This window comes from Enterobacter sp. 6722112 (assembly GCF_058661685.1).
The window spans coordinates 2,344,525-2,459,325 of the sequence record NZ_JBZWGR010000007.1 but is presented as its reverse complement, the minus strand read 5'-3'; the positions used below and the strand labels follow the sequence as shown (position 1 = coordinate 2,459,325).

Sequence of the window (114,801 nt, the reverse complement as noted above, 5' to 3'; positions counted from 1 at the left end):
GCGAATCTGCCGCTTCTGCAAGAGGCACATGCGACAATAGTGTGAAGCTTATCATAATTATTCATTAATTATTCTTATAAGAAGAATAACGAAATGGGGACGCTAAATGAAAGTAATTAACAACTTAACGTAAATCACACATTTAGCCTTCCGTGCTGTTAAATCGCGTTAACCGATCGTCAACGCAAGCATGATGGTTACCCATGGAAACTTTTTTCTCGAAAGGAAAACTTAAGCTGCTGTTTTTACTTAATTAACTCCGTCTCTTCTCTGGCGTTCGCGCCCGTTGTGACGCGAAAGGGCAGTGCTTCTTCGACGTAGCAATTTTCATACCCGATCCCCTCATCCCTCTGCATGAGTATTCGTTCCATAAGAATATAAACAAGCTTCAGTTGCTCAATAAATAGTCAAATTACAAGTCACGCTGATGGATTTATGGGTTACATTCGCGTAAATTATGTGACGGAGATCACATTTTTTTTAAATTCCAGGGGGGGCTGCATTGTATGTGTCAAAACTGACGAGTAGAGTTTGCGTCGAATTAGGAAAAATCTTAGTTATTTGTAAGAAAAGATAAAATGTGTAACCGACATTTTGGCCATGTTAACCGGTCACGCGCTTTACGACGTACAAACCTAAATTCAACTATGCATTTGGCCTTTTCTTTTTATACCGGGTGATTTCCCGGCGACATCACGGGGTGCGGTCTTTCCGCATAAAAATAATAGTTGGTTATTCGGGATGGGAAAAATGCATACATCCGAGTTGCTAAAACATATTTATGACATCAATTTGTCGTATTTATTGCTCGCGCAGCGTTTGATTAGTCAGGACAAACCGTCAGCGATGTTTCGTCTGGGTGTTAACGAAGAGATGGCAACCATGCTGGGTGGATTAACCCTCCCGCAAATGGTCAAGCTGGCTGAAACCAATCAACTTGTCTGCCAGTTCCGTTTTGATAACCCGCAGACTATTACGCGTCTGACTCAGGAATCCCGCGTGGACGATCTGCAACAGATCCACACCGGTATTCTTCTCTCCACCCGCCTGCTCAACGAAATCAGCCAGCCTGATGACGTAGCCCGGAAGAAAAGGGCTTAACAATGAGCGAAAAAAGCATTGTTCAGGAAGCCCGTGATATCCAGCTGGCGATGGAACTCATCACGCTCGGTGCGCGTTTACAAATGCTGGAAAGCGAGACGCAGCTGAGCCGTGGTCGTCTGATCAAGCTGTACAAAGAATTGCGTGGTAGCCCGCCGCCAAAAGGCATGCTGCAGTTTTCGACTGACTGGTTCATGACCTGGGAGCAGAACATCCATGCTTCCATGTTCTGTAACGCCTGGCAGTACCTGCTTAAAACGGGCTTATGCAGCGGCGTTGATGCCGTGATCAAAGCCTACAAACTTTACCTTGAGCAATGCCCGCAGCAGGAAGAGGGACCCCTGCTGGCGCTGACCCGCGCCTGGACGCTGGTGCGTTTTGTTGAAAGCGGAATGCTTGAATTGTCCCGCTGCAACTGCTGTGACGGCAATTTCATTACCCACGCGCACCAGCCTGCGGGCAGCTTCGCCTGTAGTTTGTGCCAGCCTCCATCCCGAGCCGTAAAAAGACGTAAACTTTCCCGGGATGCTGCCGATATTATTCCACAACTGCTGGATGAACAGATCGAACACGCTGTTTAACCCGAACCTGTGGGCAAGATTCCAGCAGCGGTAAGCGATTACCGCTGCTTTTTTTTACCCTGCGTTCAGGTCATGCGCTCGAAATGAACGTCCTGCCATAGTCACTAGCGGAAGGATGATGTCGTGCTTATCTTATTAGGTTAGCTGGTAGTTCTCGGTACAGTTTTCGGCGGTTACATGATGACCGGCGGGCACCTTGGAGCACTCTATCAACCGGCTGAACTTGTCATCATCGGCGGTGCAGGGGTAGGGGCTTTTATCGTTGGTAACAACGGCAAATCGATCAAGGGCACGCTGAAGGCGATTCCGCTGCTGTTTCGTCGCTCGAAATACACCAAAAGCATGTATATGGATCTGCTGGCGCTGCTCTATCGCCTGATGGCGAAGTCACGTCAGCAGGGGATGTTCTCGCTGGAGCGGGACATCGAAAACCCGAAAGAGAGTGAAATTTTCGCCAGCTACCCGCGTATTCTGGCCGACGCGATGATGCTCGATTTTATCGTCGATTACCTGCGACTGATCATCAGCGGCAACATGAACACCTTCGAAATTGAAGCCCTGATGGACGAAGAGATCGAAACCCACGAGAGCGAGTCCGAAGTACCGGCCAACAGCCTGGCGCTGGTGGGCGACTCGCTTCCGGCGTTCGGCATCGTGGCGGCGGTCATGGGCGTCGTTCATGCCCTGGCCTCGGCGGATCGCCCGGCGGCTGAACTGGGGGCGCTGATTGCCCACGCGATGGTGGGGACGTTCCTCGGTATTTTACTGGCCTACGGCTTTATCTCCCCGCTGGCGAGCGTGCTGCGCCAGAAGAGCGCCGAAACCACCAAAATGATGCAGTGCGTGAAAATTACGCTGCTCTCAAACCTCAACGGCTATGCGCCACCGATTGCCGTCGAATTTGGTCGTAAGACGCTTTACTCCAGCGAACGTCCGTCGTTTATCGAACTGGAAGAGCACGTGCGCGCGGTGAAAAACCCTAACCAACAGACGACAACTGAGGACGCATGAAAAACCAGTCCCATCCGATCGTCATCGTAAAAAAGCGCAAGCATAAGGGGCACGGGCACGGTTCTCACGGCTCCTGGAAGATCGCGTACGCCGACTTTATGACCGCCATGATGGCCTTCTTTCTGGTGATGTGGCTAATCTCCATCTCCAGCCCGAAAGAGCTTATTCAGATTGCGGAATATTTCAGAACGCCGCTGGCGACGGCGGTTACCGGCGGGCCGCGCATTTCTAACAGCGACAGCCCGATCCCCGGCGGCGGTGACGATTACACCCAGCAGCAGGGTGAAGTGAAAAAACAGCCTAACATCGACGAGCTGAAAAAAAAGATGGAGCAGGCGCGTCTGAAAAAACTGCGCGGTGACCTGGATCAGCTGATTGAAGCAGACCCTAAGCTGCGCGCGCTGCGTCCGCATCTGAAAATTGACCTGGTACAGGAAGGGCTGCGTATTCAGATCATCGACAGCCAGAACCGGCCGATGTTTAAAACCGGCAGCGCCGACGTGGAGCCCTACATGCGCGATATTCTGCGTGCGATTGCACCGGTGCTGAACGGTATTCCAAACCGCATTAGCCTGTCCGGACACACGGATGATTTCCCGTACGCCACGGGAGAGAAAGGATACAGCAACTGGGAGCTTTCTGCCGATCGCGCCAACGCCTCGCGTCGCGAGCTGGTGGCGGGTGGGCTTGATGATGGCAAGGTCCTGCGCGTGGTCGGCATGGCTGCAACCATGCGCCTTACCGACCGCGGACCGGATGACGCCATCAACCGTCGTATCAGTCTTTTAGTGCTGAACCAGCAGGCGGAGCAGGCCATCCTGCATGAAAACGCCGAAAGTCAGAATGAGTCACTGGACGATTTAAAACAGCCTGGGGCCGTCCCTTCGGCTGCCGTTCCAACATCGCCACCAGCCAATCCGAGGTGATAGCGTGAGCATGGATATTACCGATTTTTACCAGACATTTTTTGATGAAGCCGACGAATTGTTGGCCGATATGGAGCAACATTTGCTGGATCTGGTGCCCGAGGCACCGGACTCAGAACAGCTCAATGCCATCTTCCGTGCGGCGCATTCCATTAAAGGCGGTGCCGGAACGTTTGGATTTACCATTTTGCAGGAAACCACCCATTTAATGGAAAACCTGCTGGATGAAGCACGACGCGGTGAGATGCAGCTCAATACCGACATTATCAACCTGTTTTTGGAAACGAAAGATATTATGCAGGAACAGCTCGACGCCTATAAAAGTTCGGCAGAGCCTGATGCCGCCAGCTTTGAATACATCTGCAACGCGCTGCGTCAGTTAGCGCTGGAAGCCAAAGGTGAGGCGTCTGCGCCCGCTGTCCCTGCGGCAAAACTGAGCGTTGTTGACGCCGTGGCCGAACCCGATACGGCGCCTGACGCGCCCGCAGGAAAACTGCGCGTGGTGCTGTCACGTCTGAAGGAGAACGAGGTCAACCTGCTGGAAGAGGAGCTGGGGAACCTGGCGACGCTCAGCAACGTGGTGAAGGGCAAAGACAGCCTGGCCGCGACGCTCGACGGCGGGATCGGCCAGGATGACATCGTGGCGGTGCTCTGCTTCGTGATTGAAGCGGATCAGATTGCGTTTGAAACCGAGGCGGCGGCCGTTGAAGCGCCTGCTCCGGCAGAGAATACCCCTGCGGTAGTTGCCGCTGCCCCGGCCCTGAAAGCCGTGCCAAAAGAGACGGCCGCTCCGGCCCGCGGTGAAAAACCAGCGGCGCGTTCCAGCGAGTCCACGAGCATTCGCGTGGCGGTGGAGAAAGTGGATCAGCTGATCAACCTGGTGGGTGAACTGGTCATCACCCAGTCGATGCTGGCCCAGCGCTCCAACGAGCTGGACCCGGTGACCCATGGCGATCTCATCACCAGCATGGGCCAGTTACAACGTAACGCCCGCGATTTGCAGGAATCGGTGATGTCCATCCGCATGATGCCGATGGAATATGTCTTCAGCCGCTTCCCGCGCCTGGTGCGCGACCTGGCCGGCAAGCTCAACAAACAGATCGAACTCACGCTGATGGGCAGCTCCACCGAGCTGGACAAGAGCCTGATTGAACGCATTATCGATCCGTTAACGCACCTGGTGCGTAACAGCCTCGACCACGGCATCGAGCTGCCGGAAAACCGCGTAGCAGCTGGAAAATCGCCCGTGGGCAACCTGATCCTGTCAGCGGAACATCAGGGCGGCAACATCTGCATCGAAGTGACCGATGATGGCGCCGGCCTGAACCGCGAGCGCATTCTGGCGAAGGCGATTTCGCAGGGAATGGCGGTTAACGAAAACATGACCGACGAAGAGGTGGGCATGCTGATTTTTGCCCCGGGCTTCTCAACCGCAGAGCAGGTCACCGACGTTTCCGGCCGCGGCGTGGGCATGGACGTGGTGAAACGTAACATTCAGGAGATGGGCGGTCACGTTGAGATCCAGTCTAAGCAGGGCGCGGGCACCACGATTCGTATCCTGTTGCCGCTGACGCTGGCCATTCTTGACGGCATGTCCGTTAAAGTGGCGGACGAAGTCTTTATTCTGCCGCTGAACGCGGTGATGGAGTCCCTCCAGCCGCGTGAAGAAGATCTGCATCCGCTGGCGGGCGGCGAGCGCGTGCTCGAAGTGCGCGGCGAGTACCTGCCGCTGGTGGAACTGTGGAAAGTGTTTGAAGTGGACGGGGCAAAAACCGAGGCCACGCAGGGTATCGTTGTGATCCTGCAAAGCGCCGGACGCCGCTACGCGCTGCTGGTCGATCAGCTGATTGGTCAGCATCAGGTGGTGGTTAAGAACCTGGAAAGTAACTACCGCAAAGTGCCGGGGATCTCTGCTGCCACCATCCTGGGTGATGGTAGCGTCGCGCTGATCGTCGATGTATCGGCACTTCAGGGATTAAATCGTGAACAACGTGTGGCGAACACAGCCGCCTGATTAAGTAAAAGGTAATAACATGACCGGTATGAGTAACGTAACGAAACTGGCGGGCGAGCCATCTGGACAGGAATTCCTGGTTTTCACTTTAGGGGATGAAGAGTACGGTATCGACATCCTGAAAGTGCAGGAAATTCGCGGTTACGACCAGGTAACGCGCATTGCGAACACGCCAGCGTTTATCAAGGGTGTGACCAACCTGCGCGGTGTGATTGTGCCTATCGTGGACCTGCGCGTGAAGTTTAGCCAGGGCGATGTGGAGTACAACGATAACACGGTGGTGATCGTCCTGAATCTGGGGCAGCGCGTGGTGGGGATCGTGGTGGATGGCGTGTCTGATGTGCTGTCGCTGACCGCCGATCAAATCCGTCCTGCGCCGGAGTTTGCGGTCACGCTGTCGACGGAATACCTGACGGGGCTGGGTGCGCTCGGCGAGCGTATGCTGATTCTGGTGAATATTGAGAAGCTGCTGAACAGCGAAGAGATGGCGCTGCTGGATATCGCGGCGAATCATGTAGCATAAAACAAAGCCGGGTGGCGGCTTCGCCTTACCCGGCCTACAAATGGCTCGAACACGTAGGCCGGGTAAGCGTCAGCGCCACCCGGCTCTTTTGTAACCTTACGCCTCCTGCTCCACCAGCGCTGCTTCCGCTTCCCGCGCCCCTTCATTCTGCGACAGCATCGCCGTTGCAATCCCGTTCCCCAGCACGTTGATGGCCGATCGTCCCATATCCAGGAAATGGTCAATCCCCATCAGGAGCAGGATCCCGGCCACCGGAATGTTAAAGCTCGGAATGGTCGCCGCCAGCACCACCAGCGACGAGCGCGGTACGCCCGCAATCCCTTTCGAGGCCAGCATCAACGTTAACATTAGCACCGTCACCTCGGTGAAACTCAGGTGAATGTTGTATGCCTGGGCGATAAACATCGAGGCGAACGAGCAGTACACCATGGAGCCGACCAGGTTAAACGAGTAGCCGATCGGCAGGACGAAAGAGGCGATATTACGTGAACAGCCGAAGCGCGCTAACTGCTCCAGCGTTTTCGGGTATGCCGCTTCTGAGCTGCTGGTGGTAAACGCGACCAGCACCGGATCTTTCAGCATCGCCACCAGACGGAAAATCTCTTTTTTCAGTACCATGTAACCTACCGCCAGCAATACCAGACAGGTCAGAAGGATCGCCACATAGTAACCGCCAATGAACGAGGCATAGTTCAGCAAAATGCCCAGACCCTGAGTGGCAATCACGGACGAAATCGCGGCAAAAATGGCCAGCGGCGCAACGTACATCACGTAGCCCGTCACTTTCAGCATAATGTGGGAGACCACATCCAGCGCCGCCACCAGCGGGGAGTTGAATTTTTGACCTAATGACGCGCCGCCGATGCCGAAGAACATCGAGAAGACCACAATTTGCAGGATCTCATTGTTCGCCATCGCGCCGGCAATGCTGGTTGGAATGGTGTGTGACAGGAAGGCTTTCAGCGACATCCCGCTAACGGCCAGGCCGGTATCAACCGTCTCTGTCGGAATGCTCAGGTTCAGACCGCTGCCGGGTTGTTCAAGGGTAACAATAAACAGCCCCACCAGAATGGAAAGCACGGATGAGCTGATAAACCACACCATCGCTTTACCCCCGACGCGTCCAATCGTCGACGTTTCACCCAGCTTCATAATGCCCACCGTCAGGGTGCTGAACACCAGCGGGGCAATCACCATCTTAATCAGCCGCAGGAAAATATCGGTCAGCAGGGTGATGTTCTCCGACCAGGCCTGTATCGCGTCGGGCGAAGCATACTCATGGATTGCCGCACCTGAAAGAATGCCCGCCAGCATGAAAATCACGATGAAGAGCGTGAGTTTGTTTGCACTTGCCACAAAAAGATCCTCTATGCGCTAAAAGAGTTTCCTGCGTCAATGCATACAAAATTTTTATTTAAGCGCAGGAAAATATTCGGGGCATAAATTGAAGTAAAGCTGCGTGAGTTACAACTTGTTTTTAATTTTTATGAAATTCGTTGTTTTTACAATGACGATATATTGTGACGCGGATCACATGACAGGCGATATATCCTCAAATTAAGCAAGAATAATGCCCGTTTTATTTTGCTAACTCTTTGTAATGTTTGTTAATAGTCTGTTAATTGGAGGGCGGGTGTCTCACCTTCGTTGAAAGTGGTTGAAGCGTGAACCATAAACTAAATTCTCAGTAACCGCGCCGGGGAATGTTTAAGCGGAGCTAACATATTGAACAGTATGAATAAAATAGGGCAAGCGAACCATTATTTCTTCTGGAGGGTGGTAAATGAAAAGAAAACTTCTTTTTATCTGCGCGGGTACACTGCTGTCGGCGGCGACTGTCGGTCAGGCGCTGGCAGTCACCAGTAGCGGTACTATCGGGGCGACGCTGACGCTGACGAACGGTTGTTTGATCAACGGCTCGCCAACGCAAAACGGCATTAACTTCGGGACACTCGATTTCGGGACCCATCCTGCGACATTCTCCACCCTGACAACCCAGTTAACCGGAGCCAGCGGCGGAAACACCTTTACCATTCAATGTACCACTGCCAGTTACACGGTGGCGATCACCGGCAACACCAACGCGACCGCACCCGGAACCGTTGTTGGCACCCCTGGCACACCCGCCCGCTATCTGGTGAACACCGCCAATGCGGCACAGGGCGTGGCATACAGCCTCTATAGCGACAGCGGGTACAATAACGTGATCGCTAACAACGCCGCGTTGCCCGTAGCTTCCACAGCGGGCGGGGTGAACAGCTATACCCTCTACGGGCGCATAACGGGCGGCGGCAATAGCGTAACGGTTGTACCGGGAACCTATACCGACACGATTAACGTCAGCGTCACCTACTGATTCAGCCATGAAGGCATTGTGTTTATGTCTGCGCGAAAGCGCAGAGGGCGTCGTGCACCCTTTTTTGGCTCTGATCGTCGCGCTGATGATGATCTGCGACGCCGGGGCGGTAACCTCCCAGTCCTTCAGGGTGAGCGCGACGGTAGTACCAGGGTGCTCGGTGAGTACCGGCACGGGCGGGCGCTTTGGGACGCTGGATTTTGGAACCCGCAATGGCGTGGACAACACGCCGGTCAGCACCAGCTTTGTCGCCGACGGCGCGTTGTCCATCGCCTGCACGCCGGGCGTGGCGCTGAGCATGAGCATTGACGGCGGCCAGAATTACAGCTCGGTGCGACGGATGACGCGTTCAGGCGGGACCGAAGTTGTTGGTTACCGGCTCTATAGCAGCAGCTCTCTGGCGGCGAACAGTGAAATTGGGGTTAACCAGGCCATACCGATTACCTATACCAACAGCAATAACATCGCGCTGCCTCTTTTTGGCGTCGCGCTCCTGACGGGGTTTAGCCTGCCGGGAACATATTCAGATCAACTCACCGTGACCTTGTCATGGTAGGAAAGGGAGAACATCGATGAAGCCATTTTTCAGGCGATCGGGCCTGGTGGGTCTGTTGGGGGCAACGGCTCTGGCAGCGGGCCAGGCGCAGGCAGCGGCAACCATTCTTCTGTGGCCCATCGATCCGTGGCTGTCGGCAGAGGCCAGAGCAACTGAATTGTGGATCCAGAATCAGGGCAACAGCGCCACGACAATGCAGGTGCGTATTGTGCGCTGGAAGCAGGAGGGAGGATATGAGCGATACACCGCCCAGCAGGATGTGGTTGCCAGCCCGCCGATCGTGACCATCGCCAAAGGCAGTAAACAGCTTATTCGCCTCATCAAGCAGGGGACGATCCCGTCGGGGGTTGAGCAGGCTTACCGCATTATTGTGGATGAAATTCCCCAGCCGGATGCCAAAGCGGAACCGTCCATGGGCCTCAAACTGCAAATGCGCTATTCGATTCCTTTATTTGTTTATGGGCAGGGGATCCCCACCCTCAACGAAGGGGCGCACCACGCGCTGGCGAACACGCAACAGCTGAGCTGGCGGGTCGTTCAGGAGGGGGGGAAACCCGCGTTTCAGGTCCGTAATCAGGGGGATGTTCACGTCCGGCTCAGCCAGGTTGCGGTTGAGCAGGGCGGGCAAAAACGCACGGTTGCCGAGGGGCTGCTGGGTTATGTGCTGCCAGGCAGCACCCGAAGCTGGCCGCTTCCGGCAGGGATTTATCAGCCGAACCGGATGAGCGCGCAAATTAATGCCAGGGATACGCAATGGCAATCGACGCCCGTCAACTGAAACCGGCGATGATGATCCTGCTTTGCGTCAGTACCAGCGCCTTTGCCGAAACCGGCGACGACAGTTTACCGCCGCCGCCGGATGCACGGACGATGAACGGCGAAGCAGTATTCCAGCTCGCCCTGGTGCTGAACCACTATGACACGGGTCTGGTGGTGCCGGTGACGCAGCGTGAGGGCGCCTGGTTTATTTCGGGCGCGGATTTGCTCCGCGCCGGGCTGCCGCCCGCGCATGTGCCAGCCGGAGAGGTGAATCTCTCGACGCTTACGTCGGTACGCGCAGAGTACGACAGCACGGCCCAGCGCCTGTTGCTGACGGTCCCCCGGGACTGGGTTGCCGCGCGGATCACGCCTTTCAGTGAGCAGAGCACGCAAAGCAAACCGCACTATGGCCGCGGCGCGCTGCTCAATTACGACGTTTATACCAATCATTCCGAACACACGGGCGGCCAGGCGTCGGTCTGGCACGAGTTCCGTTATTTCAATGAGGATTATTCATTTTCATCGACGGGCTACGCCCGGCAGAATTTCACCGGTAACAGCGGACAGCAGGAAGGGTATGTGCGTTATGACTCTACGTTACTGATCACCAACGAAGAGGATGCCACCACCTGGTCCGCCGGGGACGTCATCAGCGATGCGCTGAGCTGGAGCACCAGCGTGCGCATGGGCGGGATCAGCTACGGGCGCGACTTCTCCCTGCGTCCGGATCTGGTGACCTGGCCACTGCCCGCGTTTTCCGGCGAGGCGGCCGTCCCGACCTCGGTCGATCTCTTTATTAATGGCTACCGTTCCGGCTCCACCCGCCTTCAGCCGGGGCCGTTTACCCTCACCAATCTGCCGTATATCAACGGTGCCGGAGATGCGGTACTGGTTACCACGGATGCGCTGGGACGTCAGGTGAGTACCACGCTGCCGTTTTATGTCAGCAGCGATCTGCTTAAGCAGGGGTTAAGCGACGGCGCCGTGACGCTGGGCAGCCTGCGGCGTAACTACGGTATTGAGAATTTTGACTATGGCCCGGCGGCGGGCAGCGGATCGTACCGCTACGGGGTGACCGACTGGCTGACGCTGGAGGGGCATGCGGAAGGGGCGGAGTCGCTGGCGCTCGGCGGTGCGGGCACGGTGCTGAAGCTCGGGCGTTTTGGCGTGGTAAATACCTCGTGGACCCAAAGCCGCATGCGCGGCGATAGCGGCGGCCAGATAAACTGGGGCTATCAGTACAACACCAGCGAGTTTAGCGTAGCGACCCAGCATACCCGACGCGACCGTGGCTTCGGCAATCTCGCCCTGTACGATCAGCCCACCGTTTATGATGAAAATGATAACCCCGTTGCCAGCCTGAGCCGCAATACCGACCAGTATTCCTTAACCTTTAACCTCGGCGGATACGGCAATATCGGCGCGGCGTGGATCGGCGTTGAGAGTTTTGACAGCCAGAAAACTGAACTGCTCAACCTCTCCTGGAGCCGTAATCTGTGGGGCTCAAGCAGTATTTATCTGGCTGCCAGCCGTGACCAGCAGCGAGGCGACTGGACGGTTGCGCTGTCGTTGCAGGTTCCCCTCGGCGAACGTGACAGCGCCGCCGTCACCTTTGAAAACACCCCTGACGCAGGCAGCACTCAACGCATTAACTACAACCACTCGATGCCTTCAGACGGCGGCTTTAGCTGGAACATGGCCTGGGCCAACCAGTCGCGGTCGAGTAACTATCAGCAGGCCACGCTCGGCTGGCGGAATAACAACGTGGAGCTACAGGGCGGCGGCTACGGTGAGAAGGGCATGATGACCTGGTGGGGCGAGGCGATGGGCTCTGTCGTGCTGATGGACGGTGAGCTGTTTGCGGCGAACAAAATCAACGATGCGTTTGTGGTGATCAGCACCGACGGTCATCCGGATGTTCCCGTCAGCTACGAAAACCAGCCGGTCGGAAAAACCAATAACAAAGGCTATCTGCTGGTGAGCGGCGTTTCCGCCTATTACCCGGCAAGTTACCGCATTGATACCCTGAACTTACCTGCGGATACCCGGCTGAAAGAGACCGAGCGTCGGGTGGCGATTCGTCGGCATAACGGTTATCTGGTGGATTTCCCGATGGAGCAGGAGCGGGTTGCCAGCGTGATCCTGCACGATGCGCAGGGCAATGCGATCCCGGTAGGAAGCCAGGTCAGACGCGCGTCCCGCAGCAGCGCGGTTGTCGGCTACGACGGCCTCGCCTGGCTGGAAAACCTCAACGACGTGAATCCGCTCGAGGTCATCACCCCGGAGGGTAAACGCTGTACGGCAACGCTGACCGTTGGCGCAAACCCTGAACATAAGCTGCAAACCTACGGTCCGCTGACCTGTCGGGAGGCGCCGTGAGACGCCTGTTAATCGCGCTCCTGCTGCTGTGCTCCGGCGGCAGCTGGGCGGCCTGTACCGTCAGTACGGTGAATGCCTCGTTTGGCAGCGTCACCTCGTTCGCACTCAGCGGCACCGGGGAAGTGGAAACGACGGGCACGCTGGTGGTGACCTGCGATACCGTTCTCAACCTGTTAACTAACGACTCGGTGACGCTGAATTACACCTCGGCATCCGTCTTCGCGAATAGCCGGGCGACCATGAAGCGTACGGACAACGCGGCTATTACCGATGTCATCCCTGCGCGGCTGTGCGGGGCGTCCGGCTGCGGCGGAAACAGTGAAATACAAATCAGCAAAGCCTATACCTGGAGCGGAAACACGCTGCTCGGGCTGCTGGGTTCAAGGCGCTACAACATTCCCCTTTATTTCCGGACCGTAATGGGGCAGAACGTCACCGCCGGGCCGTATCAGGTGTTGTTAACGTTCAGCATTAACTACAACGTGTGCGCCGTTGGCGCGGTCGGAGCGTGCCTGACCCCGCAAACCGGTACGGCAACCACCTCGATCCTCCTCAACATGACCGTCACCAACGATTGCAGCACCATGACCACGCCGGACGTGAATTTTAACAGCGCGCCGCTGGTGCAAAATTTTCCCACCGTTTCACAGTCGGTTGCCGTCACCTGCACCAAAGGCAGCACCTACACCATAGGCATTAATAATGGGGCAAATGCCCTGAACAACGTGCGTCGTATGGTCAGCGGCAGCAACTTCATGAGTTACGACATCTACAAAGAGGCGACCAGCAACCGCTGGGGTAGCAGCGGCAGCGAGCGCTGGGCCAGCGCCAGCTCATCGCAGGTCAGTACGGACGGGCTTTTACGTACCTACAACTACACCGCCAAAGTTCTGACCAGCCAGGCCACGCCGCCTGCCGGAACCTATACCGACACGCTGATTGTCGACGTCGCATTCTGACTCCCGCGCTTTTCCCTTTCGCAAATGTAAAGTTCCTGTGGCCTGTGCCGATAACACCGTTAATAAATCTATGAGAAGGTGTTGTATGTTGAACCGTATCCGCGTTGTCACAATGCTTATGATGGTGCTGGTCATTTTCGCACTTCTTCAGCTTACTTCTGGCGGCCTCTTTTTCTCGTCGTTAAAACAGAACCAGGACAGCTTCGCGGCCTCGAACGATTTGCGTATGCAGCAAAGCGAACTGACCACGACCTGGGATCTGATGTTGCAGACGCGTATCAACCTGAGCCGCTCGTCTGCCCGCATGATGATGGACCCAAATAACCAGCAGAGCAGCGCAAAAACGGAACTGCTGAAGAATGCGCGCGCCACGCTGGCAGACGCGGCGAAACATTACGACGCCTTCAAAAAAATCGCCCCTCAGCCGGCAATGGCGCAGGCGAGCGCGAACATAGATGAAAAATATCAGGCCTACTTCGCCGGCCTCACGGAGCTGGTGCAGTTCCTGGAGATGGGCAATATGGACGCCTATTTCGCGCAGCCGACCCAGGGAATGCAGAACGCCCTCGGCGCGGCACTCGGCGAGTACGCTAAAGCCAGCGGCGAGCTTTATCACTCCGCGTTCACGCAAAGCCAGAACGACTACCGTTTCGCGAAATGGCAGATGGCGGTTCTCGCCCTCGCGCTGGTCATCGTACTGGTGGCCGTGTGGTACGGCATTCGTCATATCCTGCTTAACCCGCTTGGCCGCGTCATTGCCCATATCCGTGATATTGGCCGGGGCGATCTCACGAAAACGCTGACCGTTTCTGGCCGCAATGAGATCACCGAGCTGGCAACCAGCGTCGACCATATGCAGCGTTCGCTGATTGATACCGTCGCCAACGTGCGCGAGGGGGCGGATGCCATCTATACCGGCACGAGTGAAATCGCGATGGGCAACAACGATCTCTCGTCCCGTACCGAACAGCAGGCATCCGCTCTGGAAGAGACGGCGGCCAGCATGGAGCAGCTCACCGCGACCGTGAAGCAGAATGCCGACAATGCCCGCCAGGCGTCGCAGCTTGCAGAAAGCGCGTCCGACACCGCCCAGCGCGGCGGTCGGGTGGTCGACGGCGTGGTGAAAACCATGCATGACATTGCCGACAGCTCGAAGAAAATCGCCGACATCATCAGCGTAATCGACGGTATCGCCTTCCAGACCAATATCCTGGCGCTGAACGCGGCCGTTGAAGCGGCGCGTGCGGGCGAGCAGGGGCGCGGGTTTGCCGTGGTCGCCGGCGAAGTGCGTAACCTCGCCAGCCGCAGCGCCAATGCGGCGAAAGAGATCAAAGCCCTGATTGAAGACTCTGTTTCACGCGTGGATACCGGCTCGGTGCTGGTGGAAAGTGCGGGTGAAACCATGAATGACATCGTGAATGCCGTGACGCGCGTGACGGACATCATGGGTGAAATCGCCTCTGCATCGGATGAGCAGAGTCGTGGTATTGACCAGGTCGCCCTGGCGGTATCGGAAATGGATCGTGTGACGCAGCAAAACGCCGCCCTGGTGCAGGAGTCCGCTGCCGCGGCCGCTGCGCTGGAGGACCAGGCGAGCCGCCTGAAAATGGCCGTCTCGGCGTTCCGTCTTACTTCAAAAACGACAAATACGGTCAGCTCGCGGTCGGCGTACAGCGAAGCAACCCCGGCGCCCGTGACAACACGTACGCGCGCAGCGGTGACCGGACAAGATGAAAACTGGGAAACATTTTGACTGACAATTAAACCGCGGCTGCTTGCCGCTTGATGGGAGCGTGGATGTTAAATCGTATTCGTATCTCGACCACACTGTTTTTGATTCTGATCCTGTGTGGGGTTTTGCAGGTTGGCAGTAACGGGTTGTCTTTCTGGGCGTTTCGCGATGGCTATCAGAATTTGCAGGAAGTTGAGACGAGTAATCAGCAGCGCTCCGCACTGGCACAAACGCGTGCCGTGCTGTTGCAGGCAAGCACTGCGCTGAACAAAGCAGGGACGTTAACCGCGCTGAGCTATCCGCCGGAGGATATTAAGGCGCTGATGGTCGTGGCCCGCAGCAGCCTGAAGCAGGCCGACGCGCAGTTTAAGGCCTTTACGGCGCAGGAGGCGGTCAGTGAGAAAGAGAAAGCGCTGAAAGTCGCCATGAAAAAGACCTTTGATGTGTGGTACGGCGATCTCGACCATCAGGCGACGTGGCTGGAGAACAACCAGCTTTCTGACTTCCTGACCGCGCCGGTGCAGGCGTCTCAGGCGGCGTTCGACGGCAGCTTTAACGCCTGGCAGCAGGATATTAACCAGTTTGTGGCGCGTGCCGGTGCGGACAGCCGTACCAGCTACCGCATGTCAGGGGCGATTTTCCTGACCATGGTGATCCTGGCCGCCCTGCTGACCGGCGGCTCGCTGTGGTGGTCGCGCAAAATGATCGTCCAGCCGCTGGCCATCGTCAGCAGCCACTTCGACAGTATGGCGAAGGGCGATCTGGCGCGTCCGGTGGCCGTGTATGGCAGGAATGAAATATCAGCGATTTTCGCCAGCCTGAAGGCGATGCAGGGGTCGCTGCGGGAAACGGTAAGCAACGTTCGCCAGGGCAGTTACGCCATGCATACCGGGATCTCCGAGATTGCGGCAGGCAATAACGATCTCTCATCCCGCACCGAACAGCAGGCGGCATCGCTGGCGCAGACGGCGGCCAGCATGGAGCAACTGACCGCGACGGTAAGCCAGAACGCCGATAACGCGCGTCAGGCGTCCGACTTGTCAAAACAGGCGGCGATGACGGCGAAACGTGGGGGCGATCAGGCCTCTCACGTCGCCAGCACGATGCAGGAGATTGCCGCCAGCTCGCAGAAAATTGGCGACATTATCAGCGTCATCGACGGTATCGCGTTCCAGACCAATATTCTGGCGCTGAACGCGGCCGTTGAAGCGGCGCGTGCCGGGGAGCAGGGGCGCGGGTTCGCGGTGGTTGCCGGTGAAGTCCGAAACCTCGCCAGCCGCAGCGCCAATGCGGCGAAAGAGATCAAAGGGCTGATAGAAGAGTCGGTCTCCCGCGTTCAGCAGGGCTCCGCGCTGGTGGATACCGCCGCGCAGACCATGCACGAGATTGTCACCTCCGTGACGCGGGTTAACGACATTATGGGCGAGATTGCCTCGGCGTCTGATGAACAACGCCGTGGTATTGAGCAGGTGGCGCAGGCCGTTACACAGATGGATCAGGTTACGCAGCAGAACGCCTCACTGGTGGAAGAGGCGGCGGCGGCTACCGATCAGCTGGCAAACCAGGCGGATCACCTTACCGGGTTGGTCGCCGTATTTAATGTGAAAGAGCACGTTGAAGCAGTAACAGAAGTCGGACGGTCACAGGCCGTGCCCGTTGTATCCTGAATGTGATTAAGAAGGCGCTATGACATCACCCATGCCCTCAGGGCAAACGTCATTATTGTTGCAGATGACACAGCGCCTCGCGCTGTCCGACGCGCATTTTCGTCGGATATGTCAGTTAATCTACCAGCGTGCGGGGATCGTGCTTGCGGACCATAAGCGAGACATGGTCTACAACCGGCTGGTGCGGCGCTTGCGTACGCTGGGGCTGGATGATTTTGGCCGCTATCTGAGCATGCTCGAAGCGAACCAGAACAGCGCCGAATGGCAGGCATTTATCAACTCATTAACCACCAACCTGACCGCGTTTTTCCGCGAGGCGCATCACTTCCCGGTGCTGGCGGAACACGCCCGTCGCCGTAGCGGAGAGTATCGCGTCTGGAGCGCGGCGGCCTCTACCGGGGAAGAGCCGTACTCGCTGGCCATCACCCTGGCGGACACCCTGGGCATGGCGCCGGGCCGCTGGAAAGTGTACGCCAGCGACATCGATACCGAAGTGCTGGAAAAAGCCCGTAACGGCGTTTATCGCCAGGATGAGCTTAAAACGCTGTCTCCTCAGCAGCTACAGCGTTACTTCATGCGCGGTACCGGCCCGCATGAAGGACTGGTGCGCGTACGCCAGGAGCTGGCGAACTGCGTGGAATTTGCTCCCGTTAATTTACTGGATAAGCAGTACAACGTGCCGGGGCCATTCGACGCCATTTTTTGCCGTAACGTGATGATCTATTTTGATAAAACGACGCAGCAGGACATCCTGCGTCGCTTTGTTCCGTTGCTCAAGCCTGACGGTTTACTGTTTGCCGGGCACTCGGAAAACTTCAGCAACCTCGTGCGTGAGTTTAGCCTGCGTGGGCAAACGGTATATGCGCTGAGTAAGGAAAAAGCATGAGTAAAATCAGGGTATTGTCTGTCGATGATTCGGCGCTGATGCGTCAGATCATGACCGAAATCATCAATAGCCACAGCGATATGGAGATGGTGGCGACAGCACCCGATCCGCTGGTCGCGCGGGATTTAATCAAAAAATATAACCCCGACGTGCTGACGCTGGATGTTGAAATGCCGCGCATGGATGGCATCGATTTCCTGGAAAAATTAATGCGCCTGCGCCCGATGCCGGTGGTGATGGTGTCATCTCTGACCGGTAAAGGTTCAGAAATCACCCTGCGCGCGCTGGAGCTGGGGGCGGTGGATTTTGTCACCAAGCCGCAGCTCGGCATTCGCGAGGGGATGCTGGCGTACAGCGAGATGATCGCCGAGAAAATCCGTACCGCGTCGCGCGCAAAACTCGCGGCCCACAAGCCGATGGCAGCTCCGGCAACCCTGAAGGCAGGGCCGTTACTCAGCTCGGAAAAGTTGCTGGTCATTGGGGCGTCAACCGGAGGAACAGAGGCAATTCGCCATGTACTCCAGCCATTGCCGCTCTCAAGCCCGGGTATTCTGATCACGCAACATATGCCGCCAGGGTTTACCCGTTCGTTCGCGGAGCGCCTGAATAAGCTGTGCCAGATCAGCGTGAAAGAGGCGGAAGACGGCGAGCGCGTGCTGCCGGGACATGCGTATATCGCCCCGGGTGACAAGCACATGGAGCTGGCGCGCAGCGGGGCGAACTATCAAATCAAAATTCATGACGGGCCGCCGGTTAACCGGCACCGCCCGTCGGTGGATGTGCTGTTTCATTCGGTGGCGAAACATGCGGGGCGCAACGCCGTTGGGGTGATCCTGACGGGGATGGGCAACGACGGCGCCGCCGGAATGCTTGCGATGCACCAGGCTGGCGCCTGGACGATTGCGCAGAATGAAGCAAGTTGTGTGGTGTTCGGCATGCCGCGCGAGGCCATCAATATGGGTGGCGTAAGCGAAGTGGTCGATCTTAGCCAGGTAAGCCAGCAGATGCTGGCGAAAATCAGTGCCGGACAGGCAATACGTATTTGACTCAGGAGTATTATTTTATGGCGGATAAAGAGCTTAAGTTTTTGGTTGTGGATGACTTTTCCACCATGCGTCGCATTGTGCGCAACCTGCTGAAAGAGCTGGGCTTCAACAATGTTGAAGAAGCAGAAGACGGGGTGGATGCGCTGAACAAACTCCAGGCTGGCGGGTTTGGTTTTGTGATTTCCGACTGGAACATGCCGAACATGGACGGTCTCGAACTGCTGAAAACCATCCGCGCGGATGCGGGCATGGCCTCTTTGCCGGTGCTGATGGTGACCGCAGAAGCGAAGAAAGAGAACATTATTGCCGCTGCACAGGCGGGCGCAAGCGGCTACGTGGTGAAGCCATTCACCGCGGCGACTCTGGAAGAGAAGCTCGGGAAGATCTTCGAGAAACTCGGCATGTGAGGTGATGGATATGTTGCAACCTGCTATGAAACCCGTTGAAGAACATTCGCCGAGCGACATTATTGCCCGCATTGGTAGCCTGACCCGCATGCTGCGCGACAGCCTGCGTGAGCTGGGGCTGGACCAGGCTATCGCCGAAGCGGCGGAAGCCATCCCTGACGCGCGCGACCGTCTGGACTACGTCGTACAGATGACCGCGCAGGCGGCCGAGCGTGCGCTGAACAGCGTTGAAGCCTCGCAGCCGCACCAGGATGCGATGGAGAAGGGGGCGAAAGCGCTGAGCAAACGCTGGGATGAGTGGTTTGAGAACCCTATTGAGCTGGCGGATGCCCGCGAACTGGTAACGGATACCCGTCAGTACCTGGGTGACGTGCCGGGCCACACCAGCTTCACCAATGCCCAGCTGCTGGACATCATGATGGCACAGGATTTCCAGGACCTCACCGGCCAGGTGATCAAGCGCATGATGGATGTGATTCAGGAGATTGAACGTCAGCTGCTGATGGTACTGCTGGAGAACATACCGGAACCGGCTGCCCGTCCGAAACGCGAGAACGAAAGCCTGCTCAATGGTCCACAGCTTGACACCAGCAAAGCGGGCGTGGTGGCAAGCCAGGATCAGGTGGACGATCTGCTGGACAGTCTTGGTTTCTGATTGCCCGTTTTGCCTCAGGTCGTTAACGCGGCCTGAGGCAGCTCAGAATAAAAACAGCGAAAAGAGCCCGAATAAACGGGCTTTTCCCGCCATTGGATTTTCTCTGCGCTGGCATGATACCCGTGAATTAATGGGCTGCGAGCAGGCACAGTGGCAGAAGAGAACGACGACAAAACAGAAGCCCCCACACCCCACCGACTTGAAAAAGCCCGTGAGGATGGGCAGATCCCCCGATCCCGAGAGCTGACATCCCTGCTGATCCTGGTGGTGGGCGTCTGCATAATCTGGTGGGGCGGGGAGATGCTCGCCCGCAGACTGGCGGGAATGCTTTCTGCTGGCCTACGTTTTGATCACAGCATGGTCAATGACCCCAATCTGATCCTCATTCAGATCATCAACCTTGTGAAAAGCGCGATGCTCGCCTTGCTGCCGCTGATCGCGGGCGTGGTCATCGTGGCCCTGGTTTCGCCGGTCATGCTCGGTGGCCTGGTGTTCAGCGGAAAATCGCTGCAACCGAAATTCTCTAAGCTCAATCCGTTCCCCGGCATTGCGAAAATGTTTTCCGCGCAAACCGGGGCTGAGCTTCTTAAAGCGATCCTGAAATCGCTTCTTATGGGCAGTACCGCCGGGTTTTTTTTGTGGCACCACTGGCCGGAGATGATGCGCCTGATCAGCGAGTCCCCGATGACGGCGATGAAGAATGCCCTGAACCTGGTCGGGTTATGCTCGCTGCTGGTGGTACTCAGCATTATTCCGATGGTGGCGTTCGACGTTATCTTCCAGATCTATTCCCATATCAAAAAGCTGCGAATGTCGCGTCAGGACATCCGCGATGAATATAAGCAGATGGAAGGCGACCCGCACGTTAAGGGCCGTATCCGCCAGATGCAGCGCGCCGCCGCGCGTCGGCGCATGATGGAAGATGTGCCGAAAGCCGACGTCATCGTCACCAACCCGACTCACTACTCCGTGGCGCTTCAGTACGACGAAAACAAAATGAGCGCGCCGAAAGTGGTGGCGAAAGGGGCCGGGCTGATTGCGCTGCGCATTCGTGAAATCGCCACGGAAAACCGTGTGCCGATCCTGGAAGCACCGCCGCTGGCTCGCGCGCTGTATCGCCACGCGGAAATTGGACAACAAATCCCGGGCCAGCTCTACGCCGCTGTCGCAGAGGTGCTGGCCTGGGTGTGGCAACTGAAACGCTGGCGTTTAGCGGGCGGTCAACGACCTGTAAAACCTGAGAACCTGCCGGTGCCTGAAGCACTGGATTTTTTGAACGAGAAGGACACTGATGGCTAATCTGGTGGCAATGTTGCGCCTGCCCGGCAACCTGAAATCGACGCAATGGCAGATCCTTGCCGGACCGATTCTGATCCTGCTAATTCTGTCGATGATGGTGCTGCCGTTACCGGCATTTATCCTCGACCTGCTTTTCACCTTCAACATTGCGTTGTCCATCATGGTGTTGCTGGTGGCGATGTTCACCCAGCGCACGCTGGAGTTCGCCGCGTTTCCAACGATCCTGCTGTTCACCACGCTGCTACGCCTGGCGCTGAACGTTGCCTCCACGCGTATCATCCTGATGGAAGGGCACACCGGCGCGGCGGCGGCGGGCAAGGTGGTCGAAGCCTTCGGTCACTTCCTGGTGGGCGGCAACTTCGCCATCGGTATCGTGGTGTTCGTCATTCTGGTGATTATCAACTTCATGGTTATCACTAAAGGGGCGGGGCGTATCGCTGAAGTGGGCGCGCGCTTCGTGCTCGACGGGATGCCGGGCAAGCAGATGGCCATCGACGCCGACCTGAATGCCGGGCTGATCGCGGAAGATGAAGCGAAAAAACGCCGTGCCGAAGTGACCCAGGAGGCAGATTTCTACGGCTCCATGGACGGTGCGAGTAAGTTTGTGCGCGGTGACGCCATCGCGGGCATTCTGATCATGGTGATTAACGTCGTCGGCGGCCTGCTCGTCGGCGTGCTGCAACACGGCATGGACATGGGCCACGCGGCGGAAAGCTATACGCTGCTGACCATTGGTGACGGTCTGGTGGCGCAGATCCCGGCGCTGGTGATCTCCACCGCGGCGGGCGTGATTGTGACTCGCGTCAGTACCGATCAGGACGTGGGCGAGCAGATGGTGGGGCAGCTCTTCAGCAACCCGCGCGTTATGCTGCTCTCCGCGGCGGTGCTGGGCCTGCTCGGTATGGTGCCGGGCATGCCAAACCTGGTATTCCTGCTGTTCACCGCTGCGCTGCTGGGGCTTGCCTGGTGGATGCGTGGCCGGGAAACGCAGCCTAAGGCAGAGCCTGCGCCGGTCAAAATGCCTGAGAACACCCAGGCGGTGGAAGCCACCTGGAACGACGTACAGCTCGAAGATTCGCTGGGGATGGAAGTGGGGTACCGCCTGATCCCGATGGTGGATTTCCAGCAGGATGGGGAGCTGCTTGGCCGTATCCGCAGCATTCGTAAAAAATTCGCCCAGGATATGGGCTTCCTGCCGCCGGTGGTCCACATCCGGGACAATATGGATCTCCCGCCCGCGCGCTACCGCATCCTGATGAAAGGGGTGGAAATCGGCAGCGGTGATGCGTACCCCGGCCGCTGGCTGGCGATTAACCCGGGCACCGCCGCAGGCACGTTGCCGGGTGAGCAGACGACCGACCCGGCCTTTGGTCTGGCGGCAATCTGGATTGAGAGCGCCCTGAAAGAGCAGGCCCAGATTCAGGGTTACACGGTCGTTGAGGCCAGTACCGTGGTGGCAACGCACCTCAACCACCTGATTGGCCAGTTCTCCGCGGAACTGTTTGGACGTCAGGAGGCGCAGCAGCTGCTCGACCGCGTAACGCAGGAGATGCCGAAGCTGACCGAAGATTTGGTGCCGGGCGTACTGACCTTAACCACCCTGCACAAAGTGCTGCAAAATCTGCTCGATGAGAAGGTGCCCATTCGCGATATGCGTACCATCCTTGAGACGCTGGCCGAACATGCGCCGCTGCAAAGCGATCCGCACGAACTGACGGCGGTGGTGCGCGTGGCGCTTGGACGCGCCATTACCCAGCAATGGTTCCCGGGAACCGGCGAAGTGCAGGTCATTGGCCTGGACACGCCGCTGGAACGTCTGCTGCTTCAGGCGTTGCAGGGCGGTGGCGGGCTGGAGCCGGGTCTGGCGGACAGATTACTGGCGCAAACCCAGGAGGCGCTGGCGCGTCAGGAGATGCTGGGCGCGCCGCCGGTGCTGCTGGTGAATCACGCGCTGCGTCCGTTGCTGTCGCGCTTCCTGCGCCGGAGCCTGAACCAGCTGGTAGTGCTGTCGAATATGGAGTTGTCCGATAACCGCAATATTCGCATGACGGCGACCATAGGAGGGAAATAATGCGTAAGTGGCTGTGGATCTTACTTTTCCCGCTGGCGGCGCAGGCCGCAGGCGAGGGGGCATGGCAGGCCAGCAATATCGGCTTAACGCTCAACCATCGGGGGGAGTCGATCTCCTCCCGTCCGCTGTCCGCCTCTGAGCCCGTGTCCGGGCAGATGACGCTGGTGGCCTGGAATTACACCCTGACGGGACCCACACCGGCCGGGTTGCAGGTGCGGCTGTGCTCGCTGACCCGCTGCGCGGAAATCGAGGGTCAACGTGGCACTACCCAGGCCTTCAACGGGGTGTCTGCTCAGGAGCCTTTACGCTTTATCTGGGAAGTGCCAGGCGGTGGACGTCTCATCCCGGCGCTGAAGGTTCAGCGCAACGAGGTGCTCGTCAACTACCGCTAACTGCCCGCCTTTTCGCCAGTCTCCAGGCATTTCTGAAGGCTGGCTCGCAAAAATGACCTTCCCTTTTGATACAAAAGAAACGCTGTTTTATAAATCAGTGACACGCGTATTGACACTCTTTGCGTTTTTGCCATTCACCACTTTGTGATGGCAGAAACAGAAAGGTATCAACAGGTCGATACTTTTACTGTAGCCGTGTAAAAACTCCCGGACGAGGTTGCTTACAGGGAGTCTCCCAAAACTGATTAGGGTTGACGGCAATGAAAACACGTAAAATTGGACTCGCAAATTATTTTGCTTACGGGTCAGGGGACTTCCTCGGGGCGGGGACTACCGCCCTGACGGCCGCCTGGCTTTTGTATTTTTATACCACCTTCTGTGGACTCACACCGATTGAAGCAACCTTTATCTTCGCTGCCGCAAGGGTGCTGGATGCGGTTGTCAGCCCGTTAATGGGCTTTTTGACCGATAACTTTGGCACCACCTGGCTGGGCAAGCGTTTTGGCCGTCGTAAGTTCTTCATCCTGCTCGGTATTCCCTGCGTTTTCAGCTACTCGCTGATGTGGGTAGGGGACATGAGTTTCTGGTACTACCTGCTGACCTATCTGATCTTTGATATCGTCTACACCATGATCCTGGTGCCGTACGAAACGCTGGTGCCGGAGATGACGGACGATTTCAAACAGAAAACCAAATTCTCCGGGGCGCGTATCTCTATGGCGCAGATGTCCGCCATTCTGGCCTCCTTCCTGCCGGGGATCCTGCTCACGCATTTCGGCAAAGACAACGCGATCTCCTTCTTCTATGCAAGCCTGGTCTTCTCCGTACTCTGCGCGCTGATGCTTACTTTCGTCTGGTTCTTCACCTGGGAGCGTCCGCGCGAAGAGTGGTCTGAAGCGGCTCTGCGTGCCGAGGAAGAGAAGAAAAAGCTGACCCTGGGCCAGAGCCTGAACCGTCTTTTTGTCGAATTAAGTTCGACGCTGCGCATCAAGATTTTCCGCCAGCATCTGGGGATGTACCTTGGCGGCTACATCGCCCAGGACGTCTTTAATGCGGTGTTCACCTATTACGTGGTATTTGTGCTGATGCAGGAGGCGTCAATGGCGTCCAACCTGCTGGGCACGATGGCCATCTTCCAGTTCCTCGCCGTGATCGGCATGATCCCGCTGTGCATTCGCTTCGGACCTGCGCCGTCTTACCGCATGGTGGTCGTGCTGTTTGGTCTGGCCTCGCTCTCTTACGCGGTGCTTTATTACGCGGGCCTGAGCGATGTTTACGCTCTGCTGCTGCTGATCTCTGCGGTTGCTGGTCTTGGCCGCGGGGGTATCAACTACGTACCGTGGAATACCTACACCTACATTGCTGACGTGGACGAAGTGATCACCGGTCAGCGTCGCGAAGGGATCTTCGCGGGCATCATGACGCTGACCCGTAAAGCGTCTCAGGCCGGTGCGGTGATGCTGGTGGGGATCGTGATGCAGATGTCGGGCTTTGTCAGCGGGCAAAAAGTGCAGCCTGCGGAAGTGAGCCACACCATTCTGATGATCCTGAGCGTTGGCACTATTCTGGTGCTGTTCTGCGGCTTCCTTGTCTCCCTGCGCTTCAAACTCAATTTGCAGACCCACAGCACCCTGCGTGAAGAGACCGCGAAAATGCGCGAGTCCGGCCATGCGATGCCAGAGGCGGTGACCCCGCAGGCCCGCGCTACCGTGGAGATGCTGGCCGGACTGCCGTATGAATCCCTGTGGGGCAACAACAACATCGGTTATCTGAATCGCAATAAGCCGGCGGCCCCTTCGCTGAAGGATCGCGCGGTACTGAATTCGACATACAACAGAGGTTAAGATGATGAAAGTTTGGCCTGTCAAACATAGCCCGTTACTGCGTCAGCCTGAGCGCTTTATCGCCAGGGATGAGCTGAAATCGCTGATTCAAAAGGTGACGCATAACCTGGTCAATATCCACGACAAAACGGGTGAGTTTTTGCTGCGGCTGGACGACGGGCGCGTGATCGACACCAAAGGCTGGGCCGGATGGGAATGGACCCACGGCGTCGGTTTATACGGTATCTGGCAGTATTACTGCCAGACCGGTGACGAAGGCATGCGCGAGATTATCGACAGCTGGTTTGCTGACCGTTTCGCTGAAGGCGCAACCACCAAAAACGTGAATACCATGTCGCCGTTCCTGACGCTGGCGTATCGCTACGAAGAGACCAAAAACCCTGCCTGGCTGCCGTGGCTGGAAAGCTGGGCGGAATGGGCGATGAATGAGATGCCGCGCACCGAACATGGCGGCATGCAGCACATCACCCTGGCGGAAGAGAACCATCAGCAGATGTGGGATGACACGCTGATGATGACGGTGCTGCCGCTGGCGAAAATCGGCAAGCTGCTGAACAAGCCGGAGTACGTCGAGGAGGCGATCTATCAGTTCCTGCTCCACGTACAGAACCTGATGGATCGGGAGACCGGGCTGTGGTTCCACGGCTGGAATTACGACGGCAATCACAACTTTGCCCGGGCTCGCTGGGCGCGCGGCAACAGCTGGCTGACCATCGTGATCCCGGATTTCCTCGAGCTGGTGGATCTGCCGGAAAACAACGCCGTTCGTCGCTATCTGGTGCAGGTACTGAACGCGCAGATCGCCGCACTGGCAAAATGTCAGGACGAGAGCGGATTGTGGCATACGCTGCTGGACGATCCTGATTCTTATCTGGAGGCGTCGGCCACGGCAGGGTTTGCCTACGGCATTCTGAAAGCCGTGCGCAAGCGTTATGTCGGCGCAGAGTACGCAGAGGTGGCGGAGAAAGCGATTCGCGGCATCGTGCAAAACATCTCCCCGGAAGGGGAGCTGCTGCAAACGTCCTTCGGGACGGGGATGGGAAGCGATCTGGCGTTTTACCGCCAGATACCGCTGACCTCGATGCCGTATGGCCAGGCAATGGCGATTCTGTGTCTGACGGAATATTTGCGGAAATATTTCTGATAATAAAAAACCCGGCGCTCGCCGGGTTTCTTTTTTACATACGTTCTACGGTTTCGATACCCAGGGTATCCAGACCGAGCTTCAGTGTCTTCGCCGTCAGCTGCGCCAGCTTCAGGCGGCTGTGACGCACCGCTTCGCTCTCGGCAGAGAGGATAGGGCAGTGTTCGTAGAAGCCAGAGAACAGACCGGCCAGATCGTACAGGTAAGCACACATAACATGCGGCGTACCGTCACGCGCGACCACGGAGAGCGTCTCTTCGAACTGAAGCAGGCGGGCAGCCAGCTGTGCTTCACGATCTTCGGTAAGGGTCACCGTGGCATTCGCCAACACGCTTTCGTCGATATTTGCTTTACGGAAGACGGAGAGTACGCGGGTATAAGCGTACTGCATATATGGCGCCGTGTTGCCTTCAAACGCCAGCATATTGTCCCAGTCGAAGATATAGTCGGTGGTACGGTTCTTGGAGAGATCCGCGTATTTCACCGCGCCGATCCCAACCGCGTTAGCCAGTTTCTCCAGCTCGTCAGCAGGCATATCCGGGTTCTTCTCGGCCACCAGGCGACGCGCGCGTTCCAGCGCTTCATCCAGCAGATCGGAAAGCTTCACGGTGCCGCCCGCACGGGTTTTGAACGGCTTACCGTCTTTACCCAGCATCATGCCGAACATGTGATGTTCCAGCGGCACCGAATCCGGCACATAACCCGCTTTACGCACGATAGTCCACGCCTGCATCAGGTGCTGGTGCTGACGGGAGTCGATGTAATACAGCACGCGATCCGCATGCAGGGTTTCGTAACGGTATTTCGCACAGGCGATGTCGGTGGTGGTGTAGAGATAGCCGCCATCCTTTTTCTGGACGATCACACCCATCGGTTCGCCTTCCTTGTTTTTATACTCATCAAGGAACACCACCGTTGCGCCTTCGCTTTCCACCGCCAGATTTTTAGCTTTCAGGTCCGCCACAATGCCTGGCAGCATCGGGTTATACAGGCTTTCACCCATCACGTCGTCACGGGTCAGGGTCACGTTCAGACGGTTATAGGTGAGCTGATTCTGGGACATGGTAATGTCCACCAGCTTGCGCCACATCTCGAGGAAGTACGGGTCGCCGCCTTGAAGTTTCACCACGTAGCTGCGTGCGCGCTCGGCGAAGGCTTCATCTTCGTCATAGTGCTTTTTGGCTTCACGGTAGAAACCTTCCAGGTCTGCCAGCGCCATTTCGCCTGCGTTTTCCTGCTGCTGCTTTTCCAGATACGCGATCAGCATGCCGAACTGCGTGCCCCAGTCGCCTACGTGGTTAGCGCGGATCACCTTGTGACCAAGGAACTCCAGGGTACGCACCGCCGCGTCACCGATGATGGTGGAGCGCAGGTGACCGACGTGCATCTCTTTCGCCACGTTTGGCGCGGAGTAGTCAACCACCACGGTCTGCGCTTCTGGCTGAGCCACGCCCAGACGGTCAGACTTCAGCGCCGCGTCAACGTGGCTTGCGAGGAATGCAGGCTCAAGGAAAATGTTGATAAAGCCTGGACCGGCGATTTCGGTTTTGCTGGCGATGCCGGTGAGATCCAGATGCGTCAGTACCTGCTCAGCGAGCTGTCGCGGCGGCATGCCCAGTTTTTTAGCCACTGCCATCACGCCATTAGCCTGATAGTCGCCAAACTGTACTTTCGCTGACTGACGAACCTGTGGTTCGCAATCCGCAGGCGCACCTGCGGCAATCAGTGCCTGACTGACTTTTTCTGAGAGAAGAGCCTGAATATTCACCTGGATACCTTACGTTTTTGATGCGGGTAAAAAACACCCACGCCAGTTTAAGAATTTAGGGCGGGAGTATACTGCAAATGCCTTCGGGCGTCAGCCCTGCGGGGGGCGAAGATCGCTCAGAATCCAGGCGAAGACGGTATGCATAATCATGCAGTCGAAAAAACCGTGATTCTGCGGTTGGTCGACAGAGGGCAACAGAGTAAATTAGCGGCTTTGCGACACGAAACGAGACTGACCTATGGCGAACTGGCATACCATTGACGAACTGCATGATATTTCCGCAGATTTACCGCGCTTCACTCAGGCGTTCACAGAACTTGCCACCCGTCTCGGGCTGGATATCGCGCCGCTTGAGGCCGATCACATCTCTTTGCGCTGCCACCAGAATGCCACCGCCGAACGCTGGCGGCGTGGCTTTGAGCAGTGCGGAGAACTGCTGTCGGAGAATATCATTAACGGTCGCCCGATCTGCCTGTTCAAACTTCACGCGCCGGTAACGGTGGCGCACTGGCAATTCACCGTTGTGGAACTGCCCTGGCCAGGAGAGAAGCGTTATCCGCACGAAGGCTGGGAGCATATCGAAATTGTTCTGCCTGGGGAGCCCGAGACGCTGAACGCCCGTGCGCTGGCGCTGCTTTCCGACGAGGGGTTAAGCCAGCCGGGTATTTTCGTCAAAACCAGCTCGCCAAAAGGGGAGCGCGAACGCTTACCGAACCCTACGCTTGCCGTAACGGACGGCAACGTGACGGTGAAATTCCATCCCTGGACTATCGAGCAGATCGTCGCCAGCGAAGCGTAAGCATTGTGAGCGTCGATCCAGACACCAATCGGGCAACGTGCCACGATGGTACGTTGAGTGAAATTTAAGGAGGATGACATGGCGCTGCTGGAAATTTGTTGTTACAGCGTGGAGTGTGCCGTCACTGCGCAACGGCAGGGGGCCGATCGCATCGAGCTTTGCGCGGCACCGAAAGAAGGAGGATTAACCCCGTCCTTTGGCGTGCTGAAATCAGCCCGTCAGGCCATCACTATTCCGGTGCACCCGATTATTCGCCCGCGCGGCGGTGATTTTTGTTATACGGCGGGTGAGTTCAGTGCCATGCTTGAGGATATCGCCCTCGTCCGTGATTCCGGTTTTCCGGGGCTGGTGATCGGTGTGCTGGACGAAGACGGCAACATCGATCTTCCGCGTATGCGTCAGGTCATGCGCGCCGCCCGGGGGATGGCGGTCACTTTTCATCGTGCGTTCGATATGTGTCAGGATCCGATACAAGCCTTTGATACGCTGGCAGAACTGGGCGTGGCGCGCGTTCTGACGTCGGGCCAGCAGTCCTCGGCTGAAAAAGGACTGAAATTAATTACGGAACTAAAAGCACATTCCGGTGTTCCAATAATCATGGCGGGCGCAGGAGTACGCGCCAGCAATCTGGAACTGTTTTTAAACGCAGGGGTGGAAGAGCTGCACAGCTCGGCGGGTAAATGGATACCTTCACCCATGCGTTATCGCAATACAGGGTTGTCAATGTCGACGGATGCTGAAGCGGATGAGTACTCGCGCTACGGTGTGGATGGAGAGTCGGTTGCGGTAATGAAATCGTTGATTGAACGTCATCACGTGTAGCAACGTACCGATTTTTACCGCGCATCATGTCGCCCAATATGATGCTTGCTTGTACCAGGCCCCTGCAAATTACACAGGGGCCTTTTTTTCTTTTTTGCCCGGTGGCGCTGCGCTTACCGGGCCTACGAAATCACGCGTAGGCCGGGTAAGGCGCAGCCGCCACCCGGCTAAAGGCTACGGCTTGGTCGCAATCAATACCGCACGCATCGGGGCCGGATAGCCTTCGACGGTTTTACTGTGATCGTCCGGGTCGAGGAATTGCTCCAGCGATTCGGTGATCATCCAGTCGGTGCGGCGCTGTTCCTCAACCGACGTCACGCACACATCGGCGATGCGTACATCGACAAACCCACATTTCTCCAGCCAGTTCTTCAGCGCCAGCGCGGAAGGGATGAAGTAAACGTTGCGCATCTGCGCATAGCGATCGCCCGGCACCAGAACGGCATGTTCATCGCCTTCGATGACCAGCGTTTCCAGCACCAGTTCGCCGCCGCTGACCAGCTGATCTTTCAACTGCCAGAGATGCTCCAGCGGGGAACGACGGTGGTACAGCACGCCCATCGAGAAAACGGTATCAAACGCTTTCAGGGCAGGGAGTTGCTCGATACCCAGCGGCAGCAGGTGCGCACGCTGGTCGTTACCCAGCAGCTTACGCACCGCTTCAAACTGGCACAGGAACAGCTGCATCGGATCGATACCGACGGCCAGATGCGCGCCTGCGCCGATCATGCGCCACATGTGATAGCCGCTACCGCAGCCCACGTCCAGAATGGTGCGCCCGGTCAGGTCGGATAAATGCGGCAGAACGCGATCCCACTTCCAGTCAGAGCGCCACTCGGTGTTGATATTTACACCGTACAGCGAGAACGGCCCTTTGCGCCACGGCATCAGGTTACGCATCAGCGTTTCGATGCGGTTGATCTGCCCGGCCGGGAGCGGCTCTTCGCTCTCCGCCGTCACGCTGTGCAGCAAATCCAGACGATGAGGCGTCAGTTCAGGCAGAAACTCCACGGCGTTGGACCACTGCTTCAACAGACCATGCTGCTGATCGCGCTGCCAGGCGGCAATTTGCGCAGGCAGGGTTTCCAGCCAGTGGGAAAGGTGGTTTTTGGCAATCAGCTGATAGAAATTACCGAACTCGATCATGCTGCGTCTCCGGCTTTAAGCGCCACCAGAGAACCAAAGTTAAAGCACTGGAACCACAGTTCGCTGTGTTCAAATCCGGCTTTGCGCAGGCGCGCTTTGTGGGTTTCTACAGAATCCGTCAGCATGACGTTTTCAAGCATGCTGCGCTTCTGGCTGATCTCCAGCTCGCTGTAGCCATTTGCACGCTTGAAATCATGGTGCATGTTGAACAGCAGTTCGCCCACGCTGGCGTCTTCAAAGCTGAATTTCTCAGACAACACCAGCGCGCCGCCCGGGTTCAGGCCCTGATAAATCTTATCCAGCAACCGCTGACGATCGTCCGGTACCAGGAACTGAAGGGTAAAGTTCAGTACCACCATCGAGGCGTTCTGGATGTCGATATCGCGGATATCGCCTTCTACCACCTCCACAGGCGTAGGGGCTTTATACGCATCAATGTGGCGACGGCAGCGTTCAACCATAGCCGGTGAGTTATCGACAGCCACAATCTTGCAGCCTTCGTGATGAACGTTACGACGAATAGACAGCGTTGCCGCTCCCAGCGAACAACCCAGGTCATAGACCTGCGTGCCGGGTTGAACAAAACGCTCCGCCAGCATGCCGATCATGGAGATAATATTGGAATAACCGGGAACAGAGCGCTGGATCATATCCGGGAAGACTTCGGCTACCCGTTCATCAAAGGTCCAGTCGCCCAGGCTGGCGATAGGCGCGGAAAAAAGCGTGTCGCGATCTGACATAACGTAAAAATCCGGGAAAAATAAAGGGGCATATTGTGCGCTAATGGAAGGAGAAAACCAACTCCCACGGCATATACCAAAGGTTAGCCAGCACCATCAGCAAAAGCGAGCACCAGGTCGCGCTCATGCCGGAACGACGCCAGCGGATCAGGCGGTGGTGAAAACCATAATAATGCATCAAACGCCCTGCAATCAGCAGCAGCCCACAGACGTGCACCATCCAGGTTTCAGCGCCATCCATCTCCATTAACAGCAGTAAAATTAACGCGACGGGAATGTACTCGACCGCGTTGCCGTGGATGCGGATTGCGCTTTGTAGCTCAGAAAAGCCCCCGTCACCGTACGAGACGCGGTACTGCATTCTCAGGCGCACAACATCAAATGAAAACTTAATCAGCAGTAATGCACCTAACACCGCATACAGCGCGCTGACCATACTAACTCCCTGTTTTTGGCAGATGGCACGTCTCTATGATAGGGGGTGATTTCAGAAAAGAGAAGATTGTTGTGGGATGGACGGCGCGGGGCCAACCGACGGAACCGCCTGCTGCAAGGCCTGCCAGAGAGCATCGACCAGTTCAAGCGCCTGTGCGATATCCGGCGTATGTAAAAAAAGGTACGGCGTGGTGGTGTGCTCCCATTTCGCCAGCGTTTGCAGCCAGACGGCGAACATCTCCTCATTTTGCTGCATGTTATCGCTGCCGATAAACCGGACCATCGGGTTCTGTGCCGTTACGATCGCGTGGACGGGCACTTTCGGTTTTTTGCGCTGGGCATCAACAACGGCTTCGCTGTGCGGGATTGCGCTATGTACGGGGCGGCTGTCGAGGATCACGCGGTTGACCGATCGTTCATGCAGGCCGCGATTGAGCGCTTTCTCCGCGTCGCCCTTGGCAAAGAATTCCGGATGCCTTACTTCTACGCCGTAGGTGAAGCCATGCGGCAGGGCGTCGAGAAACTGCCAGAGGGCAGGCAGGTCGCGCGGGCCAAACGTGGCGGGAAGCTGGAGCCAGTACTGGCCAATACGGTTGGCCAGAGGCGTCATCCGGGTGAAAAACTCGTGGGTTAAATCATCGCAGTTGCGCAGCGCGGCGTTGTGGGAGATGGTCGCCGGGAATTTAAAGCAAAAGCGGAAGTCGTCGGTGGTTTGCTCGCGCCAGCGTTCGACGATCTCCGCGCGGGGCAGGGCGTACAGCGTGGTATTGCCCTCCACGCAGTTAAAGTGTCGGGCATACTCTTCAAGGCTGGTAATACCCAGGCGCACCCATTTCGGGTGCGACCACTGGGGCAGGCCTACGTACATCATAGCGCGCTGAGGATCTCATCCGTGCTGCGCACGCGACCGATACGCGGGAAGATATGGGTCATGCTGCCCTGATGCTGATCCGCAGAGGCTGCGCTGCATGCATCTTCCGCGATCACCAGGTTAAAGCCCAGCTCCCAGGCGTTACGGGCGGTGGATTCCACACCAATGTTGGTGGAGATCCCGCACAGAATAATAGTGTCGATCCCGCGACGGCGCAGCTGGAGCTCCAGGTCGGTGCCGTAGAATGCGCCCCACTGGCGTTTGGTAACTTCTATATCGCTGTCGCGTTTACCGAGCGAGACAGGATATGTCCACCAGTTGTCCGGCAGCGCCTGCGCCGGGGCCTGAGCATCAACCGGCTGTTTTAACGCTTCGGCGAAATCAGCGGACCAGCCGACGCGCACCATAACAACAGGCGAGCCGCTGGCGCGGCATTTTTCTGCCAGGCGCGCAGCGCGGCTGACCACATCGTCAGCGGTGTGCGGACCACCGGCAAAAGGCAGAATGCCTTCCTGTAAATCAATGACCACAAGGGCGGTTTTGGTGGCATCAAGTGTAAACATCGTCACTCCCGTCAAATGATTGCTTTTCTACACCTTACGACGTGATGGCCTGTTATCGGTCGGATAATTTTGTTAATTTTTGTGAGAATAGGCAATAAGAGTTCAGCAAACGCGCGTCAGGCCGTGCTTCGCTCTTATCGTGCGGCAGAATTTCCAGTATAATAGCCGCCTTTTTTCATCCAGTTGTGACATACAGAAAGCTGCGACATCGTAGCCTGCGAGACAGGCGACAATCAGCCTGCGGCTAATTAAGGGATATCTCATGCGTACAGAATATTGCGGGCAGCTGCGTCAGTCCCACGTCGGGCAGCAGGTCACCCTGTGTGGTTGGGTCAATCGTCGTCGCGATCTTGGTAGCCTTATCTTTATTGATATGCGTGACCGCGAAGGTATCGTTCAGGTGTTCTTCGATCCGGATCGCGCTGATGCGTTGAAGCTGGCTTCTGAGCTGCGCAATGAGTTCTGCATTCAGGTGACGGGCACCGTGCGTGCGCGTGACGAGAAAAACGTCAACGCCGACATGGCGACCGGCGCTATCGAAGTGCTGGCGTCCGATCTGACGATCATCAACCGCGCGGAAGCGTTGCCGCTGGACTCCAACCACGTCAACACCGAAGAAGCGCGTCTGAAATACCGCTACCTGGATCTGCGTCGTCCGGAAATGGCTCAGCGCCTGAAAACCCGTGCGAAAATCACCAGCCTGGTGCGCCGTTTTATGGATGACCACGGTTTCCTTGATATCGAAACCCCGATGCTGACCAAAGCCACGCCGGAAGGCGCGCGCGACTACCTGGTGCCATCCCGCGTCCATAAAGGCAAATTCTACGCGCTGCCGCAGTCACCACAGCTTTTCAAACAGCTGCTGATGATGTCCGGCTTCGATCGCTACTATCAGATCGTGAAATGCTTCCGCGACGAAGACCTGCGCGCTGACCGTCAGCCAGAATTTACCCAGATCGATATGGAAACCTCCTTCATGACCGCTGAGCAGGTGCGTGAGGTGATGGAAGCCCTGGTGCGTAGCCTGTGGAACGACGTGAAAGGCGTTGAGCTGGGCGATTTCCCTGTCATGACCTTCGCGGAAGCCGAGCGTCGCTACGGTTCTGACAAACCAGACCTGCGTAACCCGATGGAGCTGGTGGACGTGGCAGACCTGGTGAAAGCCGTTGAGTTCGCGGTCTTTGCTGGCCCGGCTAACGATCCGAAAGGCCGCGTGGCTGCCCTGCGCGTTCCGGGCGGTGCTGCCCTGAGCCGTAAGCAGATTGACGACTACGGCAACTTCATCAAGATCTACGGCGCGAAAGGTCTGGCCTATATTAAAGTAACCGAGCGTGCAAAAGGTCTGGAAGGCATCACCAGCCCGGTGGCGAAGTTCCTGAATGCGGACATCGTGGAAGCGATCCTTGAGCGCACCGGCGCGCAGGACGGCGACATGATCTTCTTCGGCGCAGACAACAAGAAAGTGGTTGCGGATGCGATGGGCGCGCTGCGTCTGAAGCTCGGCAAAGACCTGAACCTGACCGACGAAAGCAAATGGGCGCCGCTGTGGGTGATCGACTTCCCGATGTTTGAAGACGACGGTGAAGGCGGCCTGACCGCGATGCACCACCCGTTCACCTCGCCAAAAGAGATGACGGCGGCAGAGCTGAAAGCGGCGCCGGAAGACGCGGTGGCAAACGCCTACGATATGGTCATCAACGGCTACGAAGTGGGCGGCGGCTCCGTGCGTATTCACAGCGGTGAAATGCAGCAGACCGTGTTCGGCATTCTGGGCATTAACGAGCAGGAGCAGCGCGAGAAGTTTGGCTTCCTGCTGGACGCCCTGAAGTACGGTACCCCTCCGCACGCGGGTCTGGCCTTCGGTCTTGACCGTCTGACCATGCTGCTGACCGGCACCGACAACATCCGTGATGTGATCGCCTTCCCGAAAACCACCGCAGCGGCGTGTCTGATGACTGAAGCGCCAAGCTTTGCCAACCCGGCCGCGCTGGCTGAGCTGGGCATTGAGGTGGTGAAGAAGGAAGAGAAAAACTGATATGGCATATAAGCGTCCCGTTTCGGTTCTGGTGGTCATTTATGCAGAAGACACGAAGCGGGTGCTGATGTTGCAGCGGCGCGACGATCCGGATTTCTGGCAGTCGGTTACCGGCAGCCTGGAAGAGGGGGAGACCGCGCCGCAGGCCGCCGCGCGTGAAGTAAAGGAAGAGGTCGCCATTGATGTTGCTTACGAGCAACTGACCCTGAAGGACTGTCAGCGCACGGTGGAGTTTGAAATTTTTAGCCATTTACGTCATCGCTATGCACCGGGCATTGAGCGCAATACGGAATCGTGGTTCTGCCTTGCGCTTCCCCATGAGCGGGAGATCGTGTTCACGGAACACCTGACCTACCGCTGGGTGAATGCGGCGGATGCCGCCGCACTGACCAAGTCGTGGAGCAACCGGCAGGCGATTGAAGAATTTGTAATTAACGCTGCCTGAGAAGGCGCGATTTTTGGAGAACTTTTTATGGCAGGTCATAGTAAGTGGGCCAACACCAAACACCGCAAAGCGGCACAGGATGCCAAACGCGGTAAAATCTTTACCAAAATCATTCGTGAGCTGGTGACAGCGGCGCGTTTGGGCGGCGGCGATCCGGCCTCTAACCCACGTCTGCGCGCGGCGGTGGATAAAGCCCTGTCCAACAACATGACGCGTGACACCCTGAACCGTGCCATCGCACGTGGCGTGGGCGGTGATGAAGACGCGAACATGGAAACCATCATTTATGAAGGTTACGGTCCTGGCGGTACGGCGGTGATGGTTGAGTGTCTGTCCGACAACCGTAATCGTACCGTTGCGGAAGTGCGTCACGCGTTCACCAAAACTGGCGGCAACCTGGGCACTGACGGTTCTGTAGCGTACCTGTTCAGCAAAAAAGGCGTCATCTCCTTCGAGAAAGGCGACGAAGATGCGATCATGGAAGCGGCGCTGGAAGCCGGTGCGGAAGACGTGGTGACCTACGACGACGGTGCTATTGATGTTTACACCGCATGGGAAGAGATGGGTGCCGTGCGCGATGCGCTGGAAGCGGCTGGCCTGAAGGCGGATAACGCTGAAGTCTCCATGATCCCGTCTACCAAAGCGGACATGGATGCGGAAACCGCACCGAAACTGCTGCGTCTGATCGACATGCTCGAAGACTGCGACGACGTGCAGGAAGTGTATCACAACGGTGAAATCTCTGATGAGGTTGCAGCGACTCTCTGATGAGAGCCTGTAAACCGTTTACGGGAGACGCGTGATGTCGATTATTCTCGGGATTGACCCCGGCTCACGCGTCACCGGCTATGGCGTTATCCGTCAGGTGGGACGCCAGCTAACCTACCTCGGCAGCGGCTGTATTCGCACCAAAGTGGACGATCTGCCGTCGCGCCTGAAGCTCATCTATGCGGGCGTGTCGGAGATCATCACCCAGTTCCAGCCGGACTATTTCGCCATCGAGCAGGTCTTTATGGCGAAAAACGCTGACTCGGCGTTAAAGCTCGGTCAGGCGCGCGGCGTGGCGATTGTTGCCGCCGTGAACCAGGATCTGCCGGTGTTTGAGTACGCGGCCCGTCAGGTTAAGCAGACGGTGGTGGGCATTGGTAGCGCGGAGAAAAGCCAGGTGCAGCACATGGTGCGTACCCTGCTGAAGCTCCCTGCGAACCCGCAGGCCGACGCCGCGGATGCGCTGGCCATTGCGATTACCCACTGTCACGTCAGCCAGAATGCGATGCAAATGAGCGAGTCGCGGCTCAATCTGGCGCGAGGCAGGTTACGATAATGACAAATCAGGCTGGATGTTTATCCAGCCTTTTTTTATTATGTCGGCAGATAATTTCTTCCAGAACGCAGGAGCGTCACGTGATAGGCAGACTCAGAGGCATCATCATTGAAAAACAACCCCCGTTAGTGCTGCTGGAGGTGGGTGGCGTGGGCTATGAAGTCCATATGCCGATGACCTGCTTCTATGAGCTGCCGGAGGCGGGCAAAGAGGCGGTTGTCTTTACCCAGTTTGTGGTGCGTGAAGATGCTCAGCTGCTGTACGGCTTCAATAACAAACAGGAACGCACACTGTTCCGCGAATTGATTAAAACCAACGGCGTCGGGCCGAAGCTGGCCCTGGCGATTCTGTCCGGTATGTCAGCGCCACAGTTTGTGAACGCCGTTGAGCGTGAAGATCCAGCTGCGTTAATTAAACTTCCGGGCATCGGGAAGAAAACCGCCGAGCGCCTGATTGTCGAGATGAAGGACCGCTTCAAAGGTCTGCATGGCGATCTGTTCACGCCGGCAGCCGATCTGGTGCTGACTTCCCCGGGCGCGCCTGCATCGGATGATGATGCCGAGCAGGAAGCGGTTGCCGCGCTGGTGGCGCTGGGCTATAAACCTCAGGAGGCCAGCCGGATGGTGAGCAAAATTGCTAAACCGGATGCCAGCAGTGAAACTCTGATTCGTGAAGCGCTGCGCGCTGCATTGTGAGGTAAAGGATGATTGAAGCAGACCGCCTGGTATCGGCAGGCACTATTCAACCAGATGACGTGGTGGATCGCGCGATCCGTCCCAAATTGCTGGATGAGTACATCGGCCAGCCGCAGGTTCGTTCTCAGATGGAGATTTTCATCCAGGCGGCAAAGCTGCGCGGCGATGCGCTCGATCACCTGCTGATTTTTGGGCCGCCGGGGTTAGGTAAAACCACCCTGGCGAATATCGTCGCCAATGAAATGGGCGTTAACCTGCGTACCACCTCCGGCCCGGTACTGGAGAAAGCAGGGGACCTGGCGGCGATGCTGACCAACCTCGAACCGCATGACGTGCTGTTTATCGATGAGATCCACCGTCTTTCACCGGTGGTGGAGGAAGTGCTCTATCCGGCAATGGAGGATTACCAGCTGGATATCATGATCGGTGAAGGCCCGGCCGCGCGCTCGATCAAAATCGATCTGCCGCCGTTTACCCTGATTGGCGCCACGACCCGCGCCGGCTCTCTGACCTCTCCGCTACGCGACCGGTTTGGTATCGTGCAGCGTCTGGAGTTTTATCAGGTGCCTGACCTTCAGCATATTGTGGGCCGCAGCGCGCGCTACATGGGGCTGGATATGAGCGAAGAGGGGGCGTTTGAAGTGGCGAAGCGCTCCCGCGGTACGCCGCGTATCGCCAACCGCCTGCTGCGCCGGGTGCGTGACTTTGCCGAGGTGAAGCACGACGGCACCATATCGGCCGAGATCGCCGCCCAGGCGCTGGATATGCTGAATGTCGATGCCGAAGGCTTTGACTATATGGACCGTAAGCTGCTGCTGGCGGTGCTGGATAAGTTCTTTGGCGGGCCGGTAGGGCTGGATAACCTGGCGGCGGCAATTGGCGAAGAGCGTGAGACTATCGAGGACGTGCTGGAGCCGTATCTGATCCAGCAGGGCTTCTTGCAGCGTACCCCGCGTGGTCGTATGGCAACGGTGCGGGCGTGGAATCATTTCGGCATTACGCCGCCCGCGATGCCGTAAGCAGCGATAAATTGTAGCCCCGGTAAGCGAAGCGCCACCGGGGACATGCTGACTACTGCGCGGTCTTTTTCATCATACTGAAAATAAACAACACCGCCGCGCACAGTACCACCGACGGCCCCGCTGGCGTGTCATAAAACGCCGAGAAGGTTAACCCGCCCGTCACCGCAATCATTCCGATAATCACCGCGATACCGGCCATTTGCTCCGGCGTACGCGCAAAACGGCGCGCAGTGGCGGCAGGAATTATCAGCAGCGACGTGATGATCAGCGCGCCAACAAATTTCATCGCCACGCCGATGGTTAACGCCGTCACCAGCATCAACAGCAGCTTCACGCGCTGAAGCTTCACGCCATCGACAAAGGCCAGATCCGGACTGACGGTCATAGCCAGTAAATTCCGCCACTGCCACAGCAGGATCCCGAGCACCACCGCCACGCCAATGGCAATGGAAATGAGATCTTCGGGCGTGACGGCCAGCAGATCGCCAAACAGGTAGGCCATCAGATCTACGCGGATGTTTGACATCAGGCTCACTACCACCAGGCCCAGCGACAGGGCGCTGTGCGCCATAATGCCGAGCAGGGTATCAATTGCCAGGTGAGGGCGTTTTTCCAGCCAGACCAGACCGGCAGCCAGCAGCAGCGTGACGACAATCACCGCATAAAACGGGTTCACGTCCAGTAACAAACCAAACGCCACACCCAGCAATGAAGCATGGGCCAGCGTATCGCCGAAATAGGACATTCTGCGCCAGACGACAAACGAGCCGAGTGGACCTGCGGCGCAGGCAAGCATAATCCCGGCCAGCCAGCCGGGCAGTAACAGTTCAATCATGAGTGTCCATTTCCCCGACGCAGGACGATTCGTCCCTGTAAATCATGGCGGTGATTGTGATTATGACGATAGATGCCCAGCTGTTCGGCGCCGCGATGGCCAAACATAGAGATAAATTCCGGATGCATTGACACCACTTCCGGCGTGCCGGAACAACAAATGTGATGGTTCAGGCACAGCACTTCGTCGGTTTTGGCCATCACCAGGTGCAGATCATGGGACACCATCAGCACCGCGCAGTTTAGCTCCCGACGGAGCTGGTCAATCAGATCGTACAGCGCAACCTGACCGTTGACGTCAACACCCTGCGTCGGCTCGTCCAGGACCAGCAGCTGAGGGCTGCTGAGCAGGGCGCGGGCAAGTAATACGCGCTGGGTTTCACCGCCCGACAGCTTTTGCAAGGGCGCCTCAACAAGATGTCCCGCCTGAACGCGTTTCAGCGCCGGGAGGATATCCGCTTTACGCGTACCGGGACGGAGGCGCAGGAAGCGGCTCACCGTCAGGGGCAGGGTGGCATCGAGGTGTAATTTTTGCGGCACATAGCCGATACGCAACTTGTCTTGGCGGACGATAACACCTGCATCAGGGGCTACCAGGCCTAATACGACGCGTACCAGCGTCGACTTGCCTGCACCGTTAGGGCCGAGCAGCGTGAGTATTTTGCCGGGCTTCAGATTCAGCGACACCTCAGAAAGGACGCGGCGCTGGCCGAATGAGACCGAAACATTTTCAAGAGAAACTAAAGTCGTCATGTCAATTTAAGCTTGCAGAAGTCATCGAATGTTATAATATCACATCCCACGCATTCATTACGATGATTAGTCGCATTATGTTACAGAAAAATACGCTTCTTTTCGCAGCTTTATCCGCTGCTCTTTGGGGTACAACAGCACAAGATGTTAACGCCGCCGTTGTCGCTTCGCTTAAACCGCTTGGATTTATCGCCTCTGCCATCGCGGATGGGGTCACTGAGACCCAGGTTCTGCTGCCTGACGGTGCTTCCGAGCATGATTATTCCCTGCGTCCATCTGATGTAAAACGCTTACAGAACGCGGACTTAGTCGTCTGGATTGGTCCTGAGATGGAAGCGTTCATGCAGAAGTCAGCCAGTCAGCTTCCCGCTGAGAAACAGGTGACGATTGCCGGGCTGTCCGGCGTGAAACCGTTACTCATGAAAGGAGCTGAGGACGAGGGTGACGAACACGACCACGACCATGCTCACGGTGAAAAAGGTGACGACCATCACCATCACGGCGAATACAATATGCATCTCTGGCTCTCCCCAGAGATAGCGCGGCTTACAGCGGTTGCAATCCACGACAAATTAGTGGAACTTATGCCGCAAAGTCGAATCAAACTCGACGCCAACCTGAAGGATTTTGAGGCTCAATTAGCCGCAACCGACAAACAGGTGGGTAACGAGCTCGCACCGCTTAAAGGAAAAGGGTACTTCGTTTTTCATGATGCCTACGGGTATTACGAGAAACATTACGGTCTGACCCCGCTGGGGCATTTTACCGTCAACCCTGAAATTCAGCCTGGTGCGCAGCGTTTACATGAAATCAGAACACAGTTGGTTGAGCAAAAAGCGACATGCGTTTTTGCTGAGCCACAGTTCAGGCCAGCGGTCGTAGAAGCCGTGGCCAGGGGAACATCCGTGCGCATGGGAACCCTTGACCCGCTAGGTACGAACATCCAGTTGAGCAAAGCGAGCTATTCGCAGTTCCTCAGCCAACTGGCGAATCAGTATGCGAGCTGCCTGAAAGGAGATTAACGAGGAAGTGAATACGTGCAACAGATAGCCCGCTCTGTCGCCCTGGCATTTAACAATCTGCCTCGACCCCACCGCGTTATGCTGGGGTCGCTTACAGTTCTCACATTAGCGGTCGCCGTCTGGCGGCCCTATGTTTACCACCCGAGTTCCGCCCCAATCATTAAAACCATCGAACTGGAGAAGAGCGAGATCCGCTCTCTGCTGCCTGAGGCCAGCGAGCCTATCGATCAGGCCGCTCAGGAAGATGAAGCGATTCCCCAGGATGAGCTGGATGACAAGATCCAGAATGAAGCCGGCATTCATGAATATGTTGTATCTACTGGCGATACGCTGAGCAGCGTCCTGAACCAGTACGGTATCGACATGGGCAACATCAGCCAGCTCGCCGCATCCGATAAAGAGCTGCGTAACCTGAAAATTGGTCAGCAGCTTTCCTGGACCCTAACGCCCGACGGCGATCTGCAACGTCTGACCTGGGAGATGTCCCGTCGCGAAACCCGCACCTACGATCGCACTGCAAACGGTTTCAAAATGACCAGCGAATTGCAGCAGGGCGACTGGGTTAACAGCGTCATGAAAGGGACCGTCGGCGGCAGCTTTGTTTCCAGCGCACGCGATGCCGGCCTGACCAGCGCTGAAATCAGCTCGGTGATCAAAGCCATGCAGTGGCAGATGGATTTCCGCAAACTGAAAAAAGGCGATCAGTTCTCTGTCCTGATGTCCCGCGAAATGCTGGACGGTAAGCGCGAGCAGAGCCAGCTGGTGGGCGTTCGTCTGCGTTCAGACGGCAAAGACTACTACGCTATTCGCGCGGAAGACGGTAAGTTCTATGACCGCAGCGGTACGGGTCTGGCAAAAGGCTTCCTGCGTTTCCCAACGGAGAAACAGTTCCGCGTCTCCTCCAACTTTAACCCGCGTCGTCTGAACCCGGTAACTGGCCGCGTAGCGCCGCACCGTGGCGTTGACTTCGCCATGCCGCAGGGCACGCCAGTGCTGGCGGTAGGGGATGGTGAAGTGGTCATGGCGAAACGCAGCGGTGCTGCTGGCTACTACGTTGCTATTCGTCACGGTCGTACGTACACCACCCGCTACATGCACCTGCGTAAACTGCTGGTCAAACCGGGCCAGAAAGTGAAACGTGGCGATCGCATCGCGCTGTCCGGTAACACCGGCCGGTCGACGGGGCCGCACCTGCACTACGAAGTGTGGATCAACCAGCAGGCGGTTAACCCGCTGACGGCAAAACTGCCGCGCACCGAAGGGCTGACCGGCAAAGATCGCAAAGATTACCTGGCGCAGGTGAAAGAGGTGATGCCGCAGCTGCGCTTCGACTAAGCTTTCCTGATTTAAAAAGCCGGCGTCAGTATGCGCCGGCTTTTTCTTTTGTGCGCGGGCGGCAGCCTCGCTACACTATCCGAATATATTTTTGCGTCACCAGACCCTGGAACCCGCATGGAAACCAAAAAAAACAATATTGAGTACATTCCCGAGTTTGAAAAATCTTTTCGCCACCCGCGTAACTGGGGCGCCTGGCTTGGCGTATACGCGTTTGCTGGCATGGCGTTGCTACCTGCTTCCCTCCGCGATCCGGTGCTCGGCAAAGTGGGGCGCCTGGCAGGGCGCTTAGGTAAAAGCGCACGCCGCCGCGCGCAAATAAATCTGTTGTACTGTTTTCCGGATAAAAGCGACGCCGAACGCGAAGCAATCATTGATGACATGTATACCACCGCGCCCCAGGCCATGGCGATGATGGCGGAACTGGCGCTGAAAGGGCCGGAGAAGATCGTCGAACGCGTTGACTGGAAAGGGCTGGAGATCATCGACGAGATGCGTCGCAATGATGAAAAGGTGATTTTCCTGGTGCCGCACGGCTGGGGGGTAGACATTCCGGCGATGTTAATGGCGTCGCAGGGCCAGAAAATGGCGGCGATGTTCCATAATCAGGGAAACAAAATCTACGACTTCGTCTGGAATACCGTGCGCCGTCGCTTTGGCGGGCGTTTGCACGCCCGAAACGATGGCATTAAGCCTTTCATTCAGTCGGTACGTCAGGGTTACTGGGGCTACTATCTGCCCGATCAGGACCACGGCCCGGAACACAGCGAGTTTGTCGATTTCTTCGCAACCTATAAAGCCACGCTACCCGCGATTGGTCGCCTGATGAAAGTCTGCCGCGCCCGCGTGATCCCACTGTTCCCGGTTTATGACGGTAAAACGCATCGCCTGAGCATTGAGGTACGTCCGCCGATGGACGATCTGCTGACCGCAGACGATCACACCATCGCACGTCGCATGAATGAAGAGGTGGAGGTGCTGGTGGGGCCGCATAAGGAGCAATATACGTGGATCCTGAAGTTGCTCAAAACGCGTAAACCTGGTGAAACAGAGCCGTACAAGCGTAAAGAGCTTTTCCCGAAGAAATAGGAAACCTTCACCCCTCTCCCCTTAGGGGAGAGGGGATCGGAGCTTACTCTACGGTCAGTACGCGGGTGGTATTGGTTGAGCCGATGGTGCTCATCACGTCACCCTGCGTCACGATAACGATATCACCGGATACCAGATAACCTTTGTCGCGCAGCAGGTTCACGGCATCGTGCGCGGCGGCCACGCCGTCGTTGGTGCTGTCGAAGTATACTGGCGTCACGCCGCGATACAGCGCCGTCAGGTTCAGCGTACGCTCGTGACGGGACATGGCGAAGATCGGCAGACCGGAGCTGATACGGGACGTCATTAGCGCGGTACGGCCAGATTCGGTCATGGTGATGATCGCCGTGACCCCTTTCAGGTGGTTGGCTGCGTACATCGCAGACATCGCAATCGCTTCTTCCACATTGTCGAACTGGATATCCAGGCGGTGCTTGGAGACGTTAATGCTTGGGATCTTCTCTGCACCCAGGCACACGCGCGCCATGGCGGCCACGGTTTCTGCCGGATACTGACCTGCCGCGGTTTCCGCTGACAGCATCACCGCATCGGTACCATCCAGCACGGCGTTCGCCACGTCCATGACTTCCGCACGGGTTGGCATTGGGTTGGTGATCATGGATTCCATCATCTGGGTGGCGGTGATCACCGCGCGGTTTAGCTGACGCGCGCGACGGATCAGCGCTTTCTGGATACCGACCAGTTCAGGGTCGCCAATTTCCACGCCCAGGTCACCACGGGCAACCATCACCACGTCAGACGCCAGGATCACGTCGTCCATCGCGTCCTGATCGCAGACCGCTTCAGCGCGTTCCACTTTCGCAACGATTTTCGCATCGCAGCCTGCATCGCGCGCCAGGCGGCGAGCATAGTTCAGATCTTCGCCGCAGCGCGGGAAGGAGACGGCCAGGTAATCCACGCCGATCTGCGCTGCGGTCACGATATCCGCTTTGTCTTTATCGGTCAGCGCTTCGGCAGACAGGCCACCGCCGAGTTTGTTGATGCCTTTGTTGTTGGAGAGCGGGCCGCCGACGGTCACTTCGGTGAATACCTTCATACCCTGAACTTCCAGCACTTTCAGCTGTACGCGTCCGTCGTCCAGCAGCAGGATGTCGCCAGGCACAACGTCAGCAGGCAGACCTTTGTAGTCGATACCCACTTTTTCCTTATCGCCTTCGCCTTTGCTCAGGTTGGCATCCAGCAGGAATTTATCGCCGATGTTGAGGAAGACTTTGCCTTCTTTAAAGGTCGATACGCGGATTTTTGGACCTTGCAGGTCACCGAGGATAGCAACATGGCGGCCCAGTTTAGCTGCGATTTCACGCACTTTGTCGGCACGTAATTTATGGTCTTCTGGCGTACCGTGAGAGAAGTTCATGCGCACCACGTTGGCACCCGCGGCGATAATCTTTTCGAGGTTATTATCGCGGTCGGTGGCCGGGCCTAAGGTGGTGACGATCTTGGTTCTGCGAAGCCTTCTGGACATGTAATACTCCGTTGACTGAAACAACTGTGGTGTTGCGTGAACATAGAATCGGCCTTCATCTATCGCAAGGCAGTAGCGAGGGGACCGAATGCCGTAAATCGTACATCGTAGTTATTAGGGAACATCGCTCTTTATAAGCAATTCTTTATCAAAACGCGATTCTTTCAGGGCTTCCTTGACCCGCTTCAAGTTATCCCGGAATTTTGCGCCCCGGCGTAAGGTAAAACCGGTCGCCAGCACGTCGATGACCGTCAACTGCGCCAGGCGGGAGACCATCGGCATGTACATGTCGGTGTCCTCCGGTACGTCCAGGGTAATGGCGAGCGTCGCTTCCCTGGCCAGCGGCGTACCTGCCGTCGTCAGGGCGATGACCATCGCATCGTTGTCACGCGCGAGCTGCGCCAGCTCCACCTGGCTCTTGGTGCGGCCCGTATGGGAGATGAGTACCACGACATCATCTTCACTACAATTCATACAGCTCATGCGTTGCAGCACAATGTCATCGGAGTAAATCACCGGCACGTTAAAGCGAAAGAACTTATTCATGGCGTCATGCGCCACGGCGGCGGACGAGCCAAGGCCAAAGAAGGCAATCCGTTTGGCCTGCGTGAGAAGATCGACCGCGCGATTCACTGAACTCATGTCCAGAGACTGGCGAACGTGGTCGAGCGTGGCCATAGCCGATTCAAATATTTTTGCGGTGTAAGCATCAACGCTGTCGTCTTCATCTACATTGCGATTAACATACGGGGTGCCGTTTGCCAGACTTTGGGCCAGATGCAGTTTAAAATCAGGAAAGCCGCGCGTGTCCAGACTACGACAGAATCGATTGACCGTCGGTTCGCTGACGCCCGATTCCTGTGCCAGAGCGGCGATGCTTGAATGAATCGCCTGAGCGGGCGCGGCGAGAATAACTTCAGCCACTTTGCGCTCGGATTTGCTAAGGTGTTCCAGTTGAAACTGGATTTTTTCCAGCATGTTCATTGTTAACAAGACGCTCATGAGGGCATAAACGATTTCATAAAGAGATGAAATCTTGATTCGATTTAGCCGATATTACCCCCGGGACTCCCGAAAGGGTAATCGTCGACAAGAAATGTTGTTGTTTTTTTTCATTACTTGATCGACGTCGGGTTTTGCTCTGACCCTGTTGCGCAAAGAATCGACGTTTGTTGCGTCATCAGACGGGCGTAATGGCCCGGGCGACGAAAAATCACCGTATCGCACGCGACGTTAAGCGCTAATGGTTTCAGGAAACGCGTAAAAGCAGTACAGTGCATTGTAATAAAATTACAACGATACCTGGCAGAGTACCAGGCGATCTAACTGAGGAGAATGACATGGCGGTAACGCAAACAGCCCAGGCATGTGACCTGGTCATTTTCGGCGCGAAAGGCGATCTTGCACGCCGAAAATTGCTGCCTTCCCTGTATCAGCTCGAAAAAGCGGGCCAGATCCATCCCGACACCCGGATCCTTGGGGTAGGGCGCGCAGACTGGGATAAGGAGGCTTATACCAAAGTCGTGCGCGAGGCGCTCGAAACGTTCATGAAAGAGAAAATCGATGAAAGCCTTTGGGATAAGCTGAGCGGGCGTCTCGATTTCTGCAACCTGGACGTCAACGATGTAGGCGCCTTTACCCGTCTGGGTGAAATGCTTGACCAGGAAAATCGTGTCACTATTAACTATTTCGCCATGCCCCCAAGCACCTTCGGCGCCATCTGTAAAGGTCTGGGCGAGGCGAGGCTGAACGCCAAACCGGCGCGCGTGGTGATGGAGAAACCGCTGGGTACGTCGCTGGCGACCTCGCGTGAAATCAACGACCAGGTGGGCGAGTTCTTTGAGGAGTGTCAGGTTTACCGTATTGACCACTATCTGGGCAAAGAGACGGTACTGAACCTGCTGGCGCTGCGTTTTGCCAACTCCCTGTTCGTGAACAACTGGGACAACCGCACTATCGACCACGTGGAAATTACCGTGGCGGAAGAGGTGGGCATCGAAGGCCGTTGGGGCTACTTCGACCAGGCCGGCCAGATGCGGGACATGATCCAGAACCATCTGCTGCAAATTCTGTGCATGATTGCCATGTCTCCACCGTCAGATCTGACGGCCGACAGCATTCGTGACGCAAAAGTGAAAGTGCTGAAATCACTGCGCCGTATTGACCGCTCCAACGTGCGCGAGAAAACCGTGCGCGGCCAGTACACCGCAGGTTTTGCCCAGGGGAAAAAAGTTCCTGGCTATCTGGAAGAAGAGGGCGCGAACAAGTCCAGCAACACCGAGACGTTTGTGGCGATCCGCGTGGATATCGACGACTGGCGCTGGGCCGGTGTGCCGTTCTACCTGCGTACCGGTAAACGTCTGCCGGCAAAATGCTCCGAAGTGGTGGTCTACTTCAAAAATCCGGAACTGAACCTGTTCAAAGAATCCTGGCAGGAACTGCCGCAGAACAAACTGACCATCCGTCTGCAACCGGACGAGGGTGTGGATATTCAGATCCTCAACAAAGTGCCGGGCCTTGATCACAAACACAACCTGCAAACTACCAAGCTGGACCTGAGCTACTCTGAAACCTTCAACCAGACGCATCTCGCCGATGCTTACGAGCGTCTGCTGCTGGAAACCATGCGTGGTATCCAGGCGCTGTTCGTCCGCCGCGATGAAGTGGAAGAGGCGTGGAAGTGGGTCGACTCCATCACTGAAGCGTGGGCAGCCGATCAGGACGCGCCAAAACCGTATCAGGCGGGAACCTGGGGACCTGTCGCCTCCGTTGCGATGATCACCCGTGATGGCCGCTCCTGGAACGAGTTTGAATAACCACCTTCTCTAGCCCAAAGGTGTTATTTTACCGGTAACATGATCTAACACAGCAAGTGGCATAATTTTTATCTTTTAAGCTCCGCGTGGATTCACCCGCGGAGCTTTTTTTATTACACTCCCTTCAGACATTTTGCCCCTGTGCTCCGGATATCAGGCGTTTCAGCGTTGTTAACAACCGTCAGAAACTGTGTAAACTCCCGAGCCTGGACAGATAAATTAGAGGAGCTTTTATGAATCCGACATTGTTACGCGTAACACAACGCATCGTTGAACGCTCGAAAGAGACCCGTGCTGCCTACCTTGCCCGCATCGAACAGGCGAAGAGTGAAACTGTCCATCGCTCTCAGCTGGCCTGCGGGAATCTGGCCCACGGCTTTGCGGCCTGCCAGCCTGGTGATAAAGACGCGCTGAAAAGCATGTTGCGTAACAATATCGCCATCATTACCTCCTATAACGACATGCTTTCAGCCCACCAGCCGTATGAGGTCTACCCGTCTATCATCCGCAATGCGCTGCACAGCGTGAACGCGGTGGGCCAGGTTGCAGGCGGCGTGCCGGCCATGTGTGATGGCGTAACCCAGGGCCAGGACGGTATGGAGCTGTCCCTGCTGAGCCGCGAAGTGATCGCCATGTCAGCGGCAGTGGGCCTGTCTCACAATATGTTTGATGGCGCGCTCTATCTGGGCGTGTGCGACAAAATCGTCCCGGGGCTGGTGATGGCCGCGCTGTCGTTTGGCCATCTGCCAGCGATTTTTGTGCCGTCAGGCCCGATGGCTAGCGGTCTGCCAAACAAGGAAAAAGTCCGTATCCGCCAGCTGTATGCCGAAGGAAAAGCGGACCGTCAGGCACTGCTGGAAGCGGAAGCCGCGTCCTATCATGCGCCGGGCACCTGTACGTTCTACGGTACGGCCAACACCAACCAGATGGTGGTGGAGTTTATGGGTATGCAGCTGCCGGGCTCGTCGTTCATCCAGCCGGATGCGCCACTGCGTAAAGCGCTGACCGAAGCCGCAGCCCGTCAGGTGACGCGCCTGACCGGTAACGGCAACGAGTGGATGCCAATGGGCAAAATGGTGGATGAAAAAGTCATCGTAAACGGGATTGTCGCCCTGCTGGCGACCGGCGGTTCAACCAACCATACCATGCACCTTGTCGCGATGGCGCGCGCGGCGGGCATTCTGATCAACTGGGATGACTTCTCCGATATCTCCTCCGTGGTACCGCTGATGGCGCGTCTGTACCCGAACGGTCCGGCGGACATCAACCACTTCCAGGCCGCGGGCGGCGTGCCGGTGCTGATGCGCGAGTTGCTGAAAGGCGGCCTGCTGCATGAGGATGTCAACACGGTGGCGGGCTTTGGCCTGCATCGCTATACCCTTGAACCCTGGCTGAACAACGGTGAGCTGGACTGGCGCGAAGGGGCGAGCGACTCGCTTGATCCTCAGGTTATCGCAACCTTCGAACAGCCGTTCTCTCCTCACGGCGGCACCAAAGTGCTGAGCGGTAACCTTGGACGTGCCGTGATGAAAACCTCTGCCGTGCCGGAAGAGAATCAGGTTATTGAAGCCCCGGCGGTGGTGTTTGAAAGCCAGCACGACGTTTTACCTGCCTTTGACGCGGGTCTGCTTGATAAAGACTGTGTGGTCGTGGTGCGTCATCAGGGACCAAAAGCGAACGGGATGCCAGAATTACATAAACTTATGCCGCCGCTTGGTGTATTATTGGACCGCCGTTTCAAAATTGCACTGGTAACCGATGGACGCCTTTCAGGGGCATCCGGTAAAGTGCCTTCAGCGATTCATGTCACCCCGGAAGCCTACGACGGCGGCCTGCTGGCGAAAGTACGTGATGGTGACATGATCCGCGTTAACGGTCAGACAGGCGAGTTAACCCTGCTGGTGGATGAAGCAGAGCTGGCGGCGCGTCAGCCACATATTCCTGACCTGAGCGCGTCACGCGTGGGTACCGGACGCGAAATGTTTGGTGCGTTGCGTGAGAAACTCTCCGGTGCGGAGCAGGGCGCAACCTGTATTACGTTTTAAGACGACTTGATTTTAACGATCTGGCGAGAGAAAACTCTGATGAAAAACTGGAAAACAAGTGCAGAAGCAATCCTGACCACTGGCCCTGTCGTGCCGGTTATTGTGGTAAACAAACTGGAGCACGCTGTCCCAATGGCGAAGGCGCTGGTTGCGGGTGGCGTTCGTGTTCTGGAAGTGACCCTGCGTACGGCCTGTGCGATGGATGCGATCCGCGCTATCGCCAAAGAAGTGCCGGAAGCGATCATCGGTGCAGGTACGGTTCTGAATGCGCAGCAGCTGGCGGAAGTGACCGAAGCGGGCGCACAGTTTGCCATCAGCCCGGGGCTGACTGAGCCGCTGCTGAAAGCCGCAACCGAAGGTTCTATTCCGCTGATCCCGGGTATCAGCACCGTTTCTGAACTGATGCTGGGCATGGACTACGGCCTGAAAGAGTTCAAATTCTTCCCGGCTGAAGCGAACGGCGGCACCAAAGCGTTGCAGGCCATTGCGGGCCCATTCTCCCAGGTGCGTTTCTGCCCAACGGGCGGCATCTCTCCGGCCAACTACCGTGACTATCTGGCGCTGAAAAGCGTGCTGTGCATCGGCGGCTCCTGGCTGGTTCCGGCGGATGCGCTGGAAGCAGGCGACTGGGATCGCATCACTAAACTGGCTCGCGAAGCGGTAGAAGGCGCGAAACAGTAAGTTTGTTTGCCGGGTGTCGGCTGCGCCTAACCCGGCCAGCCAGACAGTTAAAACGGGCCTTTCGGCCCGTTTTTTTATCCTGCTACGCTGACGTTCGCAGCCGCTCTTTTTGCTCTCGCGACGGCTTCGTCCACATTTTCCCCGGTCGCTAATGCCACGCCCAGACGACGGCTTCCGTCGATCTCCGGTTTGCCGAACAGCCGGACCTGCAAGCCTGCGCCAACCGCACCTTCGACGTTATCAAAGGTGACATTCTGGCTGGTCAGCTGCGGCAGGATCACCGCCGAGGCTGCCGGGCCGTACTGACGGATGCCGCCAACCGGCAGGCCGAGGAAAGCGCGTACGTGCAGCGCGAACTCGGAGAGATCCTGTGAAATCAGCGTAACCATCCCGGTATCGTGCGGACGAGGGGAGACTTCGCTGAAGATCACCTCGTCGCCGCAAACAAACAACTCCACGCCGAACAGGCCGTAGCCGCCCAGCGCCAGCACCGTCTTGCGGGCGATCTCCTGTGCGCGTGCCAGCGCCAGCTCGCTCATCTGCTGCGGTTGCCAGGATTCGCGATAATCGCCGTCTTCCTGGCGATGACCAATCGGGTCGCAGAAATAAACGCCATCCACGGCGCTGACGGTGAGCAGGGTAATTTCAAAATCAAACTTTACCACGCCTTCCACGATGACGCGCCCGGCCCCGGCTCGGCCGCCCTGCTGGGCATAGTCCCAGGCGTTGTCCAGCGTGCTGCTGTCGCGGATAAAGCTCTGCCCTTTGCCGGAGGAGCTCATTACCGGCTTAATGATGCACGGGTAGCCAATCTCCTCTACGGCCTGGAGAAACGCAGCTTTATCCCCGGCAAAACGGTAGCTGGAGGTCGGGAGCTGTAATTCTTCTGCCGCCAGGCGACGAATGCCTTCCCGGTTCATGGTCAGTTTTGCCGCAGTGGCGCAGGGCACCACGCGCTGGCCTTCCTGTTCAAGGGCAATCAACATCTCAGTGGCAATGGCCTCAATTTCAGGTACCACGAAATCCGGTTTTTCGTCGGCAATTAACCCCCGCAGCGCATTACCGTCAAGCATATCGATGACGTGCGAGCGATGCGCGACGTGCATGGCGGGCGCATTCGCGTAACGGTCCACCGCAATCACTTCCACACCTAAACGCTGGCATTCAATGGCCACTTCTTTACCCAGTTCACCCGATCCCAACAGCATGACGCGCGTCGCGGCGGGACGCAGCGCGGTTCCTAAACGAGTCATAAAAATCCCCCTGAAAAAGATGCGGGCAGTATAAACGAAAACGTTTGCGTCTGTCTTGTATGGGGATAACCGGACAGGGGGGAAATTTGCGCTTCTTTAGCACTGACAGACATTTCCTGACACCCGCTCGCTTAGGCTGTGAAGGTTACGCACTGTTACGTGAGGAAAAATATGTCAGGCTGGATGAATCAACTGCAATCCCTGTTGGGACAAAAAGGCTCGTCGTCGGGCGAGCAGGGTCTGAGCAAGCTGCTGGTGCCGGGTGCGCTCGGCGGGCTGGCCGGTTTGCTGGTTGCCAATAAATCATCGCGGAAACTGCTTACCAAATACGGTACCGGCGCGCTGCTGGCGGGCGGAGGGGCTATTGCAGGCTCCGTCTTATGGAACAAATACAAAGACAAGGTGCGCAGCGCGCATCAGGATGAACCGCAATACGGGAAGCAGGTATCGCCGTTAGATTTACGCACCGAGCGGCTGATCCTCGCTCTGGTCTTTGCGGCCAAGAGCGACGGGCATATTGATGCCAGTGAACGTGCCGCAATTGAACAGCAGATGCGGGAAGCGGGCGTTGAGGAGCAGGGCAGGGCGCTGGTGGCGCAGGCCATCGAACAGCCGCTTGACCCGCAGCGTCTGGCGCAAAGCGTGAAAAACGAAGAAGAGGCGCTGGAACTCTATTTTCTGAGCTGTGCCGCCATCGATATCGATCACTTTATGGAGCGCAGCTACCTGAACGCCCTGGGCGATGCGCTGAAGATCCCACAGGACGTTCGTGAGGGAATTGAGCAGGATATTCAGCAGCAGAAGCAGACCCTCGTGGGCTAGAAGGCCATGTTTCGCTTGCATCATACGCGTGTTTTGCCAACCTTATAGGATGTAAAACGAAAAAGTAAGAATGCCATGCCTCCAAAAGCCCGACGTACTCCTTATGCGATCACCACGCATGGCGATACGCGTATCGATAACTACTACTGGCTGCGGGACGATTCTCGTTCCCGGCCAGAAGTGCTGGACTATCTGCACGAGGAAAACGACTATGGCCGCCAGGTCATGGCCAGCCAGCAGGCGCTTCAGGATCAACTTCTGAAGGAAATGGTGCAGCGTATCCCCCAGCGTGATGTCTCTGCCCCGTGGTGCAAAAACGGTTATCGCTATCGCCATATTTATGAGCCGGGAAACGAATATCCCATCTACCAGCGCCAGTCTGTGCTGAGCGCCGAGTGGGATGAATGGGAGATCCTGCTGGATGCAAACAAACGTGCGGCCCACAGTGAGTTTTATACGCTGGGCGGCATGTCCATTTCCCCCGATAACGCCATTATGGCGCTGGCTGAGGATTACCTCTCCCGCCGCCAGTACGGTTTGCGTTTCCGCAATCTTGAAACGGGAAACTGGTATCCCGAAATGCTGGATAATGTCTCCCCCGATTTCGTCTGGGGTAACGATTCAGAAACGGTCTACTACGTTAAAAAGCATGTCTCAACGCTGCTGCCTTATCAGGTCTGGCGTCATACGGTGGGGACCGATTCCGCCGACGATGAACTGGTGTATGAGGAAAAAGATGAGACGTTCTATGTCAGCCTGCACAAAACGTCGTCTCGCCACTACGTGATCATTTTCCTCTCCAGCGCCACCACCTCAGAAGTGCTGCTGCTGGATGCAGAGCTGCCGGATGCGCAGCCTCTGTGCTTCCTGCCGCGCCGTAAAGATCATGAGTACAGCCTGGATCACTTCCAGCACAGCTTTTACCTGCGTTCGAACCGCGAGGGCAAAAACTTTGGCCTTTATAAAACCAAAGTGCGCGATGAACGCAAATGGGAAGTGTTAATTCCCGCGCGCGATCAGGCGATGCTGGAGGGGTTCACCCTGTTTACCGACTGGCTGGTGGTGGAAGAGCGTCAGCGCGGACTGACCAGTATCCGCCAAATCAACCGCAAAACCCGCGAAGTGGTGGGCATTGCGTTCGATGACCCGGCTTACGTAACGTGGATCGGCTTTAACCCGGAACCGGAATCGTCCCGCCTGCGGTACGGCTATTCGTCGATGACCACCCCGGATACGTTGTTTGAACTGGATATGGACACCGGGCAGCGTCAGGTGATTAAACAGGCTGAGGTCCGGGGTTTTGAGTCGGAAAATTATCGCAGTGAGCACCTGTGGGTGACCGCACGCGACGGCGTTGAAGTCCCAGTGTCGCTCGTCTATCACAAGGCGCACTTCAACAAAGGTAAAAACCCCATCCTCGTCTATGGCTATGGCTCCTATGGATCCAGCATGGACGCCGATTTCAGCAGCAGCAGGCTGAGCCTGCTCGACCGCGGTTTTGTTTATGCGATTGCCCATATTCGCGGCGGCGGCGAGCTGGGTCAGCACTGGTATGAAGACGGAAAATTTCTCAAAAAGAAAAATACCTTTAATGACTACCTTGATGTTTGCGATGCGCTGATCGCGCAGGGTTATGGCGATCCGCAGCTCTGCTTTGGCATGGGGGGCAGCGCCGGGGGCATGCTTATGGGCGCCGTGATCAACCAGCGGCCTGAACTGTTTAAAGGCGTTATCGCCCAGGTGCCGTTTGTGGACGTGGTGACGACCATGCTGGATGAGTCCATTCCACTGACCACCGGGGAGTTTGAGGAGTGGGGGAACCCGCAGGATGAAACCTATTATCGCTACATGAAAGAGTACAGCCCGTACGATAACGTCGAGGCGAAAGCCTATCCGCATATGCTGGTGACCACCGGCCTGCACGATTCCCAGGTACAGTACTGGGAGCCCGCGAAATGGGTGGCGAAGTTGCGTGAGCTGAAAACTGACGATAATTTGCTGCTGCTGTGTACCGATATGGACTCGGGGCACGGAGGGAAATCAGGGCGATTTAAATCCTATGAAGGGGTGGCGCTGGAGTACGCCTTTTTGATTGGCCTGGCGCAGGATACGCTGCCAGGCCGGGCGGGGACTCAGGCTTCGCCTAAATAATGCTTCAGCGTCAGGCGCAGTTCCGGGCTCATTCTGTCGAGGTTGTTGTACAGCCAGCGCAGATAGCCCGGATCTTTGTCCGCCACTTCCGATACTGGCTTCCCGCGATATTTTCCGAACGTAAAGGTGGTCAGTAGCGCGGGGCGCCCGGTAATGGTCGCCATATCGTCTGGCGTCCAGCCGGAAGTATTCATGATATCAATCAGGAGCGCTGCGGTGATGTAGCAGTCGTAAAGAGCGCGGTGATGATGCAGCCCTTCCGGCGTCCGCACGCTGAGTTTGCGCGACTTATACAGCGCCATATTGCTGTATTTGATCCCCGGCCACAGACGGCGCGCCAGCTTCATAGTGCAAATCCATTCGCCGGGCATCTCCGGCAGCACGCGGCGGTCAAAGCTGGCGTTATGGGCCACATACCACTGGCTACCGTGGTAAAGAGGGATGATCTCTTCAATCCACGGCTTATCCGCCACCATCGATTCCGTAATGCGATGTATCGCCATCGCCTGCGCACTGATGGGTCGATCCGGGCGCACCAGATGGCTCATGGGGTTGACTATCTTTCCGTCAATCACGTCGACAGAAGCGACTTCCACAATTCCACCCTGCAAATCACAGGTTTCGGTATCGATAACGCGCAGCATTGATCGCTCCTGATCCAAAAATGCCTAGCCTAATGGAATGATATCGCCTTGCCAACCCTGTTGGCCTAAAGAACCGGTTAGCAGCAGTTCTCCCTTATCGGCACGTACGATCAGCTGACCTTTTTCATCCCATAACGCGCTACCGCCGCGCGCGTTCGCCATTAATACCGCGATGGCGTACTTGTGCGCGAAGCGTTGTAACGAACCGATGGATTGCCGCCAGCGATGCTCGCCCACGGCCAGGCTGCTGGTGAACAGCGTTGCCTCCGGGTCCAGTTCCGGGGCGTCAGCCTGGTTATCCACGATGGTTAACCGTTTATCGCCAGGAATAACACCCGCACCGTTGCCCTGCGGATAACGCCGGATGGTCGACAGGTTAGGGGTGAAAAGCGCGAGTCCTTTCTGGCGCTGGCCGTGTTGCTGGAGTGTAATACCAGCAATCACCGTGATGAAACGTGACTGGGCGGCGTGAAGGAGGGGGGCAAGCTGCAAATCGTCAGGGGGTGGGGGTAAGGATGTTCCGCCTGGGCCGATAAGCGAAAGCTCCGGAAAGACGATCAAATCGCACCCATGCCAGGCAGCCTCGGCAATAAAGTACAGGTGATGTTTTACGTGCTCATCAACACAGTTGTGCCGCGGGGCATACTGAGCCGCGGCAATATTCCATCGTGACATCGTGACTTCCTTATACACTAAGTCGCTGGGATTTTAAGATTACACCTAAATTTATCAGGGTTTTCTTATCCTGCCACATAACGCGTAAGGAAGTGTAACGAGACGTTAAGCTTATTTAACTTTAGGTTCGTACGGCAGGCGCGAGAGATTGACGGAGGCGAGGCGATGCGCAATGAGACGTTCGCGAAACCAGTCGCGCAGATGCGCGGGTTGTTCACGCTCTACCACTTCAGCCACGACGGGCATGTTGTAACGCTCTTTGAATGCGACCCCCGCGGCGGCGAGATCGACATTCACTTTGTCCATCTCGTCCTGAGGAAGGGCGGCCAGATTAACGTTCATTTCCTTCTCCTTTTTCTGCGGCGGCAACGTTACCGCGATTGTTCAACGATGACAAGGGAGCAAAGGATGTTCCTCGACTCGTTAATTATACAGAGTTATTCTTTAGCATTCAGGCATAACGAAAAGGAATGATTGTGATGCATTTTACCCCTTCCCGTGTCGCGTGCGCGCTGGCATTTCTGCTCTCTTCAGCCATCACGCCCTCAGTTCTGGCCCATGCGCATCTTAAGCAGCAATCCCCGCAGGAAAATACCGTTGCGGTGGCACCAGAGGTCATTACCCTGAACTTCTCGGAAGGCATTGAGCCTGCCTTCAGCGGCGTGGTGGTGACGGACGCACAGCAGCACAAGATCCAGACCGGCGCGGTGAAGCGTGACGAGAAGGATAACGCAAAGCTGATTGTTCCTCTTGAGAAACCGTTGACGTCCGGCACCTACACGGTGGACTGGCATGTGGTCTCCGTGGATGGCCACAAAACCAAAGGCAGCTATCACTTTAGCGTGAAATAGCATGCTGACCCTGAGCTACGTCGCGTTACGCTTTATCCATTTTGCTGCGCTGATGCTGCTTTTCGGCAACGCGCTCTACAGCGTCTGGTTTGCGCCGTCTTCGTTGCAGCGCCTCATGACCCGGCGTTTCCAGCGGCAGCAGAAACTCGCGGCCTTAATCAGCCTGATAGCGGCTCTGCTGATGTTTGGCCTGCAAAGTGGGTTGATGGGCAACGGCTGGGGCGATGTCATTCGTCCGGCGGTCTGGCGCAGCGTGCTGGGAACGCAATTTGGCGGCGTCTGGTTGTGGCAAATGGTGCTGGCCGCTGTGACGGCGGGCGCTGCATGGCTTACCCCGCAAAAAGGCTCTCGGCTGTTACTGCTCGCGATGGGGCAGCTGGTGCTGCTGGCGGGCGTGGGACATGCCGCGATGAACGGTGGCGCACCGGGAGCGTTGCATCGTCTCAACCATGCGCTTCACCTGCTCTGCGCCGCGACCTGGGTGGGTGGTTTACTGCCGCTGCTGTTTTGTATGCGTCTGGCGAAAGGCCGCTGGCAGCCAGCCGCTATCTTTACCATGATGCGCTTCTCCCGCGTGGGGCATTACGCCGTGGCAGGCGTGCTGCTGACCGGGATAATCAATACGCTCTTTATTGTTGGCATAAACGTGCCGTGGCAGGCGCCTTATGTCCAGCTGTTGTTGTTCAAATGTGCGCTGGTCATGATGATGGTGGCAATTGCGCTGGCGAATCGGTATTTTCTTGTGCCACGCTTTCGCCCGGAGGCCGGGCGGGAACAACAGATTTTTATCAGGATGACACAGGCAGAGGTGGTGCTGGGCGCGCTGGTACTGGCGGCCGTCAGCCTGTTCGCGACCTGGGAACCCTTCTGACAAGGTTAAATAACATATGAAAAAGATACTGCTTTCTCTTTTACTTCTCACCTGTGCCAGCAGTGCGTTAGCCGCGCCGCAGGTCATCACCGTCAGCCGGTTTGAAGTGGGTAAGGACAACTGGGCATTTAATCGTGAAGAAGTCATGCTTACCTGCCGTCCCGGTAACGCGCTGTATGTCATCAATCCCAGTACGCTCGTGCAGTATCCGTTAAATGACGTGGCGGAGCAGCAGGTTGCCAGCGGGAAAAGTAACGGACAGCCTGTCAGCGTGATCCAGGTAGATGACCCGGCAAACCCCGGGCAGAAGAAGAGTCTGGCACCGTTTATTGAGCGCGCTGAAAAGCTCTGCTAGCCGTCAGGTTTCCAGTAAAAAAAAACCGCAGGTGCTTGTAAAAGCTCTGCGGTTTTTCACATTTAGTGATGTTCTGACGCTTTTTTTCAGACCACTTTTACTGTGGACTGGAAAACCTGACGTCGTCATCTATTCTTAAAGGGCAAGGCGATTGAGCCTGCATTAATGCCAACTTTTAGCGCACGGCTCTCTCCCAAGAGCCATTTCCCTGGACCGAATACAGGAATCGTATTCGGTCTCTTTTTATCTTCTTGAAAATAAACGATAAAATCCGGTTTTCGTCTCAGCAGAAGGTTCACTTCCTGTGCGCCTGCTTCAAACATACCACAACCCGGCAGGCGTAAGTCCAGTCCTTTTTGGCTGTTTTGTTAAATTTTTGTTTGTTTTTTGCCTGTGACCACTGCGGGATCGATACGCGCTTGTACGCAAGCCGCAATATCATCAAGTAACGCAAAGCGGCGACGGTATTCGGCGCGTTTTTTGCTGGCAATCTCCTCCAGCGCTTTACGCTCCATCTGGAGCGGCAACTGCCAGCAGAAGGGGGAGAGTTTCTTTCCGTTCAGGCCTTCCCAGAACTCGTCGTAGCTGGCGTGAAAATGACGGCCTTTGCTCAGACGGTAGCGCAGCGCGCGGAAAACATGGCCTTCATCACTGACGGCAAAAATCGCGCTAATGTTCGAGCGTGAGGCAAGCTGGAAGATCACCTCCATCAGCACGCGTTTCGGGAAAAGCCCATGGCAGGCACGGGTAGCCTGCTTAATCACCTCCCGTGAAACATGACGACGTGGACCCTGAAGGCCGCCGATCACCAGCACCGTACGGCCGTTACTGCGTGCGACACAGAACGTCAGGCTGGCAAGCAGCGTATTGTCATTGTCGTGCAGCCAAAGCGTGCTTTCGCCTTCGCGTTCGGCCTTACCTGCGGACGAGGCGTGGACGGTATAGATTTCGCCGTTTTTTGCCTCGAACCGGACAACCGGCACCTCTTGCGGGCTGGTCAGCGCGTGGGCGAGGGCGATGTTTTTCAGACTATCAATCCACTGATAGTGGCTGACGATAGCATCGGCCCGATCGTTTGAGTTCAGGCCGCGCATCAGATACTGGCGGTGAGTTTTGCTCGGCAAGGTAATTTGAGAGGTGAGCAGCCTGTCGAAATCATCGCGCCCGGACAGGGCCTCCAGCATGCGATGGGTGGAGGACCAGAATAAAAGCGAGCGCAGTAGGAACTTTAACCGGTAATCACGTTTGTGCCAGATTGGGCCGGGAACGCGTTTTCCTCTCACCAGTTCAGAAATAATATTTGTGCGATGCGGATAAAAAACATCGTTTTGCAGGTGTATGTTTGACACGTGAAAATCCCTCTTTTTATTCCGCTCTATTTTAAAGGCCAGGGAATAAGGGATTAATAGCGCAGCGATCTTTATTTCCGGCTGGTTTATGGTTTGTTTGGATTCGCAAAATCCAACGCCAGCTCATGACATTTTCTGTGGCAGCTATACTTCTTACAGGAGGCGTTATGTATCAGAAAATAGAGGGAGAACACTGGCGTCATGTCTGGGTTGTCAGCGATATTCATGGTTGCTATCAGTGGCTTATAGATGAGCTGAAACGACGGCATTTTAATCCTGATACGGATCTGCTGATCTCGGTGGGGGATATTATCGATCGCGGGCCTGACAGCGTAAAATGTTTACAGCTGATGCAGGAAAACTGGTTTTATGCGGTACGCGGTAATCACGAGCAAATGGCGTTAGATGCGCTTGAAAATAATGATTTTAGTCTCTGGTCGATAAATGGCGGTAACTGGTTTACCGGGCTTAAGGACGCTCAACAAAAACAGGCGAAGGGTTTACTCGATGCGTGTCGGGACTTACCGCACATTATTGAAATAACCTGCAAAAACGGTCTGAACGTGATTGCTCATGCGGATTATCCCTCCGCCGAATATGGCTGGCATAAGCCGGTGGATGCCCAGCGCGTGCTGTGGGATCGCGACCGGTTAATGGGCTTTATGGTGGGCAAAGGGCAGGGCATTAGCGGTGCGGATCACTTCTGGTTTGGACATACGCCTGTGGACAAACGCTACGATTTTAACAATCTGCACTACATTGATACGGGGGCAGTATTCGGGGGCTTTCTGACGCTGGCGCAGCTTCAGTAATAAATAACCCGCCTTCGGGCGGGTTCTCTTTGGGTCAGGCAAGACGCAAGACCCAGGCATCGGTTTTACTGTCGTAATGCTCACGGTACAGAACGGAATGTTCCCCATCAAGGATCGCCGGGACGCTGGTATCTGCATCCCAGGCGTCCAGCTGCATGCACAAATCCGGATCGGATTTGCAGGGAATACTTAACGTTCGTTCGCCTTGTGATTCGCCGCGCAATTCAGCGTCGTCGATTTCAAAAGCGCCAATGCGTACGCTGGTTTTCGTCATAATGCTCTCCGGTTTGTTGCCCAAAATCTGGTATGACCAGTGCAGTCACCCATTTTTGATCCTAGACAAGGAGAGCGAAATCGCCAGTAAAAAAATGCGCTTTTTTTCAGGCGCTGCGGTTGTTACCGGTAAACAGGCGGCCATCGCGTACCAATTCGCGCGGATAGCTGTTTTTCAGCCGCGAGCCGACTTTTTTCGCCAGCCCCAGCGGATAGCCCTGATACGTCACGATGACTTCATCCTGTGAGGGGCCGTCTTCCGGGTAAACGTCACGACCGCGATACCACTCTTCCGCTTCCTGATGCGTCAGGGCAAAGGTGTTCTCACTGCCGGCCAGCGCAATGACCGCTTCGTGCTGCCAGCGATAGCCTTTGTTGTGGATCTCCGCCAGGCGAATACCGAGGCGGGAGAAACGCACCTTACCAATCAGCGGTTCGATGTTGACCGGGAACAGCCACAGCTCTTTGTCACGCATCCAGAGGCGCAGGCTCTCATCCCAGTGCAGACCGACTTTGCTCGCAGCCGCTTGCGCCTGTGCCGCCTCACGGCCTTTGACCGGCGTGAACGGGAAGTTGCCGACCTTAAACTTAGGGGCAGGCAAAGGATCGACGGCGCGGGTTTTACGCAGACGGGCAACAAAGAAGCCTTCGCAATCGTAAATCTGCGGGAAGACATGCAGGAAGCCTTCAGGCGTGGCCGCATGACTGGCCGAGTCGAAGAGGGTGTCCAGCGGCAGAAACTCGACGGCATCCGCATAGCGTTGCTTGAGCCACAGGCAGACGTCCTCGTTTTCATCGCGATTCAGCGTGCAGGTAGAGTAAACCAGCGTCCCGCCTGGGCGCAGGGCATGAAACGCGCTGTCGATCAGTTCGCGCTGTGTGGCGGCGATCTCCAGGTTGCTTTCAACGGACCAGTTTTTTAACGCATCAGGATCTTTACGCACCACGCCTTCGCCGGAGCAGGGCGCGTCGAGCAGGATGGCATCAAAGGCTTCCGGCAGGGCAGCGCCAAACACGCGACCATCGAAGTGCGTTAACGCGACGTTGTGGATCCCGCAGCGGCTGATATTGGCATGTAGGACTTTAACGCGGCTGGCGGAAAATTCGTTGGCGAGGATCGCGCCGCGGTTGTTCATCCGGGCGGCAATCTGCGTGGTTTTAGAGCCCGGCGCCGCCGCGACATCCATAACCCGCTCAGGCTGGTTCCCGTCGGCAAACAGCGCAGCAACCGGCAGCATGGAGCTGGCTTCCTGAATATAAAACAGCCCGCTCAGGTGCTCGGCGGTGCTGCCGAGCGGCAGGCTCTCCTCGTCATCCCGTTCGATCCAGAAACCCTCTTCACACCACGGCACTGGCGTTAATTGCCAGCCGTAGGGGGAGACGAGATCCAGAAACGCCCCGACGCTGATTTTCAGCGTATTGACGCGAATACTCCTGCGCAAAGGGCGCTGGCAGGCGGCAACGAAATCGTCGAAAGAGAGATGAGCTGGAAGCGCCTCGCGCATCTGTGCGAGGAATTGTTCGGGAAGAAATACGGAGTTTTGAGCCACGGGCACACCACAGGGAAACATTCAGGCGCGCAGTGTAACATAAAGGCTCCGGCGCGTTGACACCGGAGCCTGCGAGATTAACGCGGCAGCGCCGTTCCCCATTCGCGCCACTCTTTCGGTTCACTTTCCAGCAGCAGGAAGTGTTTACCTGCCTGCGCCTTAGGCGCCAGAGGCGTGCCAGGCGGCGTCGCGAAGGCAATGCCGCCGCGAATGAACTGATTAAAGGTCCCCGTTTTGACCACGCCACCGGTCAGGCCGAAGTCCAGCGAGTAGCCTGAAGCGAGCCAGAACACCGAGTTGTTGCGCACCAGATGCTGATAACGCTGGCTGATGCGCAGGCCGACCATCACGCGATCGGACAGATTACCCAGCGTCAGGCTTGTTACTGTCCCTACTTCAATGCCGCGGAACAGGACCGGCGTACCGATGCCCAGCGAACCGGCTTCCGGCACTTCAACCACAATGCTCAGACCGTCCAGGTAACGGGAGTCGGTGATGGTGGCCTCCTGCAACTCAAATTCACGACGTGCGTTGCCGCGACCCGGTTCAACGTTAATGTACGGCTGAAGTATGGTATCGAGATGCTCAACCCCTGCGGCAGAAATTTGCGGCGTAACTACCGAGAAGCGCGAGCCTGCCCGGGCGAACGTCTGCACATATTCCGGATAAAGCACGGCGGTCGCCTGCACTTCGTTGCGCGCGGTGATCAGCGTCAGCTTCTGGACCTGCCCGATATCAATGCCGAGATAGCGGATGGGCATGCCTTCTGCCAGTTTACCGGCATCAAAGGTGTGCAGAGTAATCTGCCCCCCGACCGCGCGCGCCGCGGTTTCGGACGGGAAGAGGATCCGCTTGTCACCTTTACGCATGTTGCCGCCGGCGCCGCTCAGGTTATCGAAGCTGATCGCACCGCGCAGGGCACGGGAGAGAGGCGATGCCTGTACGGTCAGCCCGCTGCCGTTGAGCTGCACTTTCGCGCCACCCTCAGCCCAGAACACGCTGTTTGGCGTGAGCAGCTTGCGGTACTCCGGCTTGATATGCAGTTCGATATCAAACGCGTCCGCACGAGGACGAACGGTAATCACTTCCCCCACCTCAAACTTACGGTAAAGCACGACGGAGCCTGCCTGGACATCCGGCAGCGTTTCAGCGCTTAAGGTCAGCGTGGTGGTTGGCAGGTCGCCAAGGCTATTTTCAATGGCTTTGTCCAGATTGGCGAACAGCGGATAGCTTTCGCGCAGCGCACCTTTGCTGCCCGGCAGAATGCGGATCCCGCCGTTAACCCACTCACTGGCGCTGGCGCCGAGGAACTCAACCCCGTCCAGACCCACCTTCACGTCGACCCGACTGTTAACCACAAATTTACTGTCGCCGTGGACCAGGTTGCCGTACTGCGGATCGATGGCGGCGGAGAAGGAGACCCCTTTTTCCGACAGCTTACGTTCGAGGACCTGGCCCACCTGCACACCGTGCAGGATCAGCGGTTGCCCGGCTTCAATACCGTAGCTTTCCGGTGCATTCAGCGTAACCGTCAACACGCCCGGTTTTTGCAGCAGGGCTTTATCTGCCGGCGCGATAACAAAGTTTTTGTTCGGCGCACCTTCGCCGGGGATCAGCTCAAAGGTGCTTCCCGTCAGCAGAGAACTGATGCTGGCGTCGCTGAGGGAGAGCTTCGGATTACGCAGTTCAATGCGCGTTTTTTCCCGCAGGAGATCCACCACGCTCGGATCCACCGTCATTTCGCCGGTAACGGAACCGCCCGCATTGAGGGTTAATTTTGTCAGTTGCCCGACCTCTAAACCCTGGTACATCAGCGGGGTCGAACCGGCTTTCAGGCCTTTGGCATCCGGCAGGGTCAGCTTGACGATGACACCGCGCTGGCTGTGCGCCAGGTCGGCGTACAGGCCAAAGGTATCTTCTGCGGCGGCAGGGCTGGAGTTAGCAGGTGAGTCGAAGGCGATAGCGCCATTCACCAGCGCCGCCAGGCTCTCAAGCTTCACTTTCGCACCGCTTAAGCTCAGGTCAGCATCGACGCCTGAGACGTTCCAGAAGCGGCTGCCTTTTTTCACCAGGTTGGTAAAACGGCGCTCGATGAGTACATCAATGGTCACGCCATCTTTGTTCGGGTTAATGGCGTAGTCGTAAACGCGGCCTACCGGAATTTTGCGGAAATAGACCAGAGAACCACTGTTCAGCGAGCCCAAATCCGGCGCGCGGAGATGGATCATCAAATCGCCGTTATTCAGCCGATATTTCGGCTGGGTATCCAGCGCAACAAAGTGATCCTGTGGCTCACCTTTGCCGGGCATCATGCCGATATAGTTACCGCCCACAAGCGCATCCAGCCCGGAAACGCCGGCCAGGGAGGCTTTAGGCGTGACCAGCCAGAACTGCGTTTCGGCGCGCAGGGCATCCTGCATATCAGACTTAATGCTCGCCCGGACCTGGATTTTGTTCAGCCCTTTGCCAAGGGAAATATCCTGCACGGTACCCACTTCCACCCCCTGGAAGCGAACGGGGGTACGTCCGGCGACAATGCCGTCCGCAGACTGGAAATCAATCGTGATGGTACTTCCGCGATCTTCATAGCTCGTCCAGATAAGCCAGCCTGCGATCATCAGCGCGATGACAGGCAGCAACCAGAATGGCGAAATGCGGCGTTTTGTTTTAATTCTCGCTTCAGTCGGCGAAGCGGGCGTTTCCTGACTCATGTGCGTCCCAAAGTAAGCGGCTGTCCAGCCATTCCACTGCAAGAATAGTCAATATCACCGCAGAGCCGAAATAAAAAGCTGCGGGTCCCATGGTAAAAGCAAGTAACTGATCGCGATTGATGAGCGACATCATCAGCGAAATCACGAACAGATCCAACATCGACCAGCGACCAATCCAGGTCACAAATCGCAGAAGCAGGATGCGGGTGCGTAGTCCTTGTTCGCATTTAAAGTGAATGCTAATAAGCAGCGTAAACATCACCACCACTTTGGTAAAGGGCACCAGAATACTGGCGATGAAAACAATGGCGGCGACCCCCACGTTACTGTGCGCCAGAGAGATAATCCCCGAAAGGATAGTATCTTCCTGACGGGCGCCGTTCACATAAATTACGGAGATCGGCAGCATGTTGGCCGGGAACAAAAATACCAGGGAGGCGATTAGCGCCGCCCAGCACTTTTGCAGGCTGTAGTTGCGTCGCAATCTTAACGGAATGTGGCAGCGTGGGCACCTCCCGCGTTTATCCGGAAAACCGGTGTAATGGCAGCCCAGGCAGACTCGCAGGTTTTCATCAGGCCGGGTCGCGGGGCGCTGCGGGTAAAATCGCTCCCAAAGCTGTTCAACATTGAGATGAATCAGGGTCAAAATACTCAGCAGGACCAGTGAAATAAACGCGAAAAGGCCAATGCCGGGTTGTAAAAACGCATAATCCTGCACCTTGATGGAGGCCACGCCAATGCCTACCAGATAGATGTCCAGCATCACCCACTCCTTGAGCTTTTCCAGCATGAGCAGGACAGGGCGCAGGTTCATCCCCAGAATGTTGCCAAACCACAGGTAGGCAATTGCCGCGACCAGCACCAACGGCGCGCCGACGACGCAGAACAGCACCATGGCGGCCGTAAGCGGATCGCCCTGGCGCGTCATCTGCCAGATCCCCTGCAACACGTTAGCGTCAATACGCACGCCAAGCAGGTAGAGCTTTAACAGCGGCTCGGTCCAGGCGAAGGGCATCAGCAGCAGCATGGTGACCGCCATTGCTGCCAGGCGCGTCAATGACCAGTCCCGGCCATCGCGAATTTTGGCATCGCAGCAAGGACAAAAAGCACTTTGGTGCGATTTCATCTTCGGCAACATAAAAAGCGTATCGCACTGGGGACAACGCTGATAATGTGCACGGGGCAGAGCCTGGCTTACCGTACGAACAACGATCTTTCGTGTCGGCGTAATTTGGGGTGTTTTTAGGGCCATCAGTCGCACACAGATTAGTATTGTTGAAAGTTATAATAACTCATGAACGGATTCATCTTGAGCATGAGCGCATTTAATGCTTATTTTAATAGGCTATGCGGTAACTATGTAAGATAACTAAGTGATTGAATAATGAACAAAACAGAATTCTACGCGGATCTGAATCGCGATTTTAAGGCATTAATGGCAGGGGAAACCAGTTTCTTAGCCACTCTGGCAAATACCAGTGCGTTACTGTTCGAACGCCTTTCTGACGTGAACTGGGCAGGCTTTTATCTGCTGGAAGGTGACACGCTGGTGCTCGGGCCTTTCCAGGGTAAACTCGCCTGCGTACGCATCCCGGTAGGTCGTGGCGTGTGCGGTACCGCAGTGGCGACCCGTCAGGTTCAGCGTGTCGAAGATGTTCATGCGTTTGACGGCCACATTGCCTGCGATGCCAGCAGCAATTCTGAAATCGTACTGCCGCTGGTGGTTAAAAATCAGATTATTGGCGTTCTGGATATCGACAGCACGGTCTTCAGCCGCTTTACTGCCGAGGATGAGCAGGGGCTGCGCGCGCTGGCCGCAAACCTGGAAAATGTTCTGGCAGAGACCGATTATCATAAATTCTTTGCGAGCGTCGCAGGATAATCAACGGATAACGTAGCATTTACTGATAGCGTCATTATAATGTCGCCTGTTCATGCCTGCGCTTGTTGGCAACGTCCGTTGTAATCAGGAAATTTCATGGAAAATCAACCTAAGTTGAATAGCAGTAAAGAAGTTATCGCATTTCTGGCCGAGCGTTTCCCGCAGTGCTTCAGCGCTGAAGGTGAAGCGCGTCCTCTGAAAGTCGGTATCTTTCAGGATCTGGTCGCGCGCGTTGAGGGGGAGATGAACCTCAGCAAAACGCAGCTTCGTTCTGCCTTGCGCCTTTATACCTCGAGCTGGCGTTACCTGTACGGTATCAAGCCGGGTGCGACCCGTGTCGACCTTGACGGCAACCCGTGCGGTGAGCTGGACGAGCAGCACGTAGAACATGCGCGTAAGCAGCTTGAAGAAGCCAAAGCTCGCGTGCAGGCACAGCGTGCGGAACAGCAGGCGAAAAAACGCGAAGCCGCAGCGGCAAACGGTCAGGAAGACGCCCCTCGTCGCGAGCGTAAACCGCGCCCGGCACCGCGTCGTACTGAAAATAACGATCGCAAACCGCGTGCTGACAAACCAGCAGCTAAAGCCCCACGTGCGCCGCGCGAAGAGCCGCGCCACACCCCAGTTTCTGACATCAATGCGCTGAGCGTAGGTCAGTCTCTGAAGGTGAAAGCGGGTAACAACGCGATGGACGCCACCGTACTGGAAATCACCAAAGATGGCGTTCGTGTACAGCTGACTTCTGGTATGTCAATGATTGTACGCGCAGAACACTTGTTGTTCTGAAACGGAGGCCGAGCCTGGCATGAACACTTTTTTTAAGCTCACCGCGCTGGCTGGCCTGTTTGCTATAACAGGCCACGCTTTCGCTGTGGACGATATTACGCGTGTTGATCAAATTCCGGTGCTCAAGGAAGAGACTCAGCACGCGACGGTGAGTGAGCGCGTGACGTCGCGCTTTACTCGTTCGCACTATCGTCAGTTCGATCTCGATCAGGCCTTTTCGGCCAAAATCTTTGACCGTTATCTGAACTTGCTGGATTACAGCCATAACGTACTGCTGGCCAGCGATGTCGAACAGTTCGCTAAACGCAAATCCGAAGTGGGTGATGAGCTGCGCTCCGGAAAGCTCGATCTGTTCTACGATCTGTACAACTTATCGCAAAAGCGCCGTTTTGAGCGTTATCAATACGCGCTGAAAGTGCTGGAACGTCCGATGGACTTCACCGGCAACGACACCTTTAATCTGGACCGCAGCAAAGCGCCATGGCCGAAAGACGAGGCTGAACTGAATGCGCTGTGGGACGGAAAAGTCAAATATGACGAACTGAGCCTCAAGCTCACAGGCAAAGACGAGAAAGAGATCCGTGAGACGTTAAACCGTCGCTACAAGTTCGCTATTCGTCGTCTGGCGCAGACCAACAGTGAAGATGTTTTCTCGCTGGCGATGACCGCGTTTGCGCATGAAATTGATCCGCACACCAATTATCTCTCTCCACGTAACACCGAACAGTTCAATACCGAAATGAGCCTGTCTCTGGAAGGTATCGGTGCTGTGCTTCAGATGGACGATGACTACACCGTAATCAACTCCATGGTGGCTGGTGGCCCTGCATCGAAAAGCAAAGCGATCAGCGTAGGCGACCGTATTGTCGGTGTGGGCCAAACCGGAAAGAGCATGGTGGACGTGATTGGCTGGCGTCTTGATGACGTTGTTGCGCTGATCAAAGGGCCGAAGGGCAGCAAAGTTCGCCTGGAGATCCTGCCTGCCGGTAAGGGGACCAAAACCCGTATCGTTACTCTGACTCGTGAGCGCATCCGTCTGGAAGATCGCGCGGTGAAAATGTCGGTGAAAACCGTGGGTAAAGAGAAGGTTGGCGTTCTGGATATCCCAGGTTTCTACGTCGGCCTGACCGATGATGTGAAAGTGCAGCTCCAGAAGCTTGAAAAGCAGAATGTCAGCAGCGTGATCATTGACCTGCGCAGCAACGGCGGCGGGGCATTGACCGAGGCCGTCTCGCTTTCCGGGCTGTTTATCCCGTCTGGCCCGGTGGTACAGGTGCGCGATAACAACGGTAAAGTGCGTGAAGATGCCGATACCGATGGCGTGGTCTACTACAAGGGTCCGCTGGTGGTGCTGGTCGATCGCTTCAGCGCCTCTGCATCGGAAATCTTCGCTGCTGCCATGCAGGATTACGGCCGGGCGTTAATCGTCGGCGAACCGACGTTTGGCAAGGGCACCGTTCAGCAGTACCGCTCTCTGAACCGTATTTACGACCAGATGCTGCGCCCTGAATGGCCTGCGCTGGGCTCAGTACAGTACACCATTCAGAAGTTTTACCGCGTCAACGGCGGCAGTACGCAGCGCAAAGGCGTGACGCCGGATATCATGATGCCGACAGGTACCGAAGAGACGGAAACGGGCGAGAAGTTTGAAGATAACGCGCTGCCGTGGGATAGCATTGATGCCGCGACATTCGTGAAATCGGGTGATATGAAACAGTTCGGACCGGAACTGCTGAAAAATCACAACGATCGCATCGGGAAGGATCCGGAATTCCAGTACATCATGAAGGACATCGCGCGTTTTAACGCTCTGAAAGCGAAACGGAATATTGTGTCTCTGAACTACGCCCAACGTGAAAAAGAGAACAATGAAGATGACGCGACACGTCTGGCGCGTATCAACGATCGCTTCAAACGTGAAGGCAAGCCTCTGCTCAAAAAACTGGACGATCTGCCTAAGGATTACCAGGAGCCCGATCCGTATCTGGACGAGACGGTGCATATCGCGCTTGATCTCGCGAAGCTGGAAAAAGAGAAACCTGCCCTGCAACCTGCTCCGACAAAATAATCCCCCAACAGGCACAAGAAATTGTGCCTGTTTCTTTTTGTTCCTCTTTCTTCCGTCAGGCAGATTTCCAATTATGTAAAGTTGTGTCTTTCTGGTGACTTACGCCGTCTGGATGCTTGAAAATAGCCGTAATACCCATACGATGTGGGTAATCGCATAGTGCGTTTTGTTAAGCTGAGGTTAAAAGAATATTATGATGCGAATCGCGCTCTTCCTGCTCACCAACCTGGCGGTGATGGTGGTATTCGGGCTGGTGCTAAGCCTGACGGGAATTCAGTCGAGCAGCGTTCAGGGTCTGTTGATTATGGCGCTGCTGTTTGGTTTCGGTGGCTCTTTCATTTCACTTCTGATGTCCAGGTGGATGGCACTGAAATCCGTGGGCGGTGAAGTTATTGAGCAACCGCGTAACGATATGGAGCAGTGGCTGATGAGCACGGTTGCTCAGCAGTCAAAGCAGGCGGGCATTGCCATGCCGCAGGTAGCCATCTACCACGCGCCGGATATTAACGCGTTTGCTACCGGTGCGCGTCGTGACGCGTCCCTGGTGGCCGTCAGTACCGGCCTGCTGCAAAACATGAGCCGTGACGAAGCGGAAGCGGTTATTGCTCACGAGATCAGCCATATCGCCAATGGCGATATGGTCACCATGACCCTGATCCAGGGTGTGGTAAACACCTTCGTTATCTTTATTTCTCGTATTCTGGCACAGATTGCTGCCGGGTTTATGGGTGGCAACCGTGATGAGGGTGAAGAGAGCAACGGCAACCCGCTGATCTATTTTGCTGTTTCAATGGTGTTGGAGCTGGTGTTCGGTATCCTGGCAAGCATCATTACCATGTGGTTCTCCCGTCATCGTGAGTTCCACGCGGATGCCGGTTCCGCGAAACTGGTGGGTCGTGAAAAGATGATTGCTGCGCTGCAACGTCTTAAAACCAGCTACGAGCCGCAGGAAGCAAACAGCATGATGGCCTTCTGCATCAACGGCAAATCAAAGTCGCTGAGCGAGCTGTTTATGTCTCACCCGCCGCTGGATAAACGTATTGAAGCGCTGCGTAGCGGCGAATACCTGAAGTAACGTAATCGGGTTGAAAAGAACCGGGCTGGAGCCATTCTCCGCCCGGTTTTTTTATGCCTGCGCCTTTGGCTGGGTGACGCGAAGGCCGCTAATGACAGCCGCGAGGGTCGCCAGGGTCCCTGCGGTAATCAGCGCAACGTGTGTCGCATTCTGCCCGGCAAGGTTAAACATCAACGCCACCAGTGCGGCCCCGGTGCTTTGCCCTAACAGTCTTGCCGTGCCCAGCATCCCGCTGGCGCCACCGCTGCGATGACGTGGGGCAGAGGTGATAATCGTGTGGTTATTAGGGGACTGGAACAGACCAAAACCGGCCCCGCACAGGACCATGCGCCAGATAATATCCAGATCCCCCGGCGAGGCGGGCAGGAGCGCCAGCGAAAACAGTCCCACCGCCATGACAACCAGCCCAATCGCCCCCAGAAGCCCGGCATGGACGCGCTCAATAAGGTAACCGGCCAGCGGGGCCATCACCATGGTTGCCAGCGGCCAGGGCGTGAGCAGCAAGCCTGTCTCCACTTCTGAACGGCCAAACACGCTCTGCAAAAAGAACGGCAGTGCAACCAGCGCCAGCATCTGGGCGCAGAACGAGCAAATGGAGGTACAAATGGATAGCGAAAACAGCGGAATACGCAGCAAATCCACCGGCAGTAACGGCACGGGCAGCGCCAGCTGACGTCGAACAAAGAAAAAGCCGATGATAAGCATGGCAACGATTTCTGCGGCAATGAGCGACAGAGACTGTCCCTGCGCAAATCCGCTCAGCGCGGTAATCAGCAGGCCAAAAGTCAGCGCGTTCATCACGGCGCTGGGCAGATCGAAACGTGGCATGGTGCTTTTCGGACCATTTTCCGGAAGATAGCGCAGGGCGAAGAAGATCGCCACAATGCCCAGCGGCACGTTAATGGCAAACAGCCACTGCCACGAGGCAACGGACAGGATGGCGGCGGCAATCGTTGGGCCGGCGGCGGACGACACGGCCACAATAAAGGAGTTAATGCCCATGCCGCGCCCCAGGTGGCGTTGAGGATAAATAAGCCGTATCAGGGCCGTGTTCACGCTCATTAGCGCCGCGCCGCCAAAGCCCTGCGCGATACGCGCCAGCGTAAGGGTGTACAGTGAATCTGAAAGGGCACAGAAGAGCGAGGTGAGGGTAAAGACCACCAGCCCGCACTGGTAAACCCGGCGATAACCAAACATATCGCCCAGGAAAGAGAGTGACAGAAGGGAAATCACAATCGCTATCTGGTACGCGTTCACAATCCAGATGGAGCTTGCCGGCGAAGCATTAAGGTCTTTGGCAATGGTAGGAAGAGCCACGTTGGCAATCGCACCGTCAAGGACAGCCATCGAAATACCGATGACAATAGTGGCAATTGCCCCGTACCGCTGCGGTAAGGGCAGGCCATCAGAAACGTTTTTTTGCATGGGGAAAGAATGACTCAGCGTGAAATTATTTTCAGAGTAACTATTTTAGCATCGTTATTTCGGTTTTATGTCGCAGATTTGTAACGAAGTAAACCCAGATAGATTGCAGCACGCATCACACGAATTTATAATAAAAACCGGTTCTGATTTTTATAAAACACTCTCCATGAGGTGATAAATGGCAATCGCAGATTTGGATAAGCAGCCAGATTCTGTTTCTTCCGTGCTGAAGGTGTTTGGCATCTTGCAGGCGCTCGGAGAAGAGCGTGAAATTGGTATTACAGAGTTGTCGCAGCGTGTGATGATGTCGAAAAGCACCGTTTATCGCTTTTTGCAGACGATGAAATCATTGGGTTATGTCGCGCAGGAAGGAGAATCAGAAAAATATTCTCTGACCCTGAAACTGTTTGAACTGGGCGCCCGCGCCTTGCAGAACGTGGATCTGATCCGCAGCGCTGACATTCAGATGCGTGAACTTTCACGACTGACGAAAGAGACAATTCACCTCGGTGCGCTGGATGAAGACAGTATTGTTTACATCCATAAAATTGACTCCATGTACAACCTGCGCATGTATTCACGCATCGGTCGTCGTAACCCGCTGTACAGCACCGCAATTGGTAAAGTACTGCTGGCCTGGCGCGATCGCGAAGAGGTGAAGCAAATCCTTGACGGGGTGGAGTACAAACGCAGCACCGACCGCACGATTACCAGTACGGAAGAACTGCTGAGCGTGCTGGATAAAGTGCGTGAGCAGGGTTACGGGGAAGATAACGAAGAGCAGGAAGAGGGGCTGCGTTGCATCGGTGTGCCGGTGTTTGACCGCTTCGGCGTTGTCATTGCGGGCCTGAGCATTTCGTTCCCAACGCTGCGTTTCTCTGAAGAGCGTCTTCATGAATATGTGGCGATTCTGCATACCGCAGCGCGCAAAATTTCAGAGCAGATGGGCTATAACGATTATCCGTTCTGATCGACGCCACCAATAGAAACGCCGCACTTTTGCGGCGTTTCTGTAAGCGAAATTCAACGCGGATTAACCGTTATCAACCACAACAGATGATTTACGCAGCACAGGACAGTTGGTTAACCCGATGATCCCGCTGTCGGAATGGATGTACTGAGCCGTGCTTATCCCCTGGGCGGTAAGATATTTACACTGGATACCCAGACCCGCGGCATTTTCTTTGCTCCCCATTAATACGCCGTACCCACTTAATAACAGGCCGATCCAGACAATGGCCAGTACAATTACTGTACGAATAAGTAAACGCATCGTTGCCTCTTTTTTCTTTGTTGTCATAGAGTAAGCGTAACGGCTTTACGCAGTGAAACAAGTGCACGATTCCGAAAAGCGTCTGTTGAAGGTACAGTTAGCCCCTGTTTAAGATAACCGTGATAACCTGGCTGTATCAGGTCATAAGACGGAGTGTGGAGTGAAAAAAATACGCTGGGTAATTCTGATTATAGTGTTGATAGCATGCGTGGTGCTGTGGACGCAGACTATCAATGTGATGTGCGATCAGGATGTACAGTTCTTTAGCGGCATTTGTTCAATCAATAAGTTTATCCCCTGGTAGAGACCATTTTTACGCTGAGTGATGTCCTTACGCGGCGGCAGTGGTAAAATGGTGGTTTTTACTGAGGTGGTGAAATGGGTGAGTTACTGAATTCGGGGCTGCTGAGCATTGCATCCCTGGTAATGTCTTTGGTGGTGCTGGTCGTTGGGCTGGTGCTGTGGTTTTTCGTTAACCGCGCCAGCTCCCGCACAAACGAGCAGATTGAGCTACTGGAAGCATTGCTCGATCAGCAGAAACGGCAGACTGCGCTGCTGCGTCGTTTGTGCGAAGCCAACGAGCCGGAGGAGAAAGCGGTACCGAAGGACGCTGTTGCTCAACAACAAGACGAGGAAGACTTCATTCGCCTGGTAGCTGAACGATAGTCTGCCCGGAGCGGGGAGGTGGCCTGACGTACGGCGTAAATCCCCTCCCTTATCAAATGCATCCCACAACTTCCCAGCATTTAATTAAGCAGCAGTTAACTCATGTTTTAGCACACTGAAAACTGGCGAATATTTATCCTTATTTAACAAATTCAGTTTCGTTGAATAAATAGTGTGCTTTATCTTTCCTGAAGTGTTTTATTTTTATCGAAACGTTTTGCTTGCCTTGTTTTGAGGCAGAGTCATAAAAATTTCATTATTTTGGTGCAGAATAACACTTATTAAATGGTGGTTTTTAATACAGTTAGCAAAATGTAATTAACATCGTATATTCCCTGACACATGTTGGTGCGTTGCAATGTTTTCAGCATAACTTTTCACAAAATGTTCTAACTCAGTCATTCCTTTAAAGAAATTCTGGGATTGGGATGGACGCTTTGAAATGATTGAGCTATGTTTAAAAAGTCTTTGATTACAGGGCGCGTCAACGCACCCTGCGGGCAGTGAGGTCAGGTGGCGCTTCATTTGACAATTCGCATAACTGTGCAGATTGTTATGGAGTAACGTCTGAATTTGTGCGGCGGATCGAGACACGTTTAAAAATGGCTTGCCATATTAAACGTTGTGTGTGATAACACGTTTTGGGTCAAACGAGGTACAGTTCTGTTTATGTGTGGCATTTTCAGTAAAGAAGTCCTGAGTAAACACGTTGTCGTTGAATACCGCTTCTCTGCCGAACCTTATATTAGTGCCTCAAGCAGTAATGTCTCAGTTTTATCTATGTCAAAGCCCGCGGGCTAAGAAAACACTCTAAGGAATTTTGCAAATGGCAAAGATTAAAGGTCAAGTTAAGTGGTTCAACGAGTCTAAAGGTTTTGGTTTCATTACTCCTGCTGACGGCAGCAAAGACGTGTTCGTACACTTCTCTGCAATCCAGGGTAACGGCTTCAAAACTCTGGCTGAAGGCCAGAACGTTGAGTTCGAAATTCAGGATGGCCAGAAAGGCCCAGCTGCGGTTAACGTAACTGCTATCTGATCGAATCACTGCTGACTGAAGCGCTCAGCGCTTCGATCTCAGACATAAGCCTCGCCGATGCGGGGCTTTTTTATTCGCTTATTTTTCAAAATATTACGTAATCCTCCTCTGTTATTATCTTGTTGCAAACCCGCGAGATTATTAGCATTGTTTTCCCGCCTTATTATCCGCTTTTCTCGTTAAATCAGGGCGTTGATTAACAGCCCTGGGGTTAAGGTGAAAAAAAAGACAATAACCACCACCGGAAATTTTACTCCGGCACGTTTTGCACTTCTGTGTCTCGCCATCTTTTGTAGCCTTGCGTTTCTGCTGGGCCGCGTAGCGTGGCTACAAATTATCAAACCGGATAATCTGGTGAAGCAGGAGGATATGCGCTCCCTGCGCGAAGTGGCGATAGACGCCCCGCGTGGGATGATTGTTGACCGTGAAGGGCGACCCCTTGCGGTGAGCGTACCCGTCCAGGCCGTCTGGGCCGATCCCAAAACAGTGCTGGAAAAAGGGGGGATCGGTTTTGACTCGCGCTGGCAGGCCCTGGCAAATGCCTTACACCTTTCTCTGAGCACGCTCGCATCGCGAATTAACAGTAACCCGCACGGGCGATTCATTTACCTGGCCCGTCAGGTTGATCCCGCCCAGGCAAAGTGGATCGATAAGCTGCGTCTCCCCGGCATCAACCTTCGCGATGAGTCCCGCCGCTTTTATCCTGCCGGGCACGTGGCGGCGAACCTGATTGGCTTCACCAATATTGATGGTCAGGGCATTGAGGGCGTCGAGAAAAGCTTTAACACGCAGCTTACCGGGAAGGCAGGCGTGCGGCTGGTCAGGAAAGATCGCTACGGACATGTGGTGGAGAACCTTACGGAGGTGGCTCCCGTACCTGCACATAATATCCAGCTTAGTATCGATGAACGCCTGCAAACTATCACCGAAGACGCGCTGGATAATGCCGTGGCGTGGAACAAAGCCGAGTCAGGCGCGTCGGTGCTGATTAATATCCGGACGGGCGAAATTCTGGCGATGGCGAGCTTCCCCGACTTCAATCCCAACAACCGGGAAGGGGCAACGCTGGATGATTTTCGCAATCGCGCGATCAGCGACACCTTTGAACCTGGCTCGACCGTTAAGCCTCTGGTGCTGATGACGGCGCTACAGCAGGGGCTGGTACAGCCTGACAGCGTGATAGATACGCATCCCTACACCATTGATGGTCATCGTATTCGTGATGTGGGCTACTACCCCGAGCTGACGATGACCGGGATTTTGCAAAAATCCAGCGACACAGGCGTATCCCGTCTTTCGCTGGCGATGCCCGTGCAACGGTTACTGGATACCTATAAAAACTTTGGTTTTGGCGAGAGTACCGGGCTTGGTTTAACGGGAGAAAGCGCAGGTTTACTGCCGCAGCGAAAATTCTGGAGTCAGTTAGATCGGGCGACCTTTGCCTTTGGGTATGGCCTGATGGTAACCCCCCTCCAGCTGGCGCATGTGTATGCCACCATCGGCAGCTACGGCATTGAACGGCCTCTGTCCATCACCCGTATTGACCCGCCGGTGATTGGCAAGCGGGTGATGCCCGAGGAAATTGTTCACGAGGTGGAACATATGATGGAGAGCGTTGCGTTACCCGGCGGTGGCGGGGTCAAAGCGGCGGTGCGTAACTATCGCGTGGCGATAAAAACCGGGACGGCCAAAAAAATCGATGAACATGGTAAGTATGTGGATAAATACGTCGCCTATACCGCAGGCGTTGCGCCTGCCAGCGATCCCCGTTTCGCGCTGGTGGTGGTGATCAACGATCCGCAAAACGGTGCCTACTATGGCGGGGCCGTTTCTGCGCCCGTGTTCAGCGAAATTATGGGTAACGTCCTGCGCCTGGAAAACGTGAAGCCAGACGGGCTGCCGGCAGATTCTGACCATCTGATCGTGATGCGTCACCCAGCCGTTTATAACCCTGGCGAATAGCGGTACACTTCGCCTTTTGGTTTACGCCCTGGAGCTGTCATGTCTTTCAGTTGTCCCCTTTGCCACGCGCCGCTGACGCGCGCGGAGAAAACGTTTATCTGTCCACAGGGACATCAGTTTGACCGGGCGAAAGAGGGCTATGTAAATCTTCTGCCGGTACAACATAAGCGCTCCCGGGACCCGGGTGACAGTGCGGAGATGATGCAGGCGCGCCGGGCGTTTCTCGATGCCGGGCACTATCAACCGCTCAGGGATGCCGTTGTCGCCTTACTCCGTCAATATCTGACAGAAGGCGCATCCGCCATGCTGGATATCGGCTGCGGCGAAGGTTACTACACCGCCACGTTTGCTGACGTGGCGGCTGAGAAGGGTGCCGAAACTTTCGGGCTGGACGTGTCGAAAGTGGCTATCCGTGCGGCAGCCAAACGCTACTCAGCGGTAACATTCTGCGTGGCCTCCAGCCACCGCCTGCCGTTTGAGGAAGCGAGTATGGACGCCGTGGTGCGTATCTATGCGCCGTGCAAGGCAGAGGAGCTGGCGCGCGTCGTTAAGCCTGGCGGCTGGGTTATCACCGTCACGCCAGGGCCGCGTCATCTGCTGGAGTTAAAAGGGCTGATCTATGATGAAGTTCACCTGCATGCGCCGCACTCTGAACAGCTGGCGGGCTTTGCGTTAAAGCAGGCGCAGTCGGTAGCGTATGAAATGACGTTGCAGGGAAGTGAAGCCGTGGCGTTACTGCAAATGACGCCGTTTGCATGGCGGGCAAAACCAGAGGTGTGGGAAACGCTGGCAGCGCAGACAGAATTTCGCTGCCAGACGGATTTCAGCATCCATTGCTGGCAGCGCGAAGGTTAACCCGCGAAGTGTGCCCAAAGGATTTGGGCACCAATCCCGATCAACACGATACCGCCCAGAATTTCGGCTCGTTTGCCTAACAGCGGGCCAATGAACCGACCCACCATCATCCCCAGCGTTGACATGATCAGCGTGGCGCAGCCAATCGCCAGCGCGGTGGCGATAATATTGACCTGCAAAAACGCCAGACCGACACCCACGGCCATTGCATCCAGGCTGGTTGCGATGGCGGTTGTCACCAGAAGCCAGAAGCCGTGGCGTTGCAGCGGCGCATCATCTTCATCGCCGTTACCACGAAAGCCTTCAATCACCATGCGTCCGCCGAGGAACACCAGCAGCACGAAAGCAATCCAGTGATTCCACTCCAGCACGAACTGGCTGGCGAGCATCCCCAGACCCCAGCCGATAAGCGGCGTCAGCGTTTCGATAGCACCAAAGATGAGACCGGTACGCAGGGCGTCGGAAAATTTAGGTTTATGGAGGGTGGCACCTTTACCAATAGAGGCGGCAAATGCGTCCATGGACATGCCAAAAGCCAGAAGGATCGTAGCGGAGATATTCATAAGAGCGTCCAGACCGGGGATATCCATATGACACATCACTGCCCCCAGTAAACAGCAGTTGATGTATCTATGGTCTCGCCTGATCGCTTTTGGCACAGTAAGTGTGCTGAAAACGATCCGTACGCGCCACGTTTTTCAACGAGTATGTTGACACGTACATTTCCCGCAGGCAGGAAATCGGCTACTCCCCAACGACGGGCGCAACCTTAACATATTTTGAGAATATAAAACAACAACGAAGATGGCTTTATATAGCCACTATATTGATAACGATTTTCATTTAGATTTATGCGTGAAAATATCGTTAACAAATATAAGGCAATTAACAGAGGAGATATAGCACCGGCTATATTGCTGGTTTAAGAATAATGCAATATATAGCCAATGCTATAATATTAACTCATTGAGTTTTAACGAGTAATTTGTAGATCTTTTCCAGGTCATCAATATTTTTGACCCGGATGAGCAGGCGGCGTTGTTCTAATTGCATCACCAGAACCCCGTCTTCGGATAAATTCATCTCTTTAATACGGTTATATTCTATCCAGACATTGGCGAAGAAGAATCCGTGTTTTTTAAAAATGAGTTTTGGCGAGCGGATCCAGAACAGGTAAATCGCCATTAATGCCAGCGCACATAATAACCATGTGGTTAATATTGCGCCGTGGCTGGTCACATTATTGTAAATCAGGATGACTACCAGACCGGCGAAGATAAACGCATCAATGCGTCCACGGCGTAAGAGGGGAAGGGTCAGCAGCGTCTCGCCGTGGCGGCGAGGCATAATGAACTCGTCATAGATCGCGTAAGCCAGAAGGGCAACAATAAATAAAACCAGTACGGTGTCCGTGACAGTCATTCATCCTCCAGATAAAAAGACCGGGGGCAAGCCCCCGGTCGGTAACGCATTTTATTACAGACCCAGCAGGCCGATGGCGTAGCCCGCGATACCGATGACGAAGAAGCCAACGATGATCCACAGCGGGTTCACTTTCTTACGCAGCAGCCACATACAGGCGAAGGTTAACAGCAGCGGTACCAGGCCCGGCATCAGCTGGTCCAGAATCGTCTGCACGGTGGTAACGCGCGTCTGACCATCCTGACCAGTGATCGTCGATACCACTAGCGGGATGTTCACGTGCGTCCACTTGTTAACCAGCGCCCCCATTACAAACAGGCCGAGGATTGACGCCCCCTCAGTCAGTTTTTGCAGGAAGCCGCCGCCCATATCCTTAACGATATCCACCCCTTTACGATAACCGTACGCCACGCCGTAGTAACGGGTCAGCAGACGCACCGCGTTGAACAGGATGAAGAACAGCAGAGGACCGAGCAGGCTGCCGCTCATGGCGATCCCGGCGCCCAGCGCCGCAAAGACCGGACGCACGGTACCCCAGAAGATCGGGTCGCCCACGCCTGCCAGCGGCCCCATCAGACCAACTTTGATACCGTTGATGGCACCATCGTCGATTTCAGCCCCGTTCGCACGCTGCTCTTCCATTGCCAGCGTCACGCCCAGAACAGGCGCCGCAACATAAGGATGGGTGTTGAAGAATTCCAGGTGACGCTTAATTGCCTGACGGCGTGCTTCGTTGTTTTCCGGATACAGGCGTTTGATGGCCGGCACCATGGAGAAGCAGAAGCCGAGCGCCTGCATACGTTCGAAGTTCCATGAACCCTGAAACAGGTTAGAACGGATGAACACGCCACGAATATCACCCGGAGTGAGTTTTTTCTCAGTGGTAGTTTTTGTCATATCAACCATTTCGCTCACCTGTTAGTCCAGTTCGTTATCGAGATCGTTGTTACCAGCAGCCTGCGCAGGGGCACCCGCGACACGGTTGTATTTCGGGCTGAGCTGGATATAAAGAATCGCCATCACCGCACCAATCACACCCAGCGCAACCAGGTTGAAGTTGGTGAACGCAGCGGTAACGAAGCCGAGGTAGAAGAATGGCATCAGGTAGCCCGCGCGCATCATGTTGATGACCATCGCATAACCGACCACCACGATCATACCCCCGGCGATATTCAGACCGCTGGTAACCACTTCAGGGATCGCATTCAGCATGCCCTGAACTTCGCTGGTACCGACAGAAATCGCCACGATAACCGCAGGGATTGCGATACGCATCGCTTGCAGGAACAGGGAAGAAACGTGGATCCAGGAGAGCGCGGTGAGGTTGCCGTTTTCGGCCGCCTTATCCGCCGCGTGCTGGAAGGCAACGGTAATAGTACGGACGATAATGGTCAGCACCTGACCCGCTGCGGCCAGCGGGATGGCCAGCGCGATACCGGCACCAATACTCTGATGACCAGCGATAACCAGAACGGTTGAAATAATGGACGCCAGCGCGGCATCTGGCGCAACTGCCGCACCGATGTTCATCCAGCCGAGGGCGATCATTTCCAGGGTACCACCGATGATGATACCGGTTTTCATGTCACCGAGAACGGCGCCAATCAACGTACAGGCCACCAGAGGGCGGTGGAACTGAAATTCATCAAGTACGGACTCCATACCCGCAATACATGCGACGATGAACACCAGCACAATCTGAAGAGTAGTAATCTCCATTGCACTTCTCCTATTACATAAGCTCTATATGAAAAACCGGCCCGGGCTTATTTCCCCACTTTGCCGATCAAATCCATCATTTTCAGTTTCTGGTCCGTGGAAACCTTACGGGCTTCCAGTTCGATACCGCGTGCATTCAGTTTGTTGAAGGCCTCGATATCTTTCGCATCCACTGAAATCGCGTTGTTGACCTGCGTTTTGCCCTGACGGAATGCCATACCGCCAATGTTAACGGAGGTGATTTTCACGCCGCCTTCAACAATGCGTTCGACGTCTGTCGGGTTGGTGAAGAGAAGCATCACGCGCTCACCCGCATATTTCGGGTTGTTGTAAACGCGGATCATTTTGGCGACATCCACGACGTGCGCGGTGACGCCCGGCGGTGCAACCTGGGTAAGAAGGGTTTTACGGACAGTGTCGGCGGCCACTTCGTCACTGACCACGATGATGCGTTGTACGTTGGTCTCTTTGGTCCAGCGTGTTGCCACCTGGCCGTGGATCAGACGGTCATCAATACGCGCAAGGCCGATAACCATGTAATCGTTCGGACCCATTGGCTTCGCCGGTGCTGCCGCCCTTGGTGCAGCAGGGGCAGGGGCCGGTTTTTCAACCGGCTGCGCTTTCAGCGCCTTCACGCCTTCGCGACCGGTTTCCACCGCCAGTGCCACCAGTTCATCAAAACCTGGGTTGTCGTCACGCGCCATGAAGGTTTCCACCAACATCGGGATATTCACCCCGGCGACGACTTCATAATGCTCTTTATCGACGACAATGCGGCTGGCAGCGTTGAACGGGCTGCCGCCCCATGTATCCACGAGAAACAGCACGCCTTTGCTGGTATCCAGCTTCTCAAGCTGAGCAGTGTATTTTTCAATCAGCGTCTCGGCATTTTCACCGGGAACGAAATCGATCCAGCCGACGTTTTCCTGCTCGCCCAACAGCATTTCTGCCGTTTTAAGTAACTGCTCCGCAGCCCAACCATGTGTGCCTATGACAATAGCAATGGTCACTTGCTACCTCCTTTTATTATCATGTATACGTCTGCCAGGCAGGCGTACTGAGAATCGTATTGGCGAACCGAATCGATTCAGATAAGGGTTAGAGTTCAAAAAACTAAGACTTCCGCGAATTATTTTAGATAGTGAAAAAATAATTTATGTGATGAAGATCCGTAATTTAGCTACGTCTTACAGATTTTTCTTTAAGTTAATCCGCGTGTGTTACAGAAGTTTGCAAAGGAACGTAAATCTTTGCTAAAAACCAATTGTCTCTGATATGTTTAGCGTCCGTTTAATTATTCAGGAGTATAGGGCTACAGCCCACTATATGGACCGTCACCGACGTCAGTCATCTTCCAGGCCATTCCGCGCCTTATTCATCGGCGATCTTCGCCACGCATCGACTCTCATTCCCTTTGAAATGCCCGAAATTAGCGGGGCACCGTTTTGTCATTCCTTTAGCAGGAGCGTGTCATGGAATTCTTAATGGACCCGTCAATCTGGGTAGGCTTGCTTACGCTGGTCGTGCTGGAGATCGTTCTCGGTATTGATAACCTGGTGTTTATCGCCATCCTCGCGGATAAGCTGCCGCCGAAACAGCGTGATAAAGCCCGTCTGATCGGCCTCTCGCTGGCGCTGATCATGCGTCTGGGCTTGCTGTCTGTGATCTCGTGGATGGTTACCCTGACGAAGCCGCTGTTCACCGTCATGGATTTCACCTTCTCCGGCCGCGATTTAATCATGCTGGTGGGGGGCCTGTTCCTGCTGTTCAAAGCCACAACAGAGCTGCATGAACGGCTGGAGAACCGGCAGCACGATGATGGCCACGGTAAGGGTTACGCCAGCTTCTGGGTGGTTGTTCTCCAGATTGTGGTGCTTGATGCGGTCTTCTCTCTGGATGCGGTGATTACGGCAGTCGGCATGGTGAACCATCTGCCTGTGATGATGGCGGCGGTGGTGATTGCGATGGCGGTAATGCTGCTGGCGTCAAAACCGCTGACGCGTTTCGTCAACCAGCATCCGACGGTCGTTGTGCTGTGTCTGAGCTTCCTGCTGATGATTGGTCTGAGCCTGGTGGCAGAAGGGTTTGGCTTCCATATTCCGAAAGGCTACCTGTACGCCGCGATTGGCTTCTCGATTCTGATCGAGCTGTTTAACCAGATTGCGCGCCGTAACTTTATTAAGCAGCAGTCGAATCAGCCGCTGCGAGCCCGTACCGCAGATGCGATTCTGCGACTGATGGGCGGACGTCGTCAGGTCAACGTGCAGGCTGATAACGAGAAACGTAACCCGGTTCCGGTGCCGGAAGGCGCGTTTGTGGAAGAAGAACGCTACATGATCAACGGCGTGCTTTCGCTGGCTTCCCGCTCCCTGCGCGGCATTATGACGCCGCGCGGTGAGATCAGCTGGGTGGACGCCAACCTGAGCGTCGACGAAATTCGTCAGCAGCTGCTCTCCTCGCCACACAGTCTGTTCCCGGTCTGCCGGGGTGAGCTGGATGAGATCATCGGTGTCGTACGCGCGAAAGAGATGCTGGTGGCGCTGGAAGAGGGCGTTAACGTCGAGGCCGTAGCGGCCGCGTCGCCCGCCATCGTAGTACCGGAGACGCTGGATCCGATCAACCTGCTGGGCGTATTGCGTCGTGCCCGCGGGAGCTTTGTTATCGTCACCAATGAATTTGGTGTGGTACAGGGCCTGGTGACGCCGCTGGACGTGCTGGAAGCCATTGCCGGTGAATTCCCTGATGCGGATGAAACCCCGGAAATCGTTGCCGACGGTGACGGCTGGCTGGTGAAAGGCACCACCGACCTGCACGCGCTCTCGCACACGCTGGGCGTCGAAAACGTGGTCAATGATGATGAAGACATTGCCACCGTCGCGGGGCTGGTGATTGCCGTTAACGGGCAGATCCCGCGTATTGGTGATGTGCTGGAGCTGCCGCCGCTGCAAATTACCATCGTCGAAGCCAACGACTATCGCGTTGATATGGTGCGTATTGTTAAAGAGCACTCTGCACACGACGAAGAAGAGTAACGCTATCTAGCGTAACGGCAGTAAGGGCACGATGTGTCCGTTGTGGCGGGCTGGCGGAGAGTGACTTTCCGCCAGCCATTTCGGAAACTCGCGCAGCGGCATTGGCCGCGCATACAAGTACCCCTGCAAAATATGTACGCTGTGACGGCGCAGGTAGCGTGACTGCTCCTCGGTTTCCACCCCTTCCGCAACCAGTTCAATATTCAGCCGCTGACCCAGCGCAATAATAATATCCGTTACCGTTGAGTTCACGGCGTCGGTGCCGATCGCGGTGGTGAAGGATTTATCAATTTTCAGCACATCCGGATGCAGTTTTTCTAGCCATGAAAGTGAGCTGTTGCCGGTACCAAAATCATCAATCGCAAGTTTCACCCCTTTGCGGTGCAGCTCCCGCACTATGCGGTAATCCACATCCAGCAACGCATCGCGTTCGGTTAACTCCACGATCAACTGTTGTACAGGGCTGGCGTTAAACCAGATGCGGTTGAGATCCCGGATCAGCGTCGCGCGACGAAAATGGCTGGCGGCCACGTTAATGCCGATATGGAAATCGCGCGAAGCCGGGAAATAGCCTATCTGCCGCACCGTTTCGCTGATGACGTAGCGGGTAAGCGGAACAATCAGGTTATGTTCTTCGGCCAGAGGGATAAAGACATCGGGCGAAATCCATCCCTGACGCGGGTTGTTCCAGCGCAGGAGGATCTCGACGCCGACGCATTCCCGGGTGCGAGCATTCACCAGCGGCTGGCAGAAGAGCTCAAACTCCCGGGCCGCAATTCCCATGTTGATTTCCCAGGTGAAACTGATGCGCCGCGCGGTGGCGAGCCAGGCGATATAGCCCATCAGTAAGCTGAGCATCAACGCCAGCGGCAGCTGGGTGGGCAGATTTTTTAACGCCATTTCGCCAGGCCCGGGGCCGCTCACCGTGACGCTGAAAGGGTAATGCTGTGACGATTGTTCCAGCAGGGAGGCGTTTTCATCGAAGGTCGGCGTAGTCGTCACCTGCTGCCCGTCGCGCAGGAAGTTATCTCCTACTCTCAGGACAACGTCGGTGATCTGCGGCCGCTGCGGCTCAAGAATCATTTTAGTGATGAGATCGATATTCACCACCTCCATCACCCCGTCGTTGCCGTCGCCCGCAACGGGAGACCACTGAATCAGTACCGGGCTGCCTTTTACCAGCCACCGATCGGTCAGCAGCAACAGCCTGGATTCACTGACCGGCAGCTCCGGCACAAACTCACTGACGGGCACATTACGGCTGCCAAAGACGCTTGAGCAATACAGTATTCCGTCTTGAATGAGGGCGATGGAGCGTACGGTCTGGAGGATCGCCGCCTGTTTTCGCAGGATCAGATTTGCTTCGGAACAGGGTATGCCAACCAGTGAAAGTAGCGTTTCCCGCTGGGCCTCTAACGAAAGAAGCACCTTATCAAGCGCACGCACGGTGTGGTGGGTAAAGTCGTGGATCCGATCCTGATTTATGTTGCGCTGTGAAATAAAGCGAATACCCAGCGTCAGGACGAGCGTAACGAGCGCAACCGTGACACAGACGATAACGCGTTTTCGGCGATAGTCTTTAATGATCGTTTGTGCAGTTTGCATGAACGGTCGCCTGTTAAGCACCGGCCGGAAAAGCCAGACGCAACAGTGACAGTGTAGTGGGGAATACGTGAAGCGACGAGACGAGAGGGGAAAATTCGCCCATCCGTTGCAGATGGGCGAAAGGAAAGCTTAGTCGCACTGCACCTTAATGGCCAGACCGCCGCGCGAGGTCTCACGGTACTTCGCGTTCATGTCTTTGCCGGTTTCGTACATGGTTTCAATAACCTTATCCAGCGACACGCGTGGCTCGCTGGTACGGCGCATCGCCATACGCGAGGCGTTGATCGCTTTGACGGAGGCGATGGCGTTACGCTCAATGCACGGCACCTGCACCTGGCCGGCAACCGGGTCACAGGTCAGACCAAGGTTGTGCTCCATGCCGATTTCCGCCGCCACGCACACCTGCTCAGGGCTGGCGCCCAGCAGCTCCGCCAGGCCAGCCGCCGCCATGGAGCAGGCTACGCCCACTTCACCCTGACAGCCTACTTCGGCACCAGAGATGGACGCATTCATTTTGTACAGCGCGCCGATAGCACCTGCCGCGAGGAAATAGCGGATATAGATGTCCGGCGTCACGGGCTCAATAAAGTGATCGTAATAGGCCAGCACCGCCGGAACGATACCGCACGCGCCGTTGGTTGGCGCCGTCACGACGCGACCACCCGCTGCGTTCTCTTCGTTAACCGCGAGGGCAAACATGTTCACCCAGTCGACCACGTTCATTGGGTCATTGGAGAACTTGTCGGTAGTGACCAGCATGCGGCGCAGAGCAGAGGCACGACGCGGCACGCGCAGTGGCCCAGGCAGAACACCCTCGGTGTTCATCCCGCGGTCAATACAGGCGCGCATGGTTTGCCACACGTTAGCAAAATAGTCTTCGATCTCTTTCTTGCTGTGCAGCGCCAGTTCGTTCTGCATCACCATGCCTGACAGGGACAGACCGGTCTCTTTGCAGTAGCCCAGCATCTCGGTGGCCGATTTAAACGGATAGGGCACATTGACGTCGCCCGCGGTCTCTTTACCAAAGTGTTCTTCGTCAACGATAAAGCCGCCGCCGATGGAGTAGTAAGTTTTGCTGTAGATCTCTTTTTCGCCACTCCAGGCGTGGATGGTCATGCCGTTTTCATGCAGCGGCAGGTTGTCGCTACGAAAACGCATCCCGTCATCCTGCGGGAAGTCCACTTCGTGCTGGCCGTTAGCCAGCAGCAAACGACCGCGCGTTTCCACGTCGCGGATAAATGCCGGAATGGCATCAATATCAACTGTGTCCGGCATATTGCCCGCCAGACCCATAATAATGGCGATATCGGTGTGGTGGCCTTTACCCGTTAATGACAGTGAACCGTAAACGTCTACGGCGACACGGGTAACGCTTTCCAGTAATCCTTTTTCGACCAGATCATCGACGAACTGTTTACCGGCCTTCATCGGCCCTACAGTGTGGGAAGAAGATGGACCAATCCCCACTTTGAACATGTCGAATATACTAATCACTTTCACACTCCTGACAGGGTTACTGGGGTTCCAGTAACGATGTTATAACTGCGCATAGTGTAAGAGGGAACACCAACCTCGGCTTAACTATTCACATGAATTAAACTAATGGTTAACGATGGTTTTGCTAATAGCGCGACGCCGATCGCAAACCTGCCAGAAAAGGGTGGAATGTAAAGTATAGTCAAGGCTTCAGGCCGATTTGCAGGGCCAGCTCACGAATGATGCCTGCCGTCATGCCCCAGACAAAATAATGCTGATACCACGACAGCCAGACCCGATGATCGTGTCCGCGGCGGTGAATATCCAGCGGGTGATAGCGACCCAGACGAAGGGCCTCTTCCAGCGGCATTTCGAATACCGCTGAAACTTCATCGACGCTGGCGTGATACTGAAGATCGGGCGGAATAATGCCAACGACCGGTGTGACCTGAAAACCGGTTACGCTGTCCACTGGCGGCAGCACGCCGATCACCTCGACCGCCTCCGGGGGGATCGCCACTTCCTCATGCGCTTCGCGCAGTGCGGCGGCAATCAGGGATGCATCGGTGCTGTCCACCGCGCCGCCCGGGAACGCAACCTGACCGGCGTGTTTTCGCATATGCGGTGAGCGCTGGGTAAGCAACAGACCCGGCTGCTCACGACGCACGACCGGGATCAGCACCGCCGCCTGACGTTGATTCAGCGTGGCGCGGTTAACCTGGGGCCGCAGAAGCTGAAAGCGCGACAGAAAATCATCCAGCGTCAGGTTGTCTTTCTTCACCGTGAGTTCTCCAGTTGTTTCAGGATACGATTCACTTTATCAAAGGTTTCCTGATATTCCGCCTCCGCCTGGCTGTCGGCCACAATGCCACCGCCTGCGGAACAGTACAGGTTACCGTCGCAGGCCGTCAGGGTGCGAATAGTGATGCTGGTATCCATGGTGCCGCACAGACTCACATAGCCGATGCTGCCGCACCAGGCGTTGCGCCGATGCGGTTCCAGTTCGTCGATGATCTCCATCGCCCGGACCTTCGGCGCGCCGGTAATGGAGCCGCCCGGAAACGCGGCGCGGAGCAGATCGCAGGCGGTTCGCGAGGCTGGCAGGCGTGCGGTGATGGTGCTGACCAGATGATGCACCGCCGGGAATGGCTCCACGACGAACAGCTCCGGCACGCGCACGCTGCCCGGCTCGGCGACGCGGCCAATATCATTGCGCATCAGATCGACAATCATCAGGTTTTCAGCGCGATCTTTCGGCGAGGCCGCCAGCGTCTCCGCCTGCTGACGGTCGGCGTCGGCATCGGCAAGGCGCGGCAGGGTGCCCTTTATCGGGCGGGTCTGAATCATACCGTCAGCCAGGTGAATAAAACGCTCAGGCGAAAGGCTGAGGATGGCGCCGTGTTCTAGGCGTAAAAATGCGCTGAACGGGGCCTTATTGCTGGCATTGAGGCGGGTAAACGCCTGCCATTCGTCTCCCTCGTATGCCGCCTGGAAACGCTGGGCGAGGTTGACCTGATAACAGTCGCCGCTGTGAAGATACGCCTGCACGCGGGAGAATTTTTCCGCGTATTCCTCCGCACTCATGTTCGAGCGCCAGCCGGAGGTTAGCATAAAGCGTTCCGGGGCGGCGGGCCGTTGCGCCTCAAGCCAGGACAGACGCGCCTGCACGTCCCGGTGGCTTAGCAGAGAAACCGTCTGCTTACGGTGATCCACGATCAGCGCCCAGTCATACAGCCCCACCGCCATATCCGGCAGGGAAATATCCGCCTGCGCATGCTCGGGCAGCGTTTCGAAACGGCGACCCAGATCGTAACCAAACAGGCCCAGCGCGCCCCCCTGGAAAGGCAGATCCGGATCCGGTGTGGCAGATAAGCCCAGAGCATGGATCTCGTTCTGAAGCCGCATCAGCGGATCGTCCGTTGGCGACAGCGCATCGGTCGTCAGCGTTTTAACCGGGTCGGCCACCAGAATATCAAAGCGGCTGTAGGGGTGATCCGCATGCCCGGAGTGCAGGAGCATCGCAAAAGGAAGGTGGCTCAGACGGGCAAACCAGAACTCGGCGGCGTCTGCACGCCAGGGCAAGGTCATAACAGTGGGGAAGCGCATGTTCATGTATGGCATACTACCGGGCAGCGTGAAATAATTAGCGCGAATAATTTAGCAGGAGTTAACGATGTTTGCAGGTTTACCTTCTCTCAGCCATGACCAACAGCAGAAAGCCGTTGAACGTATTCAGGAGCTGATGTCCCAGGGGATGAGCAGCGGACAGGCAATTTCCCAGGTCGCGGAAGAACTTCGCGCCACCCATACCGGCGAGCGGATCGTGGCGCGCTTTGAGGATGAAGATGAAGAATAACCGGCTTACACTGCCGCGATAATCTTGATCTCAACCTTATATTCCGGTTTCATCAGCGTGGCCTGTACGGTGCAGCGTACAGGCGCGTGACCCGCCACGACCCACGCATCCCAGGCTTTATTCATCGCCGCGAAATCGTCTTTATTCGCCAGAAAAATCGTCGCATCCAGAATGCGGGATTTATCGCTGCCCTGTTTTTCCAGTACGGCGTCGATCTGCGCCAGGGTGTTGGCGGTCTGTTCGAAGGCGTCGGCGTCCAGATTGGCAGGGACGCCGGTGTAGTACAGCGTCTGGTTGTGGATCACCACGTCAGACCAGCGGGCTTCGGCATCAATGCGCGTAATTGTCATAAACGTATCCTCGTTATCTTTCGTCGTCAGGCGGCAAGACTGCCATAATGTTCCGCCGTCGTCACTATTTGGGGTGGCACCGGAGAGAAGGGGCTGACATAATCCCTGTGCAAAAATACAGTGAGAGAACACCGTGGCAGACGATTTTTCCCCAGAAGGTCAGTTAGCACAGGCTATTCCCGGCTTTAAACCGCGCGAACCCCAACGTCAGATGGCGCATGCCGTCGCGCACGCCATCGACAAGGCGCAGCCGCTGGTCGTGGAGGCCGGCACCGGTACGGGGAAAACGTATGCTTACCTCGCTCCTGCGCTGCGGGCGAAAAAAAAGGTGATCATCTCTACGGGATCAAAAGCGCTCCAGGATCAGCTCTACAGCCGCGATTTACCCACGGTGGCGAAAGCGCTGAAATACAAAGGGCGTCTGGCCTTGCTGAAAGGGCGTTCTAACTACCTGTGTCTGGAGCGTCTTGAACAGCAGGCGCTGGCGGGCGGCGACCTGCCGGTACAAACCCTGAGCGATGTGATCGTCCTGCGCGCCTGGGCCAACCAGACGGAGGAGGGGGACATCAGCACCTGCGCGAGCGTGCCGGAAGACTCCCCGGCCTGGCCGCTGGTGACCAGCACCAATGACAACTGCCTCGGCAGCGACTGCCCGCTGTATAAGGACTGTTTTGTGGTGAAAGCGCGTAAAACCGCGATGGACGCCGACGTGGTGGTGGTGAACCATCACCTGTTTCTTGCGGATATGGTGGTCAAGGACAGTGGTTTCGGCGAGCTGATCCCGGAGGCGGAGGTGATGATCTTCGATGAAGCCCATCAGCTACCGGACATCGCCAGCCAGTATTTTGGTCAGTCGCTCTCCAGCCGTCAGCTTCAGGATCTGGCGAAAGATATTACCATTGCCTATCGCACCGAACTCAAAGATACCCAGCAGTTGCAGAAGTGCGCGGACCGCCTGGCGCAATGCGCACAGGATTTCCGCTTACAACTTGGCGAGCCGGGCTATCGCGGCAACCTGCGCGAACTGCTCGCAGACAAAAATATCCAGCGCGCGCTGCTGCTGCTCGATGATGCCCTTGAACTCTGTTACGACGTGGCGAAGCTGTCCCTCGGACGTTCAGCGCTGCTGGACGCCGCTTTCGAGCGCGCCACGCTCTACCGTGGGCGGCTGAAGCGGCTGAAAGAGATCAACCAGCCGGGCTATAGCTACTGGTACGAATGTACCTCGCGCCACTTCACCCTGGCGCTCACGCCGCTGACCGTTGCTGATAAATTCAAAGAGGTGATGGCGCAAAAGCCCGGCACCTGGGTCTTTACCTCGGCCACGCTGTCGGTCAATGACGATCTGCACCACTTTACCGAGCGCCTCGGCATTGAGCAGGCGGAATCCCTGCTTCTGCCGAGCCCGTTCGACTATGAGAAACAGGCGCTGCTGTGCGTGCCGCGCAATCTGCCGCTGCCTAACCAGCCGGGCGCGGCGCGCCATCTGGCGGCCATGCTGAAGCCGATGATTGAGGCCAACAACGGGCGCTGCTTTATGCTCTGCACCTCACACGCCATGATGCGCGATCTGGCCGAGCAGTTCCGCGCCACCATGACGCTACCGGTGCTGTTGCAGGGGGAAACCAGCAAAGGCCAGCTGCTCCAGCAGTTTGTCAGCGCCGGTAATGCCCTGCTGGTGGCAACCAGCAGCTTCTGGGAAGGGGTGGACGTGCGCGGCGATACGCTCTCGCTGGTGATTATCGATAAGCTGCCGTTCACATCGCCGGACGATCCGCTCCTGAAAGCGCGCATGGAGGATTGCCGTCTGCGCGGGGGCGATCCGTTCGACGACGTCCAGCTGCCGGACGCGGTCATCACGCTTAAACAGGGGGTAGGGCGACTGATCCGCGACGTCACCGACCGCGGGGTGCTGGTGATCTGCGACAACCGCCTGGTGATGCGTCCCTACGGCGCCACCTTCCTCGCCAGCCTGCCGCCCGCGCCGCGCACGCGGGATATTAAACGCGCGGTCCGCTTCCTGGCGAACCCGACGGCGGAGTAATTCTTCCCGGAGTGTGTTAAGATGCGCGCCATTTTGTGACTGACCATTGCGAGAGCGCGACGACTGATGCGAATTCTGGCTATTGATACCGCGACAGAGGCCTGTTCCGTTGCCCTGTGGAACGACGGTACGACTTTTGCTCATTTCGAAGAGTGCCCACGGGAACACACCCAACGTATTCTGCCCCTGGTAAAAACCATTTTAACCGAGGGCAACACCTCCTTAACCGACCTCGACGCGCTGGCCTACGGCCGTGGTCCGGGCAGCTTTACGGGCGTACGTATCGGGATTGGCATTGCGCAGGGGCTGGCGCTGGGCGCTGACCTGCCGATGATCGGCGTCTCAACGCTTGCGACCATGGCTCAGGGCGCCTGGCGCATGACCGGGGCCACCCGCGTGCTGGCTGCGATTGATGCCCGCATGGGGGAAGTCTACTGGGCGGAGTACACCCGTGACGAAAACGGCGTCTGGCACGGCGAAGAGACGGAAGCGGTGCTTAAACCTGAAGCCGTCACCGGGCGCCTGAAGCAGCTCTCCGGTGAGTGGGCGACGGTCGGAACCGGCTGGCCGGCATGGCCTGAGATGGCGAAGGACACCGGCCTTACGCTGGTGGACGGTAACATGCTCCTGCCCGCCGCAGAAGATATGCTGCCGATTGCCTGTCAGCTGCTTGCCGCAGGAAAAACCGTGGCGGTTGAACATGCTGAACCGGTTTATTTACGAAACACCGTCGCGTGGAAGAAACTTCCTGGCCGCGAGTGAATCTCAGTAACAGGAACTGAGAAAAAGGAGTCGCATCATGGCGGTTCAGACTAAAGTTGTACGCTTTCTTATGGCAGGCGCGGTTGCCATAGCACTGAGCGGGTGCGTCACCGTTCCTGATGCGATCAAGGGCACCAGCCCGACGCCACAGCAGGATCTGGTACGCGTGATGAATGCCCCGGAGTTGTATGTCGGGCAGGAAGCGCGGTTTGGCGGCAAGGTGGTTGAAGTGTTAAACCAGCAGGGGAAAACCCGGCTGGAGATTGCCACTGTCCCGCTGGACGACGGCGCGCGGCCTGTTCTGGGTGAAGCCTCGCGCGGGCGGATCTACGCTGACGTCAGCGGCTTCCTCGATCCGGTAGATTTCCGCGGGCAGCTGGTAACCGTCGTCGGACCGATTACCGGTTCGGTGGCGGGGAAAATCGGCAATACGCCATACAAATTTATGACCATGCAGGTGAACGGCTACAAACGCTGGCGTATTGCCCAGCAGGTGGTGATGCCGCCACAGCCAATTGATCCGTGGATGTGGGGACCGCATCCGTATCGTTACGGCTACGGTGGCTGGGGTTGGTACAATCCAGGCCCTGCACAGGTTCAAACAATCGTAACTGAGTAACTTACTGTTATTGTTAGGAAAGAGACAGCGGCTCAGCCGCTGTCTCTGTTTTTTTACGGATAAAACGAAAAAAAAGAGTGACGCGCTTCGCAACCTGCAATCTGAACAATTAATAAACTGGTACGCTGAGTTAATGTAATGTTAACAAACTGTTTATTATCGGGGCTGTGATGACGACGAACACTCATTTCAGAGGTGATGCATTGAAAAAGGTTTGGCTTAACCGTTATCCCGCGGATGTTCCTGCGGAGATCAATCCTGACCGTTATCAATCCCTGATTGAATTATTTGAACACTCGGTACGGCGTTACGCTGACCAGCCTGCATTTGTGAATATGGGTGAAGTGATGACCTTCCGTAAGCTGGAAGAGCGCAGCCGGGCGTTTGCAGCCTATTTACAGGAAGGGTTGGGCTTGCAGAAAGGGGATCGCGTCGCGCTGATGATGCCAAACCTGCTGCAATACCCGGTGGCGCTGTTCGGGATCCTCAGGGCAGGGATGATCGTGGTTAACGTTAACCCGCTCTATACCCCGCGCGAGCTGGAACATCAGTTGAATGACAGCGGCGCGGCGGCGATTGTGATTGTCTCCAACTTTGCCCACACGCTGGAAAAAGTCGTTGAAAGAACCCAGGTTAAACACGTCATCCTGACGCGCATGGGCGACCAGCTCTCTACCGCGAAAGGTACGCTGGTCAACTTTGTCGTTAAATACGTTAAGCGGCTGGTGCCGAAATACCACCTGCCGGATGCCATCTCTTTCCGCCGCGCCCTGCATGCGGGCTACCGGATGCAGTACGTGAAGCCGGAGATCGTGTCCGAGGATCTGGCATTTCTGCAATACACGGGCGGCACCACCGGCGTGGCGAAAGGGGCGATGCTGACCCACCGTAACATGCTGGCGAACCTTGAGCAGGTTAATGCCACCTACGGGCCGCTGCTGCATCCGGGCAAGGAGCTGGTGATCACCGCGCTTCCGCTGTATCACATTTTTGCGCTGACCATGAACTGCCTGCTGTTTATTGAGCTTGGCGGTCAAAACGTACTGATCACCAACCCGCGCGACATTCCGGGGCTGGTCAAAGAGCTGGCGAAATACCCGTTCACCGCCATGACCGGCGTGAACACCCTGTTTAACGCGCTGCTTAACAATAAAGAGTTCCAGCAGCTCGATTTCTCCACGCTGCACCTCTCTGCGGGCGGCGGGATGCCGGTTCAGCAGGCGGTGGCCGAGCGCTGGGTGAAACTCACCGGGCAGTATCTGCTGGAAGGCTATGGTCTGACGGAGTGCGCCCCGCTGGTCAGCGTTAACCCGCATGATATCGACTACCACAGCGGCAGTATCGGTCTGCCGGTCCCGTCGACGGAAGCAAAACTGGTGGATGATGAGGATAACGAAGTGCCTCACGGCGAGCCAGGAGAGCTGTGCGTCAGAGGGCCGCAGGTGATGCTGGGCTACTGGCAACGTCCGGATGCCACGGATGAGATCATCAAAGACGGCTGGCTGCACACGGGCGACATCGCGGTGATGGATGACGAAGGCTTCCTGCGCATCGTCGATCGCAAGAAAGACATGATCCTGGTGTCAGGGTTCAACGTCTATCCGAACGAAATCGAAGACGTGGTGATGCAGCACAGCGGCGTGCTGGAAGTAGCGGCGGTGGGCGTTCCCTCCGGCAGCAGCGGTGAAGCGGTGAAGATATTTGTGGTCAAGAAAGATCCTTCTCTGACCGAGGATGCGCTGATAACGTTTTGTCGCCGTCAGCTGACGGGCTATAAAGTGCCGAAGCTAGTGGAATTCCGGGATGAGCTGCCGAAATCCAACGTCGGGAAGATATTACGACGAGAATTACGTGACGAAGCCCGTGCCAAAGTGGACAATAAGGCCTGAGCTTCACGTTAATCGCCCAGACGCCGGTTAATCCGGCGTTTTTTATGGGCGCAAACAAAAGAGAGTCCGATTTGAATTACCAGATGATCACTACCAACGACGAGCTGGCTTCGCTGTGCGAGGTGACGCGTGAATTTCCCGCTATCGCCCTGGATACGGAATTTGTCCGCACCCGAACGTACTATCCGCAGCTGGGTCTGATTCAGATGTATGACGGCAAACACGTGTCGTTGATTGACCCCCTCGGCATTACCGACTGGGCGCCAATGCGCGAGCTGTTGCTGGATACCGCCGTGACCAAATATCTGCACGCGGGCAGTGAAGATCTGGAAGTATTTCTCAACACCTTTGGCATCATGCCGCAGCCGCTGATTGATACCCAGATCCTCGCGGCGTTCAGCGGTCGTCCGCTCTCCTGGGGTTTTGCGGCGATGGTGGAAGAGTACACCGGTCTGACGCTGGATAAGAGCGAATCGCGTACCGACTGGCTCGCGCGTCCGCTGACGGCGCGTCAGCTTGAATACGCCGCGGCAGACGTCTTTTATCTTCTTCCAATTGCCGGCCAGCTCATGAAAGAGGCTGAGGCGTCCGGTTGGCTGTCTGCCGCACTGGACGAATGCCGCATGACGCAGCAGCGTCGCCAGGAAGTGGTTGATCCGAAAGAAGCCTGGCGTGACATCACCAACGCCTGGCAGCTGCGCACCCGTCAACTGGCCTGTCTGCAATTGCTGGCTGACTGGCGTCTGCGTAAAGCGCGTGAGCGCGATCTGGCGGTTAACTTCGTGGTGCGTGAAGAACACCTGTGGGCGGTGGCGCGCTATATGCCGGGTAGCCTTGGTGAACTGGACAGCATTGGCCTTTCCGGAAGTGAGATCCGTTTCCACGGTAAAACGCTGCTCGCGCTGGTAGAGAAAGCTCAGCAGCTGCCAGAGGACGCACTGCCAGAACCGCTGCTTAACCTGATGGATATGCCGGGCTACCGCAAGGCGTTCAAAGACATCAAAGCGCTGGTGCAGACGGTGGCGGGGGAAAGCAAACTGAGTGCCGAACTGCTGGCTTCACGTCGTCAGATTAACCAGCTGCTGAACTGGCACTGGAAGTTGAAACCGCAAAATGGTTTACCGGAACTGGTCGCCGGATGGCGGGGGGAACTGATGGCCGAACGCCTGAATACCCTGCTGGAAGGGTATCCGCGCTAAAGAATTGTAGCCCCGGTAAGCGCAGCGCCACCGGGGAAATTGCCGGGCGGCGCGATGCTTACCCGGCCTACAAAACCACAAACGGATTAACGCGACTCTTCCGCTTCCGGAAGCGTCACGTTCAGCTCCAGAATCGAAATATCCCCGTCTTTTTGCTCCAGCTGAACGGTGACCATTTCCGGGTCAATCTGCACGTATTTGCAGATCACTTCCAGAATGTCTTTGCGCAGCTGCGGCAGGTAGTGCGGTTCGGCGTCGCTACGACGACGTTCCGCCACAATGATTTGCAGACGTTCTTTTGCGATGTTGGCGGTGCTTTTTTTCCGCGAGAGAAAAAAGTCCAGTAATGCCATAACTTATCCTCCGAACAGGCGTTTGAGGAAACCTTTCTTCTCTTCTTCAATGAAGCGGAAAGGACGTTCTTCTCCCAGCAGACGGTCAACGGTATCCGCATACGCTTTACCTGCGTCTGCCTGTGTATCCAGGATCACGGGCTCGCCCTGGTTAGAGGCGCGCAACACGGACTGATCTTCCGGGATCACGCCAACCAGTTTGATGCGCAGGATCTCCAGCACGTCTTCCATGCTCAGCATGTCACCTTTGTTCACCCGGCCCGGGTTGTAGCGGGTCAGCAGCAGGTGCTCTTTGATTGGCTCCTGGCCATTTTCCGCGCGACGGGATTTCGAGGCCAGAATGCCGAGAATACGGTCGGAGTCACGTACTGACGAGACTTCCGGGTTGGTGGTGATGATGGCTTCATCCGCGAAGTAGAGCGCCATCAAAGCCCCGGTTTCGATACCGGCCGGGGAGTCGCAGACCACGAAGTCGAACTCCATCTTTTTCAGATCGTCGAGCACCTTTTCCACGCCTTCGCGGGTCAGGGCGTCTTTATCACGGGTCTGGGACGCCGGAAGAATGTAGAGGTTCTCGGTACGCTTATCTTTAATCAGCGCCTGGTTAAGGGTGGCATCGCCCTGAATGACGTTCACGAAGTCATACACCACGCGACGCTCGCAACCCATGATCAGGTCCAGGTTACGCAGACCGATATCGAAGTCGATTACGACGGTTTTCTTTCCCTTCTGGGCCAAACCAGTAGCGATGGCCGCGCTGGAGGTGGTCTTGCCAACGCCTCCTTTACCCGAAGTCACAACAATAATGCGTGCCATAGAAATTCCTTGTTAAAAGGGATCAATTTAACGGTTGAACGGTCAAAGCGTTATCTGCCAGTTGCAGACGGGCCGCTTTGCCATAAAATTCGGCTGGGATTTTATCGCTCAGCCAATATTCACCTGCGATAGACACCAGTTCTGCCGTCAGGTGAGTACAAAAAATTTGTGCTTCTCGATCGCCGCTGGCGCCCGCAAGCGCACGCCCACGCATCATACCGTAAACGTGAATATTTCCATCTGCAATCAGTTCTGCGCCCGCACTGACGTGGCTTGTAACAATCAGATCACAGTTTGGCGCATAAATGCGCTGACCGGAACGAACCGGCAGATCAATCAATCGCGTTTTTGTGACTGGGGCTACATTTTGCGCCGGAGGCGGGGGAGCGGGAACGGTTGCAGGCGTTGCACGCGGGGCTTTTTCTTTGCCCTCGTTTAACAAGGGCAAACCCGCGCGTTCAATTTCGGCTTTTAACTCTGCGTCTTTGCAGCCGCTAATACCCACGATGCGCAACCCCGTGGAGACGACGGCCTGCTGGAGTCGCTTCCAGTTAACCGGCCCCTCAAGGTCGCTTACATTGACGACGACAGGAGCATGCTTAAGAAAAGCGGGAGCCTGCGCGATTTTGTCTTCTAACGCCTGACGAATAACCTCGGGTTTTGCATCATGCAAATGAACCACTGATAAGGTGAAGCTACTGCCTTTAAGCTCGATGGGCGTATTTGACATCCTGGCCTTACTCAATTTGCTATTAACCGCAACACATCGCCGCGATATTCCGAAGAGTATCAGGCATGTTATAGTCAGGAGTATATTGAGGCAAGCAACCACCCATTAATTCAGAGTAAAAACATGTTTTGTGTGATCTACAGAAGTACCAGCCGCGACCAGACCTACCTTTATGTCGAAAAGAAAGACGATTTTTCCCGCGTGCCTGAAGAATTAATGAAAAGCTTTGGCCGACCGCAGCTGGCGATGCTGCTGCCGCTGGACGGCCGTAAGAAGCTGGTGAACGCCGATCTTGAGAAAGTCAAAAAGGCGTTAATCGAGCAGGGCTATTATTTACAGCTTCCGCCGCCACCGGAGAATTTATTAAAACAGCACCTTGAGCTGAGCGGAAAGAAATAAGCCCGGGTCCTTCCGGGAACAACTCATCAACCGATTAGGGGTCGACCATGTATCAACATCATAACTGGCAAGGTGCATTACTGGATTATCCCGTCAGCAAAGTGGTCTGCGTGGGCAGCAACTATGCAAAACATATTCAGGAGATGGGCAGCGCCGTGCCGGAAGAGCCGGTTCTGTTTATTAAGCCAGAAACCGCACTGTGCGATATTCGCCAGCCGCTGGTTCTGCCGCAGGGACTGGGTTCGGTGCATCATGAAGTGGAACTGGCGGTGCTGATCGGCGCGACGCTGCGCCAGGCAACTGAAGAGCATGTAGAGAAGGCGATTGCGGGTTACGGTGTCGCGCTCGACCTGACGCTGCGTGACGTACAGGGCAAAATGAAGAAAGCGGGGCAGCCGTGGGAAAAAGCCAAGGGTTTTGATAATTCATGCCCGATTTCCGGTTTCGTTCCGGTGAGTGAATTTACCGATGATCCGCAGAACACGCAGCTCAGCCTGAAGGTCAACGGCGAGATCCGCCAGCAGGGAACAACCGCTGACATGATCCATAAGATCGTTCCGCTGATTGCCTACATGAGCCGCTTCTTCACCCTGAAACCTGGCGACGTGATCCTCACCGGCACTCCGGAAGGTGTGGGGCCGCTGCTTAGCGGCGACGAACTGGACGTCAGTTTTAACGGCCTGTCGCTGAAAACCCGCGTGCTGTAAAAGCACCTTGCCGCCTGAAAAGGGCGGCAAAACTTGCATCAACGTGCCAGACTCGTTATAAGGTGCGCTCTATTTTGACGTGTGGACATCCCGATGAACGACATTCCTTTCTGGCAAAGCAAAACTCTCGACGACATGACCGACGCGGAGTGGGAATCGTTGTGTGACGGCTGTGGGCAGTGCTGCCTGCATAAGCTGATGGATGAAGATTCGGACGAGATCTATTTCACCAACGTAGCCTGCAAGCAGTTAAACATCAAAACCTGCCAGTGCCGCAACTATGAGCGCCGTTTCGAATATGAGCCGGACTGCATCGTGTTAACCCGTGAAAATCTGCCGACCTTTGAGTGGCTGCCGCATACCTGCGCGTATCGCCTGCTGGCGGAAGGAAAAGATCTGCCCACATGGCATCCGCTGTTGACGGGGTCGAAAGCGGCGATGCACGGTGAACGTATTTCCGTGCGCCACATTGCGGTGAAAGAGTCCGAGGTGCGCGACTGGGAAGACCACATTATGAATCACCCTAATCGGTGATAATAAAAAACCCGCCGAGGCGGGTTTTTTATTGTGCGCAATTTTGTCGGGTGGCGCTGCGCTTACCCGATCTACAAAACTGACGTTGCCGTTTTGCTTTTACCTTCCAAAAAGATCGCGTTTCTTTGGTTTGAACGGCTGGGCAATCAGCACCAGCAGTGCCACCACAAAGTAGGCGACAAAAATGCCCACCAGCCACTGCGGCATCTCCAGCGTCAGGAACTCCCACTGGCGTACAGAGCAGTCACCGGAGGCCACAAACACCTGCGGCAGCCATTTATCCAGCGGCAGCCAGCTCGGGAAGCGGGCGGCAAAATCGCAGGTCATAAACGGCGACGGGTGAAGCTGCATCTGGGTGTGCTCCCAGGCAAGCGCAATCCCTTTCCCGGCGCTGAACAGCCAGATGGCAATTGCCGCATAGCGTAACGGTGATTTGGGTGCAATCGCACCTACCAGACCCGCGCCCATAATGCCGAACAGCGCACAACGCTCATAAATACACAGTACGCAAGGTTTCAGCCCCATCACATGCTGAAACCACAGCGCGACCATTTCCAGCGCAAAGGCGGTCAGGGCCATCAACAACCACGCTCCGCGACCGCGTGAGCACTGGTTCAAAAATCGCAACATAATCATTTCCCTGGAACATGCTTAGACAGCGCAGTGTAAACGAATTTTAATGCGCCGCAAGTATACCTGCTTGCAATAACCATTGCGTACAGGGAACGAGAGTAATTTTGATGCACAGCAAACCAACCAGGGTAAGCACCAGCGTATACGGCAGCGCCATCCAGACCATTCTTCCATAAGAAAGTCGTATGAGTGGTGCCAGCGCCGAGGTCAGCAGGAAGAGGAATGCCGCCTGACCGTTCGGGGTTGCCACGGAGGGGAGGTTGGTTCCGGTGTTGATCGCCACCGCCAGCAGCTCGAACTGTTCACTGCTGACAATCCCTTGCTCCATCGCGGCTTTGGCCTCATTGATGTATACCGTCCCGACAAAGACGTTATCGGATATAGAGGACAACAGACCGTTAAACAAATAGAACAGCGTTAGCTGCGAATCTGGCGTAGCCTGAAGCACAAACGCGATGATCGGCGCGAACAGATGTTGGTCAATAATCACCGCCACGACCGCGAAAAACACCGCCAGCAGGGCGGTAAACGGCAGCGCTTCGGTAAAGGCTTTTCCGATAGCATGTTCGTCCGTAACGCCGCCCAGGCTGGTTGCAAGGATAATTACCGACAGGCCAATCAGCCCCACCTCGGCAAGGTGGAAGGCCAGCGCAGCGATAAGCCACACGCCGATGAAACCCTGTGCAATCAGACGCAGCGTCTCCTGGCGCGTGCGTTGTTTGCGGCTCTGCTCGTCAAACTTATGCAGCTCCTGGCGGACCTGATCGGGCAACTTAGCGCCATACCCAAAGAGGTTGAATTTTTCGACCAGCACACAGGTTGCTAACCCGCAGACCAGCACGGGCACGCTGACGGGCGCCATGCGCAGGAAAAATTCGCCAAAATGCCACTCAGCCGCTTTGGCGATAATCAGGTTTTGCGGCTCCCCGACCATGGTCATCACGCCGCCCAGCGCCGTCCCCACGCCCGCATGCATCATCAGGCTGCGCAGAAACGCGCGGAACTGTTCCAGCACATCGCGGTTGTGCGCCTCAACGTGACTGTCGTCCTGCAAGTTATCGCCAGGACGAGACGAGGCCACCCGGTGGTAAATCCCGTAAAAGCCGACGGCGACGCTGATCACCACCGCAACGACCGTCAGCGCATCCAGGAAGGCAGAGAGGAAGGCCGCGGCGAGGCAAAACGCCAGCGAGAGCAGCGTTTTCGATGGAATGCTCAGCAGCAAACGGGTGAAGATAAACAGCAGAAGCTGCTTCATAAAGTAGATCCCCGCCACCATGAAGATCAGCAGCAGCAGGACTTCAAGATTCGACGCTATCTCGTTTTTAACATGCTCCGCGCTGGTCATTCCGATGACCACGGCTTCCAGCGCCAGCAGCCCGCCGGGCAACAGCGGATAGCACTTCAGCGCCATCGCCAGGGTAAAGATAAACTCGGCGACCAACATCCACCCGGCAACGAAGGGATCCAGCAAAAAGATAACGGGATTAACGACCAGGAATACCAGTAAAGTAAGTTTGTACCAGTCAGGTGACTGACCTAAAAAGTTGCGCCACAGCGCGCGCCCAAATGAAATTTCCACGACAGACGTCCTTTACCCGTCAAATAAGACAAGACATCAGTATACGCAAAAATGGCGGCAGAGCGGGGGATTAAGCCATTTGTAAATTTCATAAAAATGAAACGGCGATCCCTCTTTTCTGTCTCTGCTGCGCTATCTGCCTCTGCGCGCCTCTGGTATGATGAGTGCAATTTGCTAAAGCTGTGTAATGGAAATCTCACTATGGTCATTAAGGCGCAGAGCCCGGCGGGTTTCGCGGAAGAGTACATCATTGAAAGCATCTGGAATAATCGTTTCCCTGCGGGATCAATTCTACCTGCTGAACGCGAACTCTCTGAACTGATTGGCGTCACCCGTACCACGCTGCGAGAAGTGCTCCAGCGTCTGGCGCGCGATGGCTGGTTGACGATACAGCATGGCAAACCCACTAAGGTGAACAACTTCTGGGAAACGTCCGGGCTGAACATTCTGGAAACGCTGGCGCGTCTCGACCACGAAAGCGTACCGCAGCTGATTGATAATCTGCTTTCCGTGCGCACCAACATCGCCACCATTTTCATCCGCACCGCGTTTCGTCAGCATCCTGAAGATGCGCTGAAAGTGCTTGCCACCGCTAATGAGGTGGAAGACCACGCGGATGCCTTTGCGACCCTGGATTACAATGTGTTCCGCGGTCTGGCGTTTGCTTCCGGCAATCCGGTTTACGGTCTGATCCTGAATGGAATGAAAGGGTTATATACGCGCATTGGTCGTCACTACTTTGCTAACCCTGAAGCCCGCAGCCTGGCGCTCGGCTTCTACCATAAACTGAGCAAACTCTGCACCGAAGGGCTGCACGATCAGGTCTATGAAACGGTGCGTCGTTACGGCCACGACTCCGGTGAAATCTGGCACCGGATGCAGAAAACGCTGCCGGGTGATTTAGCGATTCAGAGTCGCTAAAATAAAAAACCTCTCGATTGAGAGGTTTTTTTTCGCCCGGTGGCGCTTTGCTTACCGGGCCTACAAAACCCGTAGGCCGGGTAAGGCGTAGCCGCCACCCGGCAACAAACTACAGCGTATTCAACCGCGCCGGACACCGCTCCAGCAGCTCCACGCTGCCATCTTCGTTCTGCTGCTCCAGCAACACGTCAAATCCCCACAGGCGATGCACATGCTTCAGCACTTCCTTACGCCCCTTATCCAGCGGCGCGCGGTTGTGCGGAATATAGCGCAACGTCAGGGAGCGGTCGCCGCGCAGATCCACGTTCCAGACCTGAATGTTCGGTTCAAGATTACTCAGGTTGTACTGGGATGACAGGCGCGAGCGGATCTCGCGATAGCCCTCTTCGTTGTGGATCGCGGAGATCTCCAGGTAGTTGTTGCGGTCATCATCCAGTACGGTGAAGAAGCGGAAATCACGCATGATCTTCGGCGACATGAACTGGCTGATAAAGCTCTCATCCTTAAAATCACGCATCGCGAAGTGCAGCGTTTCCAGCCAGTCGGAACCGGCAATATCCGGGAACCAGTATTTGTCCTCTTCGGTGGGCGACTGACAAATACGCTTGATATCCTGGAACATGGCAAAGCCGAGCGCGTACGGGTTAATGCCGCTGTACCACGGGCTGTTATATGCCGGCTGGAATACCACGTTGGTGTGGCTGTGCAGAAACTCCATCATAAACCGCTCGGTGACTTTTCCTTCGTCGTACAGGTGGTTAAGAATGGTGTAGTGCCAGAAGGTCGCCCAGCCTTCGTTCATCACCTGGGTCTGCTTCTGCGGATAGAAATACTGGCTCACCTTGCGCACGATGCGCAGGATCTCACGCTGCCACGGCTCCAGCAGTGGGGCGTTTTTCTCCATAAAGTAGAGCAGGTTTTCCTGCGGCTCGGAAGGGTAGCGACGCGCCTCGGCGACGGTTTTCTCCTCTTCACGTTTCGGCAGGGTGCGCCACAGCATATTCACCTGGCTTTGCAGATACTCCTCGCGGCTCTTCTGCCGGGCTTTCTCTTCCTGCAATGAGATCTTCTGCGGGCGCTTATAGCGGTCAACGCCGTAGTTCATCAGCGCGTGGCAGGAGTCCAGCAGCTTCTCCACCTCGTCCACGCCGTAGCGCTCTTCGCAGTCGGTAATGTATTTGCGGGCGAAGATCAGGTAATCGACGATGGAGCTGGCGTCCGTCCAGCTGCGGAACAGATAGTTATTTTTGAAGAACGAGTTATGTCCATAGCAGGCGTGCGCCATCACCAGCGCCTGCATGGTAATGGTGTTCTCCTCCATCAGATAGGCAATACACGGGTTAGAGTTAATGACGATTTCATACGCCAGTCCCTGCTGCCCGTGCTTATACAGCCGCTCTGTTTCAATGAATTTTTTGCCAAACGACCAGTGCGGATAGTTAATTGGCATCCCGACGCTGGAGTAAGCGTCCATCATCTGTTCCGAGGTGATGACTTCAATCTGATGGGGATAGGTATCCAGACGATAGAGTTTGGCCACCCGGTCGATCTCCGCCAGGTAGACATCCAGCAACTCGAAGGTCCAGTCGGGTCCATCGCTCAGACGGGTGCTGTCCCTGGACATGGAATCTAGTGTAGCCATTAGCGCGCCCTCGTTGTTGGTCGCTCTCTCTGACTGGAGAGCCTCCTTTCAAGCATAGATCACCCCATTCAAATACGCGGGGCGCAGAAATTTTTTCTTTGCGATTTCGCGTTTTCGATACGGCAAATAAAGCGGTGCTCACAGAATTTTCTACTGGTTAAAAATAACGCGCAGCAGGAGAACCCAAATAAGCGCCATCCCCTGATACAGCGGGATATGTGAGTTGAGTCACCATAAAAAAGTCATATGTTGAATAATATTTTCAACTAGGTTATCAATCTGTAATTAGATGATTGTTCTTTTGCTCATAATGGAGTGGCTATGAGTGTTGTCATACTGGGAAGTGGTGTCGTTGGCGTAACCAGCGCCTGGTATTTAAGTCAGGCGGGACATGAGGTTACCGTTATCGATCGCGAATCCGGTCCGGCGCTGGAAACCAGTGCGGCGAATGCGGGGCAAATCTCTCCGGGCTACGCTGCGCCGTGGGCGGCCCCGGGCGTTCCGCTGAAGGCGATCAAATGGATGTTTCAGCGACATGCGCCCCTGGCGATCAGCCTTGACGGCACGCAGTTCCAGCTTAAGTGGATGTGGCAGATGCTGCGCAACTGCGACACCCGCCACTATATGGAAAACAAGGGGCGTATGGTGCGGCTGGCGGAATACAGCCGCGACTGCCTGAAGGCGCTGCGTGCCTCAACGGGCATTGAATATGAAGGGCGTCAGGGCGGCACGCTTCAGCTGTTCCGTACCCCGCAACAGTACGAAAACGCGACCCGCGATATCGCCGTGCTTGAAGATGCGGGCGTACCGTATCAGCTGCTGGAAGCCAGCCAGCTGGCGCAGGTGGAGCCAGCGCTTGCCGAGGTCGCGCACAAGCTGACGGGCGGTCTGCGTTTACCGAACGATGAAACCGGCGACTGCCAGCTATTCACCCAGCGTCTGGCGCGCATGTGTGAGCAGGCCGGGGTGAAATTCCGCTTCAATACTTCTGTCGACAAACTGCTGTCGGAAGGTGAGAAGATTTACGGCGTGAAGTGTGGGGAAGAGGTAATTAAAGCCGATGCCTACGTGATGGCGTTTGGCTCCTACTCAACCGCGATGCTGAAAGGGATCCTGGATATCCCGGTCTATCCGCTGAAAGGCTACTCCCTGACCATTCCTGTGAAAGAGGACAGCGGCGCGCCGGTCTCGACCATTCTTGATGAAACCTACAAAATCGCCATCACCCGCTTCGATAACCGGATCCGCGTCGGCGGCATGGCGGAAATCGTGGGCTTCAATACCGAGCTGCTCAAACCGCGTCGTGAAACGCTGGAGATGGTCGTGGGCGATCTCTTCCCGCGCGGCGGCTTCATTGAGCAGGCGACGTTCTGGACCGGCCTGCGCCCAATGACCCCGGACGGCACGCCGATTGTGGGCCGTACACCATACAAAAATCTGTGGACTAACACCGGCCACGGCACGCTTGGCTGGACCATGGCCTGCGGTTCGGGCCAGCTGCTGAGCGACCTGATCTCCGGACGGACGCCGGCAATTCCGTTTGACGATTTGAGCGCCGCACGCTATCAATCAGGGTTTACCCCATCGCGTCCACAACACCTGCACGGCGCGCATAATTAAGGAGTCGTCATGTCCCGTCCCATTCTGGCCCAGCTGGATTTGCAGGCGCTGAAGGATAACCTGCAAATTGTTCGCCGTGCTGCGCCGGGTTCTCGTGTCTGGTCGGTGGTGAAAGCCAACGCCTACGGTCATGGTATCGACCGTATCTGGAGTGCGCTCGGCGGCACCGATGGTTTTGCCTTGCTGAATCTGGAAGAGGCCATCCTGCTGCGCGAGCGCGGCTGGAAAGGACCGATCCTGCTGCTGGAAGGATTCTTTCATGCGCAGGATCTGCCTCTGCTGGATAAGTACCGCCTGACGACCAGCGTTCACAGTAACTGGCAGATCAAGGCCATCCAGGACGCGAAGCTGCATGCCCCGCTGGATATCTATCTCAAAGTGAACAGCGGGATGAACCGTCTGGGCTTCAAGCCTGAACGGGTGCATACGGTCTGGCAGCAGCTTCGTGCGCTGAAAAACGTCGGTGAGATGACGCTGATGGCGCACTTCGCCGATGCGGAAAAGCCGGACGGCATTGCCGATGCCATGGTCCGCATTGAGCAGGCGGCAGAAGGTCTGGACTGTCCGCGCTCGCTGTCGAACTCAGCGGCAACGCTCTGGCATCCCGAGGCGCACTACAACTGGGTACGTCCGGGGATCGTACTGTACGGCGCGTCACCCTCAGGTCAGTGGCAGGATATTGCCAACAGCGGCCTGAAGCCGGTGATGACGTTACGAAGCGAGATTATCGGCGTGCAAACCCTGAAAGCGGGCGATACGGTGGGCTATGGCAGCCGCTATCGGGCAGCAGGTGAACAGCGCATCGGTATCGTGGCGGGGGGCTATGCAGATGGTTATCCGCGCATCGCCCCGAGCGGCACGCCGGTGTGGGTCGATGGCGTGCGCACCGGCACGGTAGGTACCGTCTCCATGGACATGCTGGCCATCGATTTGACGCCGTGTCCCCAGGCGGGGATCGGCTCACCGGTTGAGCTGTGGGGCAACGAGGTTAAAATTGATGATGTGGCCGCTGCGGCGGGCACCGTCGGGTATGAGCTGATGTGCGCGCTGGCGTCAAGAGTGCCTGTTGTGACGGTGTAACTTGTGTGTGCCGGGTAAGCGTTAGCGCCACCCGGCAAAAAAGCAGCTACTCCGCCTCCTCCTCCATCGGCCTTACGCCGACTTTGCGCACCGCGTTATCTTCTTTCTCCGCTACCGTCCAGATCATCCCGGCAAACTCCACCTGGTCACCGACGACCGGCGCAGCCCCTAATAATTGCTGAATAATCTCACCCAGGGTTTGCTGGTTATCGCGATTCTCCAGTCCACCTTCCAGGCCATAAATCAGCGCCACATCCGCAAAGCGGGCGCTGGCTTCGAGGATAAAATCGCCGAAGAAACGCTGATCCAGCGCCACCGGGGGCGACTGGCTGAAGAGCTTGCCTAGGGCAGGTAGGTCGCGCTCGCGGCCAATCACGCAGAGGATATCGTTCTCACGCAGCCGCGTGCTGCCGGTCGGGTGAAGCAGGGCGTTATCCCGGAACAGGGCGGCAATGCGCGTTTCAGCGGGCATATGCAGATCGCGCAGGGACGCGCCCACGCACCACTTATCGGCGCTTAGCTGGTAGACAAACTGTTCCCAGGGATTCTCAGGGTGAATATCCAGCCCCACGCGGGAGACCGGCCAGCCAATGGGCGGTACCACCACTTTGGCTTTTTTCGCCGCCCAGCCCAGAGACGTTCCCTGGAACAGCAGCGACACCAGCACTACGAAGAAGGCGACGTTGAAGAACAGACGGGCGTTGTCCAGCCCGGCCATCATAGGGAACACTGCCAGAATAATCGGCACCGCGCCGCGCAGCCCCACCCAACTGATAAATATCCGCTCACGCAGGTTAAACCCGCGGAACGGCAGCAGCCCGGCAAACACCGACAGCGGACGGGCGAAGAAGATCATCCAGGCCGACAAAAGCAGCGCCGGTACGGCGATAGGCAGCAGGTCCGACGGCGTCACCAGCAGGCCCAGCACCAGGAACATGGCGATCTGCGCCAGCCAGGCCAGACCGTCGAAGTTCTGCAAGATGGCGTGACGGTTGCGAATCGGTCGGTTGCCCAACAGGAAACCGCAAAGGTAAACCGCCAGAATACCGCTGCCGTCCAGCGCGGTGGTGACGGCAAAGATCAGGATCCCACCGCTCAGGGCCAGCAGCGGGTAAAGGCCGGAAGGCAGCGTAATACGGTTAATCGTATGCTGTAACAGGTAACCGCCGCCGAGACCAATGATAATCCCGAGGCCAAACTGCTGGAGGATGTGCCAGGCGAACATCCAGCTCAGGCCGGTTTCGTGCTGCTGGATCATCTCAATCAGGGTAATGGTCAGGAACACCGCCATCGGATCGTTACTGCCGGATTCAATCTCAAGCGTGGAGCCAACGCGTTCGTTCAGCCCCTTGCCGCCGAGCAGTGAGAAAACCGCCGCCGCATCGGTAGAGCCGACGATCGCGCCAATCAGCAGGCCTTCCATTATATCGAGGTTAAACAGCCAGGCCGCCATCATGCCGGTCAGGCCGGAGGTGATCAGCACGCCGACGGTCGCCAGAGACAGCGCCGGGCCTAAGGCAACGCGAAACGAACTTGCCTGGGTGCGCATTCCGCCGTCCAGCAGAATCACCGCCAGCGCGAGGTTACTCACCATATAGGCGAAAGGGTAATTATCGAAGGGGATACCGCCGATACCGTCGATCCCGGCAAGCATGCCGATAGCCAGGAAAATGACAAGAATAGGTATGCCAAGACGCGATGAAAATGAACTTAATAAAATGCTAAAGGTTACCAGGATGGAACCCAGAATGAAAAGACTGATTATCGCTGTGGCACCCAATGTCGTCTTACTCCCACCTCAATGTGAACGCTGTTATTAAAACCCTAACATAATAACAACGTTAACTGCGTTTTATTGAGGGGGAATAACGGCTTTTTTATGCCTTTAAGACCGGATGACCGCTGATTGTTAACCGGCTGCCTGAATTATCGTGTACAAGGTGCGCCTGGGCACCCAGCGGCAGGGTAACGGTTTGCTGCTCATGGCCGAAATCCAGACCGGCGATCACCGGGATATCCAGCCGGGAACGAATGAAATCAATCATCGTCTCCAGGGAATAGCCCGCATCGTAATCGTTGGGGGCTGAACCACTAAAACTGCCCAGCACAATGGCCGACTGCCGATCCAGAATCCCGGCGTGATACAGCTGCAACAGCATACGTTCGACGCGGAACGGGTGTTCGTTGATATCTTCCAGCACCAGTATGCCGTCCGTGATCTGCGGCAGCCACGGCGTTCCAATCAGCGACACCAGCATCGCGAGGTTGCCGCCCCACAGCTGTCCTTCACATTCCCAGTGCGGTCCATTGCCTTGCCACTCGACGGTGAACGTCGGGTTTTGCAGGGCGCGCCAGAAATGGTCCTGCGTAAATGCATCCAGCTCCGGCGCACCAAAGTTGCCGGCCAGCATCGGGCCGCTAAAGGTAATGACGTTATGCAACGCAAGCAGGCCGAGCTGGATCGCCGTGAAATCGCTGTGTCCGCAGATTAACAGCGGATCCTGCTGCTGGCGCGCGGCCAGCCCGGCCCAGTCGATGCTCTCCAGCAGCCGGCTTGCGCCATAGCCGCCGCGCACGGCCAGCACAATAGTGTTTTCACCTTCCAGCGTCGCCAGGCTGTTGATATCGCTCAGTCTCTGCGCCTCCGTACCGGCAAAACGCTGCATACGGCGGGGGATAATAGTCTGATTTTCTACCTGATGGCCCATTTCCAGCAGGCGCTGAACGCCCCGCTGTGCCGCCTCCTGGTTGATGCAGTAGCCTGACGGTGCGATGAGATGAAACTGAGGCATGGCAATTCCTTGCTGAATGAGAATCTAATTGTCTATATCATGCCGCTTATACGCCGCCTGCTTCAAGGGGCGACGTACCGCGATGACCGGCTATAAGGATAGATGACGTGAAATTGAGATGGTTTGCTTTTTTGATTGTGCTGCTCGCTGGCTGTAGTTCAAAACATGATTATCAAAATCCCCCCTGGAACCCTGAAGTGCCGGTAAAGCGGGCCATGCAGTGGATGCCGATCAGCGAACAAGCCGGGAAGGCCTGGGGCGTGAGCCCGCGTCTGATCACGGCGATCATTGCCGTAGAGTCCGGCGGCAACCCGACGCTGGTGAGTAAATCGAATGCGGTGGGGCTGATGCAGTTAAAAGCCTCGACGGCGGGAAGAGAGGTCTATCGCTACATGGGCTGGAAGGGACAGCCATCCACCAGCGAGCTGAAAAACCCGGAACGTAATATCTCTATGGGAACCGCTTACCTGAGCATTCTCGAGCATGGCATTCTGAAGGGGATTGACGATCCGGAAGTGATGCAATATGCGCTGGTGGTGTCGTACGTTAACGGAGCCGGCGCGCTGCTCCGAACCTTCTCATCCGATCGCAAAGAGGCGATAGAAGAGATTAACGATATGGATAAAGATGAATTCTTCGAGCACGTTGTGAAGAATCATCCGTCAGTACAGGCTCCACGTTATATCTGGAAAGTACAGAAAGCGATGGACGCCATGTAACGCCTTTGTCGGGCGGCTGCATGCTGCCCGACGCCTTTCAGCGCACTTTGTTCGCGCGTTCCCGCGCTTCACGCTCCAGTGAGAAGATGATGCGCTGTAGTTCGCGTTCGGCGCCTGGCCCGACATTCAGAAAGCGAAAGCTCAGTCGCGGCATGGTAATGGTTTCGTTTTTGCTGTCCACCACCTTACGCTCGCTGATGGCAATCAGCTGGGCGTCAAACCAGAAGCGTCCCCATCCGCCCATATCCAGCTCAATCTGACTAAAACGCATGCCTTCCACCAGTCCTTCCGGCTTCGGCGTATCCATTAACGCGCCCATCCCGCCCAGTGACAGGTCGAAGAGACGAAAGCGGATCTCTTTTTTGTCCGGCATTTTTGCCTTACAGAAATAGGCCGGGTGAAGCGGGGCGCTGATGCGAAAAAACTCGCGGCGTTGCACGAACCAGAGGTTAGCGGGCAGGGGAGCGATAAACGCAGGCAAACCCTGGTACGCGATCGTGGTCAGGCGGGGCAGTATAAACTCGACTTTAGCCCCCTGCGTTTCGGCCATCACCGAGAGGTTTTCTGCCTGGAGCGCGGCACGGTTTTCTTCGCTCTGGCTACCCAGATCCACGATCAGGTGTTCTGCCGTCACGTCCAGGATCTTGCTGATAAACTGGCTGGTTGACCAGTTGATGCGCAGCGGCACCTCGCCCTTTTTCAGGTCGCGTAACACCCCTAATACAGCCAGCGGATTTTGTTTCAGGAACTGCTCACTGTAGCTACTCACGCCAGATGGCTCCTCGATAGATGACAGACTGTCTCTGGGTTATCGGCACGCTGGCATGAAACTTAATACAAACGATCTGTTTTTCTCCGCCGATATTGATTTGCCAATGGAAATGATAATAATTGGCGTTCCCAATACCATCTAATAACAAGACGACACTATGAGCACCTCACGTTTTGCGTTATGCGCGTTGGCAGGCGCCGTCACGCTGGCATTGCAAACACAGGCTTTTGCAGAAGAACCCACCATCGTGGTGACCGGTACAGAGCAGGGCAGCGCGCTCCCTGCCTGGACCAACAGCGCCACGAAATCAGCCGTCGCGGAAAGTAAAACGCCGCAGGTGATCAACACCATTGCCGCTAAAGAGATTGAGCAGCGGCACGCCAGTTCGGTAAACGAGATCCTGCGCTATGCGCCGGGCGTTTCCACGGAGGTGCGCGGGAGCACCTCTTACATGAGCGAGTACAAAATCCGCGGGTTCAACGTCGAGCAGGAGTTCTACAACGGCCTGCAACTTCCCTATAACGTCACCGGGAACACTAAAGCGCGAATCGATCCGCTGCTGATTGAGAGCGTCGATATCCTGAAGGGGCCGTCATCCGTGCTGTATGGCGGCGGCTCCCCGGGCGGGCTAGTCAATATTCAGAGTAAAAAGCCGCAGAAAGAGGCGAAAACAGAACTGGGCTTTAACACCGGAAACCGCAATCTGAAAGAGGGGTACCTGGACTCCACGGGGCAGATTGCGACCAGCGACTGGAACTATCGCCTGCTGGGTAAAGCGACAGAGAGTGACGAACAGGCGCACACCACGCGCTATGAAAACTATCTGGTGGCCCCCTCCGTGACCTGGCAGCCGGATGACAAAACGCGCCTGACCATTGACGCGCTGGCGCAAAATACGCCGAGCCTGACGCCGTCTGATCCGATGCCGCTTAGCTATCTGCGGTCTAAATACGCCGATCGTCGTGACTATGCCGGGGATGAGTGGAGCGGCTTTAAGCAGCGCCAGTGGATGCTGGGCTACAGCTTTGAGCACGAGTTTGACAGTGGCTGGGGCTTTAATCAGAAAGCGCGCTACTTTGACGTGGACACCCACCAGCGCAGCGCCTATTCAACCGGGACGGGCAGCGAGGTCTACCAGCTTAACCGCTTCGCCTATACCACGGATGAAGATTTACAGAGCTTCAACATTGATAACCAGGTCACCCGAACCGTCGCGCTGGGGGACTGGAAACATCATCTGCTGGCGGGCTTTGACTACCAGAAGCTGAACTCTCACTTCCATTATCGTTACGCCTCGTCCACACCGGGTATCGATATGCGTAATCCGGATCACTCGCAGATCGATAACGATGCGCTGGGGCTTGAAACCGCGCAGAAAAACCGTCTCAGCTATCAGCAGAATGGCTATTACCTCCAGGATCAGATTGCGTTTGGCGGGCTGAACGTGCTGGCCAGCCTGCGCTATGACGACTACCGTTCTGTCACCACCAACTATCTGCAAAACGGTGACAAAGCCTGGGTATCGCAGGATCGCCTCACCAAGCGACTGGGCGCGCTTTATGCCTTCGACAATGGTCTCTCGCCGTTTATCAGCTATTCGGAAGGGTTCGCCCCGGTATCGCCGCAGGGCACGCTGACCGCGAAAGACGTTAAGCCCACCACCAGCAAGCAGGTGGAGGGTGGGGTGAAATACCTGCTGGCGGAATACGCAACCACCTTCACCGCCTCGGTGTTTAACATTCGTCAGAAAAATGTGGTGACCAGCGATCCGGGCTTCCTCAACTATCGCCAGACCGGGGAAGTGGAATCGAAAGGTGCGGAGCTTTCCGCTATGAGTCGTCCATCGGATAACCTGACGCTGATTGCCAACTATGCCTACACCCACGCCATCAATACCGAAGATGACAAGTACCAGGGCAAACGACCGACGCAGGCCCCTGAGAACGCCTTTAATCTGTGGGGAGATTACACCTTTGACAGCACGCCGCTGAGAGGGTTAACGCTGGGGGCAGGGGCACGCTACACCGGGCCGATGGAGATCTCGCCAGCCAACGACGCAGGCAAGCTGGGCGGTACGACGCAATACGATCTGGCGGCGTCTTACCGCATGGGCGAGCTGGCGCCATCGCTGGAGGGGCTGACGTTGAAAGCGAGCGCGCAGAACGTCACCAACAAAGAGACGCTCACCTGCTATGACGCGACCAACTGCTGGATAGGCCGCGACCGCACGTTCCAGGTCGGGGCGAGTTACAGCTTCTGAAAAAAGCCCGGTGGCGCTTCGCTACCGGGCCAATCTATTGCACGGAACCATCCCCTCGCCCCACCGGGGAGAGGGTCAGGGTGAGGGGCGCTACTGCGCCGCCTGTTTCGCAGGTGCAACATCATCGTTTGCCGCAGGCTGATTCTCCGGTACGCTGTCGCACGGCTTCTCTTTCGGACAGACCATGTCCAGCATCCTGAGCGTCACGCCGTTACTCCAGCCGAAACCGTCCTGCAACGGATACTCACCGCCGCCACCGCCGGTACCGGTCGAAGAGACATCGTACTTCTCAACCAGTTTCTTCTCGCGATCGTAGGTATGCTGAACGTTTTTCAGGAAACGCCAGGTTACGTCCATCGCCACTTTCTGCTGACCATAGTTCTGCAACCCTT

The 114,801-nt window shown here is 56.1% G+C and carries 109 protein-coding genes, 2 pseudogenes and 1 riboswitch (1 of these 112 only partly in view); of the genes and pseudogenes, 68 read left to right on the top strand and 43 right to left on the bottom strand.

Going from position 1 to position 114,801, the window contains the following annotated elements; all coding sequences use genetic code 11:
• The first annotated feature begins 750 nt into the window (after positions 1 to 750).
• From flhD to cheW, 6 genes are all read left to right on the top strand, one after another.
• A complete protein-coding gene (gene flhD / locus AC4OVU_RS13245) occupies positions 751 to 1,101 on the top strand; it encodes a flagellar transcriptional regulator FlhD (protein ID WP_003859693.1) in 351 nt (116 codons plus the stop codon).
• Positions 1,102 to 1,103: 2 nt separating this feature from the next.
• Positions 1,104 to 1,682 carry a flagellar transcriptional regulator FlhC gene (gene flhC / locus AC4OVU_RS13240; RefSeq protein WP_110292688.1) on the top strand — a complete coding sequence of 193 codons (579 nt, stop codon included), beginning with the start codon at positions 1,104 to 1,106 and terminating at the stop codon, positions 1,680 to 1,682.
• A 144-nt stretch (positions 1,683 to 1,826) separates the two neighbouring features.
• A complete protein-coding gene (gene motA, locus AC4OVU_RS13235; RefSeq protein WP_152811426.1) occupies positions 1,827 to 2,693 on the top strand; it encodes a flagellar motor stator protein MotA in 867 nt (288 codons plus the stop codon).
• The gene (motB, locus tag AC4OVU_RS13230) at positions 2,690 to 3,619 is read left to right on the top strand and encodes a flagellar motor protein MotB (RefSeq protein WP_017693230.1); all 930 of its coding nucleotides are present in this window, start codon (positions 2,690 to 2,692) and stop codon (positions 3,617 to 3,619) included. The genes motA and motB overlap by 4 nt, the downstream gene beginning before the upstream one ends.
• A 4-nt stretch (positions 3,620 to 3,623) precedes the next feature.
• Entirely contained in the window at positions 3,624 to 5,633 is a 2,010-nt protein-coding gene (gene cheA, locus AC4OVU_RS13225) for a chemotaxis protein CheA (protein ID WP_017384416.1), read from the top strand.
• Positions 5,634 to 5,652: 19 nt separating this feature from the next.
• On the top strand, positions 5,653 to 6,156 hold the full coding sequence (cheW, locus tag AC4OVU_RS13220; protein ID WP_003859699.1) for a chemotaxis protein CheW: 504 nt from the start codon (positions 5,653 to 5,655) through the stop codon (positions 6,154 to 6,156).
• 96 nt (positions 6,157 to 6,252) lie between these two features.
• Here cheW and AC4OVU_RS13215 read toward each other — a convergent pair whose 3' ends face one another.
• Complete coding sequence (locus AC4OVU_RS13215; RefSeq protein WP_110292687.1) at positions 6,253 to 7,512, bottom strand: dicarboxylate/amino acid:cation symporter; 1,260 nt, start codon at positions 7,510 to 7,512, stop codon at positions 6,253 to 6,255.
• Positions 7,513 to 7,939: 427 nt separating this feature from the next.
• Here AC4OVU_RS13215 and AC4OVU_RS13210 point away from each other — a divergent pair, with 427 nt between their 5' ends.
• The 16 genes from AC4OVU_RS13210 to bglB all read left to right on the top strand — a co-directional run bounded on the left by AC4OVU_RS13210 (position 7,940) and on the right by bglB (position 26,308).
• Complete coding sequence (locus tag AC4OVU_RS13210; RefSeq protein ID WP_023303908.1) at positions 7,940 to 8,512, top strand: Csu type fimbrial protein; 573 nt, start codon at positions 7,940 to 7,942, stop codon at positions 8,510 to 8,512.
• A 7-nt stretch (positions 8,513 to 8,519) separates the two neighbouring features.
• The gene (locus tag AC4OVU_RS13205) at positions 8,520 to 9,068 is read left to right on the top strand and encodes a Csu type fimbrial protein (RefSeq protein WP_015570265.1); all 549 of its coding nucleotides are present in this window, start codon (positions 8,520 to 8,522) and stop codon (positions 9,066 to 9,068) included.
• 16 nt (positions 9,069 to 9,084) lie between these two features.
• Positions 9,085 to 9,846 carry a fimbrial biogenesis chaperone gene (locus AC4OVU_RS13200; RefSeq protein WP_032654003.1) on the top strand — a complete coding sequence of 254 codons (762 nt, stop codon included), beginning with the start codon at positions 9,085 to 9,087 and terminating at the stop codon, positions 9,844 to 9,846.
• Positions 9,822 to 12,206 (top strand): fimbria/pilus outer membrane usher protein, encoded by a 2,385-nt coding sequence (locus AC4OVU_RS13195; RefSeq protein WP_023303905.1) that lies wholly within the window; start codon positions 9,822 to 9,824, stop codon positions 12,204 to 12,206. The genes AC4OVU_RS13200 and AC4OVU_RS13195 overlap by 25 nt, the downstream gene beginning before the upstream one ends.
• On the top strand, positions 12,203 to 13,165 hold the full coding sequence (locus AC4OVU_RS13190; protein ID WP_017384412.1) for a Csu type fimbrial protein: 963 nt from the start codon (positions 12,203 to 12,205) through the stop codon (positions 13,163 to 13,165). The genes AC4OVU_RS13195 and AC4OVU_RS13190 overlap by 4 nt, the downstream gene beginning before the upstream one ends.
• Positions 13,166 to 13,250: 85 nt before the next feature.
• Positions 13,251 to 14,918: a methyl-accepting chemotaxis protein II gene (gene tar, locus AC4OVU_RS13185; RefSeq protein WP_023303904.1), complete on the top strand. Its 1,668-nt coding sequence runs from the start codon at positions 13,251 to 13,253 to the stop codon at positions 14,916 to 14,918.
• Between the two features lie 44 nt (positions 14,919 to 14,962).
• A complete protein-coding gene (gene tap / locus AC4OVU_RS13180; RefSeq protein WP_017693235.1) occupies positions 14,963 to 16,564 on the top strand; it encodes a methyl-accepting chemotaxis protein IV in 1,602 nt (533 codons plus the stop codon).
• A gap of 19 nt (positions 16,565 to 16,583) precedes the next feature.
• Positions 16,584 to 17,450, top strand: coding sequence for a protein-glutamate O-methyltransferase CheR (gene cheR / locus AC4OVU_RS13175; RefSeq protein WP_017384409.1), 867 nt, complete (start codon positions 16,584 to 16,586; stop codon positions 17,448 to 17,450).
• Positions 17,447 to 18,496: a protein-glutamate methylesterase/protein-glutamine glutaminase gene (locus AC4OVU_RS13170; RefSeq protein WP_014884341.1), complete on the top strand. Its 1,050-nt coding sequence runs from the start codon at positions 17,447 to 17,449 to the stop codon at positions 18,494 to 18,496. The genes cheR and AC4OVU_RS13170 overlap by 4 nt, the downstream gene beginning before the upstream one ends.
• A 17-nt stretch (positions 18,497 to 18,513) precedes the next feature.
• Positions 18,514 to 18,903, top strand: coding sequence for a chemotaxis response regulator CheY (cheY, locus tag AC4OVU_RS13165; protein WP_000763862.1), 390 nt, complete (start codon positions 18,514 to 18,516; stop codon positions 18,901 to 18,903).
• A 10-nt stretch (positions 18,904 to 18,913) separates the two neighbouring features.
• A complete protein-coding gene (gene cheZ, locus AC4OVU_RS13160; RefSeq protein WP_003859718.1) occupies positions 18,914 to 19,558 on the top strand; it encodes a protein phosphatase CheZ in 645 nt (214 codons plus the stop codon).
• A 150-nt stretch (positions 19,559 to 19,708) separates the two neighbouring features.
• Positions 19,709 to 20,857, top strand: a complete 1,149-nt coding sequence (flhB, locus tag AC4OVU_RS13155; protein ID WP_017693236.1) for a flagellar biosynthesis protein FlhB — start codon at positions 19,709 to 19,711, stop codon at positions 20,855 to 20,857.
• Entirely contained in the window at positions 20,850 to 22,928 is a 2,079-nt protein-coding gene (gene flhA / locus AC4OVU_RS13150) for a flagellar biosynthesis protein FlhA (RefSeq protein ID WP_003859723.1), read from the top strand. Before flhB ends, flhA begins: the two co-directional genes overlap by 8 nt.
• Positions 22,928 to 23,320: a flagellar protein FlhE gene (gene flhE, locus AC4OVU_RS13145; protein WP_110292686.1), complete on the top strand. Its 393-nt coding sequence runs from the start codon at positions 22,928 to 22,930 to the stop codon at positions 23,318 to 23,320. Before flhA ends, flhE begins: the two co-directional genes overlap by 1 nt.
• 260 nt (positions 23,321 to 23,580) lie before the next feature.
• The gene (locus AC4OVU_RS13140; protein ID WP_045339089.1) at positions 23,581 to 25,164 is read left to right on the top strand and encodes an MFS transporter; all 1,584 of its coding nucleotides are present in this window, start codon (positions 23,581 to 23,583) and stop codon (positions 25,162 to 25,164) included.
• Positions 25,165 to 25,168: 4 nt separating this feature from the next.
• Positions 25,169 to 26,308, top strand: a complete 1,140-nt coding sequence (gene bglB, locus AC4OVU_RS13135; protein ID WP_026080697.1) for a beta-galactosidase BglB — start codon at positions 25,169 to 25,171, stop codon at positions 26,306 to 26,308.
• Between the two features lie 34 nt (positions 26,309 to 26,342).
• On the opposite strand, the gene argS is transcribed toward bglB, so the two are convergent.
• A complete protein-coding gene (argS, locus tag AC4OVU_RS13130) occupies positions 26,343 to 28,076 on the bottom strand; it encodes an arginine--tRNA ligase (protein WP_023294934.1) in 1,734 nt (577 codons plus the stop codon).
• A 238-nt stretch (positions 28,077 to 28,314) separates the two neighbouring features.
• On the opposite strand from argS, the gene AC4OVU_RS13125 reads away from it, so the two are divergent.
• Together AC4OVU_RS13125 and cutC are read left to right on the top strand one after the other, a co-directional pair.
• Positions 28,315 to 28,875 carry a VOC family protein gene (locus AC4OVU_RS13125; protein ID WP_015570274.1) on the top strand — a complete coding sequence of 187 codons (561 nt, stop codon included), beginning with the start codon at positions 28,315 to 28,317 and terminating at the stop codon, positions 28,873 to 28,875.
• A 78-nt stretch (positions 28,876 to 28,953) separates the two neighbouring features.
• Entirely contained in the window at positions 28,954 to 29,697 is a 744-nt protein-coding gene (gene cutC / locus AC4OVU_RS13120; RefSeq protein ID WP_032669628.1) for a copper homeostasis protein CutC, read from the top strand.
• Between the two features lie 174 nt (positions 29,698 to 29,871).
• On the opposite strand, the gene cmoB is transcribed toward cutC, so the two are convergent.
• The 5 genes from cmoB to AC4OVU_RS13095 are packed head-to-tail and all read right to left on the bottom strand — an operon-like array spanning position 29,872 to position 33,452.
• Positions 29,872 to 30,843, bottom strand: a complete 972-nt coding sequence (gene cmoB, locus AC4OVU_RS13115) for a tRNA 5-methoxyuridine(34)/uridine 5-oxyacetic acid(34) synthase CmoB (RefSeq protein WP_032103969.1) — start codon at positions 30,841 to 30,843, stop codon at positions 29,872 to 29,874.
• Complete coding sequence (gene cmoA / locus AC4OVU_RS13110) at positions 30,840 to 31,583, bottom strand: carboxy-S-adenosyl-L-methionine synthase CmoA (protein WP_003859735.1); 744 nt, start codon at positions 31,581 to 31,583, stop codon at positions 30,840 to 30,842. The genes cmoB and cmoA overlap by 4 nt, the downstream gene beginning before the upstream one ends.
• 40 nt (positions 31,584 to 31,623) lie before the next feature.
• Positions 31,624 to 32,019: an MAPEG family protein gene (locus AC4OVU_RS13105; RefSeq protein WP_003859737.1), complete on the bottom strand. Its 396-nt coding sequence runs from the start codon at positions 32,017 to 32,019 to the stop codon at positions 31,624 to 31,626.
• A gap of 51 nt (positions 32,020 to 32,070) precedes the next feature.
• Positions 32,071 to 32,889: a DUF72 domain-containing protein gene (locus AC4OVU_RS13100; RefSeq protein ID WP_110292684.1), complete on the bottom strand. Its 819-nt coding sequence runs from the start codon at positions 32,887 to 32,889 to the stop codon at positions 32,071 to 32,073.
• A complete protein-coding gene (locus AC4OVU_RS13095; RefSeq protein WP_017384353.1) occupies positions 32,886 to 33,452 on the bottom strand; it encodes a hydrolase in 567 nt (188 codons plus the stop codon). The genes AC4OVU_RS13100 and AC4OVU_RS13095 overlap by 4 nt, the downstream gene beginning before the upstream one ends.
• A gap of 262 nt (positions 33,453 to 33,714) precedes the next feature.
• On the opposite strand from AC4OVU_RS13095, the gene aspS reads away from it, so the two are divergent.
• From aspS to ruvB, 6 genes are all read left to right on the top strand, one after another.
• The gene (gene aspS / locus AC4OVU_RS13090) at positions 33,715 to 35,487 is read left to right on the top strand and encodes an aspartate--tRNA ligase (protein WP_110292683.1); all 1,773 of its coding nucleotides are present in this window, start codon (positions 33,715 to 33,717) and stop codon (positions 35,485 to 35,487) included.
• Between the two features lies 1 nt (position 35,488).
• A complete protein-coding gene (gene nudB / locus AC4OVU_RS13085) occupies positions 35,489 to 35,932 on the top strand; it encodes a dihydroneopterin triphosphate diphosphatase (RefSeq protein WP_023296808.1) in 444 nt (147 codons plus the stop codon).
• Between the two features lie 27 nt (positions 35,933 to 35,959).
• Complete coding sequence (locus tag AC4OVU_RS13080; protein ID WP_003859747.1) at positions 35,960 to 36,700, top strand: YebC/PmpR family DNA-binding transcriptional regulator; 741 nt, start codon at positions 35,960 to 35,962, stop codon at positions 36,698 to 36,700.
• A 34-nt stretch (positions 36,701 to 36,734) separates the two neighbouring features.
• Positions 36,735 to 37,256 (top strand): crossover junction endodeoxyribonuclease RuvC, encoded by a 522-nt coding sequence (gene ruvC / locus AC4OVU_RS13075; protein WP_003859749.1) that lies wholly within the window; start codon positions 36,735 to 36,737, stop codon positions 37,254 to 37,256.
• An 80-nt stretch (positions 37,257 to 37,336) separates the two neighbouring features.
• Positions 37,337 to 37,951 carry a Holliday junction branch migration protein RuvA gene (gene ruvA, locus AC4OVU_RS13070; protein ID WP_003859751.1) on the top strand — a complete coding sequence of 205 codons (615 nt, stop codon included), beginning with the start codon at positions 37,337 to 37,339 and terminating at the stop codon, positions 37,949 to 37,951.
• Between the two features lie 8 nt (positions 37,952 to 37,959).
• Positions 37,960 to 38,970 (top strand): Holliday junction branch migration DNA helicase RuvB, encoded by a 1,011-nt coding sequence (gene ruvB, locus AC4OVU_RS13065; RefSeq protein WP_003859753.1) that lies wholly within the window; start codon positions 37,960 to 37,962, stop codon positions 38,968 to 38,970.
• A gap of 52 nt (positions 38,971 to 39,022) precedes the next feature.
• On the opposite strand, the gene znuB is transcribed toward ruvB, so the two are convergent.
• On the bottom strand, positions 39,023 to 39,808 hold the full coding sequence (gene znuB / locus AC4OVU_RS13060) for a zinc ABC transporter permease subunit ZnuB (RefSeq protein ID WP_015570280.1): 786 nt from the start codon (positions 39,806 to 39,808) through the stop codon (positions 39,023 to 39,025).
• Positions 39,805 to 40,560, bottom strand: a complete 756-nt coding sequence (gene znuC / locus AC4OVU_RS13055) for a zinc ABC transporter ATP-binding protein ZnuC (RefSeq protein WP_023296807.1) — start codon at positions 40,558 to 40,560, stop codon at positions 39,805 to 39,807. Before znuC ends, znuB begins: the two co-directional genes overlap by 4 nt.
• A gap of 77 nt (positions 40,561 to 40,637) precedes the next feature.
• Here znuC and znuA point away from each other — a divergent pair, with 77 nt between their 5' ends.
• From znuA to lpxM, 3 genes are all read left to right on the top strand, one after another.
• A complete protein-coding gene (znuA, locus tag AC4OVU_RS13050; RefSeq protein ID WP_032103662.1) occupies positions 40,638 to 41,582 on the top strand; it encodes a zinc ABC transporter substrate-binding protein ZnuA in 945 nt (314 codons plus the stop codon).
• A gap of 15 nt (positions 41,583 to 41,597) precedes the next feature.
• Positions 41,598 to 42,917 carry a murein DD-endopeptidase MepM gene (gene mepM, locus AC4OVU_RS13045; protein ID WP_491928698.1) on the top strand — a complete coding sequence of 440 codons (1,320 nt, stop codon included), beginning with the start codon at positions 41,598 to 41,600 and terminating at the stop codon, positions 42,915 to 42,917.
• A 117-nt stretch (positions 42,918 to 43,034) separates the two neighbouring features.
• Positions 43,035 to 44,006 (top strand): lauroyl-Kdo(2)-lipid IV(A) myristoyltransferase, encoded by a 972-nt coding sequence (gene lpxM, locus AC4OVU_RS13040; protein WP_015570283.1) that lies wholly within the window; start codon positions 43,035 to 43,037, stop codon positions 44,004 to 44,006.
• Between the two features lie 43 nt (positions 44,007 to 44,049).
• On the opposite strand, the gene pyk is transcribed toward lpxM, so the two are convergent.
• Together pyk and AC4OVU_RS13030 are read right to left on the bottom strand one after the other, a co-directional pair.
• On the bottom strand, positions 44,050 to 45,492 hold the full coding sequence (gene pyk, locus AC4OVU_RS13035; RefSeq protein ID WP_003859767.1) for a pyruvate kinase: 1,443 nt from the start codon (positions 45,490 to 45,492) through the stop codon (positions 44,050 to 44,052).
• A 114-nt stretch (positions 45,493 to 45,606) separates the two neighbouring features.
• Positions 45,607 to 46,476, bottom strand: a complete 870-nt coding sequence (locus tag AC4OVU_RS13030; protein ID WP_003859769.1) for a MurR/RpiR family transcriptional regulator — start codon at positions 46,474 to 46,476, stop codon at positions 45,607 to 45,609.
• 356 nt (positions 46,477 to 46,832) lie between these two features.
• Here AC4OVU_RS13030 and zwf point away from each other — a divergent pair, with 356 nt between their 5' ends.
• The 3 genes from zwf (at position 46,833) to kdgA (ending at position 51,034) form a co-directional block, all read left to right on the top strand.
• Positions 46,833 to 48,308 (top strand): glucose-6-phosphate dehydrogenase, encoded by a 1,476-nt coding sequence (gene zwf / locus AC4OVU_RS13025; protein WP_110292682.1) that lies wholly within the window; start codon positions 46,833 to 46,835, stop codon positions 48,306 to 48,308.
• A 233-nt stretch (positions 48,309 to 48,541) separates the two neighbouring features.
• The gene (gene edd, locus AC4OVU_RS13020; RefSeq protein ID WP_015570284.1) at positions 48,542 to 50,353 is read left to right on the top strand and encodes a phosphogluconate dehydratase; all 1,812 of its coding nucleotides are present in this window, start codon (positions 48,542 to 48,544) and stop codon (positions 50,351 to 50,353) included.
• A gap of 39 nt (positions 50,354 to 50,392) precedes the next feature.
• Entirely contained in the window at positions 50,393 to 51,034 is a 642-nt protein-coding gene (gene kdgA / locus AC4OVU_RS13015) for a bifunctional 4-hydroxy-2-oxoglutarate aldolase/2-dehydro-3-deoxy-phosphogluconate aldolase (protein ID WP_003859774.1), read from the top strand.
• Between the two features lie 74 nt (positions 51,035 to 51,108).
• Here kdgA and purT read toward each other — a convergent pair whose 3' ends face one another.
• The gene (purT, locus tag AC4OVU_RS13010; RefSeq protein WP_045341277.1) at positions 51,109 to 52,287 is read right to left on the bottom strand and encodes a formate-dependent phosphoribosylglycinamide formyltransferase; all 1,179 of its coding nucleotides are present in this window, start codon (positions 52,285 to 52,287) and stop codon (positions 51,109 to 51,111) included.
• 171 nt (positions 52,288 to 52,458) lie between these two features.
• On the opposite strand from purT, the gene AC4OVU_RS13005 reads away from it, so the two are divergent.
• Both AC4OVU_RS13005 and ptrB read left to right on the top strand, forming a co-directional pair.
• Positions 52,459 to 53,109, top strand: coding sequence for a tellurite resistance TerB family protein (locus AC4OVU_RS13005; protein ID WP_015570286.1), 651 nt, complete (start codon positions 52,459 to 52,461; stop codon positions 53,107 to 53,109).
• 75 nt (positions 53,110 to 53,184) lie between these two features.
• Complete coding sequence (gene ptrB / locus AC4OVU_RS13000; RefSeq protein ID WP_110292681.1) at positions 53,185 to 55,260, top strand: oligopeptidase B; 2,076 nt, start codon at positions 53,185 to 53,187, stop codon at positions 55,258 to 55,260.
• Here ptrB and exoX read toward each other — a convergent pair.
• The 3 genes from exoX to AC4OVU_RS12985 all read right to left on the bottom strand — a co-directional run bounded on the left by exoX (position 55,242) and on the right by AC4OVU_RS12985 (position 56,921).
• A complete protein-coding gene (gene exoX, locus AC4OVU_RS12995; RefSeq protein WP_015570288.1) occupies positions 55,242 to 55,904 on the bottom strand; it encodes an exodeoxyribonuclease X in 663 nt (220 codons plus the stop codon). The two genes, ptrB and exoX, sit on opposite strands and share 19 nt — an antisense overlap.
• Positions 55,905 to 55,928: 24 nt before the next feature.
• A complete protein-coding gene (locus AC4OVU_RS12990; protein WP_110292680.1) occupies positions 55,929 to 56,579 on the bottom strand; it encodes a carbon-nitrogen hydrolase family protein in 651 nt (216 codons plus the stop codon).
• Positions 56,580 to 56,690: 111 nt separating this feature from the next.
• Positions 56,691 to 56,921: a DNA polymerase III subunit theta gene (locus tag AC4OVU_RS12985; RefSeq protein ID WP_003859784.1), complete on the bottom strand. Its 231-nt coding sequence runs from the start codon at positions 56,919 to 56,921 to the stop codon at positions 56,691 to 56,693.
• Between the two features lie 137 nt (positions 56,922 to 57,058).
• Here AC4OVU_RS12985 and yobA point away from each other — a divergent pair, with 137 nt between their 5' ends.
• Genes yobA through AC4OVU_RS12970 form a run of 3 tightly spaced genes read left to right on the top strand, consistent with a single transcriptional unit; the run spans position 57,059 to position 58,656 of the window.
• Entirely contained in the window at positions 57,059 to 57,430 is a 372-nt protein-coding gene (yobA, locus tag AC4OVU_RS12980; RefSeq protein WP_017384342.1) for a CopC domain-containing protein YobA, read from the top strand.
• A 1-nt stretch (position 57,431) separates the two neighbouring features.
• Entirely contained in the window at positions 57,432 to 58,301 is an 870-nt protein-coding gene (gene copD, locus AC4OVU_RS12975; protein WP_017693249.1) for a copper homeostasis membrane protein CopD, read from the top strand.
• A gap of 16 nt (positions 58,302 to 58,317) precedes the next feature.
• Entirely contained in the window at positions 58,318 to 58,656 is a 339-nt protein-coding gene (locus tag AC4OVU_RS12970; protein WP_110292679.1) for a YebY family protein, read from the top strand.
• Positions 58,657 to 58,781: 125 nt separating this feature from the next.
• Here AC4OVU_RS12970 and AC4OVU_RS12965 read toward each other — a convergent pair whose 3' ends face one another.
• Together AC4OVU_RS12965 and AC4OVU_RS12960 are read right to left on the bottom strand one after the other, a co-directional pair.
• Entirely contained in the window at positions 58,782 to 58,979 is a 198-nt protein-coding gene (locus tag AC4OVU_RS12965) for a hypothetical protein (protein ID WP_032669636.1), read from the bottom strand.
• A 45-nt stretch (positions 58,980 to 59,024) separates the two neighbouring features.
• Positions 59,025 to 60,005, bottom strand: coding sequence for a VirK/YbjX family protein (locus tag AC4OVU_RS12960; RefSeq protein WP_045341271.1), 981 nt, complete (start codon positions 60,003 to 60,005; stop codon positions 59,025 to 59,027).
• 167 nt (positions 60,006 to 60,172) lie between these two features.
• Between AC4OVU_RS12960 and pphA the strand changes: the two genes are divergently transcribed.
• Complete coding sequence (gene pphA / locus AC4OVU_RS12955; protein WP_017384338.1) at positions 60,173 to 60,817, top strand: protein-serine/threonine phosphatase; 645 nt, start codon at positions 60,173 to 60,175, stop codon at positions 60,815 to 60,817.
• 34 nt (positions 60,818 to 60,851) lie between these two features.
• Here the strand turns inward: pphA and AC4OVU_RS12950 are convergent, their stop codons facing one another.
• The 4 genes from AC4OVU_RS12950 to yebS all read right to left on the bottom strand — a co-directional run bounded on the left by AC4OVU_RS12950 (position 60,852) and on the right by yebS (position 66,603).
• Entirely contained in the window at positions 60,852 to 61,091 is a 240-nt protein-coding gene (locus AC4OVU_RS12950) for a YebV family protein (protein ID WP_003859885.1), read from the bottom strand.
• Between the two features lie 106 nt (positions 61,092 to 61,197).
• Positions 61,198 to 62,661 (bottom strand): 16S rRNA (cytosine(1407)-C(5))-methyltransferase RsmF, encoded by a 1,464-nt coding sequence (rsmF, locus tag AC4OVU_RS12945; protein WP_017693253.1) that lies wholly within the window; start codon positions 62,659 to 62,661, stop codon positions 61,198 to 61,200.
• Positions 62,662 to 62,717: 56 nt separating this feature from the next.
• Positions 62,718 to 65,351, bottom strand: coding sequence for a PqiB family protein (locus tag AC4OVU_RS12940; RefSeq protein ID WP_017693254.1), 2,634 nt, complete (start codon positions 65,349 to 65,351; stop codon positions 62,718 to 62,720).
• Positions 65,320 to 66,603, bottom strand: a complete 1,284-nt coding sequence (gene yebS / locus AC4OVU_RS12935; protein ID WP_047728099.1) for a membrane integrity lipid transport subunit YebS — start codon at positions 66,601 to 66,603, stop codon at positions 65,320 to 65,322. Before yebS ends, AC4OVU_RS12940 begins: the two co-directional genes overlap by 32 nt.
• A 132-nt stretch (positions 66,604 to 66,735) precedes the next feature.
• Here yebS and AC4OVU_RS12930 point away from each other — a divergent pair, with 132 nt between their 5' ends.
• From AC4OVU_RS12930 to htpX, 4 genes are all read left to right on the top strand, one after another.
• Positions 66,736 to 67,233: a GAF domain-containing protein gene (locus tag AC4OVU_RS12930; protein ID WP_006811006.1), complete on the top strand. Its 498-nt coding sequence runs from the start codon at positions 66,736 to 66,738 to the stop codon at positions 67,231 to 67,233.
• A 96-nt stretch (positions 67,234 to 67,329) separates the two neighbouring features.
• Entirely contained in the window at positions 67,330 to 68,016 is a 687-nt protein-coding gene (proQ, locus tag AC4OVU_RS12925) for an RNA chaperone ProQ (protein WP_003859895.1), read from the top strand.
• A gap of 19 nt (positions 68,017 to 68,035) precedes the next feature.
• Positions 68,036 to 70,084 (top strand): carboxy terminal-processing peptidase, encoded by a 2,049-nt coding sequence (gene prc, locus AC4OVU_RS12920; RefSeq protein ID WP_015570296.1) that lies wholly within the window; start codon positions 68,036 to 68,038, stop codon positions 70,082 to 70,084.
• Between the two features lie 193 nt (positions 70,085 to 70,277).
• Positions 70,278 to 71,159 carry a protease HtpX gene (gene htpX / locus AC4OVU_RS12915; RefSeq protein WP_015570297.1) on the top strand — a complete coding sequence of 294 codons (882 nt, stop codon included), beginning with the start codon at positions 70,278 to 70,280 and terminating at the stop codon, positions 71,157 to 71,159.
• 51 nt (positions 71,160 to 71,210) lie between these two features.
• Here htpX and AC4OVU_RS12910 read toward each other — a convergent pair whose 3' ends face one another.
• Positions 71,211 to 72,584, bottom strand: coding sequence for an MFS transporter (locus tag AC4OVU_RS12910; RefSeq protein WP_110292678.1), 1,374 nt, complete (start codon positions 72,582 to 72,584; stop codon positions 71,211 to 71,213).
• Between the two features lie 178 nt (positions 72,585 to 72,762).
• On the opposite strand from AC4OVU_RS12910, the gene kdgR reads away from it, so the two are divergent.
• Positions 72,763 to 73,554, top strand: a complete 792-nt coding sequence (gene kdgR / locus AC4OVU_RS12905; protein ID WP_015570299.1) for a DNA-binding transcriptional regulator KdgR — start codon at positions 72,763 to 72,765, stop codon at positions 73,552 to 73,554.
• Positions 73,555 to 73,617: 63 nt separating this feature from the next.
• Here the strand turns inward: kdgR and AC4OVU_RS12900 are convergent, their stop codons facing one another.
• The gene (locus AC4OVU_RS12900; protein ID WP_017384332.1) at positions 73,618 to 73,857 is read right to left on the bottom strand and encodes a YobH family protein; all 240 of its coding nucleotides are present in this window, start codon (positions 73,855 to 73,857) and stop codon (positions 73,618 to 73,620) included.
• A 160-nt stretch (positions 73,858 to 74,017) separates the two neighbouring features.
• Between AC4OVU_RS12900 and mgrB the strand changes: the two genes are divergently transcribed.
• From mgrB to rlmA, 6 genes and pseudogenes are all read left to right on the top strand, one after another.
• Positions 74,018 to 74,161 (top strand): PhoP/PhoQ regulatory lipoprotein MgrB, encoded by a 144-nt coding sequence (gene mgrB, locus AC4OVU_RS12895; RefSeq protein ID WP_003859906.1) that lies wholly within the window; start codon positions 74,018 to 74,020, stop codon positions 74,159 to 74,161.
• A 74-nt stretch (positions 74,162 to 74,235) separates the two neighbouring features.
• Complete coding sequence (locus tag AC4OVU_RS12890; RefSeq protein ID WP_017693259.1) at positions 74,236 to 74,523, top strand: YebO family protein; 288 nt, start codon at positions 74,236 to 74,238, stop codon at positions 74,521 to 74,523.
• 669 nt (positions 74,524 to 75,192) lie between these two features.
• Positions 75,193 to 75,337 (top strand): annotated as a pseudogene (locus AC4OVU_RS12885) (DUF2627 domain-containing protein).
• Between the two features lie 12 nt (positions 75,338 to 75,349).
• Entirely contained in the window at positions 75,350 to 75,559 is a 210-nt protein-coding gene (gene cspE, locus AC4OVU_RS12880) for a transcription antiterminator/RNA stability regulator CspE (RefSeq protein ID WP_001062678.1), read from the top strand.
• 216 nt (positions 75,560 to 75,775) lie between these two features.
• Entirely contained in the window at positions 75,776 to 77,521 is a 1,746-nt protein-coding gene (ftsI, locus tag AC4OVU_RS12875) for a peptidoglycan glycosyltransferase FtsI (RefSeq protein WP_032648589.1), read from the top strand.
• Positions 77,522 to 77,560: 39 nt separating this feature from the next.
• The gene (gene rlmA, locus AC4OVU_RS12870) at positions 77,561 to 78,376 is read left to right on the top strand and encodes a 23S rRNA (guanine(745)-N(1))-methyltransferase (protein WP_015570301.1); all 816 of its coding nucleotides are present in this window, start codon (positions 77,561 to 77,563) and stop codon (positions 78,374 to 78,376) included.
• Here rlmA and mntP read toward each other — a convergent pair.
• The 5 genes from mntP to manX all read right to left on the bottom strand — a co-directional run bounded on the left by mntP (position 78,373) and on the right by manX (position 82,527).
• On the bottom strand, positions 78,373 to 78,939 hold the full coding sequence (gene mntP, locus AC4OVU_RS12865) for a manganese efflux pump MntP (protein ID WP_023296797.1): 567 nt from the start codon (positions 78,937 to 78,939) through the stop codon (positions 78,373 to 78,375). The two genes, rlmA and mntP, sit on opposite strands and share 4 nt — an antisense overlap.
• A 1-nt stretch (position 78,940) precedes the next feature.
• Positions 78,941 to 79,141, bottom strand: a riboswitch (yybP-ykoY riboswitch).
• 198 nt (positions 79,142 to 79,339) lie between these two features.
• Positions 79,340 to 79,798, bottom strand: coding sequence for a DUF986 family protein (locus AC4OVU_RS12860; RefSeq protein WP_015570303.1), 459 nt, complete (start codon positions 79,796 to 79,798; stop codon positions 79,340 to 79,342).
• A 54-nt stretch (positions 79,799 to 79,852) separates the two neighbouring features.
• Positions 79,853 to 80,704, bottom strand: coding sequence for a PTS mannose transporter subunit IID (locus AC4OVU_RS12855; protein ID WP_045911197.1), 852 nt, complete (start codon positions 80,702 to 80,704; stop codon positions 79,853 to 79,855).
• 12 nt (positions 80,705 to 80,716) lie between these two features.
• The gene (gene manY, locus AC4OVU_RS12850; RefSeq protein ID WP_003859914.1) at positions 80,717 to 81,517 is read right to left on the bottom strand and encodes a PTS mannose transporter subunit IIC; all 801 of its coding nucleotides are present in this window, start codon (positions 81,515 to 81,517) and stop codon (positions 80,717 to 80,719) included.
• Between the two features lie 47 nt (positions 81,518 to 81,564).
• Positions 81,565 to 82,527, bottom strand: a complete 963-nt coding sequence (gene manX / locus AC4OVU_RS12845; RefSeq protein WP_017384327.1) for a PTS mannose transporter subunit IIAB — start codon at positions 82,525 to 82,527, stop codon at positions 81,565 to 81,567.
• Between the two features lie 462 nt (positions 82,528 to 82,989).
• Between manX and yoaE the strand changes: the two genes are divergently transcribed.
• Positions 82,990 to 84,549, top strand: coding sequence for a CNNM family cation transport protein YoaE (gene yoaE / locus AC4OVU_RS12840; protein ID WP_058685752.1), 1,560 nt, complete (start codon positions 82,990 to 82,992; stop codon positions 84,547 to 84,549).
• A gap of 6 nt (positions 84,550 to 84,555) precedes the next feature.
• Here yoaE and AC4OVU_RS12835 read toward each other — a convergent pair whose 3' ends face one another.
• The 4 genes from AC4OVU_RS12835 to pabB form a co-directional block, all read right to left on the bottom strand.
• Positions 84,556 to 86,154: an EAL domain-containing protein gene (locus tag AC4OVU_RS12835; protein ID WP_058700633.1), complete on the bottom strand. Its 1,599-nt coding sequence runs from the start codon at positions 86,152 to 86,154 to the stop codon at positions 84,556 to 84,558.
• 129 nt (positions 86,155 to 86,283) lie between these two features.
• Complete coding sequence (gene sdaA / locus AC4OVU_RS12830) at positions 86,284 to 87,648, bottom strand: L-serine ammonia-lyase (protein ID WP_017384325.1); 1,365 nt, start codon at positions 87,646 to 87,648, stop codon at positions 86,284 to 86,286.
• Positions 87,649 to 87,832: 184 nt separating this feature from the next.
• Complete coding sequence (locus tag AC4OVU_RS12825; RefSeq protein ID WP_017384324.1) at positions 87,833 to 88,411, bottom strand: CoA pyrophosphatase; 579 nt, start codon at positions 88,409 to 88,411, stop codon at positions 87,833 to 87,835.
• Entirely contained in the window at positions 88,408 to 89,742 is a 1,335-nt protein-coding gene (gene pabB, locus AC4OVU_RS12820; protein ID WP_110292834.1) for an aminodeoxychorismate synthase component 1, read from the bottom strand. Before pabB ends, AC4OVU_RS12825 begins: the two co-directional genes overlap by 4 nt.
• A gap of 61 nt (positions 89,743 to 89,803) precedes the next feature.
• On the opposite strand from pabB, the gene AC4OVU_RS12815 reads away from it, so the two are divergent.
• Positions 89,804 to 89,986, top strand: coding sequence for a YoaH family protein (locus AC4OVU_RS12815; protein WP_003859925.1), 183 nt, complete (start codon positions 89,804 to 89,806; stop codon positions 89,984 to 89,986).
• 5 nt (positions 89,987 to 89,991) lie between these two features.
• On the opposite strand, the gene AC4OVU_RS12810 is transcribed toward AC4OVU_RS12815, so the two are convergent.
• Positions 89,992 to 90,336 (bottom strand): RidA family protein, encoded by a 345-nt coding sequence (locus tag AC4OVU_RS12810; RefSeq protein WP_003859927.1) that lies wholly within the window; start codon positions 90,334 to 90,336, stop codon positions 89,992 to 89,994.
• Between the two features lie 133 nt (positions 90,337 to 90,469).
• On the opposite strand from AC4OVU_RS12810, the gene yoaA reads away from it, so the two are divergent.
• From yoaA to rnd, 5 genes are all read left to right on the top strand, one after another.
• Positions 90,470 to 92,380 (top strand): DNA repair helicase YoaA, encoded by a 1,911-nt coding sequence (yoaA, locus tag AC4OVU_RS12805; RefSeq protein ID WP_023303884.1) that lies wholly within the window; start codon positions 90,470 to 90,472, stop codon positions 92,378 to 92,380.
• A 66-nt stretch (positions 92,381 to 92,446) separates the two neighbouring features.
• A complete protein-coding gene (gene tsaB / locus AC4OVU_RS12800; RefSeq protein WP_047365539.1) occupies positions 92,447 to 93,142 on the top strand; it encodes a tRNA (adenosine(37)-N6)-threonylcarbamoyltransferase complex dimerization subunit type 1 TsaB in 696 nt (231 codons plus the stop codon).
• A gap of 37 nt (positions 93,143 to 93,179) precedes the next feature.
• Complete coding sequence (locus AC4OVU_RS12795) at positions 93,180 to 93,761, top strand: Slp family lipoprotein (RefSeq protein ID WP_015570309.1); 582 nt, start codon at positions 93,180 to 93,182, stop codon at positions 93,759 to 93,761.
• A 203-nt stretch (positions 93,762 to 93,964) separates the two neighbouring features.
• Complete coding sequence (fadD, locus tag AC4OVU_RS12790) at positions 93,965 to 95,650, top strand: long-chain-fatty-acid--CoA ligase FadD (RefSeq protein WP_017693264.1); 1,686 nt, start codon at positions 93,965 to 93,967, stop codon at positions 95,648 to 95,650.
• Between the two features lie 83 nt (positions 95,651 to 95,733).
• Positions 95,734 to 96,849 carry a ribonuclease D gene (rnd, locus tag AC4OVU_RS12785; protein WP_122959317.1) on the top strand — a complete coding sequence of 372 codons (1,116 nt, stop codon included), beginning with the start codon at positions 95,734 to 95,736 and terminating at the stop codon, positions 96,847 to 96,849.
• 86 nt (positions 96,850 to 96,935) lie between these two features.
• Here the strand turns inward: rnd and minE are convergent, their stop codons facing one another.
• The 3 genes from minE to minC are packed head-to-tail and all read right to left on the bottom strand — an operon-like array spanning position 96,936 to position 98,748.
• Positions 96,936 to 97,202 (bottom strand): cell division topological specificity factor MinE, encoded by a 267-nt coding sequence (gene minE, locus AC4OVU_RS12780; protein ID WP_003859937.1) that lies wholly within the window; start codon positions 97,200 to 97,202, stop codon positions 96,936 to 96,938.
• Positions 97,203 to 97,205: 3 nt separating this feature from the next.
• Positions 97,206 to 98,018: a septum site-determining protein MinD gene (gene minD, locus AC4OVU_RS12775; RefSeq protein WP_003859938.1), complete on the bottom strand. Its 813-nt coding sequence runs from the start codon at positions 98,016 to 98,018 to the stop codon at positions 97,206 to 97,208.
• A 22-nt stretch (positions 98,019 to 98,040) separates the two neighbouring features.
• On the bottom strand, positions 98,041 to 98,748 hold the full coding sequence (gene minC / locus AC4OVU_RS12770) for a septum site-determining protein MinC (protein ID WP_015570311.1): 708 nt from the start codon (positions 98,746 to 98,748) through the stop codon (positions 98,041 to 98,043).
• Positions 98,749 to 98,871: 123 nt separating this feature from the next.
• On the opposite strand from minC, the gene AC4OVU_RS12765 reads away from it, so the two are divergent.
• The 3 genes from AC4OVU_RS12765 (at position 98,872) to ycgN (ending at position 100,388) form a co-directional block, all read left to right on the top strand.
• Complete coding sequence (locus AC4OVU_RS12765) at positions 98,872 to 99,147, top strand: YcgL domain-containing protein (RefSeq protein ID WP_015570312.1); 276 nt, start codon at positions 98,872 to 98,874, stop codon at positions 99,145 to 99,147.
• A 47-nt stretch (positions 99,148 to 99,194) separates the two neighbouring features.
• On the top strand, positions 99,195 to 99,854 hold the full coding sequence (locus AC4OVU_RS12760) for a fumarylacetoacetate hydrolase family protein (RefSeq protein ID WP_047063172.1): 660 nt from the start codon (positions 99,195 to 99,197) through the stop codon (positions 99,852 to 99,854).
• 93 nt (positions 99,855 to 99,947) lie between these two features.
• A complete protein-coding gene (gene ycgN, locus AC4OVU_RS12755) occupies positions 99,948 to 100,388 on the top strand; it encodes a cysteine cluster protein YcgN (protein ID WP_491928697.1) in 441 nt (146 codons plus the stop codon).
• A 99-nt stretch (positions 100,389 to 100,487) separates the two neighbouring features.
• Here ycgN and dsbB read toward each other — a convergent pair whose 3' ends face one another.
• Both dsbB and nhaB read right to left on the bottom strand, forming a co-directional pair.
• Positions 100,488 to 101,018: a disulfide bond formation protein DsbB gene (gene dsbB / locus AC4OVU_RS12750; RefSeq protein ID WP_032667927.1), complete on the bottom strand. Its 531-nt coding sequence runs from the start codon at positions 101,016 to 101,018 to the stop codon at positions 100,488 to 100,490.
• Positions 101,019 to 101,064: 46 nt separating this feature from the next.
• Entirely contained in the window at positions 101,065 to 102,603 is a 1,539-nt protein-coding gene (gene nhaB, locus AC4OVU_RS12745) for a Na(+)/H(+) antiporter NhaB (protein ID WP_017693269.1), read from the bottom strand.
• A 201-nt stretch (positions 102,604 to 102,804) separates the two neighbouring features.
• Here nhaB and fadR point away from each other — a divergent pair, with 201 nt between their 5' ends.
• Entirely contained in the window at positions 102,805 to 103,524 is a 720-nt protein-coding gene (gene fadR, locus AC4OVU_RS12740) for a fatty acid metabolism transcriptional regulator FadR (RefSeq protein WP_015570315.1), read from the top strand.
• A 109-nt stretch (positions 103,525 to 103,633) separates the two neighbouring features.
• Here fadR and AC4OVU_RS12735 read toward each other — a convergent pair whose 3' ends face one another.
• Entirely contained in the window at positions 103,634 to 105,166 is a 1,533-nt protein-coding gene (locus tag AC4OVU_RS12735; protein WP_032619532.1) for a SpoVR family protein, read from the bottom strand.
• 321 nt (positions 105,167 to 105,487) lie between these two features.
• Here AC4OVU_RS12735 and AC4OVU_RS12730 point away from each other — a divergent pair, with 321 nt between their 5' ends.
• Positions 105,488 to 106,786 (top strand): D-amino acid dehydrogenase, encoded by a 1,299-nt coding sequence (locus AC4OVU_RS12730; protein WP_110292837.1) that lies wholly within the window; start codon positions 105,488 to 105,490, stop codon positions 106,784 to 106,786.
• A 9-nt stretch (positions 106,787 to 106,795) separates the two neighbouring features.
• Complete coding sequence (dadX, locus tag AC4OVU_RS12725; RefSeq protein WP_110292838.1) at positions 106,796 to 107,866, top strand: catabolic alanine racemase DadX; 1,071 nt, start codon at positions 106,796 to 106,798, stop codon at positions 107,864 to 107,866.
• Between the two features lie 112 nt (positions 107,867 to 107,978).
• Here dadX and AC4OVU_RS12720 read toward each other — a convergent pair.
• Positions 107,979 to 109,646, bottom strand: a pseudogene (locus AC4OVU_RS12720) (potassium/proton antiporter); the annotation flags it as partial.
• A 97-nt stretch (positions 109,647 to 109,743) separates the two neighbouring features.
• Positions 109,744 to 110,658 (bottom strand): muramoyltetrapeptide carboxypeptidase, encoded by a 915-nt coding sequence (gene ldcA, locus AC4OVU_RS12715; protein ID WP_032648575.1) that lies wholly within the window; start codon positions 110,656 to 110,658, stop codon positions 109,744 to 109,746.
• A gap of 107 nt (positions 110,659 to 110,765) precedes the next feature.
• On the opposite strand from ldcA, the gene emtA reads away from it, so the two are divergent.
• Positions 110,766 to 111,377: a membrane-bound lytic murein transglycosylase EmtA gene (emtA, locus tag AC4OVU_RS12710; protein WP_032648573.1), complete on the top strand. Its 612-nt coding sequence runs from the start codon at positions 110,766 to 110,768 to the stop codon at positions 111,375 to 111,377.
• A gap of 37 nt (positions 111,378 to 111,414) precedes the next feature.
• Here emtA and ycgR read toward each other — a convergent pair whose 3' ends face one another.
• Positions 111,415 to 112,146 carry a flagellar brake protein YcgR gene (gene ycgR, locus AC4OVU_RS12705; RefSeq protein ID WP_110292839.1) on the bottom strand — a complete coding sequence of 244 codons (732 nt, stop codon included), beginning with the start codon at positions 112,144 to 112,146 and terminating at the stop codon, positions 111,415 to 111,417.
• A gap of 160 nt (positions 112,147 to 112,306) precedes the next feature.
• Between ycgR and AC4OVU_RS12700 the strand changes: the two genes are divergently transcribed.
• On the top strand, positions 112,307 to 114,409 hold the full coding sequence (locus AC4OVU_RS12700) for a TonB-dependent siderophore receptor (protein WP_110292840.1): 2,103 nt from the start codon (positions 112,307 to 112,309) through the stop codon (positions 114,407 to 114,409).
• A 90-nt stretch (positions 114,410 to 114,499) separates the two neighbouring features.
• Here AC4OVU_RS12700 and AC4OVU_RS12695 read toward each other — a convergent pair whose 3' ends face one another.
• Positions 114,500 to 114,801, bottom strand: the end of a protein-coding gene (locus AC4OVU_RS12695) for an alpha,alpha-trehalase (RefSeq protein ID WP_023303876.1). 1,381 nt of this gene lie beyond the right edge of the window; the window shows 302 of its 1,683 coding nt (coding positions 1,382-1,683); its start codon lies beyond the right edge, outside the window; it ends in the stop codon at positions 114,500 to 114,502.

Coding starts and splice junctions, on each gene's coding strand:
- cheR (WP_017384409.1), top strand. CDS start 16,584: ATGACATCACCCATGCCCTCAGGGCAAACGTCATTATTGTTGCAGATG.
- bglB (WP_026080697.1), top strand. CDS start 25,169: ATGAAAGTTTGGCCTGTCAAACATAGCCCGTTACTGCGTCAGCCTGAG.
- AC4OVU_RS13200 (WP_032654003.1), top strand. CDS start 9,085: ATGAAGCCATTTTTCAGGCGATCGGGCCTGGTGGGTCTGTTGGGGGCA.
- AC4OVU_RS12965 (WP_032669636.1), bottom strand. CDS start 58,979: ATGTTTGAAGCAGGCGCACAGGAAGTGAACCTTCTGCTGAGACGAAAA.
- AC4OVU_RS13005 (WP_015570286.1), top strand. CDS start 52,459: ATGTCAGGCTGGATGAATCAACTGCAATCCCTGTTGGGACAAAAAGGC.
- AC4OVU_RS12855 (WP_045911197.1), bottom strand. CDS start 80,704: ATGGTTGATATGACAAAAACTACCACTGAGAAAAAACTCACTCCGGGT.
- AC4OVU_RS12890 (WP_017693259.1), top strand. CDS start 74,236: ATGGGTGAGTTACTGAATTCGGGGCTGCTGAGCATTGCATCCCTGGTA.
- minE (WP_003859937.1), bottom strand. CDS start 97,202: ATGGCATTACTGGACTTTTTTCTCTCGCGGAAAAAAAGCACCGCCAAC.
- AC4OVU_RS12835 (WP_058700633.1), bottom strand. CDS start 86,154: ATGCAAACTGCACAAACGATCATTAAAGACTATCGCCGAAAACGCGTT.
- ruvC (WP_003859749.1), top strand. CDS start 36,735: ATGTCGATTATTCTCGGGATTGACCCCGGCTCACGCGTCACCGGCTAT.
- yoaE (WP_058685752.1), top strand. CDS start 82,990: ATGGAATTCTTAATGGACCCGTCAATCTGGGTAGGCTTGCTTACGCTG.
- cheW (WP_003859699.1), top strand. CDS start 5,653: ATGACCGGTATGAGTAACGTAACGAAACTGGCGGGCGAGCCATCTGGA.
- yebS (WP_047728099.1), bottom strand. CDS start 66,603: ATGGCCCTAAAAACACCCCAAATTACGCCGACACGAAAGATCGTTGTT.
- proQ (WP_003859895.1), top strand. CDS start 67,330: ATGGAAAATCAACCTAAGTTGAATAGCAGTAAAGAAGTTATCGCATTT.
- AC4OVU_RS12760 (WP_047063172.1), top strand. CDS start 99,195: ATGTATCAACATCATAACTGGCAAGGTGCATTACTGGATTATCCCGTC.
- AC4OVU_RS12815 (WP_003859925.1), top strand. CDS start 89,804: ATGTTTGCAGGTTTACCTTCTCTCAGCCATGACCAACAGCAGAAAGCC.
- flhD (WP_003859693.1), top strand. CDS start 751: ATGCATACATCCGAGTTGCTAAAACATATTTATGACATCAATTTGTCG.
- znuC (WP_023296807.1), bottom strand. CDS start 40,560: ATGACGACTTTAGTTTCTCTTGAAAATGTTTCGGTCTCATTCGGCCAG.
- lpxM (WP_015570283.1), top strand. CDS start 43,035: ATGGAAACCAAAAAAAACAATATTGAGTACATTCCCGAGTTTGAAAAA.
- pyk (WP_003859767.1), bottom strand. CDS start 45,492: ATGTCCAGAAGGCTTCGCAGAACCAAGATCGTCACCACCTTAGGCCCG.
- yobA (WP_017384342.1), top strand. CDS start 57,059: ATGCATTTTACCCCTTCCCGTGTCGCGTGCGCGCTGGCATTTCTGCTC.
- cheZ (WP_003859718.1), top strand. CDS start 18,914: ATGTTGCAACCTGCTATGAAACCCGTTGAAGAACATTCGCCGAGCGAC.
- dadX (WP_110292838.1), top strand. CDS start 106,796: ATGTCCCGTCCCATTCTGGCCCAGCTGGATTTGCAGGCGCTGAAGGAT.
- cutC (WP_032669628.1), top strand. CDS start 28,954: ATGGCGCTGCTGGAAATTTGTTGTTACAGCGTGGAGTGTGCCGTCACT.
- dsbB (WP_032667927.1), bottom strand. CDS start 101,018: ATGTTGCGATTTTTGAACCAGTGCTCACGCGGTCGCGGAGCGTGGTTG.
- AC4OVU_RS13205 (WP_015570265.1), top strand. CDS start 8,520: ATGAAGGCATTGTGTTTATGTCTGCGCGAAAGCGCAGAGGGCGTCGTG.
- flhC (WP_110292688.1), top strand. CDS start 1,104: ATGAGCGAAAAAAGCATTGTTCAGGAAGCCCGTGATATCCAGCTGGCG.
- AC4OVU_RS13170 (WP_014884341.1), top strand. CDS start 17,447: ATGAGTAAAATCAGGGTATTGTCTGTCGATGATTCGGCGCTGATGCGT.
- prc (WP_015570296.1), top strand. CDS start 68,036: ATGAACACTTTTTTTAAGCTCACCGCGCTGGCTGGCCTGTTTGCTATA.
- AC4OVU_RS12860 (WP_015570303.1), bottom strand. CDS start 79,798: ATGACTGTCACGGACACCGTACTGGTTTTATTTATTGTTGCCCTTCTG.
- AC4OVU_RS12900 (WP_017384332.1), bottom strand. CDS start 73,857: ATGCGTTTACTTATTCGTACAGTAATTGTACTGGCCATTGTCTGGATC.
- znuA (WP_032103662.1), top strand. CDS start 40,638: ATGTTACAGAAAAATACGCTTCTTTTCGCAGCTTTATCCGCTGCTCTT.
- ptrB (WP_110292681.1), top strand. CDS start 53,185: ATGCCTCCAAAAGCCCGACGTACTCCTTATGCGATCACCACGCATGGC.
- aspS (WP_110292683.1), top strand. CDS start 33,715: ATGCGTACAGAATATTGCGGGCAGCTGCGTCAGTCCCACGTCGGGCAG.
- zwf (WP_110292682.1), top strand. CDS start 46,833: ATGGCGGTAACGCAAACAGCCCAGGCATGTGACCTGGTCATTTTCGGC.
- minD (WP_003859938.1), bottom strand. CDS start 98,018: ATGGCACGCATTATTGTTGTGACTTCGGGTAAAGGAGGCGTTGGCAAG.
- AC4OVU_RS12795 (WP_015570309.1), top strand. CDS start 93,180: ATGGCGGTTCAGACTAAAGTTGTACGCTTTCTTATGGCAGGCGCGGTT.
- cmoA (WP_003859735.1), bottom strand. CDS start 31,583: ATGTCAGATCGCGACACGCTTTTTTCCGCGCCTATCGCCAGCCTGGGC.
- rsmF (WP_017693253.1), bottom strand. CDS start 62,661: ATGTTTCCCTGTGGTGTGCCCGTGGCTCAAAACTCCGTATTTCTTCCC.
- purT (WP_045341277.1), bottom strand. CDS start 52,287: ATGACTCGTTTAGGAACCGCGCTGCGTCCCGCCGCGACGCGCGTCATG.
- AC4OVU_RS12765 (WP_015570312.1), top strand. CDS start 98,872: ATGTTTTGTGTGATCTACAGAAGTACCAGCCGCGACCAGACCTACCTT.
- AC4OVU_RS12910 (WP_110292678.1), bottom strand. CDS start 72,584: ATGCAAAAAAACGTTTCTGATGGCCTGCCCTTACCGCAGCGGTACGGG.
- manY (WP_003859914.1), bottom strand. CDS start 81,517: ATGGAGATTACTACTCTTCAGATTGTGCTGGTGTTCATCGTCGCATGT.
- AC4OVU_RS12930 (WP_006811006.1), top strand. CDS start 66,736: ATGAACAAAACAGAATTCTACGCGGATCTGAATCGCGATTTTAAGGCA.
- AC4OVU_RS12990 (WP_110292680.1), bottom strand. CDS start 56,579: ATGTCACGATGGAATATTGCCGCGGCTCAGTATGCCCCGCGGCACAAC.
- nudB (WP_023296808.1), top strand. CDS start 35,489: ATGGCATATAAGCGTCCCGTTTCGGTTCTGGTGGTCATTTATGCAGAA.
- AC4OVU_RS13095 (WP_017384353.1), bottom strand. CDS start 33,452: ATGTTTACACTTGATGCCACCAAAACCGCCCTTGTGGTCATTGATTTA.
- AC4OVU_RS13030 (WP_003859769.1), bottom strand. CDS start 46,476: ATGAACATGCTGGAAAAAATCCAGTTTCAACTGGAACACCTTAGCAAA.
- AC4OVU_RS13100 (WP_110292684.1), bottom strand. CDS start 32,889: ATGATGTACGTAGGCCTGCCCCAGTGGTCGCACCCGAAATGGGTGCGC.
- tap (WP_017693235.1), top strand. CDS start 14,963: ATGTTAAATCGTATTCGTATCTCGACCACACTGTTTTTGATTCTGATC.
- ldcA (WP_032648575.1), bottom strand. CDS start 110,658: ATGCCTCAGTTTCATCTCATCGCACCGTCAGGCTACTGCATCAACCAG.
- edd (WP_015570284.1), top strand. CDS start 48,542: ATGAATCCGACATTGTTACGCGTAACACAACGCATCGTTGAACGCTCG.
- tsaB (WP_047365539.1), top strand. CDS start 92,447: ATGCGAATTCTGGCTATTGATACCGCGACAGAGGCCTGTTCCGTTGCC.
- AC4OVU_RS12700 (WP_110292840.1), top strand. CDS start 112,307: ATGAGCACCTCACGTTTTGCGTTATGCGCGTTGGCAGGCGCCGTCACG.
- htpX (WP_015570297.1), top strand. CDS start 70,278: ATGATGCGAATCGCGCTCTTCCTGCTCACCAACCTGGCGGTGATGGTG.
- pphA (WP_017384338.1), top strand. CDS start 60,173: ATGTATCAGAAAATAGAGGGAGAACACTGGCGTCATGTCTGGGTTGTC.
- znuB (WP_015570280.1), bottom strand. CDS start 39,808: ATGATTGAACTGTTACTGCCCGGCTGGCTGGCCGGGATTATGCTTGCC.
- AC4OVU_RS12730 (WP_110292837.1), top strand. CDS start 105,488: ATGAGTGTTGTCATACTGGGAAGTGGTGTCGTTGGCGTAACCAGCGCC.
- kdgA (WP_003859774.1), top strand. CDS start 50,393: ATGAAAAACTGGAAAACAAGTGCAGAAGCAATCCTGACCACTGGCCCT.
- AC4OVU_RS12735 (WP_032619532.1), bottom strand. CDS start 105,166: ATGGCTACACTAGATTCCATGTCCAGGGACAGCACCCGTCTGAGCGAT.
- rnd (WP_122959317.1), top strand. CDS start 95,734: ATGATCACTACCAACGACGAGCTGGCTTCGCTGTGCGAGGTGACGCGT.
- fadR (WP_015570315.1), top strand. CDS start 102,805: ATGGTCATTAAGGCGCAGAGCCCGGCGGGTTTCGCGGAAGAGTACATC.
- cspE (WP_001062678.1), top strand. CDS start 75,350: ATGGCAAAGATTAAAGGTCAAGTTAAGTGGTTCAACGAGTCTAAAGGT.
- pabB (WP_110292834.1), bottom strand. CDS start 89,742: ATGAACATGCGCTTCCCCACTGTTATGACCTTGCCCTGGCGTGCAGAC.
- AC4OVU_RS12970 (WP_110292679.1), top strand. CDS start 58,318: ATGAAAAAGATACTGCTTTCTCTTTTACTTCTCACCTGTGCCAGCAGT.
- copD (WP_017693249.1), top strand. CDS start 57,432: ATGCTGACCCTGAGCTACGTCGCGTTACGCTTTATCCATTTTGCTGCG.
- AC4OVU_RS13140 (WP_045339089.1), top strand. CDS start 23,581: ATGAAAACACGTAAAATTGGACTCGCAAATTATTTTGCTTACGGGTCA.
- ycgN (WP_491928697.1), top strand. CDS start 99,948: ATGAACGACATTCCTTTCTGGCAAAGCAAAACTCTCGACGACATGACC.
- exoX (WP_015570288.1), bottom strand. CDS start 55,904: ATGCTGCGCGTTATCGATACCGAAACCTGTGATTTGCAGGGTGGAATT.
- rlmA (WP_015570301.1), top strand. CDS start 77,561: ATGTCTTTCAGTTGTCCCCTTTGCCACGCGCCGCTGACGCGCGCGGAG.
- cheY (WP_000763862.1), top strand. CDS start 18,514: ATGGCGGATAAAGAGCTTAAGTTTTTGGTTGTGGATGACTTTTCCACC.
- AC4OVU_RS13125 (WP_015570274.1), top strand. CDS start 28,315: ATGGCGAACTGGCATACCATTGACGAACTGCATGATATTTCCGCAGAT.
- minC (WP_015570311.1), bottom strand. CDS start 98,748: ATGTCAAATACGCCCATCGAGCTTAAAGGCAGTAGCTTCACCTTATCA.
- cmoB (WP_032103969.1), bottom strand. CDS start 30,843: ATGATCGAGTTCGGTAATTTCTATCAGCTGATTGCCAAAAACCACCTT.
- motB (WP_017693230.1), top strand. CDS start 2,690: ATGAAAAACCAGTCCCATCCGATCGTCATCGTAAAAAAGCGCAAGCAT.
- AC4OVU_RS12810 (WP_003859927.1), bottom strand. CDS start 90,336: ATGACAATTACGCGCATTGATGCCGAAGCCCGCTGGTCTGACGTGGTG.
- ruvB (WP_003859753.1), top strand. CDS start 37,960: ATGATTGAAGCAGACCGCCTGGTATCGGCAGGCACTATTCAACCAGAT.
- AC4OVU_RS12985 (WP_003859784.1), bottom strand. CDS start 56,921: ATGAACGTTAATCTGGCCGCCCTTCCTCAGGACGAGATGGACAAAGTG.
- flhA (WP_003859723.1), top strand. CDS start 20,850: ATGGCTAATCTGGTGGCAATGTTGCGCCTGCCCGGCAACCTGAAATCG.
- AC4OVU_RS13080 (WP_003859747.1), top strand. CDS start 35,960: ATGGCAGGTCATAGTAAGTGGGCCAACACCAAACACCGCAAAGCGGCA.
- tar (WP_023303904.1), top strand. CDS start 13,251: ATGTTGAACCGTATCCGCGTTGTCACAATGCTTATGATGGTGCTGGTC.
- mntP (WP_023296797.1), bottom strand. CDS start 78,939: ATGAATATCTCCGCTACGATCCTTCTGGCTTTTGGCATGTCCATGGAC.
- AC4OVU_RS13105 (WP_003859737.1), bottom strand. CDS start 32,019: ATGGTCAGCGCGCTGTATGCGGTGTTAGGTGCATTACTGCTGATTAAG.
- AC4OVU_RS12940 (WP_017693254.1), bottom strand. CDS start 65,351: ATGAGTCAGGAAACGCCCGCTTCGCCGACTGAAGCGAGAATTAAAACA.
- AC4OVU_RS12950 (WP_003859885.1), bottom strand. CDS start 61,091: ATGACGAAAACCAGCGTACGCATTGGCGCTTTTGAAATCGACGACGCT.
- kdgR (WP_015570299.1), top strand. CDS start 72,763: ATGGCAATCGCAGATTTGGATAAGCAGCCAGATTCTGTTTCTTCCGTG.
- AC4OVU_RS13210 (WP_023303908.1), top strand. CDS start 7,940: ATGAAAAGAAAACTTCTTTTTATCTGCGCGGGTACACTGCTGTCGGCG.
- AC4OVU_RS13195 (WP_023303905.1), top strand. CDS start 9,822: ATGGCAATCGACGCCCGTCAACTGAAACCGGCGATGATGATCCTGCTT.
- flhE (WP_110292686.1), top strand. CDS start 22,928: ATGCGTAAGTGGCTGTGGATCTTACTTTTCCCGCTGGCGGCGCAGGCC.